The 115,343-nt window shown below is 42.9% G+C and carries 106 protein-coding genes, 5 tRNA genes, 3 pseudogenes, 1 riboswitch and 1 other annotated feature (2 of these 116 running past the window's edge); of the genes and pseudogenes, 39 read left to right on the top strand and 75 right to left on the bottom strand.

Annotation, left to right across the window (positions count from 1 at the left end):
- The 3 genes from recN to ruvX all read left to right on the top strand — a co-directional run.
- On the top strand, positions 1 to 1,088 hold the 3' portion of the coding sequence (recN, locus tag AC4CVD_RS01440) for a DNA repair protein RecN (protein ID WP_490751803.1). It extends 574 nt beyond the left edge of the window; 1,088 of the gene's 1,662 nt are visible here — the last part of the coding sequence; its start codon lies beyond the left edge, outside the window; its stop codon occupies positions 1,086 to 1,088.
- Positions 1,089 to 1,200: 112 nt separating this feature from the next.
- Positions 1,201 to 1,755, top strand: coding sequence for a YqgE/AlgH family protein (locus AC4CVD_RS01435; RefSeq protein ID WP_058868789.1), 555 nt, complete (start codon positions 1,201 to 1,203; stop codon positions 1,753 to 1,755).
- Positions 1,748 to 2,191: a Holliday junction resolvase RuvX gene (gene ruvX, locus AC4CVD_RS01430; protein WP_078425752.1), complete on the top strand. Its 444-nt coding sequence runs from the start codon at positions 1,748 to 1,750 to the stop codon at positions 2,189 to 2,191. The genes AC4CVD_RS01435 and ruvX overlap by 8 nt, the downstream gene beginning before the upstream one ends.
- Positions 2,192 to 2,315: 124 nt before the next feature.
- On the opposite strand, the gene AC4CVD_RS01425 is transcribed toward ruvX, so the two are convergent.
- Genes AC4CVD_RS01425 through AC4CVD_RS01415 form a run of 3 tightly spaced genes read right to left on the bottom strand, consistent with a single transcriptional unit; the run spans position 2,316 to position 5,649 of the window.
- Positions 2,316 to 3,323: an HlyD family secretion protein gene (locus AC4CVD_RS01425; RefSeq protein ID WP_010325761.1), complete on the bottom strand. Its 1,008-nt coding sequence runs from the start codon at positions 3,321 to 3,323 to the stop codon at positions 2,316 to 2,318.
- 35 nt (positions 3,324 to 3,358) lie between these two features.
- On the bottom strand, positions 3,359 to 3,565 hold the full coding sequence (locus tag AC4CVD_RS01420; RefSeq protein ID WP_004692723.1) for a DUF1656 domain-containing protein: 207 nt from the start codon (positions 3,563 to 3,565) through the stop codon (positions 3,359 to 3,361).
- 2 nt (positions 3,566 to 3,567) lie between these two features.
- Positions 3,568 to 5,649, bottom strand: coding sequence for an FUSC family protein (locus AC4CVD_RS01415; RefSeq protein WP_490753486.1), 2,082 nt, complete (start codon positions 5,647 to 5,649; stop codon positions 3,568 to 3,570).
- A gap of 447 nt (positions 5,650 to 6,096) precedes the next feature.
- Here AC4CVD_RS01415 and AC4CVD_RS01410 point away from each other — a divergent pair, with 447 nt between their 5' ends.
- Positions 6,097 to 6,867: an IclR family transcriptional regulator gene (locus AC4CVD_RS01410; protein WP_004692725.1), complete on the top strand. Its 771-nt coding sequence runs from the start codon at positions 6,097 to 6,099 to the stop codon at positions 6,865 to 6,867.
- A gap of 6 nt (positions 6,868 to 6,873) precedes the next feature.
- Here the strand turns inward: AC4CVD_RS01410 and AC4CVD_RS01405 are convergent, their stop codons facing one another.
- Entirely contained in the window at positions 6,874 to 7,506 is a 633-nt protein-coding gene (locus AC4CVD_RS01405) for an alpha-ketoglutarate-dependent dioxygenase AlkB family protein (RefSeq protein WP_490751800.1), read from the bottom strand.
- 128 nt (positions 7,507 to 7,634) lie between these two features.
- Between AC4CVD_RS01405 and AC4CVD_RS01400 the strand changes: the two genes are divergently transcribed.
- Together AC4CVD_RS01400 and AC4CVD_RS01395 are read left to right on the top strand one after the other, a co-directional pair.
- Entirely contained in the window at positions 7,635 to 9,437 is a 1,803-nt protein-coding gene (locus AC4CVD_RS01400) for an ABC transporter ATP-binding protein (RefSeq protein WP_490751798.1), read from the top strand.
- Between the two features lie 52 nt (positions 9,438 to 9,489).
- Positions 9,490 to 9,900 carry a hypothetical protein gene (locus AC4CVD_RS01395; protein ID WP_078425757.1) on the top strand — a complete coding sequence of 137 codons (411 nt, stop codon included), beginning with the start codon at positions 9,490 to 9,492 and terminating at the stop codon, positions 9,898 to 9,900.
- 107 nt (positions 9,901 to 10,007) lie between these two features.
- Here the strand turns inward: AC4CVD_RS01395 and pgsA are convergent, their stop codons facing one another.
- The 6 genes from pgsA to lpxO form a co-directional block, all read right to left on the bottom strand.
- Positions 10,008 to 10,595, bottom strand: a complete 588-nt coding sequence (gene pgsA / locus AC4CVD_RS01390) for a CDP-diacylglycerol--glycerol-3-phosphate 3-phosphatidyltransferase (protein ID WP_004692729.1) — start codon at positions 10,593 to 10,595, stop codon at positions 10,008 to 10,010.
- A gap of 106 nt (positions 10,596 to 10,701) precedes the next feature.
- On the bottom strand, positions 10,702 to 11,496 hold the full coding sequence (locus tag AC4CVD_RS01385; protein WP_490751796.1) for a thioesterase family protein: 795 nt from the start codon (positions 11,494 to 11,496) through the stop codon (positions 10,702 to 10,704).
- A 113-nt stretch (positions 11,497 to 11,609) separates the two neighbouring features.
- A complete protein-coding gene (gene uvrC, locus AC4CVD_RS01380; protein ID WP_490751794.1) occupies positions 11,610 to 13,409 on the bottom strand; it encodes an excinuclease ABC subunit UvrC in 1,800 nt (599 codons plus the stop codon).
- Between the two features lie 161 nt (positions 13,410 to 13,570).
- Positions 13,571 to 13,915, bottom strand: a complete 345-nt coding sequence (locus AC4CVD_RS01375) for a DUF2185 domain-containing protein (RefSeq protein ID WP_004692732.1) — start codon at positions 13,913 to 13,915, stop codon at positions 13,571 to 13,573.
- A gap of 156 nt (positions 13,916 to 14,071) precedes the next feature.
- Positions 14,072 to 14,479, bottom strand: a complete 408-nt coding sequence (locus AC4CVD_RS01370; protein ID WP_490751792.1) for a PH domain-containing protein — start codon at positions 14,477 to 14,479, stop codon at positions 14,072 to 14,074.
- Between the two features lie 216 nt (positions 14,480 to 14,695).
- Positions 14,696 to 15,610 carry a lipid A hydroxylase LpxO gene (gene lpxO, locus AC4CVD_RS01365; protein WP_114837138.1) on the bottom strand — a complete coding sequence of 305 codons (915 nt, stop codon included), beginning with the start codon at positions 15,608 to 15,610 and terminating at the stop codon, positions 14,696 to 14,698.
- 479 nt (positions 15,611 to 16,089) lie between these two features.
- On the opposite strand from lpxO, the gene fadB reads away from it, so the two are divergent.
- From fadB to AC4CVD_RS01340, 5 genes are all read left to right on the top strand, one after another.
- Positions 16,090 to 18,243, top strand: a complete 2,154-nt coding sequence (gene fadB / locus AC4CVD_RS01360) for a fatty acid oxidation complex subunit alpha FadB (protein WP_005400956.1) — start codon at positions 16,090 to 16,092, stop codon at positions 18,241 to 18,243.
- 12 nt (positions 18,244 to 18,255) lie between these two features.
- Positions 18,256 to 19,428, top strand: coding sequence for an acetyl-CoA C-acyltransferase FadA (fadA, locus tag AC4CVD_RS01355; protein WP_004692736.1), 1,173 nt, complete (start codon positions 18,256 to 18,258; stop codon positions 19,426 to 19,428).
- A 158-nt stretch (positions 19,429 to 19,586) separates the two neighbouring features.
- A complete protein-coding gene (locus tag AC4CVD_RS01350; protein ID WP_490751789.1) occupies positions 19,587 to 19,742 on the top strand; it encodes a hypothetical protein in 156 nt (51 codons plus the stop codon).
- A 33-nt stretch (positions 19,743 to 19,775) separates the two neighbouring features.
- Complete coding sequence (locus AC4CVD_RS01345) at positions 19,776 to 20,288, top strand: hypothetical protein (RefSeq protein ID WP_490751787.1); 513 nt, start codon at positions 19,776 to 19,778, stop codon at positions 20,286 to 20,288.
- Between the two features lie 39 nt (positions 20,289 to 20,327).
- On the top strand, positions 20,328 to 21,437 hold the full coding sequence (locus AC4CVD_RS01340; protein ID WP_039890300.1) for an ImmA/IrrE family metallo-endopeptidase: 1,110 nt from the start codon (positions 20,328 to 20,330) through the stop codon (positions 21,435 to 21,437).
- 22 nt (positions 21,438 to 21,459) lie between these two features.
- Here the strand turns inward: AC4CVD_RS01340 and tehB are convergent, their stop codons facing one another.
- Positions 21,460 to 22,323: an SAM-dependent methyltransferase TehB gene (gene tehB / locus AC4CVD_RS01335; protein ID WP_490751785.1), complete on the bottom strand. Its 864-nt coding sequence runs from the start codon at positions 22,321 to 22,323 to the stop codon at positions 21,460 to 21,462.
- Positions 22,324 to 22,607: 284 nt separating this feature from the next.
- Between tehB and AC4CVD_RS01330 the strand changes: the two genes are divergently transcribed.
- Positions 22,608 to 23,306: a YidX family protein gene (locus AC4CVD_RS01330; RefSeq protein ID WP_490751783.1), complete on the top strand. Its 699-nt coding sequence runs from the start codon at positions 22,608 to 22,610 to the stop codon at positions 23,304 to 23,306.
- A 57-nt stretch (positions 23,307 to 23,363) separates the two neighbouring features.
- Here AC4CVD_RS01330 and AC4CVD_RS01325 read toward each other — a convergent pair whose 3' ends face one another.
- The 3 genes from AC4CVD_RS01325 to AC4CVD_RS01315 form a co-directional block, all read right to left on the bottom strand.
- Complete coding sequence (locus tag AC4CVD_RS01325; RefSeq protein ID WP_005400961.1) at positions 23,364 to 23,636, bottom strand: hypothetical protein; 273 nt, start codon at positions 23,634 to 23,636, stop codon at positions 23,364 to 23,366.
- A 112-nt stretch (positions 23,637 to 23,748) separates the two neighbouring features.
- Positions 23,749 to 24,498, bottom strand: coding sequence for a hypothetical protein (locus AC4CVD_RS01320; protein ID WP_490751781.1), 750 nt, complete (start codon positions 24,496 to 24,498; stop codon positions 23,749 to 23,751).
- Between the two features lie 145 nt (positions 24,499 to 24,643).
- Positions 24,644 to 25,156 carry a hypothetical protein gene (locus AC4CVD_RS01315; protein ID WP_490751779.1) on the bottom strand — a complete coding sequence of 171 codons (513 nt, stop codon included), beginning with the start codon at positions 25,154 to 25,156 and terminating at the stop codon, positions 24,644 to 24,646.
- 235 nt (positions 25,157 to 25,391) lie between these two features.
- On the opposite strand from AC4CVD_RS01315, the gene AC4CVD_RS01310 reads away from it, so the two are divergent.
- Positions 25,392 to 26,081, top strand: a complete 690-nt coding sequence (locus tag AC4CVD_RS01310; RefSeq protein ID WP_490751777.1) for a DsbA family oxidoreductase — start codon at positions 25,392 to 25,394, stop codon at positions 26,079 to 26,081.
- A gap of 98 nt (positions 26,082 to 26,179) precedes the next feature.
- Here the strand turns inward: AC4CVD_RS01310 and AC4CVD_RS01305 are convergent, their stop codons facing one another.
- Positions 26,180 to 26,380 (bottom strand): dodecin family protein, encoded by a 201-nt coding sequence (locus tag AC4CVD_RS01305; protein WP_004978694.1) that lies wholly within the window; start codon positions 26,378 to 26,380, stop codon positions 26,180 to 26,182.
- A 459-nt stretch (positions 26,381 to 26,839) separates the two neighbouring features.
- Between AC4CVD_RS01305 and AC4CVD_RS01300 the strand changes: the two genes are divergently transcribed.
- The 5 genes from AC4CVD_RS01300 (at position 26,840) to AC4CVD_RS01280 (ending at position 32,340) form a co-directional block, all read left to right on the top strand.
- Positions 26,840 to 27,001, top strand: a complete 162-nt coding sequence (locus AC4CVD_RS01300; RefSeq protein ID WP_004692748.1) for a hypothetical protein — start codon at positions 26,840 to 26,842, stop codon at positions 26,999 to 27,001.
- A 275-nt stretch (positions 27,002 to 27,276) separates the two neighbouring features.
- Positions 27,277 to 27,456: a hypothetical protein gene (locus AC4CVD_RS01295; RefSeq protein WP_017397192.1), complete on the top strand. Its 180-nt coding sequence runs from the start codon at positions 27,277 to 27,279 to the stop codon at positions 27,454 to 27,456.
- 10 nt (positions 27,457 to 27,466) lie between these two features.
- Complete coding sequence (locus AC4CVD_RS01290; protein ID WP_490751775.1) at positions 27,467 to 29,575, top strand: hypothetical protein; 2,109 nt, start codon at positions 27,467 to 27,469, stop codon at positions 29,573 to 29,575.
- Positions 29,576 to 29,652: 77 nt separating this feature from the next.
- Positions 29,653 to 30,804, top strand: coding sequence for a hypothetical protein (locus AC4CVD_RS01285; protein WP_490751773.1), 1,152 nt, complete (start codon positions 29,653 to 29,655; stop codon positions 30,802 to 30,804).
- Positions 30,805 to 31,120: 316 nt separating this feature from the next.
- Positions 31,121 to 32,340, top strand: a protein-coding gene (locus AC4CVD_RS01280) for an IS3 family transposase (RefSeq protein WP_490751771.1) whose coding sequence is annotated in 2 segments (ribosomal slippage) — positions 31,121 to 31,397 and positions 31,397 to 32,340 — 1,221 coding nt in all. Because the reading frame shifts where the segments join, the coding sequence is not laid out codon by codon here.
- Positions 31,396 to 31,512: a sequence feature (AL1L pseudoknot), on the top strand. It overlaps the preceding gene by 117 nt.
- Positions 32,341 to 32,377: 37 nt before the next feature.
- Here AC4CVD_RS01280 and AC4CVD_RS01275 read toward each other — a convergent pair.
- The 6 genes and pseudogenes from AC4CVD_RS01275 to AC4CVD_RS01250 form a co-directional block, all read right to left on the bottom strand.
- Positions 32,378 to 33,528 (bottom strand): annotated as a pseudogene (locus tag AC4CVD_RS01275) (IS3 family transposase); the annotation flags it as partial.
- 102 nt (positions 33,529 to 33,630) lie between these two features.
- On the bottom strand, positions 33,631 to 35,550 hold the full coding sequence (gene htpG, locus AC4CVD_RS01270; protein WP_490751769.1) for a molecular chaperone HtpG: 1,920 nt from the start codon (positions 35,548 to 35,550) through the stop codon (positions 33,631 to 33,633).
- A gap of 100 nt (positions 35,551 to 35,650) precedes the next feature.
- Positions 35,651 to 35,995, bottom strand: coding sequence for a lysozyme inhibitor LprI family protein (locus AC4CVD_RS01265; protein WP_490751767.1), 345 nt, complete (start codon positions 35,993 to 35,995; stop codon positions 35,651 to 35,653).
- A 160-nt stretch (positions 35,996 to 36,155) separates the two neighbouring features.
- On the bottom strand, positions 36,156 to 36,740 hold the full coding sequence (locus tag AC4CVD_RS01260) for an OmpW/AlkL family protein (protein WP_262471289.1): 585 nt from the start codon (positions 36,738 to 36,740) through the stop codon (positions 36,156 to 36,158).
- A gap of 314 nt (positions 36,741 to 37,054) precedes the next feature.
- On the bottom strand, positions 37,055 to 38,425 hold the full coding sequence (locus AC4CVD_RS01255) for a Na+/H+ antiporter family protein (protein WP_058868765.1): 1,371 nt from the start codon (positions 38,423 to 38,425) through the stop codon (positions 37,055 to 37,057).
- A gap of 128 nt (positions 38,426 to 38,553) precedes the next feature.
- Positions 38,554 to 39,411, bottom strand: a complete 858-nt coding sequence (locus tag AC4CVD_RS01250; RefSeq protein WP_490751764.1) for an alpha/beta fold hydrolase — start codon at positions 39,409 to 39,411, stop codon at positions 38,554 to 38,556.
- Between the two features lie 82 nt (positions 39,412 to 39,493).
- On the opposite strand from AC4CVD_RS01250, the pseudogene AC4CVD_RS01245 reads away from it, so the two are divergent.
- Positions 39,494 to 40,009, top strand: a pseudogene (locus AC4CVD_RS01245) (DUF4442 domain-containing protein).
- A gap of 55 nt (positions 40,010 to 40,064) precedes the next feature.
- Here the strand turns inward: AC4CVD_RS01245 and AC4CVD_RS01240 are convergent.
- From AC4CVD_RS01240 to AC4CVD_RS01230, 3 genes are all read right to left on the bottom strand, one after another.
- Positions 40,065 to 40,421 carry a DNA transfer protein p32 gene (locus tag AC4CVD_RS01240; RefSeq protein WP_178896355.1) on the bottom strand — a complete coding sequence of 119 codons (357 nt, stop codon included), beginning with the start codon at positions 40,419 to 40,421 and terminating at the stop codon, positions 40,065 to 40,067.
- A gap of 148 nt (positions 40,422 to 40,569) precedes the next feature.
- Positions 40,570 to 41,109: a hypothetical protein gene (locus AC4CVD_RS01235; RefSeq protein WP_490751762.1), complete on the bottom strand. Its 540-nt coding sequence runs from the start codon at positions 41,107 to 41,109 to the stop codon at positions 40,570 to 40,572.
- A 147-nt stretch (positions 41,110 to 41,256) separates the two neighbouring features.
- On the bottom strand, positions 41,257 to 42,237 hold the full coding sequence (locus tag AC4CVD_RS01230; RefSeq protein WP_490751760.1) for a hypothetical protein: 981 nt from the start codon (positions 42,235 to 42,237) through the stop codon (positions 41,257 to 41,259).
- Positions 42,238 to 42,278: 41 nt separating this feature from the next.
- On the opposite strand from AC4CVD_RS01230, the gene AC4CVD_RS01225 reads away from it, so the two are divergent.
- A complete protein-coding gene (locus tag AC4CVD_RS01225; RefSeq protein ID WP_053579251.1) occupies positions 42,279 to 43,211 on the top strand; it encodes an IS5-like element ISAba12 family transposase in 933 nt (310 codons plus the stop codon).
- Positions 43,212 to 43,240: 29 nt separating this feature from the next.
- Here AC4CVD_RS01225 and AC4CVD_RS01220 read toward each other — a convergent pair whose 3' ends face one another.
- The 31 genes from AC4CVD_RS01220 to AC4CVD_RS01070 all read right to left on the bottom strand — a co-directional run bounded on the left by AC4CVD_RS01220 (position 43,241) and on the right by AC4CVD_RS01070 (position 74,104).
- Positions 43,241 to 43,801: a tetratricopeptide repeat protein gene (locus AC4CVD_RS01220; protein ID WP_490751758.1), complete on the bottom strand. Its 561-nt coding sequence runs from the start codon at positions 43,799 to 43,801 to the stop codon at positions 43,241 to 43,243.
- A 195-nt stretch (positions 43,802 to 43,996) separates the two neighbouring features.
- Positions 43,997 to 44,389, bottom strand: coding sequence for a tetratricopeptide repeat protein (locus AC4CVD_RS01215; protein WP_490751757.1), 393 nt, complete (start codon positions 44,387 to 44,389; stop codon positions 43,997 to 43,999).
- Positions 44,390 to 44,469: 80 nt separating this feature from the next.
- Positions 44,470 to 45,707 (bottom strand): IS3 family transposase gene (locus AC4CVD_RS01210; protein ID WP_115613876.1). Its coding sequence is split into 2 segments (ribosomal slippage): positions 44,470 to 45,371 and positions 45,371 to 45,707, totalling 1,239 coding nucleotides; the frame shifts between segments, so codons are not numbered across the junction.
- A gap of 101 nt (positions 45,708 to 45,808) precedes the next feature.
- Positions 45,809 to 50,008 (bottom strand): DNA-directed RNA polymerase subunit beta', encoded by a 4,200-nt coding sequence (rpoC, locus tag AC4CVD_RS01205; protein WP_078425778.1) that lies wholly within the window; start codon positions 50,006 to 50,008, stop codon positions 45,809 to 45,811.
- Between the two features lie 154 nt (positions 50,009 to 50,162).
- On the bottom strand, positions 50,163 to 54,251 hold the full coding sequence (rpoB, locus tag AC4CVD_RS01200; RefSeq protein WP_062035236.1) for a DNA-directed RNA polymerase subunit beta: 4,089 nt from the start codon (positions 54,249 to 54,251) through the stop codon (positions 50,163 to 50,165).
- A gap of 301 nt (positions 54,252 to 54,552) precedes the next feature.
- The gene (gene rplL, locus AC4CVD_RS01195; RefSeq protein ID WP_004692767.1) at positions 54,553 to 54,918 is read right to left on the bottom strand and encodes a 50S ribosomal protein L7/L12; all 366 of its coding nucleotides are present in this window, start codon (positions 54,916 to 54,918) and stop codon (positions 54,553 to 54,555) included.
- Between the two features lie 48 nt (positions 54,919 to 54,966).
- Positions 54,967 to 55,473 (bottom strand): 50S ribosomal protein L10, encoded by a 507-nt coding sequence (gene rplJ / locus AC4CVD_RS01190; protein ID WP_004692769.1) that lies wholly within the window; start codon positions 55,471 to 55,473, stop codon positions 54,967 to 54,969.
- Positions 55,474 to 55,771: 298 nt separating this feature from the next.
- Positions 55,772 to 56,467 (bottom strand): 50S ribosomal protein L1, encoded by a 696-nt coding sequence (gene rplA / locus AC4CVD_RS01185; RefSeq protein WP_004692770.1) that lies wholly within the window; start codon positions 56,465 to 56,467, stop codon positions 55,772 to 55,774.
- 3 nt (positions 56,468 to 56,470) lie between these two features.
- Positions 56,471 to 56,899, bottom strand: a complete 429-nt coding sequence (gene rplK, locus AC4CVD_RS01180) for a 50S ribosomal protein L11 (RefSeq protein ID WP_004668262.1) — start codon at positions 56,897 to 56,899, stop codon at positions 56,471 to 56,473.
- Positions 56,900 to 57,017: 118 nt separating this feature from the next.
- Positions 57,018 to 57,551, bottom strand: a complete 534-nt coding sequence (nusG, locus tag AC4CVD_RS01175; RefSeq protein ID WP_004692772.1) for a transcription termination/antitermination protein NusG — start codon at positions 57,549 to 57,551, stop codon at positions 57,018 to 57,020.
- Positions 57,552 to 57,558: 7 nt separating this feature from the next.
- Complete coding sequence (gene secE / locus AC4CVD_RS01170) at positions 57,559 to 57,999, bottom strand: preprotein translocase subunit SecE (RefSeq protein ID WP_004692774.1); 441 nt, start codon at positions 57,997 to 57,999, stop codon at positions 57,559 to 57,561.
- A gap of 76 nt (positions 58,000 to 58,075) precedes the next feature.
- Positions 58,076 to 58,151, bottom strand: a tRNA-Trp gene (locus tag AC4CVD_RS01165).
- Between the two features lie 48 nt (positions 58,152 to 58,199).
- Positions 58,200 to 59,390, bottom strand: coding sequence for an elongation factor Tu (gene tuf / locus AC4CVD_RS01160; protein ID WP_004692776.1), 1,191 nt, complete (start codon positions 59,388 to 59,390; stop codon positions 58,200 to 58,202).
- Positions 59,391 to 59,536: 146 nt separating this feature from the next.
- Positions 59,537 to 59,611 (bottom strand) — tRNA-Thr (locus tag AC4CVD_RS01155).
- A 17-nt stretch (positions 59,612 to 59,628) separates the two neighbouring features.
- Positions 59,629 to 59,704 (bottom strand) — tRNA-Gly (locus tag AC4CVD_RS01150).
- 41 nt (positions 59,705 to 59,745) lie between these two features.
- Positions 59,746 to 59,829: transfer RNA gene (locus tag AC4CVD_RS01145), tRNA-Tyr, on the bottom strand.
- Positions 59,830 to 59,883: 54 nt separating this feature from the next.
- Positions 59,884 to 59,959, bottom strand: a tRNA-Thr gene (locus AC4CVD_RS01140).
- A 98-nt stretch (positions 59,960 to 60,057) separates the two neighbouring features.
- Entirely contained in the window at positions 60,058 to 61,551 is a 1,494-nt protein-coding gene (gene trpE / locus AC4CVD_RS01135) for an anthranilate synthase component I (RefSeq protein ID WP_490751755.1), read from the bottom strand.
- Between the two features lie 111 nt (positions 61,552 to 61,662).
- On the bottom strand, positions 61,663 to 62,331 hold the full coding sequence (locus AC4CVD_RS01130; RefSeq protein WP_490751753.1) for an HAD-IA family hydrolase: 669 nt from the start codon (positions 62,329 to 62,331) through the stop codon (positions 61,663 to 61,665).
- A gap of 85 nt (positions 62,332 to 62,416) precedes the next feature.
- A complete protein-coding gene (locus AC4CVD_RS01125; RefSeq protein ID WP_490751751.1) occupies positions 62,417 to 63,160 on the bottom strand; it encodes an FHA domain-containing protein in 744 nt (247 codons plus the stop codon).
- Between the two features lie 87 nt (positions 63,161 to 63,247).
- Positions 63,248 to 65,608, bottom strand: coding sequence for a type II secretion system secretin GspD (gene gspD, locus AC4CVD_RS01120; protein ID WP_490751749.1), 2,361 nt, complete (start codon positions 65,606 to 65,608; stop codon positions 63,248 to 63,250).
- A gap of 39 nt (positions 65,609 to 65,647) precedes the next feature.
- The gene (locus AC4CVD_RS01115; protein WP_490751747.1) at positions 65,648 to 66,472 is read right to left on the bottom strand and encodes a type II secretion system protein N; all 825 of its coding nucleotides are present in this window, start codon (positions 66,470 to 66,472) and stop codon (positions 65,648 to 65,650) included.
- A complete protein-coding gene (gspN, locus tag AC4CVD_RS01110) occupies positions 66,472 to 67,182 on the bottom strand; it encodes a type II secretion system protein N (RefSeq protein ID WP_078425920.1) in 711 nt (236 codons plus the stop codon). Before gspN ends, AC4CVD_RS01115 begins: the two co-directional genes overlap by 1 nt.
- A gap of 197 nt (positions 67,183 to 67,379) precedes the next feature.
- On the bottom strand, positions 67,380 to 67,703 hold the full coding sequence (locus AC4CVD_RS01105) for an H-NS histone family protein (RefSeq protein WP_004692786.1): 324 nt from the start codon (positions 67,701 to 67,703) through the stop codon (positions 67,380 to 67,382).
- A 151-nt stretch (positions 67,704 to 67,854) separates the two neighbouring features.
- Positions 67,855 to 68,283, bottom strand: coding sequence for an acyl-CoA thioesterase (locus AC4CVD_RS01100; RefSeq protein WP_490751745.1), 429 nt, complete (start codon positions 68,281 to 68,283; stop codon positions 67,855 to 67,857).
- A 7-nt stretch (positions 68,284 to 68,290) separates the two neighbouring features.
- Positions 68,291 to 69,484, bottom strand: coding sequence for a heme biosynthesis protein HemY (locus AC4CVD_RS01095; RefSeq protein ID WP_279698074.1), 1,194 nt, complete (start codon positions 69,482 to 69,484; stop codon positions 68,291 to 68,293).
- A gap of 1 nt (position 69,485) precedes the next feature.
- The gene (locus tag AC4CVD_RS01090) at positions 69,486 to 70,331 is read right to left on the bottom strand and encodes a hypothetical protein (protein WP_490751743.1); all 846 of its coding nucleotides are present in this window, start codon (positions 70,329 to 70,331) and stop codon (positions 69,486 to 69,488) included.
- Entirely contained in the window at positions 70,328 to 71,107 is a 780-nt protein-coding gene (locus tag AC4CVD_RS01085) for a uroporphyrinogen-III synthase (RefSeq protein WP_490751741.1), read from the bottom strand. Before AC4CVD_RS01085 ends, AC4CVD_RS01090 begins: the two co-directional genes overlap by 4 nt.
- Before the next feature lie 12 nt (positions 71,108 to 71,119).
- A complete protein-coding gene (gene hemC, locus AC4CVD_RS01080; protein WP_490751739.1) occupies positions 71,120 to 72,040 on the bottom strand; it encodes a hydroxymethylbilane synthase in 921 nt (306 codons plus the stop codon).
- A gap of 117 nt (positions 72,041 to 72,157) precedes the next feature.
- Positions 72,158 to 72,898 (bottom strand): LytR/AlgR family response regulator transcription factor, encoded by a 741-nt coding sequence (locus AC4CVD_RS01075; RefSeq protein ID WP_114837602.1) that lies wholly within the window; start codon positions 72,896 to 72,898, stop codon positions 72,158 to 72,160.
- A gap of 51 nt (positions 72,899 to 72,949) precedes the next feature.
- Positions 72,950 to 74,104: a sensor histidine kinase gene (locus AC4CVD_RS01070; RefSeq protein WP_262470038.1), complete on the bottom strand. Its 1,155-nt coding sequence runs from the start codon at positions 74,102 to 74,104 to the stop codon at positions 72,950 to 72,952.
- Between AC4CVD_RS01070 and argH the strand changes: the two genes are divergently transcribed.
- Positions 74,095 to 75,528, top strand: a complete 1,434-nt coding sequence (argH, locus tag AC4CVD_RS01065) for an argininosuccinate lyase (RefSeq protein ID WP_004692796.1) — start codon at positions 74,095 to 74,097, stop codon at positions 75,526 to 75,528. The two genes, AC4CVD_RS01070 and argH, sit on opposite strands and share 10 nt — an antisense overlap.
- A 12-nt stretch (positions 75,529 to 75,540) precedes the next feature.
- The gene (locus AC4CVD_RS01060; protein WP_004692798.1) at positions 75,541 to 75,813 is read left to right on the top strand and encodes an oxidative damage protection protein; all 273 of its coding nucleotides are present in this window, start codon (positions 75,541 to 75,543) and stop codon (positions 75,811 to 75,813) included.
- Positions 75,814 to 76,216: 403 nt separating this feature from the next.
- On the opposite strand, the gene phoU is transcribed toward AC4CVD_RS01060, so the two are convergent.
- The 4 genes from phoU to AC4CVD_RS01040 all read right to left on the bottom strand — a co-directional run bounded on the left by phoU (position 76,217) and on the right by AC4CVD_RS01040 (position 79,321).
- Entirely contained in the window at positions 76,217 to 76,933 is a 717-nt protein-coding gene (gene phoU / locus AC4CVD_RS01055; RefSeq protein WP_004692799.1) for a phosphate signaling complex protein PhoU, read from the bottom strand.
- A gap of 89 nt (positions 76,934 to 77,022) precedes the next feature.
- A complete protein-coding gene (abuO, locus tag AC4CVD_RS01050; protein WP_114837603.1) occupies positions 77,023 to 78,351 on the bottom strand; it encodes a multidrug efflux outer membrane protein AbuO in 1,329 nt (442 codons plus the stop codon).
- A gap of 173 nt (positions 78,352 to 78,524) precedes the next feature.
- Positions 78,525 to 78,968: a transposase gene (locus AC4CVD_RS01045; RefSeq protein ID WP_178929031.1), complete on the bottom strand. Its 444-nt coding sequence runs from the start codon at positions 78,966 to 78,968 to the stop codon at positions 78,525 to 78,527.
- Between the two features lie 47 nt (positions 78,969 to 79,015).
- Positions 79,016 to 79,321, bottom strand: coding sequence for an IS630 transposase-related protein (locus tag AC4CVD_RS01040; RefSeq protein WP_000122230.1), 306 nt, complete (start codon positions 79,319 to 79,321; stop codon positions 79,016 to 79,018).
- A 212-nt stretch (positions 79,322 to 79,533) separates the two neighbouring features.
- On the opposite strand from AC4CVD_RS01040, the gene AC4CVD_RS01035 reads away from it, so the two are divergent.
- The 6 genes from AC4CVD_RS01035 to gluQRS all read left to right on the top strand — a co-directional run bounded on the left by AC4CVD_RS01035 (position 79,534) and on the right by gluQRS (position 85,984).
- Positions 79,534 to 80,586, top strand: coding sequence for a hypothetical protein (locus AC4CVD_RS01035; protein ID WP_213069324.1), 1,053 nt, complete (start codon positions 79,534 to 79,536; stop codon positions 80,584 to 80,586).
- Positions 80,587 to 80,655: 69 nt separating this feature from the next.
- Positions 80,656 to 80,783: riboswitch (TPP riboswitch) on the top strand.
- 144 nt (positions 80,784 to 80,927) lie between these two features.
- Positions 80,928 to 82,820, top strand: a complete 1,893-nt coding sequence (gene thiC, locus AC4CVD_RS01030) for a phosphomethylpyrimidine synthase ThiC (RefSeq protein ID WP_490751735.1) — start codon at positions 80,928 to 80,930, stop codon at positions 82,818 to 82,820.
- 75 nt (positions 82,821 to 82,895) lie between these two features.
- Positions 82,896 to 83,516 carry an NUDIX domain-containing protein gene (locus AC4CVD_RS01025; protein ID WP_114837826.1) on the top strand — a complete coding sequence of 207 codons (621 nt, stop codon included), beginning with the start codon at positions 82,896 to 82,898 and terminating at the stop codon, positions 83,514 to 83,516.
- A gap of 10 nt (positions 83,517 to 83,526) precedes the next feature.
- Positions 83,527 to 84,324 (top strand): 3',5'-cyclic-AMP phosphodiesterase, encoded by a 798-nt coding sequence (cpdA, locus tag AC4CVD_RS01020; RefSeq protein WP_114837825.1) that lies wholly within the window; start codon positions 83,527 to 83,529, stop codon positions 84,322 to 84,324.
- 209 nt (positions 84,325 to 84,533) lie between these two features.
- Positions 84,534 to 85,061, top strand: coding sequence for an RNA polymerase-binding protein DksA (gene dksA / locus AC4CVD_RS01015; protein WP_004692816.1), 528 nt, complete (start codon positions 84,534 to 84,536; stop codon positions 85,059 to 85,061).
- A gap of 2 nt (positions 85,062 to 85,063) precedes the next feature.
- Entirely contained in the window at positions 85,064 to 85,984 is a 921-nt protein-coding gene (gene gluQRS, locus AC4CVD_RS01010) for a tRNA glutamyl-Q(34) synthetase GluQRS (RefSeq protein ID WP_228254632.1), read from the top strand.
- A 152-nt stretch (positions 85,985 to 86,136) separates the two neighbouring features.
- Here gluQRS and ftsW read toward each other — a convergent pair whose 3' ends face one another.
- From ftsW to AC4CVD_RS00985, 5 genes are all read right to left on the bottom strand, one after another.
- Positions 86,137 to 87,333: a putative lipid II flippase FtsW gene (ftsW, locus tag AC4CVD_RS01005; RefSeq protein ID WP_114837823.1), complete on the bottom strand. Its 1,197-nt coding sequence runs from the start codon at positions 87,331 to 87,333 to the stop codon at positions 86,137 to 86,139.
- Between the two features lie 19 nt (positions 87,334 to 87,352).
- Positions 87,353 to 88,699: a UDP-N-acetylmuramoyl-L-alanine--D-glutamate ligase gene (gene murD / locus AC4CVD_RS01000; RefSeq protein ID WP_490751731.1), complete on the bottom strand. Its 1,347-nt coding sequence runs from the start codon at positions 88,697 to 88,699 to the stop codon at positions 87,353 to 87,355.
- A gap of 159 nt (positions 88,700 to 88,858) precedes the next feature.
- Entirely contained in the window at positions 88,859 to 89,110 is a 252-nt protein-coding gene (locus AC4CVD_RS00995; protein WP_004692822.1) for a DUF6587 family protein, read from the bottom strand.
- Between the two features lie 27 nt (positions 89,111 to 89,137).
- Positions 89,138 to 90,997, bottom strand: a complete 1,860-nt coding sequence (gene feoB / locus AC4CVD_RS00990) for a ferrous iron transporter B (protein ID WP_279697266.1) — start codon at positions 90,995 to 90,997, stop codon at positions 89,138 to 89,140.
- Positions 90,994 to 91,254 carry a FeoA family protein gene (locus AC4CVD_RS00985; RefSeq protein ID WP_010325703.1) on the bottom strand — a complete coding sequence of 87 codons (261 nt, stop codon included), beginning with the start codon at positions 91,252 to 91,254 and terminating at the stop codon, positions 90,994 to 90,996. Before AC4CVD_RS00985 ends, feoB begins: the two co-directional genes overlap by 4 nt.
- 180 nt (positions 91,255 to 91,434) lie before the next feature.
- Here AC4CVD_RS00985 and xerD point away from each other — a divergent pair, with 180 nt between their 5' ends.
- The 5 genes from xerD to thrC all read left to right on the top strand — a co-directional run bounded on the left by xerD (position 91,435) and on the right by thrC (position 97,033).
- Entirely contained in the window at positions 91,435 to 92,352 is a 918-nt protein-coding gene (xerD, locus tag AC4CVD_RS00980; RefSeq protein ID WP_010325702.1) for a site-specific tyrosine recombinase XerD, read from the top strand.
- A 126-nt stretch (positions 92,353 to 92,478) separates the two neighbouring features.
- On the top strand, positions 92,479 to 93,288 hold the full coding sequence (locus AC4CVD_RS00975) for a DsbC family protein (protein WP_004692830.1): 810 nt from the start codon (positions 92,479 to 92,481) through the stop codon (positions 93,286 to 93,288).
- Between the two features lie 84 nt (positions 93,289 to 93,372).
- Positions 93,373 to 94,401 (top strand): IS701 family transposase, encoded by a 1,029-nt coding sequence (locus AC4CVD_RS00970; protein ID WP_007116247.1) that lies wholly within the window; start codon positions 93,373 to 93,375, stop codon positions 94,399 to 94,401.
- 122 nt (positions 94,402 to 94,523) lie between these two features.
- A complete protein-coding gene (locus tag AC4CVD_RS00965) occupies positions 94,524 to 95,828 on the top strand; it encodes a homoserine dehydrogenase (RefSeq protein ID WP_010325700.1) in 1,305 nt (434 codons plus the stop codon).
- Positions 95,829 to 95,893: 65 nt separating this feature from the next.
- Positions 95,894 to 97,033 carry a threonine synthase gene (gene thrC, locus AC4CVD_RS00960; RefSeq protein WP_004692833.1) on the top strand — a complete coding sequence of 380 codons (1,140 nt, stop codon included), beginning with the start codon at positions 95,894 to 95,896 and terminating at the stop codon, positions 97,031 to 97,033.
- An 86-nt stretch (positions 97,034 to 97,119) separates the two neighbouring features.
- Here the strand turns inward: thrC and AC4CVD_RS00955 are convergent, their stop codons facing one another.
- Complete coding sequence (locus AC4CVD_RS00955; RefSeq protein WP_010325698.1) at positions 97,120 to 98,175, bottom strand: serine hydrolase family protein; 1,056 nt, start codon at positions 98,173 to 98,175, stop codon at positions 97,120 to 97,122.
- A gap of 215 nt (positions 98,176 to 98,390) precedes the next feature.
- Between AC4CVD_RS00955 and gacA the strand changes: the two genes are divergently transcribed.
- The 3 genes and pseudogenes from gacA to AC4CVD_RS00940 all read left to right on the top strand — a co-directional run bounded on the left by gacA (position 98,391) and on the right by AC4CVD_RS00940 (position 102,048).
- Positions 98,391 to 99,026, top strand: a complete 636-nt coding sequence (gene gacA / locus AC4CVD_RS00950) for a response regulator transcription factor GacA (RefSeq protein ID WP_004692836.1) — start codon at positions 98,391 to 98,393, stop codon at positions 99,024 to 99,026.
- 21 nt (positions 99,027 to 99,047) lie between these two features.
- Positions 99,048 to 100,611 (top strand): annotated as a pseudogene (locus AC4CVD_RS00945) (sensor histidine kinase).
- 72 nt (positions 100,612 to 100,683) lie between these two features.
- Complete coding sequence (locus AC4CVD_RS00940) at positions 100,684 to 102,048, top strand: sigma-54-dependent transcriptional regulator (protein ID WP_373863447.1); 1,365 nt, start codon at positions 100,684 to 100,686, stop codon at positions 102,046 to 102,048.
- 4 nt (positions 102,049 to 102,052) lie between these two features.
- Here the strand turns inward: AC4CVD_RS00940 and AC4CVD_RS00935 are convergent, their stop codons facing one another.
- The 4 genes from AC4CVD_RS00935 to lptF form a co-directional block, all read right to left on the bottom strand.
- Positions 102,053 to 103,228, bottom strand: coding sequence for a S41 family peptidase (locus tag AC4CVD_RS00935; RefSeq protein ID WP_490751728.1), 1,176 nt, complete (start codon positions 103,226 to 103,228; stop codon positions 102,053 to 102,055).
- 18 nt (positions 103,229 to 103,246) lie between these two features.
- Positions 103,247 to 104,794: a 2,3-bisphosphoglycerate-independent phosphoglycerate mutase gene (gene gpmI / locus AC4CVD_RS00930; protein WP_114836626.1), complete on the bottom strand. Its 1,548-nt coding sequence runs from the start codon at positions 104,792 to 104,794 to the stop codon at positions 103,247 to 103,249.
- A gap of 123 nt (positions 104,795 to 104,917) precedes the next feature.
- Entirely contained in the window at positions 104,918 to 105,988 is a 1,071-nt protein-coding gene (gene lptG, locus AC4CVD_RS00925) for an LPS export ABC transporter permease LptG (RefSeq protein WP_004692843.1), read from the bottom strand.
- A 2-nt stretch (positions 105,989 to 105,990) separates the two neighbouring features.
- Positions 105,991 to 107,091 (bottom strand): LPS export ABC transporter permease LptF, encoded by a 1,101-nt coding sequence (gene lptF, locus AC4CVD_RS00920; RefSeq protein ID WP_490751725.1) that lies wholly within the window; start codon positions 107,089 to 107,091, stop codon positions 105,991 to 105,993.
- A gap of 158 nt (positions 107,092 to 107,249) precedes the next feature.
- Here lptF and AC4CVD_RS00915 point away from each other — a divergent pair, with 158 nt between their 5' ends.
- From AC4CVD_RS00915 to blhA, 3 genes are read left to right on the top strand one after another with little or no spacing between them, the layout of a single operon-like run.
- The gene (locus AC4CVD_RS00915; protein WP_490751723.1) at positions 107,250 to 108,698 is read left to right on the top strand and encodes a leucyl aminopeptidase; all 1,449 of its coding nucleotides are present in this window, start codon (positions 107,250 to 107,252) and stop codon (positions 108,696 to 108,698) included.
- On the top strand, positions 108,691 to 109,098 hold the full coding sequence (locus tag AC4CVD_RS00910) for a DNA polymerase III subunit chi (protein WP_078425943.1): 408 nt from the start codon (positions 108,691 to 108,693) through the stop codon (positions 109,096 to 109,098). Before AC4CVD_RS00915 ends, AC4CVD_RS00910 begins: the two co-directional genes overlap by 8 nt.
- A gap of 31 nt (positions 109,099 to 109,129) precedes the next feature.
- Complete coding sequence (gene blhA, locus AC4CVD_RS00905) at positions 109,130 to 109,765, top strand: cell division protein BlhA (protein ID WP_004978568.1); 636 nt, start codon at positions 109,130 to 109,132, stop codon at positions 109,763 to 109,765.
- An 85-nt stretch (positions 109,766 to 109,850) separates the two neighbouring features.
- Here blhA and AC4CVD_RS00900 read toward each other — a convergent pair whose 3' ends face one another.
- The 6 genes from AC4CVD_RS00900 to AC4CVD_RS00875 form a co-directional block, all read right to left on the bottom strand.
- Positions 109,851 to 110,399 carry a VTT domain-containing protein gene (locus AC4CVD_RS00900; RefSeq protein WP_004692848.1) on the bottom strand — a complete coding sequence of 183 codons (549 nt, stop codon included), beginning with the start codon at positions 110,397 to 110,399 and terminating at the stop codon, positions 109,851 to 109,853.
- Positions 110,400 to 110,544: 145 nt separating this feature from the next.
- Positions 110,545 to 111,204, bottom strand: a complete 660-nt coding sequence (locus AC4CVD_RS00895; RefSeq protein WP_004978564.1) for a riboflavin synthase — start codon at positions 111,202 to 111,204, stop codon at positions 110,545 to 110,547.
- A 23-nt stretch (positions 111,205 to 111,227) separates the two neighbouring features.
- Positions 111,228 to 112,526, bottom strand: coding sequence for a DNA adenine methylase (locus AC4CVD_RS00890; protein WP_004692850.1), 1,299 nt, complete (start codon positions 112,524 to 112,526; stop codon positions 111,228 to 111,230).
- A complete protein-coding gene (gene ribD, locus AC4CVD_RS00885; protein WP_419380955.1) occupies positions 112,523 to 113,626 on the bottom strand; it encodes a bifunctional diaminohydroxyphosphoribosylaminopyrimidine deaminase/5-amino-6-(5-phosphoribosylamino)uracil reductase RibD in 1,104 nt (367 codons plus the stop codon). The genes AC4CVD_RS00890 and ribD overlap by 4 nt, the downstream gene beginning before the upstream one ends.
- A gap of 14 nt (positions 113,627 to 113,640) precedes the next feature.
- Positions 113,641 to 114,099: a transcriptional regulator NrdR gene (gene nrdR / locus AC4CVD_RS00880; RefSeq protein WP_004692852.1), complete on the bottom strand. Its 459-nt coding sequence runs from the start codon at positions 114,097 to 114,099 to the stop codon at positions 113,641 to 113,643.
- 151 nt (positions 114,100 to 114,250) lie between these two features.
- Positions 114,251 to 115,343: the 3' portion of an ammonium transporter gene (locus AC4CVD_RS00875; protein WP_058868720.1), read on the bottom strand. Its footprint extends 302 nt past the window's final position; the window shows 1,093 of its 1,395 coding nt (coding positions 303-1,395); its start codon lies off the right edge, out of view — the gene reads right to left on this strand; it ends in the stop codon at positions 114,251 to 114,253.

Below are 115,343 nucleotides of genomic sequence, written 5' to 3'. Positions count from 1 at the left end.
ATTTACAATTAGAAGAACTCGAAGATGTGGTGCAAATCGACTATAAAGAGATTGAACAAGAGTTCGACCGCCTGTCTCATCATGAAAATATCATGCAGGACTGTAGTTATGCCGTGACGGCCTTAGATGATGCTGAACAAAATATTAATCAAGAAATTTCCAGTATTATTCGCCGCTTAGAGTCACATGCTGGACGCAGTGAACAGTTGGCCGAGATTCATACGTCTTTGCTGAATGCACAAAGTGAGCTTGACGATGCCACGGCCAATCTACGTCAGTTTATTGACCGTCAAAGTTATGACCCAGAACGCATGGAAGAGTTGAACACCCAGCTTGAGATGTTCCACCGTTTTGCCCGTAAGTACCGCACGCAGCCAGAACACTTAAAACAAGAGCATGAACAATGGCAATCTGAACTGGCACAGCTCCATTTATTAGAAGATCCAGAAACACTAGCTGAGCAAGTTGAAGTCTCGCATCAGGACCTGTTAAATAAAGCCCAGTACCTTGACCAAATTCGTCGCGATGCAGCCGCACCATTGGCAAAACATTTAACCGAACAGGTCAAACAATTGGCTCTGCCTGAAGCGCACTTTGAGTTTAAGTTTGAACCAATGGAGCAGGTTTCTAGTGAAGGCCTAAGTTTTATCCAATTACTGTTCACCGCCAACAAAGGCATCCCACCGCAACCATTAGCCAAAGTTGCCTCAGGGGGGGAGTTGTCACGTATCGCGTTGGTGATGCAAGTGATGAATGCTGAAAAAACTGAAGCTGAAGTTTTAGTTTTCGATGAAATTGACGTCGGTATTAGCGGTGGCACAGCCGAAATTGTCGGTCGTCTCTTGGCCGACTTGGGTTCGCATGTGCAAATTCTGTGTATTACCCACCAAGCTCAAGTTGCAGCACAGTCCGACCAGCACTTGTTGGTGAAAAAACGTCAGACCGACCCTGCCAGTAGCACCATTTTAAACTTAGAAGAAGATGAGCGTATCGATGAACTCGCACGCATGACAGGCGGCGTTGAAATTAATGACACCACGCTACAACATGCCAAGCAGTTACGTCAGTTGAAGTTTCAATCTGCCTAATTTATGTAGACTGGATCACAAAAAAAGATTTGGAGAAAGTGCATTAGTCTAGTAACGTGGTAGAGAACAACATTTGACTAGAAGCATTTTAATTTCAAGGAGAAGCCTTTAGGTGAGCAAACAATATCTGACGCATCGCTGTCTCATTGCCCCACCCGATATGGCAGATGAAGTCTTTGCCCATACCGTGATTTATTTGGCCCGACACGATGAGGAAGGTGCTCAAGGCATCATCATCAACCGCCCCTCAGGACTTTCAGTCAAAGAACTGCTCAATGATCTTGAAATTGAAGCCGATCACGTACGACCACACGATGTTCTCCAAGGTGGGCCTTTGCGTCCAGAAGCTGGCTTTGTCTTACATACGGGCCAGCCGACATGGCACTCTTCCATTGCGGTGGGGGAAAATATCTGTATCACTACCTCTAAAGATATTCTAGATGCCATTGCCCATAACGAAGGTGTGGGTCGTTATCAAATTGCTTTGGGTTATGCCAGCTGGACCAAAAACCAATTGGAAGATGAACTCGCTCGTGGTGATTGGTTGGTCTGTGATGCTGATATGGATTTGATTTTTAATATTCCTTATAACGACCGTTGGGATGCTGCCTATAAAAAGCTCGGGCTGGACCGAACATGGTTGTCTTCTGAGATTGGACATGCCTGATTTAAACACACCTCAAATGATTATGGCATTTGACTTCGGTACACAAAAAATGGGCATGGCTGTCGGTCAAGCGCTGATTGAAAGTGCAACGCCCTTGGCTTTATTTCCAATGAAAGATGGCATCCCCAACTGGGATGAACTGCATAAAATTATTAAACAATATCAGCCCAATGTATTTTTAGTCGGTTTACCACTCAATATGGATGATAGCGAGTCAGAATTATCTGCTCGAGCACGTAAGTTCGCACGTCGTTTACGCCATCAAACCAATATTGAAACATGGATGGTGGATGAACGCTTAAGTACTCGTACAGCCCGTGATGAGCTGAGCCATTACCATGCGCAAGGCCGAGGCAAAAAAGTTTCTGCTGATAGTCTTGCCGCAACATTATTTATTGAAAGTTGGTATCGCAATCCTGAAGGTCTAACACCTTAAGTAAGCCTTTCTTAAAACAGATGACATGGTTTTTATGACTGGAGTCGGATCTCAACACATCAAATAGCGTTCAAAAAAAAGCATCCTCATTGGATGCTTTTTTTTGAAATGAACAGAGCTCAATTTAGTGCTGTGACTCGGTAATATGTACTGTTACGGTTCGCCCCGCGACAAAGGCCAATTCATTTTTCGGAATATCATCCAGTGCAATTTTCACAGGAACGCGCTGCGCTAAACGTACCCAACTAAAGGTTGGATTTACATTGGCCAACAAACCTGTACTTGTAGTTCGTTCACGATCTTCAATGCCTGAAGCAATCCCCTGCACATGTCCTTTCAATATGTTTGAGTCCCCCATCAACTGTACAGTAGCGGGCGCACCCAAATATATTTTATTTAACTTGGTTTCTTCAAAATAACCGACCACATAAAGCTGCGAGCGATCTAATAGCGCCGCTACCGCTTGTCCCACTTTGACATAATTCCCTGCTTTCATCTCAAAATTAGACAGTGTGCCATCGGCTGGTGCTAGGACTTCGGAACGGTTCAAGTTTAATTCAGCCAAATGTAAATTACTGGTGGCTACATCGATTAACGCCTGTTGCTGCGCAATATTGGCTTTGGCCTGCTGAATCGCCGCTTGCATTTGTTCATGTTCGGCATGTGATTGATCTCGTACGGCAAACATCTGATCTTGTTCTTGCTTTGATATAGCACCATCCATCAAATTGGCATAGCGTTCTGCATTTTTATCGGCCAAGTGACTATTGGCTTGTGATTTGGTCAAATTGGCTTTGCTTTGAAATAGCTCCGCTTCGGCAGCAGCCAAACTGGCTTTAGCTTTAGCCAAGTCTGATTTGGCTTGTTCCACATCAAGCGCCTGACGCGCCACATCAATTTTAAACAGCACCTGCCCTTGTTTGACGCTTTGATTATCGTGCACTAAAACTTCCGTGACTAAGCCTGATACATCGGAAGACACTTGAATCACATCGCCACGAACCCGCCCATCACGTGTCCACGGTTCAGCATTATAATAATGCCAAAGATGCACGAGTACCGCGATCGCGATACCCGCAATCAGCACTAAAGTGATGGGACGGCTCAGTTTACGCCAATCAAAGGATGCCATTTCTTTTACCTCATTCATTTCAATCAGATGTGCGCTTAGGCAAAGCTCACGATAAAACCCCAATGGACTACGCCAAGCACAGTAATGTAGAGGCATAAATAAAAAATACTGGGTAAAAAAATCCAGCCTTTGTCGACCCAAGGATCGGTCACCCGCATGAGTAACCGTAATACGATGTAGGCCAATACCGCCTGAATGACCAAAACTGGCACATACACACCATAGATATTAAGTTCACCCATCGTTATGCTCCCAGCAAACGGACTTGAGACATTTCGTCCCATGTCGCATGACAGAGACTGCTTTGAATATTATTCAGTGAAACTTGCAAACGCCGAGCAATGCTTAGGTCTTGCAGCTGTATAAGCTCGGCCTGAATGATCTGAATTTTGTCCAAAATGTGTTGTCTGACCTGTAGGTCGCTATGGTCTAATTCTTTAGCGTGAAAATAAGCATCCATTTGGCTTTGTAGTTCTTGTAGATGCAGCGTGATAGAGGCCTGCATAGGCATTTTTTCAATCAGTTCTTGCACCCGAGTTAAATCAATCACTGCACTGGATTCAATCAGGGCCAAATTGATTTTTTGCTTCAAGCGATCGGACTGTACTAACTTGGTATTCAGTACGCCTATCCGATCCAACATACTGCGCAAATGCACTCTAAATTCCACCCCATAAGGCAAGTAAAGCGCTTGTCGTATCGCTTTATAATGTAAAGACAAGATTCGCTTGGCAGTAATATCCGGCGACATCGCACGCACCAAGTGAATCACATAGACAGAAATGATGGGGCCAAGCACCGTCCCAATCGATGCATCAAAAAACATCACTTGATCAAGGTGATAACGGTTTTGCAGGTTTAAGCCCATGACCACACCCATTATCAAAGGTAGCGCTAAACCTGTGAGTGGTGGATGTAAAAACAGCATCAGACAGTACATACAAAAAGGGGCCAGCACCACAGCCAACATCCAAAAAGCACTAATGTGCGGAAAGATGCCATAAGCATAAATAAAGACAATAATCGCCGCATATAGACTGGCACGGATAAAGATTTTTAAGGCAGGAACAGGATTGTCCATGCTGGTCAGAATACAGGCACAAATAGCGGCCATCTCTGCCATCATAAAACCCGCTTTCCAACCACTGACAATCCAAAAGCCAGTCGCCACAAGCACCACAATAAAAGCTGAAATGCCGCCACGCACGGCTACGCCATGATCTCGATGTAAGTTGGGATAGTTTGTACTAATCGGGGTCACGATTGCGGGTAAGTTGTCATCCCCCTGTTGGATACGCTGCCAAATCAACTTAATAGCACGTATATTTTGGGTGAAATGACGCACATCCATTTTTAAACTGGCCAACATGACTTGCTGCTGTGGCAAGGCACTATCAAACACGGCTTGAAAACTCGACTCAAACTGCTCAGGTAGCTGGTTTAAGTCCTGCTCTAAAATGACCTGATCACTTTGTAAAAATTTTACAATCTGTGCGTGCGCCTTTTCTAAAGCTGGACGGTAGCGTGAGTCAATGTGATCTAACTGCTGAATTCGCTCGGCCATGGCCACCAAGTTTGTCACCAACATACTGAGTTGATGCAGCATTTCTTGGAGCGGTTTGGTCATGCCCTGCAAGGTCGATTTTTCATAGCTCAAGTGCACGGCCATCACATGAATATCGGCAATATCCCGCGTGATATGACTAAGCGTAGTGCTGTAATTAATGGCCTTAACATCATCTGTCAGGATCTGATCAAAAACCGCTCGGGTGTCTTGAAAAGTCTGTGAAACACGGGTTTTGACTACGGGACCAATATGCATGGGAAACAGTACCGCATTCACCACTGCACTACACAGTACTCCCACCGTGATTTCAATACAGCGACCAATCGCCATATCAAACATAGAAGTGGTTTCAATGTTATAGACAATGTTGTAGCAAATAATGACCGTGGTATAGCCCGCCAACATAAAAATATAGCTACGCGGCGTCCGATCCAACAATGAAAAATATAGACAAAACCCGACCCATGTGGCTAAAAATAACGTGAACAATTCTGGAGTGTTGATCAGATTTGGCGTGACTGCAATCGAAACAATCGCTCCCAGCAACGTTCCCAATACCCGATAAAGACTTTTTGAGGAGGTCATACCCGCATATGGGTTTGCGATGACGAAGACGGTTCCAATCGCCCAAATGGGATAAGCTAAATCTAATGAAAATGCGACATAAAGTGAAAGCATGCCTGCCAAAAAGGTTTTCGTCGCAAAAATCCAGTCCAATTTATTTGGACGGAATGCGAGTAACTGTTTGGTGAGGAACATAAATTCATCTCTAAATGCGCTGAATGACAACATTTAAACAATTCTTCCACACAGCATTGCTCAGACAAACAGCATCACTTCGTCCTCACCTCATGCGAAGACGGATGAAAAAATAATTCAATAAATGAAGTCTTTTACAGACATGGTCAAAGACAGCGCCATGTTGAAAGGAAAGAAAATAGCTCAACAAATAACAAAAGCATTATTCATTAAAAGACATTTACAATGATAATTTTTCCAAAAATATGAATTTTTGTCAATTAAAATATCTTAATATGATAATTTACATTTTTTTAAGATCATATTTCACCCCTTTTATTGCGTTACAAATGCTGATAAAAGTCCACGAAAGCCATGCGCTCAGAACGAAAGCCATGTCGAGTCTAGGGTTTTTGTTATATAGTAACTGTCGTTCAAATGGCTTTTATTTTGACTAAGTAGGTTCTTATGGCACTTTCAAGTTTCGGTAAAATTCTCACTGTCTTAGACCTCTTTTCTGTGTCACGCCCGATTATCAATGTCGATATCATCAGTGCCGAACTGGGGCTATCACAGCCCACCAGTTACCGTTACTTAAAGGAATTGGTATCCGCAGGACTTTTACAGCGCTTAAGTGGAACCAGCGGCGACTATACTTTAGGCTCTCAAATTGCTGTGTTGGACTATATCTCTCGAACCACAGACCCACTCTTACAAATCAGTATTCCTTTTATGCAAGACATTGTTGAGCGAACGGAGTTTTGCTGTATCCTCACCCAGCTCAACGCAGAACACTGTATTGACCTATATGGTGAAGTCTTTAAAGACCTTGAGTTATTTTCTTATGGGCGTGGTTGCCCACGTCCCGTGTATTTGGGTTCATCGCCTAAAGTGGTGATTTCACAGCTCAGCAAAGCTAAAATTATTGAATATTATCAAAAATTTTCGGCTCAGCTGGCCGAGGTCAATTTTGCTGCGAGCCAAGATGAATTTTTACAGAAAATGAAAGCCATTAAGAAACAGGGCTATTATTTTTCCAATGGCGAGTTCGACCCCAACCTTGCCAGTCTGTCTGTACCAGTCAAATTTTCACCCAAAGATACACCGTTGGCACTGACCTTATTGGCTTCGAAAAACCGGTTTGAATTTGTGGATCTGAAAAAAATGGTTGAAATATTAAGACATAGTGCCTTACAGATCGAACAGAAATGCCATCTGCTGCATAATATTGAAGCTTAATTATACTTAGCGTTGAAGCGTTGGATAGAAATAGCGAAAGGTTAAATTCAGACGCGGCTCAGTGATTTTACTGGATTTCATCAAAGCATGTTTCCAGTAGCGCTGGGTCTGTCCACGCATCACGATCAATTGCCCGCTGTGCAACATCAGCTCGATTTTCTCTGGTTTAAACTTGTGCTTAAAGCAAAACTTACGGGTTGCACCAAAACTGAGTGAGGCAATCACCACATTTTCTTGCTGCGGCGAACGTAGTGAAGGCTCATCATCACTATGCCAGCCCACGGCTTGGTTGCCATTTTCATATAAATTAGCTAGGCACGAGTTAAATGGATGTCCCTCCAGTTGCTCAATATGTTGTTTTAAACGAAACAAAGCTGGATTCCATAACAGTGCTTGCTTGGCACTGCCCGAATAATGATATTGGTACTCGGCATCGCCATACCACACCACTTTTCGTTCTGTGACATAACGTTTGCCATACAGTACGACTTCGTCAGGTTGCCATGCCAAATGTGCTAAAAAATAATCCAAATATTTCGCACTTTGCTCTGCCGTTAAAATCAAGCCCAAGTCCTGCACCTGCCCATCGAATGGGAGCAAGTTTGCTTGCGGTTCAGGACTAAACAGATCTAAGGTCATGACTTTTCCTCCTCTGCAAACAGTTTAACTGAATTCAGAGCGACACAAATCAAAACAAAGTCACAGCTTATCGCCTAGCATCCTTATGCATACACTCATGTGAACTTTCACAATAAAAAGAAGCATGTATGAACCTTTGGCAGTTGTTTCAAAAGCTTCGCCCCTTTGTCCGTCCCTATCGGATATTGGTGATTGCGACCTTGATCCTGACGCTGATTGGCTCCTTCACCGCGCAGGTTAATGCTCTGACTTTGCAATATGCCGTCGACAGTATCAACCGTCTGGTCGAACAAGGCCAAGGACTGACCGAAGGCCTCCATATTTTGATCACCATTACTGTGATTTTACTCAGTAAAGAAATCATCAGTGCCTTGGTACAGTTTGGTCAAAAGTTTTATGGGGAAAAGCTCCGCATTCTGGTATCGCAAGACTTGGCGCAAAGCATTATCGAAAAATTTCTCAGCTACCGTTTGGCCTTTTTTAATGCCGATCAGAACCAAGCAGGTAAGCTACAAACGCGAATTGACCGTGGCATTGGCTCACTCACCCGTCTGGTACAAATCTTTTTTATCGATATTTTGCCACTTTTTAGCAGTGCCATTGTGGCACTGGGGCTGATGTACTATGCCAACTTCTACGTCGGTTTAGTAGCGACCAGTATTATCCCAATTTACTTTTGGCTGACCTTCCAACAAGCTAAGAAACTGGGGGGATGGCGACGTAACCTGCGTGATGGCCGTGAAAAAAAGAGCCAAGGCATTCTCAGTATTATCCAGTCGATTAGCGTGATTAAGTCCTTTAACCGAGAATCCATTGAGTCGACCAAACAACTGAAATTGCAAAAAGCACTGACCGATAACCAAATGCAAACACGTCAACTCAGCTTTTTATTTGATGGCTTAAAGACCTTTATTGAACAAATCGGGATTGTGCTGATCATCATCCTCACAGCGTACTTTGTGCTCGATGGACAAATGAGCATTGGCATGATCATGTTTCATATTTTGCTGTTCAATAATGTCTCCGCCCCGATTCGTTCATTGCACCGTATTTATGATGAAGTGAATGATGCGATGATTTACGCGGAAAGCTTTTTTAAGATTTTAGAAGCAGATGATGAAATCGAGCAAAGTGGTACGCTCAAACCCACAATTCAGGGTAAATTTACCCTAAAGAATGTCGATTTTTTCTATCCGAATGGTCACCATGCGCTTAAACAAGTCAACATGGAAATTCGACCCAACAAAATTACAGCGTTGGTCGGTTTATCGGGTGCAGGCAAATCCACTTTAATTAGCTTATTGGATAAGTTTTATCAGCCCGGAGCAGGAAAAATTGAGCTCGATGGAATTGATTTACAAGACATCGACACCGCCTATTTACGTGATCACATTGGCCTCGTCTTACAGAAAAATCACATTTTCCAAGGCAGTATTTTAGACAATATTCGCTATGGAAAAATCAATGCCAGTGATGAAGAGGTCTATGCTGCCGCAGCAAAAGCCTCTATTCATGAACAAATTTTGCAGCTCCCCTCAGCTTACCAATCCGATGCACTGATGCTTTCAGGCGGGCAACAACAACGCATTGCACTGGCACGGATGTTCCTCAAAAATCCACCGATTATTTTTCTCGATGAACCAACTGCCAGCCTCGATGCGATTGCTAGCGAGCAAATTAAACAGAGCCTCGATGAGATCAAACAAGGGCGAACGGTGATTATTATTTCGCATAGTCTGTCGCAAATTATCGATGCCGATTATACCTATGTCATGAAGGAAGGCTGGATTGCTGAACATGGAGAACATGAAGCGCTGTACCGTCAGGATGGGGTTTATAAGGAAATTTTCGATGCCATGGCCAAGAGCCTCAATATTGAAAAAATTGCCAAAACTTTTGAAGATGATACTGAGGAAGAAACGCATAGTTAGTTCTGGCACAATTTTTAGAACTAGAATAGGATTATTAAATAAAGAGTTAAATATGAAAACCGATTTCGAACAACTATTAGAGAGCAAACATATGCTTGAATTTTTATCTCCCAACCCCTTTGAAGAGATTTTAAGTTCAGTTACTAACATGTTTATCAAGCAATCCCCAAGTGTTCAACTGCTTCAATTTAAAATCACTGGTGACCCTGATTGGTTAAGTGGTGCAAAACCAGCTGACCATCAGAATGATGTGATTTTAGTTCGAGCAGGTTTTGCAGTCATGTGTGACTTTTCCCTTCAAGATAATGATGGAATTTATGATTTAAAGGGTGTATTTACTTGGGTCGGTGCAAATTTAGATAATAAGCCCATCACTAAAATGTGGATGGATCTGGATGGTCATTTAAACGAATTTGGAAAAGATGGGAAACTTCAAGCAAGAATCTACGAACTGGATGCATAAATAACTGATCAAAATGCTGCTATAAGTAAAATTTTTACATTGATATATGCTAAATCATCAAACAAAAACTCCAGCAATTTTGCTGGAGTTTTAAATATAAAAAATGCTTAAGGCTGTTTTAAGTACGGCCAAGCCGCTTTGAGATAAATAAACATCGACCATAAAGTCAAAATTACCGCGGTATACAACAATGCATAAGCCAACATTTCAAGCGGCTGCCAATTCAGTAAGAACACGGTAATCGCAATCATTTGAAAAGCGGTTTTATATTTCCCGACCGTAGACACGGCTACATTGGTACGTGCACCTAATTCCGCCATCCATTCACGCAGTGCTGACACCGTAATTTCACGGGAAATAATTACAATCGCCGCAAATGCCATCGAAATTTCTGGTTTCCACTGCACCAACACGATCAGTGCCGCTGCCACCATCAATTTATCCGCTACAGGGTCTAAGAAACGTCCAAATGCAGAGGTCTGATTTAAAGTCCGCGCCAAATAACCATCGAACCAATCTGTCACCGCTGCAACGACAAAAATAGACGTCAACAAAATATGACGAGACATACTTACCGCTTGTTCAGCGATACCCATTACAGGGGGCCAATAGGCCACCAACAAAAAGACCGGAATTAAGGCAATACGCGCCAAGGTCAAGATATTAGGAATATTCAGTATGCGACCTGTAGTCATAAACACCGCCAGTTGTTTCCCTCATGTACGATGAAAATGCACACTTTTTTGAGGTTTAATCCATCGTTAATAGCGCCCACTTTATACGAATTGACCTAAGGTGTCACTAGGCAAACACGGTAACTGTTTGACGTGAAATTGCAATTAAACGATTCTGATCATCCCACAAATAGGCGGCTTCGGTGGAATATCCATCCGCAGCATATTGCGTTTCAACATGGTACTTCATCCAATCGTGTAACTGATTTTTCAGTGGATGCACATAGGTCAAATGCCATGTTAGCGAACTGGCAGGTGCCATACTTTTAAACATCGGTAGCACCCCTGGTGGCCAAATGTCCATCGACACCATGAGGTCGGCTACGGTCATGTCTCGATTTTCATGTAAGTCTGGATTAAAGCGATACCAGCCAGAAAAGTCAGGCTTTGGGCTGGCTGTACATGGATACTGCCCTGTCACCCAAACCATATCTAGCTGCTTAAAGCACTCAGGCGCAAGCGGATGATGCGGTGCTGCTGTAAGACCATCAACCGATGGAAACGCGGGTGCTACAGGTTCTTGATGCACATGGATACTTGATTCACGCTGTGTCCCGAAGCTTGCCACTAAAATGCTTTGAACTGCATCATCTTGCCATAAACGTACTTCCAAGGTGGTAACCGACTTGCCTTGACGTAGAATCTCGCTGGTTAAACGAACTTTGGCCTGTTGTACTGGGCCAACAAAAGTCACGCTACAACTGAGTAAATGCTTCGTGTCATCGGCAAGAGTCAACAATGCTTTTTGCATCATTAAACCTGCGACCAGTCCCCCATAGATCGTGCGTCCTTGTAACCAACCTGTAGGAATATCAATCCATTCTTGTTCTGCTAAAGCCTGATAACTGTGTTGAAGCGACATGTGGCATCCTTTTTTTAAATTCCATCCATATCTTTACAACACAATTCAACCAATGTGAATGATCAATGACCCATGGGTCAATAAGCACTTTTGCCATCGCAGTAGATGCGGTTCTATTCATGCAAAACTTTATAAATGGTGCGGGCCATCACTTCGCCCAAACCGGGGACTAGGGTTAAGTCTTTCTCGGAGGCCTTCAACACCCCTTGAATCCCGCCAAAGTGCGTTAACAAATCACGACGGCGTTTCGGCCCCAAACCCGGGATCACTTCCAAAATCGATGAACCCCGTTTTTTATCACGTTTGGCTCGGTGTTTAGTTATCGCAAAGCGATGTGCCTCATCACGCACCTGTTGTATCAAATGCAACGCTTTATGATCTTCAGGCAACTGAATTTTAGTTCCATCGGTAAAGTGTAGGGTTTCAAGGCCCGGTTTACGCCCCTCGCCTTTTGACACCCCGACCATAAAGGCCTCTAAACCCAGCTCTTGCATGACGTCCATCGCCATATGCAACTGCCCTTTGCCACCATCAATCAGCAATAAATCAGGCAGCATGGCTTTTTTATAACGACGGGTCAGCGCTTGACGCATTGCGGCATAGTCATCACCCGCGGTAATGTCTTGAATTGAAAACTGACGATAATCGCGCTTACGAATGCCGCCACTGTCGAACACCACACACGAAGCCACGGTTTCTTCGCCCATGGTATGTGAGATGTCAAAACATTCGATCCGATCAATCGGACGTCCCACCACTTGTTCAAGTTGATGGAAACGCTCATTCAGTTCAAAGTGATTGGCCAATTGCCCTTTGATCGCATGCTGCACATTCATCTGTGCCAGCTCTAACCACTCTGCACGTGTCTCACGCACGCTATGTTTAATCTGTACTTTCTTATCAAACTGTTGTTGTAACGCTTGTTCCAGTTCTTGTCGATCGGGCAATTCGACATTTACAATCACCTCACTGGGTACTTCATCCGCCACTTGGAAATAAAAGTTCGCTATGAAGTCGGCCAGCATTTGCCCCAAATCATCTCCGAGCATATCTGGAAAATAACTTTTTCCTCCGAGCATTTTCCCGTTGCGCACATGCATAATCTGCACACAGGTCACTCCTGCCTGATAGGCAATCGCTAAAATATCGGCCTCACCTTTGAGCTTATAAATGGCTTGTTGTGACTGGACATCCCGTAGCAGCGCCATACGGTCACGGTAAAACACCGCTTTCTCAAATTCTAGGGCTTCGGCCGCTTGCTCCATTTTCGCAATCAGTTCTTGATTCAGCTCTTTGGTGTCCCCTTGTAAAAAACGAATCGAGTTATCGACATCATTTTTATACTCTTCAGGGCTAATGAGTCCTACACACGGCGCTGAACAACGTTTGATTTGATACTGCAAACAAGGACGCTTACGCTGTGAAAAATAGCTATTTTCACACTGACGAACATTAAACAGCTTTTGCAAAACCAACAAAGTATCCCGTGCATTATAAGCACTCGGATACGGTCCAAAAAACTTTCCAACTTGGTGTTTGCCTTTGCCTCGACCCGATGCAATCCGTGGATAAGGTTTATCGGCAGAGACAAAGATATACACATAGGACTTATCGTCCCTGAGCATGATGTTATACGGAGGACGGTGCAGCTTAATCAGGTTTTGTTCAAGCAGCAATGCTTCAGTTTCGGAACGAACGACTAAGGTTTCGATGTCATAAATACGCGCCACCAAAGCTTGGGTCTTCGGGTGCTCAATGGTTTTGACAAAATAGCTCGAGACACGATTTTTTAAATTTTTCGCTTTGCCCACATACAGCAGTTCACCGTCTTTGCCGAGCATGCGATAAACGCCCGGCAGTGTGGTCATATTAGCTAGAATTTTTTCGATATGTTCTCGTGCGTTTTCGTTCACAGGGTTCCCTAATTTTCTCGGCTCGCCGTCAACTGTTTTGCGTAGGCTTAGCCTTTGATCTGTCTTTTAGATTGGGCATGTCTGACGCATTTCAAGCACATGACAAGTGCATTTCAAAGCTAGTCTGGCTAGTAAAAGACGTTGATGCTGAGGTTGAAGGCTTACTCCAGATCCATCGCTTCAAAATCGATCCGTTCAAACACACCTTGCTCATTGCGGGCAAAGTGACTTCCCGCAGGCGCATTTAAGTGAGCAATGATGTCCGTATCATAGTTGGCAATCACATTGACCTCATAAAAACCTAAATTTTCAGGGTCTTCAATATAGTCATCTCCTTCTTCACCCGATAAAAAAACCCAACCACTTTCCTCACTAGATTGTGCTTCTTCACGGTACATGTAGGCTACTTTTAGGCCTTGCACCGTAATCATATCTGAAGCGATACAACTTCCCATATGCGGTACTAAAGTTTGAATTTGTGTCGGACTCAATTGATACGACTTCATAAGAATATCCTTCAACGGCAAGTAGACGTTTTGCAAATGGAGGTTTGTAGGGGTGAACAGGACTCAAGTTTATTTTACTTTAGTCCTCACCGCATATTTGAGCAAGGCTTTCACTCGCTTAGGCCCGTAAAACATACAACTTGCCTAAGACTGTATTTATGACAATTTTAACGCAGCTTTAAACGCTACTTTGTCTTTCGGTGACACCAAAATGGTTTTGGTTTGGCCCTGTTTCAGGTATTCAATCTTTAGACGGTCTAAGGACAAGGCAGGTGAACTGATCGAATTATCTGTTTCAGAAACTGACTGTATTGCGCTTAAGGGAATGATCCATTTAAAACAGAGACTGCGAATTGTCAGTTGCTCCTGATCGACCACATAGCGGGTACTCCATAGCGGCCACCACAGCAAAACAATAGTCAAAGCATAGACCACAACGAACAAAAGATTTTGCATCAAAATGCCTTTGCCATTGGTGGTCAAAATCAATTGGGCCAACAGGCCTGACATGGCAATAATAAACCCCAAAAACCACCAGTCCATCTTCGAACGAAACTTTTGCACCTTGAAACCTCATGCTTGATCTAAGTTATAAGTTGCGATCTTAAAAGTGACACAGATACGCGCTCATATTGTTTTTAGTTTTAACTGGATAAAGCATAAAGCCATGCGTGGTTCGAATCCACTGTAAGCCTTGAAATAAATAGAAAATCAAAAGCGCAGATAGGCTTCCCCTTTTCTGTCCAAATAAAAAACGCCCCTCAGTGCGTTTAATGTGCTTTAAAAAACATAAGGTCGAACAAAGATCAGGAAGAAAATTCCGAGCATCAGGAACCACTTTAAGAAGTAGTACAGTTGACGGTTGGTTTTCTTCAAAGCTTTGGCTTTGATCCGCACTTGATAGACATAACCAAAGACTTTATTCAGCCCACCCGTTTGATCTCCTGCTTCATTTGGAGAGCTGGCAGCGGTCATAACTTTTTTACCAAACCAGTGATTGAAACGTTCCATAAAGCGTGTCTTTAACGGACGCTCGACATCGGCAAAGAAAATAATGCGGTTTTGATCGGTCTTATTTTCTGCATAGTGAATATAGGTTTCATCAAAGACCACACTTTCTCCATCACGCCATGAATAGCGCTCACCATCCACATCAATAAAGCAGCGGTCATCGTTCGGTGTGATCAGCCCCAAGTGATAACGTAATGAACCCGCATAGGGGTCACGGTGACGAACCAAACGGCTGTCTGGTGCCAGTTCGGTAAACATCGCGGCTTTAATCGTCGGCAAGGTTTTCAGCAAGGCTGTGGTTTTTGGACAAAGTTCAGCGGCTGACGGATGTGCAGAATCATACCATTTCAGATAAAAACGCTTCCAGCCTGTTTTGAAAAAGGAATTAAACCCCAAGTCATCATAACTACTCGATGCTTTAATTCCGCCTTTTTCATATAAAGCTTTTGCTTCATCACGAATCATTTCCCAGTTTTCATCCAACACTTTTAAGTCTTGAAAATGCTGAGTGTCGATATACGGCTGATTCGGCACCTTTGAAAACATGTACATGAGGTAGTTAATCGGTGCAAGAATCGTTGAATGATCGAAAAATTGACGATAAAACGAGTGACGAACCTTCCCACGTTGCTGAATATAAAGTGCAGAAAGAATAAAAATCGCCAGAATGATCCACTTAATCATATGAAAACCTGGAAACCAAAGAAAACGAAATAAAAGAAAAAGACCGGTATTCGGTCTAGACTGCAAATTGTAACATAGGCTGCAAAGTACGTCCTATTTCCAGCTTTTCATCACAAGTTTTCATTCTGTTTGGGTTTACCTGCAAGTGCAGCATTGACTAAATTGCCAAAATCGGCGCAAAGGTTGACTTGAAACATAAGGGCGCTGTCTAATCATTTTTTGAGCACTCATCCATAAAAAATCCTAAATGAAACAAAAACTTCACTCTATTTAGGTCGCATCATTCAAAAATACATCACGCAAGCACACGAAATAATTGAATAAAAATAGATGACCCTTGCGTCACGGCTTGATACAACTTGTTATGTTCTTTTTCGATATAGTTATCGTAAGATTGGCGGAGCATAGATGTACGTAGGAATGACGTACTCGCTTCACAACATCAACTTAGAAGTCCTCCAAAATAAAGGAGATCAGGCATGATCCACGCTGGCAATGCCATTACCGTCCAAATGCTTTCGGACGGAATTGCAGAATTCCGCTTTGACTTACAAGGTGAGTCGGTCAACAAATTTAACCGTGCAACGATTGAAGATTTCAAAGCTGCAATTGACGCTGTTAAAGCAAACGGTGACATCAAAGGCTTAATCGTTACTTCGGCTAAATCTACATTTATCGTTGGCGCAGATATTACTGAATTTGGTGCAAACTTCGCTCAAGGCGAACAAGCGATTGTGGATTGGGCATTGCCTGTTCACGACATCTTCAACGCATTTGAAGATTTAGAGATTCCTAAAGTTGCAGCGATCAATGGTATGGCATTGGGCGGTGGCTTTGAAATGTGTCTAGTGTGTGACTATCGTGTGATGTCAGACGCGGCTCAAGTCGGTCTTCCTGAAATCAAACTGGGCATCTTCCCTGGTTTCGGTGGTACGGTTCGTTTAAGCCGTCTAATTGGTATCGACAATGCAGTTGAATGGATGGCGATGGCTAATCCTAAAAAACCAGCTGCTGCACTGAAAGACGGTGCGGTTGATGCGGTTGTTGCTGCAGACAAACTACAAGACGCTGCAATTGACTTGGTTAAACAAGCCCTTGCTGGCCGTGTAGACTGGAAAGCAAAACGTCAGGAAAAACTTGACCCAGTTAAATTGAACCCAATCGAACAAATGATGGCGTTCAACTCGGCGAAAGGTGCAGTTCTTGCAAAAGCAAATCCTGCTCAATACCCTGCGCCTAAACTTCTTCTTGACTCATTACAAGCAGGTGCAAGCCTTCCACGTAATGAAGCACTTCAAGCTGAAGCGGCTGGTTTTGCAAAAGCAGCCATTACACCACAAGCAGGTGCATTGATTGGTTTATTCATCAATGACCAAGTGGTGAAGAAAACTTCGAAGAAATATGAAAAAGGTGCACACCCTGTAAACCAAGCGGCTGTATTAGGCGCGGGTATCATGGGTGGCGGTATTGCTTACCAAGCGGCAAGCAAAGGCACACCTATTATCATGAAAGACATTGGTAATCCACAACTTGCTTTGGGTATGAAAGAAGCCAATGGCTTACTGACCAAACAAGTTGAACGTAAGAAGATGAAACCTGCTCAAATGGGTGAAACGCTTGCGCGCATCCGTCCAACTTTAAGCTATGACGAGTTTAAAGAAGTGGACATCGTGATTGAAGCGGTGACTGAAAATCCAAAAGTAAAAGGCATTGTACTTGCTGAAACTGAGAAGAATGTTCGTGACAACACGATCATTGCTTCAAATACTTCAACCATTTCAATCACACGTTTGGCTGAAAACCTACAACGTCCTGAAAACTTTGTCGGTATGCACTTCTTTAACCCAGTACACATGATGCCATTGGTAGAAGTGATCCGTGGTGAGAAGACTTCGGCTGAAGCGATTGCGACGACTGTGGTTCTTGCTCAGAAAATGGGTAAAACACCAATCGTTGTGAACGACTGCCCAGGCTTCTTGGTGAATCGCGTATTGTTCCCTTACTTTGGTGCATTCGACTTGTTACTTAAAGATGGCGCAGACTTCCAGCAAGTCGACAAAGTCATGGAAAAATTCGGTTGGCCAATGGGTCCTGCATACTTGATCGACGTTGTTGGTATCGACACGGGCGTTCACGGTGCAGAAGTCATGGCTGAAGGTTTCCCTGACCGTATGAAGCCAGACTTCAAAGGTTCAATCGAAATCATGTACGAAAACAAACGTTTGGGTCAAAAGAACGACGTTGGTTTCTACAAATACGAACTTGACCGTAAAGGCAAAAAAGCCAAAGTGGTTGATCCAACTGCGTATGAGCTTGTTGCTACTGTGGCAACTGCGGAAAAACGCGAGTTTGATGCTCAAGAAATCATTGACCGTATGATGCTTGCTTTCTGTAACGAAACTGTTCGTTGCCTAGAAGACAACATCGTAGCGACTGCTTCTGAAGCAGACATGGCGATGATTATGGGTGTAGGTTTCCCTCCATTCCGTGGTGGTCCATGCCGTTACATCGACCAAACAGGTGTTGCTGAATACGTTGCACTTTGCGACAAATACGCACACTTAGGTAAGGCTTATGAAGCGCCACAAATGTTGCGTGACATGGCTGCTAACAACAAAAAATTCTACGGTTAAGGAGCAACGTGAATGGCTACTTTAAATCCACGTGACGTTGTCATCGTTGATGGCGTACGTTCAGCAATGGGTAAAACCAAAAACGGTATGTTCCGCAATGTACGTGCTGACAGCTTATCGGCTGAATTGGTTCGTGCTTTAGTTGCTCGTAACCAGTTTGACACCAATGAAGTTGAAGACCTGATCTGGGGCTGTGTAAACCAGACTCTAGAACAAGGTATGAACATTGGCCGTAACATTGGTTTATTGGCTGACCTTCCAAAAACTGTGGCAGGTCAAACGGTTAACCGTCTTTGTGGTTCATCTATGCAAGCGCTTCACACCGCTGCTGCACAGATTGCAACTAACCAAGGTGATATCTTCATCATCGGTGGTGTAGAGCACATGGGTCACGTTGGGATGATGCACGGCATCGACCTGAACCCTGAAGCGTCTAAGCACTATGCAAAAGCATCTAACATGATGGGCTTAACCGCTGAAATGTTAGGTCGTATGAACGGCATTACGCGTGAAGAACAAGATGCGTTTGGTGTTGAGTCTCACCGCCGCGCTTGGGCTGCAACGCAAGAAGGCCGTTTCAAAAATGAAATCGTGGGTGTTGAAGGTCATGATGCCAATGGCTTCAAAATCCTGTGCGACATCGACGAAGTGATTCGTCCAGATGCAAACCTTGAAGCATTCAAAGGTTTACGTCCTGTATTTGACCCGAAAGGCGGTACAGTAACAGCTGCGACTTCTTCAGCTTTGTCTGATGGTGCATCTGCAATGCTACTGATGTCTGCTGAACGTGCTCAAGCTCTAGGTCTTAAGCCACGTGCTGTGATTCGCTCTATGGCGGTTGCAGGCTGTGACGCTGCGATCATGGGTTATGGTCCTGTACCTGCAACTCAAAAAGCGCTTAAACGTGCTGGCTTAAGCATGGCAGATATCCAAACTATCGAGTTAAACGAAGCATTTGCTGCTCAAGGCTTATCAGTAATGAAAGGCTTAGGCGTGTATGAGAAGCAAGACATCATTAACTTAAATGGTGGTGCGATTGCACTGGGTCACCCATTAGGCTGTTCTGGTTCGCGTATTACAACGACGTTGTTGAACGTGATGGAACAGCAAGATACGCAAATTGGTCTTGCGACGATGTGTATCGGTTTGGGTCAAGGTATCGCGACCATTATCGAACGTGTTTAATATTTAGTTAAATACTGAGATAAAAAGAACCCCGCTTATTGCGGGGTTTTTTATGAAATAATTTGATACATAATTTGAATAAAAACTCTAATTTGTATACTTTTTAAATCATCAAATGATGTTATGTTTGGTATACAAATTTTTCTTAGAGTAAACTTATGCAACGAACGTTTCATGGCTTGAATTGGAATGAGTTAAACCAAGTTCCTTGTGAAATCTTACAAGGAACTGAGGCTAGCAATAAGCTCATTGGACTTGGGCTTGATATTACGAATGAATTACAGCTCGCTTTTCGGCTGTCTAACAGCGGGTAAGCAATTCGTAAGAAAACGAATCCAGGTCGTGCTATGGGACGATGGGGTGATATCTGCGAACATGCAGATACAATCTTAGAACCATTCGGATGGTCTTTAATTCGTAAGAATGGTCAACCTTGCCTTGTTAATTCTGAGAAAAATTTACAGCTAATATTTATGTCTCCGAACGATGAAGCATTCGGGAACGAATTAAATGTAATTACCTCAAAATGTCATAAAGGTCACGCAACCGAGCTAAAATTATTAGCAAATAAATCGCATTACGCAGACGAAAGTTTTTTCAGGACTTTTATCGTTTACTATCAACCAAGTAATCTACTTGACTTTGAAAATAGTAGTTTTCTACCATTTGAAATCGCATATGCTACCAGTATCCATAAGGTATCTACTGAAGGTGAAAAAACTAAGTGCTACCCTATTAATCATACATTAAGATTAATTATCTCTGAATCTCCAAATGCTCCTGAAGCATATGAAGTGCCAATTCCGGATGAGAATAATCCGATTACCGAAGATGACTTCGGAGACTTACAAGCTATTTAACGTCTATGAGTTAAATAATTTGCTTTAATGAGAATTTGTATGTACCAACTTGATCGTATCAAAGCCGCGCAAAATTTGCGCGGTTTTAGTCATTCAAAAACAGCTGAAGCCCTAGATACTCCATTAGCTACTTTTAAAAAGTATTTAAGTGGGGAAAGGACGTTACCTCATGATTTTTGGAAAAAGGCTTCTCAACTTTTTAATGTTCCATTGTCATTTTTTGATGTTAAAAATTTAACAACCTTCAGCATGTCTGAAGTGAATTTTAGGGCAAGAGCTAGAATCAAAGCATCTCATTCAAATGCAATTGTAGAATATATTTCTTTAGCAGAAAGTATTAGCTCTTACTTTTCTAGGAATATTAAAAACCTACCATTTTTTAATATCTTAGATGATTACAACCTTGATCCAGATAGTGAAGACTCACCAGAAATCGCTGCTTTGCGCGTAAGAAGCGAATGGGGATTAGGTGTACAGCCTATTAATAATATTATTTCCTTATTGGAGCTTAAAGGAATAAAAGTTTTCTCACTCCCATTAAATGTTAGAGAAGTCGATGCTTTATCTATTTCACTTGATGGACAGCCATTTGTCCTTTTGGATACGTTTAAATCTGCAGAACGAACTAGATTCGATGCCGCACACGAATTAGCTCATATTTTTTTGCATATTTATGATACACAAACACCAAATGATGAAATCGATTATAAAAAACGCGAAAGTGAAGCTGATCGCTTTGCCTCTTGCTTTTTAATGCCTGATGAAAGTTTTCTTTCATTAGCTCCGAAAGAAATGAGCATTAATAATATGCTCAAATATAAAAGTTATTGGCGCGTTTCACTACAAGCTATCAATTACAAATCACATAAACTAAATCGACTCACAGATTGGGTTTATAGAAGTAATTGCATGAAGATCAATTCTTTAGGTTATCACAAAAATGAGCCCCACCCGACTCATCATGATCAGTCAATTTTGCATCTAAAATTATTAAAACTATTAGATGCAAAGGGTAATTTTTCAGTTAATGATATGCTTAGTGAAATTGGTATTTCTGAAGAGGACTTTGATAACTTAACATTTAAATCCTTAACTTTATTTAAAGAATATAAAGACTCAAAAAGACCAAAATTAAAAATCGTTGAATAAGCTCTTAGGAGCTTATTTTTTATTAAACACGCTGCGCAAATAACGTCGCAAAATGCTGCTTAATCCGATTGCCCTGCTCATCGACCCGATGCAGCTCCCCTACATTTTCATTGTATTTCACGATGTTCCAGCCATCGTATAGCAGACTTAATTCCCCTATTTTAAAAGCAAAAGGAAAGTCAGGCTGCGCAGGAATATCATCGGTATCCATCGCACAGACGATCAAATTCAACCCGTTCACTTTGGTAGCTTGTTGCATCTGAGCAATCAATGGTTTCACCGTTGGCGCTTCTAAAAACATCATCACCACCGTACAGCAAATAAAGTCGTATGTACCTGTAATGCTTGGGTCAGCATCGAGGTCACACTGTTGTACATGAATCTTTAGAATACCTTCGGCATCTATAATCCGTTGTAGTTTTTGCAAACTTTGCGGATTAACATCCCAAGCATCCACCTCAAAGCCTTGCTGGCTTAAATACAGCGAATTTCGCCCCTGCCCACAGCCGATATCCAAAGCCCGACCACCGTGTAAATACGGCGTAGCCGCCAAAATTTCTGAGTGCGTAGGTGAAAGCTGATATTTCTTATAAAAATAATCCTGCGGGGTACAGTAAAATTGCAACTGACACTCTATGTCATCGCTGGTCGAAACAATTTTGTGCCATGCTTGAGGCTGAATAAATGGTGGCTGTTGCTGAGGGGTAAATAGATGCTCAGATTGCACTTGACCTGCCTCATCTAAAAAAGCAAAACTCAGCTCACCTTGATAGATCTTTAGCTTTGCCCACGTACCCGCTTTGGTATTGTGTTGATTTTTAAACCCTTGCGGAATGGTCTGCGCAGTCCACACAGGCAGTTCTTTATAAAAAATCAAGTCTTGCATCAGCCGATTCCCACCTTTGTTATGACGTATTTGCTAATCCATCTTTTATTATTGAACGCTTGTATGATCATAGCCAGTTCAGACTCAAATGAACATTCATTCAGTGACTAAAAACTACAGATGTGTAAGAAATAAAATCTGTCGCTCCCCTGCATTGAGCGACTCATAGAACTTTAATGACTTTAAACTTTTGAGCTTTGACGCCTTTTTGAACGTTTTAATGATAGGCTTAAAGACAATAAAAATTCAGCTTAACTATATTTCAAATGAATCGGAGTCTGTCGATGTTTGCATCACCTTTAAAAACCATCATTTGCTTAGGCGTCATGGGAACATTATTCACAGGCTGTGCCACCAAAACCCTGATGACCAAAGACAATAAAACCTATACCCGTACCAACAAAGTGACCTTAATCGAAGACCAAGTGGTGGCTTTTGGCAAACCTGCTCAGCCTCTACCGAATTTACCTGCGCATAGTTTAGTGATTGCAGGCCAACAAAAAAGTTATATATTGACCCAAGGTGGTCCTCAATTTGTCAGCTTGATTGGAAAACTGGACCCGAAAAATATTCAAGTCACCCGAGAACTAAGTTTCTATTCAGAAAAGAATGATGGTCATTTCACAGGGACATTACCTCTGTCCTATGTGAAGCTCAAAGAAGACATCAGCAAAAAAGATCTGGAATTTTTTATTCAAAATGGCGCGAAGGAATGTTCAAGTTCCAGCGATGAACGCATGTTTGCACAGCGTTTCTGTTTCGAGATCAAACTGGCAGGTGTGGTTTACCCTGCGGCGAACAATTTAGCCTCCTTAAAAGCCTTGAGTAAGCCTTATCAGGTGAGCATTTATACCCATCAAGAGGAAAGTTATAAATCGAAGTCGGGCATGAATCCTTTTGAAAAATTAGTGTTACTGCCTTTTGCCGTCGCAATTGATGTGGTCAGTCTACCCTTCCAAGCGGCCGATAAAATTTTTGATTAAGACAATAACAGTACAGCGCCTAGAACGAATCAGGCGCTGTGCTGTTTTGTAAAGGATTTAAATTAAGAGCTCGCCCATCAACCAAGCCATATACTTTTCTTTGTCCATAAAGTCAGGCGCGCTGCCCGTATCTAGACTGAAATACTGTTGGTTGAACTGAATCACGATTTGTTCGGTGTGGTGCCAGTCTTCGATCATTTTGAAATATTGGTTGAAGAAAAATCGATTCTTCCCCCAGTTGCTTAAACGTTCTAATTTTGGATAGTTTTTATTTTCTACAAACTCACTATACACATGCTGAATATCATCAAAAACGTGTATGGTTCTCATGACTCACCTGCCTGCACTGAAAAGTCGTCATCGTTGTGATGCTTTTACTCTAGCAGCCAATTTTGAACAACAGATGACAGTCCGCTTACAAGACTGTCATCTTTGCACGGTGTTATAACTTCTGTTCCACCTCTTTTTGGGTCTGTTTTTCGACCTGCAGCATCTGGCTATTCAGTGCCAAAATCTCTTTATACAGCGCATTAAACTGCTGTAGTGGTGTATCTTCATAAAACATAAAGGTGTTATTTTTCTTTTCCCATTGGTTATTTTTCAGCACCAAGAAAATTTGATCCGCTTTGGCTAAATTCTGTTGTTCAAGACTAAACAGGCGGGTAGCTTCATGGCTTTTTTCACTGGCTTTCATGCTGTCAGTCAGTTGATGGCGGAACCGCGAAGATATTGCTAAATCTTTGGCCTGAGCAATGGCATCTTTTTGACGTTGTTCAACCTGCTGAGCATAGCTCTCAACAACGGCATGTACATCTTTCAGCATTTGCTCCGTTTCAGCATAATTGTTCTTTTTGTCTTTGCTTAATCGGTCAATATTTAAAAACTGATCCCAATTTAAGGCTTTTAAATCTCGCAGATATTGATTACGCGCTTCGGCATTTTGCAGCATATGACTGAGCACAAACTCCGCCATAATTTGATATTCACCTGTCAGACGTGGATCTTTTACATCGACTTGAATTGGTGTGGTCCAATCTTGAGCTTGTTTGTAAATTTGTTCGGTCTTTTCATACAGCACCGTTTCATAGCTTTGTAGCTGCTGCTGCTCTTTTTGTTGTTGAGAATACTGATAAAACATCCAACCAAAAACGGCACTGGTCGCAAGAACTAAAATCAACACGATACGTCGCATGTTCAGCTTCCTCTTCATTTCATTTCATCATAGCAAATAAAGGCACATGATCAATATTTCAACATGTTATCGAGATTTGAGGACGCTAAGGCCGTACCACTCCCCAAGTGGATGAGGAATGTACTGGCGATAGAATTAGGAAGTATTATTTCGCTGGAGCTGTTCTCGGTTGCTGACTATTCTGTTGAATCCCTTGCATAAAATTCCGATCAATCTGCCCAATCGAAATTTGTTCACGGGCAATTTGTACATTGGTCGCATTACGGTCAATGCCAAACGGCTGCAACATGATATACAAGCCTTCAGTTGGATTAGACGACTGCAAACCAGCGGCAATGTTTAAGACATGTTCACGTAACAAAGGAGGCACAGAATTTAGATCTGCAGTGACCGCAGGTGGCAAAATATCGATGTTTTGAGTGATGGTCGGATCGACCACAAAAGACTGCGCATCATCCTGTAACTGAACGATACGGTGCTGCAAGGCTTTACGAATGTTTTCATCCTGTTGATAAGGAATCACGCCCGTTTCAGCACGTAGCTCTGATTCCGCCATGGTTTTAAAAGTCGGTAGACTCACGATCTCACCATTGGCTTGCAGCAAAGTCGGCATAAGAAGAGCGCAACAAAAAATGGGAAGATAATTTAAAAATTTCATAAAACAATCCCAAACGATAAGAGATATAAAAAGGCATGCTCAAACTGAGCACCTTCACTCTATTGTATATTTTTCGATCTTTATGCTGCGTAGTTGTCAGATAAACGGTCAAGCCCAGAGGGTTCAACTGATTGAATCCATAGCGAAACAGCTTTTTTTAATGGCCCTGCTTTAAATTTTATAACTCATCCCCATCATTTCCTTAGTTGCTCTTTTTACTATTTTGAGAAATCCCATGCGTGTAGATATTTGGTCAGATGTTGTTTGTCCTTTTTGTTATATTGGCAAAAAACGTTTAGAAGCGGCGGCTGAACAAGCTGGTGTGGAATTGGAAGTGCATTGGCACAGTTTTGAACTGGATCCAGATGCACCAGCACGCCAAGAAATTTCGAACTCAGAACGTCTCGCACTAAAATATGGTCGCACAGTGGCTGAAGTTGAAGAGATGCAACGTAATATTGCCAAAATGGCTGCGGAAGAAGGCATTGAATTTAACTGGGAAAATGCCAACTCAGGCAACAGTTTCAATGCACACCGTATTATTCACCTTGCTCAAAGCCATGGTTTAGGCAATGAAGCTAAAGAAGCCTTTTTCTTTAGCTATATGACGCAAGGCTTACCGATTGGTGAACGTGAAACCATTGAAGACGTGGCCTCTCGTATTGGCTTAAACCCAGTTGAAGTAGATGATGTGCTGGATTCTGACGAATACGCAGATTTCGTGAAGTTTGACCAAGAAGTGGCGCGTGAACAACTGAAGGTAACGGGTGTGCCGTTCTTTGTTTTCGATCAACGTGTGGCTTTAGCGGGTGCACAGCCGCGTGAAGTCTTTTTACAAGTCCTTGAAAAAGCACAAATGCCAGCAGAAGAAAATAATGCGGCACAGTGTTCCGATGAGTCTTGTGAAACACCAAAACAATCATAAGGATACTGGGTTCAGAGCTGAACTGAGCCCTATCCATAGATAAGAAAATCCCCGATCTGCGGGGATTTTTTATAGGTTATAAAAAAATGGACTTGTGTTTAATCGACCAAGAAACTAATTTTAAGATTGACCCGATATTCTACAATTTGGTTGTCCTTAATCACCACTTTTTGTTCATTGATCCAAGCACCTTGAACATTCTTCACCGTCTCGGTGACTTTTGCGATCCCAGTCTGAATCGCATCTTCAAAACTTTTCGCACTGCTTGAATTGACTTCTACCACTTTTGCAATGGCCATCTGTTTGTCCTCAGCTATTGTTGTTTTTACCTGTTTATCTTAGGTGAATTTTTAATCAAAAATAGATGAGTTAAACATTCCACAGCAAAAACTTACACAGTGCGCACAATCAAAAGACTTCAAAATGGTGAATATTTAAACGATTAATCATGTAACTCTACGTCCTTCTTCAGGTCTCATTTCAGACAAAAAAGACCTACTTTCAAGCTTCCTTTCAAACTTGAAAATCTAAATTTTCACTTTAAATTTAAACAGTTTAGCGCTGGAGTAAAAACTCTATACCAGACTAGAGTATTTATTCTAATTTATTGTTTTTTAACAATAAATGAACTCACCATTCATCTTTTACTGGCCTAAACCAGCGCTTAAATCGATCATTTTTTGATATTATTCATGCGAAATTTATCTTTTTAAAACTCCCAGTCTCCTTAGTGAGACCTCCTTTTTAGAGGAAATATCATGAACGCTGTTAAATATGCTTTGGCTGTCGCTGTAATGGCTCTTTCTGCAACTGTTTCTGCACAAGTTGTTTTTGTTCCAGATTTTCCTGTAAAAAAACCAGCAGACACTCAAACGGCAACGGCTGATGCTCCTGCGGCTGCACCACATCAAGAAGCGTAATTTGCGCTGACTTGGTCAAAAATAGGCAATGTTGATTGCCTATTTTTTTGCCCAAAATTGCAAAGAACTGACAAAAAATTTCAGCTATGAACCCTCTAGGGCAAAAATATTTAATTCAATCTGTGCTGAAATCGAAATTATCTACATTTTTCACTACCCTTTTCTCGTATCGAGAGCAGAATAATTTTTGCCTATTTATTCTTTTCTAATTATGATCAAACAAGAAGACCCAATTCCAAAACCAATAAATTAAATGCACTCAATAGCACATACCTATGCAAAATTTACAAGCCCTCATCCAAGGCCGTATTACGCCCCAAGCCATTGACCTTGATCAATTAATTGCGTTTGCACAGCAGTATACGCAGCCGACTTCAGCCGAATATAAATTACTTGAACTGGCCATCAATATGGTTTTGGCAAGCTACTTGGAACAAGCACAAAAACAACTTTAGAGCTCAGCGCATGAAAGCAATCGAAAAAGCACTGCTGATCAAAGAACTGCATCAATTGATTGATGGTTTGGAGCATCAACCTCTGTCTTTTTTTGAAATTGCACGCTCGAAAAAACGCATCCGTGAAATCTTTGCACTCTGTGATGAACCCATTTTTCAAAAACAACTCGAAGCCTATAAGGCGCTGACTCAGCCTCAAGCTGCGGCTGAACGCTGGATACAGCAAAGCCCCTACCAGCATGCCTATATTGGACTATTTCAATATGAATCTGCTTTAAGCGATGCCTTAAAACAGCAGGCGGCTTTCGCATGGGGTGTTTTATATAAATCAGGTTTGGGTTGGCAAATTGCTTTTCAAAGCACTCCAGCTACACTATATAGCAGCCCATGGCACATAAAGTTTGAACATACCTACCAATGGTTTTTGAGCCATGTACAAAGCGCTCAACAACTCGACAACGCACATTTTCTTACGACACCAGAAATATCCGAAGAAGTTGTAGAAGTTGCAGAAGTTGCAGAAGTTGCAGAAGTTGCAGAAGTTGCAGAAGTTGCAGAAGTTGCAGAAGTTGCAGAAGTTGCAGAAGTTGCAGAAGTTGCAGAAGTTGCAGAAGTTGCAGAAGTTGCAGAAGTTGCAGAAGTTGCAGAAGTTGCAGAAGTTGCAGAAGTTGCAGAAGTTGCAGAAGTTGCACGAGACCAGTTTATCGTCCCTCTTGCAACAACATTCGATGAAGAAACTAGCATAGGGCATGCACAGGACAATGTGGTTAGTGACGCTTTTATCTTCACGGGTATTGAGCTTTTAAGCATTGCTACAGATGATCACTCATCGGCTGAGCAGCCCCAAGATTCTGAGTTATTGCTCCCCGAAGTCAGCCCAGATTCTAGTCTAGTTTTATCTGAGGCTGAAGCAGAGCTTCATTTCAATACCGAAATAGAACCCACATTCGCCAGCAGCCCAAATGCAACTCAAATTGAACAAACCAAACTCAGCTCTTTTAAGCAAAGCGCTGTAGAAGATGTCGTCTCAATCAATGCTATTGAGCTAAGTATCAAACAAGATAAGGAACCTGAAAATCAGGTCGATATCGTACAAACAGATTTAGAGCCTCGACCTGAAGTATTAGCAGAAAATCATTCACTTCTCAGTCATCTGCCTCTTTTAAGTGATAAGCTATCTCAGCCTCATGAAGAATTTATCATTGAGACCGCTGCACCCATTCCATTTGACCTCAAGCCAAGTGCATCTATTTCAACGCTCGCCATTCAGGACTTTATCCAAAGGCAAGCAATCTTAGCTGAACCACAAGATCGACTTAAAAGCGAAGTGACAGCACCACGCCCTGCTGTACAGGATAGCTATACAGACAACTCGGAAACAACAGCCCTTGCTGCGCAACCCATACTGCCCACACAGATCAATCTAGGGCAATATCAAGCGAAATTGCGCACGCTGCATCAACCAAACTTAGATCCTAAGCTGTATGGCCTCGACATTTCAGGGCACACCGAGATCGGCCAAAATATCGATTTTCTGATTCACAGCGACCGACTCGATCACTGGTTGGACTCTCCCATCTATGTGGCAGAACAGACCCATCAACACGGAGGGTTTATTAACTATTTGGCTCTATTTGGTGCTGACAGTCCCACGGAAGCCATTTGTCTGAGCCAACAATTTGCCCAGAGTTGTCAACATCAAATCGCAGCCATTCGCGAAATTGAATGGGAGCAGCTACAGGGTCACATGCATGATGTATTTTCGATTTTTCAGCTGTATACCCAACAGGCCAAACTGGTATGGCATATTGAAGACTATCATCCATTTATTCTGGTCGATCTACTCAATAGCCGTAAATTCATCCAGTTTGAAGAAAGCTCCGCGGACGTAAATACGCCCATTTTAGTGTTAAAAGAACGACAAAAAATTCGAGTGATTCATGGTCAAAAGCGGGTTGAACTCTCACGTGCCGAGATCGCGTATCCGTGCTTGGTCTTAGACCGACAGCACGGCGTCAGTTGGCAACTGATTCAAAATACGATTTCCACTTTGCCTGAACCTATCACCGTGTTTCAATTATTTGATTCTATTCAAAAACAACTAGGCAGCGAGTTGTAGAGTTTTGTATTTTCTACTTGTGTTCTTATGTGAAATTTACAACACTAAAACATCGAAGAACAATAAAGTACGAAAGCATGCTAAGAACTCAACATGTGGGATCCATCTCTTTATTTTTCTGCCTAAGTTTAGGTACATACGTCAACGTGGCTTGGGCGGAAAGCAATACCAACATCACACAACATTTTGTGCCACCTCACGACGTGGCTGAAATTGACAAAATCGCATCGCCCCCCAAAGGTAGTGGACTTTTATATCAAATTCCACAGTGGATTGACTCACTTCCAACCGTTCTACCTGAAGAATCGGACGAGCTGATTGTGCCCACGACTGATCTCACTGAAGAACGCACATGGGTCGACCGCCAGCAAAAAGAAGTTCGAAACTGGGCAGACCGAACAGCCACTAAAATGGACAATTGGTTTGGTGAAACTGATCCTAAAAAACCGGCCACAGCCACCTTACGGGTCTTGGTCGATAACCGCTGGAATAAACATGATGAATACGATGTAAAACCGCGGATTAGGGGGCGGGTTAAACTTCCAACTTTAGAACATAAACTCAGTGTGGTGTTTGGGGATGACTCATTAGATAACGAACTGCAAAACAATGTTGCAATTACCAATGAAAATCCACCCAGTGCGAATAACGATAAAACATTTGATCGCCGCCAAACCCGTGATGCCAATATCTCACTGGCTTTAAGATGGTCGCAATTATCAGATCGTCTGCCTTTTGAAACCGATTTCGACTTGGGTGTACGTTCAGGGGATGATATCTATGCGCGGATCGAGTTATCGAAAGAATGGAAACTCGACAATGATTTTCGTGCGTATGCTGAACAGATTTATCGTTATGGTATCGACAGTGAAAATTACTTACGTACCAACCTAGAGCTGACGCATGCACGACCCAATCAACCCTTTTTATCCAATCAGTTCAGTCTGACCTATGCCGACGAACAAGATGATGATCTGCTCTGGGATAACTATAGCTTTAGACAACACCAATTCTTTCATGGCAATCGTTTTAACTACGGCATTTACACTGGCGGTTTCTACAACAACGACGACCTGCGCTTGAACCGTTGGGGGCCTTTTGTCTCGTGGCGTCAACCCTTCTTACGCGAGTGGTTTTATATCCAAGGCGATTTAAATTATTTTAACGATCACCGTGAAGACCGCAGCCATTACGTCAGTGCCTTGGTCCGTTTTGAAGCTTTATTTTAATGGCATGGCGGATATTTAGCCTGAACTGTGGATAAGTTCTCACTTATCCACGGATATCCACATCAGCTTCTTTTCCGCCAATTTAATCAATGCATTTAACAGATATTAAGGCGCTTGACCCAATGGGTTTGTCTTGTCCTGAAATAGATTGACAGTATTCCACTTCAAACCGAGTTAAGCAATTAGCTCGGTTTTAGTTTGCTCATACATCTGATTCGGGGTGTTCATATTTAAACTTAAATGTGGTCTATAGCAATTATAAATCATGAACCGTACCGGGTTTGTCGGAGAGTCAATATTCTGAGAGACTATCCCGATGACAAAATTAAAATATACCCCTGAAATCAGAGAAAGAGCGGTTCAATTATTGATTGAATCTGAAAAAGATTATCCATCGAATTGGGCTGCGATCACCGCTATTGCTCCCAAGATAGGTTGTACTCCTGAAACACTACGTGTTTGGTATCAAAAATATTTAGATAAACTAAATCCAGTTAAAGTACAGCAGCTTTCAGACCAAGAACGTATCAAACAACTCGAACGCGAAAATAAAGAACTGCAACGCGCCAATGAGATTCTACGTAAAGCAGCCGCTTTTTTCGCCCAGGCGGAGCTCGACCGCCCACACAAATAATGGTGGATTTTATCCATAATAATAAAGAGCTGTACGGAGTCGAGGCGATTTGTAGAATTTTACCGATCGCACCCTCAACCTATTACCGGACTCTAGATCTCTGCGAAAACCCAGAACATCGAGCAAAGCGAGATCTACATGACTTGCATCATGCTGAACAAATTAAACGAATTTGGAAGGAAAGTTCAGGTCGATATGGTGTGCGTAAGGTCTGGCAACAATTGAAACGTGAAGGTTATGTTATCGCACGTTGTACAGTTGCTCGATTGATGCAGAAGCTAGGTATACAAGGTGTTTGGCGTGGTAAGAATAAACAAACCACCCGTAGCCGAGATGATCAAAAAAGAGCAGATGATTTAGTGAAACGTAATTTTAATGCTGATCATCCTGACCAACTGTGGGTGAGTGACTTTACGTATATTCAAACTCATTCAGGCTGGGTCTATACCGCCTTTATTATTGATGTGTTCTCACGAGCAATTGTTGGATGGAAAGTATCTACACGGATGAATACAGATATGGTGCTCGATGCACTTGAGCAAGCATTGCATGATCGAGGCATGCCAAAGAATGTGATTCATCATTCCGACAGAGGTGTGCAATATCTTTCCATTCGTTATACCAATCGTTTAGAAGCAGCAAATTTAAGAGCATCAGTCGGTACGACTGGTGATTCATACGATAATGCTTTGGCTGAAACAGTGAATGGCTTATACAAAACAGAGGTGATTGAATATTTAAAAGCAGATTGGCAAGGTTTAGCGGATGTACAACTTGCGACATTAAATTGGGTAGATTGGTTCAATAAAGAGCGTGTACATAGTGCACTAGGTTATGTGCCACCTTTTGATTTTGAAGCAATGTACTATGATAAAATTAATCCGTTAGGTCAGGTGGCCTAACTTAAATAAAAAAGTCTCCGACAAACCCGGTACGGTTCATCATGATAGATTCCGTAATTAAGTGATCTAACTCCTTCATGGTTTGACATCGTGTAGTTAAAAACTCCTGCTTTAATATTCCATTAATCCGCTCTGCTAATGCATTTTGATATGAGAAACACTGTTTCGCAAGGTATCCATCTGTCATGGAAGGACATATCCCATAATGGCGCAATGCCGATTGATATAGCTCAGAGCAATACTGAGAGCCTCTGTCTGAATGATGAATCATCCTAGTCGCTCGATCCGTCACATGCTGCATCGCCATATGTAGAGCCTGCATAACATTCTCCGCACGCATATCATTCGATAACTTATAACCTTTAATCTGACGGGTATAAGCATCTGTCACCAATGATAAATAATGTACGCCTTCAGCACTCTCAACATAAGTAATATCACTAACAAAGACTTCGTTGGCTTGCACTGCTGAATAATCCTTTAATAAATTTGGATGCTTCTTCATCCAATGCTTGCTATCCGTAGTTTTTGTATAGCGACGCTTGGGGCGAATCAATAAATTATGCTCTTTCAATATTTTAAATAACTGATCCCGTCCACACTTTAAACCACGCTGCAACAATTTGCCTTTAATAAGCCAATACAACTTACGTGTTCCGATACTTGGCATGAGACAACGATATTCCATAACCAACTCAAGTATTTGTTCAGTTGCTTGTGCAGTCATTTGAGCACGTTTTTCTGCTTGATAATAAGCTTGTCGGGTGATTCCCAACCACTGACAATAACGTGAAACGCTTAGTCCTCTTTGGCTTTGCCAATCTTTGAAACGTGCTCGGTATACTTTTTTCCAAGATCAGTCCCACATTCTTTATCAATGTGATAAATCACATCCTGAATAAATTCAGTTTTAAGCTTTTCTGCGGCTAACTGCTTTTCTAATTGGCGGATTCGTTGTTGGGGTGTTAATTGGCGTTTAGAAGAAGGCGGCATATTCGAAGTCCAGTCCTGTTGTCCGTGCTTGCGTAACCATACCAGCACAGTTGATCTTCCTTGAATACCATATTTTGCCTGAGCTTGTTTATAAGTAATTTGCCCTTTTTCTACTTCATGTACAACCATCATTTTAAAGGCAAAGCTATAATCACCTTGTGTACGTTTAACTCTTTGTTCTCGTTCATGTTCCATAAAATAAGCCTCTTAAAGGTGTAAACTTATTTCAGGACGGGACAGTTAACATAAAAAAAAAGCCTATCTTAGCGATAGGCTTTTTTTTAAGCACATATTAATTTATTGAAGCAATAAGCTGTTAATCCGTTTGATATATTCGGCAGGATCATCAGGTAAGCCGCCCTCAGCAATCACCGCTTGATCAAAAATCACATTAGCCAAGTCATCAAACTGTGCCGAATTTTCTAATTTTTTCACCAATGGATGCTCTGGGTTAATTTCCAAAATTGGCTTGCTTTCAGGTACAGCCTGACCCGCTTGCTGCAACATACGAATCAATTGTGGCGAAAGCTCTCCCTCACCTGTCACCAAGCATGCAGGCGAATCGACCAAACGTGTGGTCACACGTACTTCTTTGGTCTTGGCTTTCAATGAGTCAGACAATTTTTCAACCACAGGTTTAAACTGCTCTGCGGCTGCCTCAAGTGCTTTCTTCTCTTCGGCATCTTGTAAATCACCTAAGTCGACTGCACCTTTCGCCACGTTTTGCATTGGTGTGCCATCAAACTCATGCACAAATTCCATTGCCCATTCATCAACACGGTCTGCCATGAGTAAGACTTCAATGCCTTTTTTCTTAAATAACTCAAGTTGTGGCGAGTTCTTCGCGGCATTAAGACTGTCTGCAGTCACATAGTAAATCGCTTTTTGCCCCTCAGGCATACGCGCTTTATAGTCCTGCAAAGAAGTGCTCACCTCATCATTGTTTGAAGTTGAGAAGCGTAAAAGTTTTAAAATACGCTCACGGTTACCAAAGTCTTCGCCTAAACCTTCTTTCAACACTGAACCAAATTCACGGTAAAAGGTTTTGAACTTCTCTTGATCTTTTTCATCTTCCGATTTGGCTAAAGCATCCAGCATGGTCAATACACGGCGTGCATTCCCTTCACGAATAGTTTTCACATCACGGCTTTCTTGTAACAGCTCACGACTGACGTTTAATGGTAAATCGGCACTATCGACCACCCCTTGAACAAAGCGTAAATAGTTTGGAATCAAGTTATCCGCGTCATCCATAATGAAGACCCGTTTTACATAGAGCTTAATTCCTGCTTTGGCTTCACGGGTAAAGATATTCGCAGCAGCTTTACTCGGTACATACAACAACTGCGTATATTCGGTACTGCCTTCAACACGGTTATGCGCCCATGCCAGTGGGGCTTCAAAGTCATGGCTGAGGTTCTTATAAAACTCGATGTACTGCTCTTCAGTCACTTCATTTTTATTACGTGTCCACAGAGCACTGGCTGAGTTAATCGCTTCCCACTCACCCGTTTTCACATACTGACCCGGTTTTGGCTCTTCACCTTCGACCGCTTCTTCTTGCTGCCAAACCTCTTTTTGCATCTCAATCGGCAGGCTAATGTGATCTGAGTATTTATTGATAATTTGCTTCACTTTATGCGACTGTAAATAGTCCAACGCATCTTCACGCAAATGTAAAATAATATCGGTACCACGGCTGTCTTTGTGGATCTGCTCGACTTCGAACTCACCCGTGCCCGCACTGACCCAACGTACCGCCTGATCAGGACCCGCACCTGCACGGCGTGATTCTACGGTAATTTTGTCAGCCACAATAAAGCCCGAGTAGAAACCGACACCAAACTGACCAATCAGTTGTGCATCTGATTTCTGGTCACCTGTGAGCTTAGACATAAAGTCCTTGGTTCCAGACTTAGCAATCGTACCTAAGTGGTCAATCGCTTCTTGTTCAGTTAAACCAATCCCATTATCTGAAATGGTCAGTGTTTGATTGGCTTCATCAAAACTGACGCGCACATGTAGGTCTGGGTCATTTTCATAATATTCAGGATGATTAATGCCTTCAAAACGCAATTTATCGCAGGCATCGGACGCATTTGAGATCAATTCACGTAGGAAAATGTCAGGATTTGAATACAGTGAATGCGTCACTAAATGTAATAGCTGAGCCACTTCAGCTTGGAAACTATGTTTATGTGCGTTTTGCTCGCTCATCAATCGCTCCTTAATGTATTAAGTCTTATAGAGAATGCTTAATGAATTGGAGTGAGCGGTACGTTTTTCAATAGCAATCGCAAGTTTTTTTGTCCTTTTTTTAAAATGGGCCCTGACGGTAAATACGATTTAGATGTAGTTCTAACTGCTGCTGGCGCATTTTATACACATCCATGAGGCAACTTTGTGAAGCACCACAACGGTCACGAAGACTCAACCACTTCACTTGCTCATCCTGAATCATGCCACGCGTCCCCATCGGAACAAGGCGTTTTAAAATGGTATAAGTGGTAGCCATTTTCACATCGGCGTCATTAATTTGGCGATACTCACAAATCGCGTGCTCCGTCGTCGTTTTTGCTTTATCACAATTAAAACTTGCTGCTTGAGCATGCATGCTCCACGCCAAACCACAGACTAAACCGATCCCGAGCATAGATTTCATTTTTATCACTCTCTTATTCTGTTTCTATCCATTCTATAGATGATTTTCTTTTAATACTGAATCATCGTGATTTATTTCAACGTTGACCACTATTCAACTTTAGTCTTTGCATAAAAAAACCCCATCATCGATGAGGTTCTTAAAAAGCTACTTTTGATTATTAAAATTTGTAGCTATAACCGAGGGTATAAATCACTGGATCGATATCTAATTTAAACTTCGTTGTGCCATCTACATTTACTTCTGGGTTCAAATCTGCATAACGGACATCGGCAAACACACCCCAGTTTTTTGCATCAGCAGGTTGGAAGTTAAAACCAATTTGCGCAGCATAACCGAAATCTTCTTTTATGCTTTTCACACCTTCTTCATCCCATGCAATAAATGCTGTTGCACCGACACCAATATAAGGCGTGAAACCTGTTGAGTTTTTAAAGTTATACTTTGCCGTTAAGGTAGGCGGTAAATGTTTAATTTTTACTGCTTCTGCACCATTAATGAGTACATCGTGGCTAATTGGCGTTGCTAGCAGTAACTCGGCAGAAATATTGTCATTAAAGAAATATTCAACCGATGGCGTAAACGCGAGTTCGCTATCTGCTTCAACCGTTAATGTACCATTCGCAATTTTCGTGTCCTGCGTTGGCGCAATTGCAGATCCACCGACTTTGACTTGCCATTGACCTGCCATTGCAGCAGATGCAGAAAGACCCATTAATGTAATTAGAGCAATTTGCTTCAACATTTCAAACAACCTCTGTTTGTAAAATAATTAATATAAAAATTAACATTAACCCATCATAAACAAGAGTGTAATTAATATGCAATTATAATAATAATGTATTTTAAATACCATTTTTAAGTTATTGTTTTAGTTAATTTAAATATTAAATATACCATTTTAATTGGTTTTAAATTAATAACGAAAAATCAAAATAAATATATTTTAATTCCAACCTTTTTAATCCGAATTAACATTATAAACCCGATTATTTTAATCTGAATAAATAATAAAAAAGGCGATTTAAAATCGCCTTTTTATAATAATTGGAGGGTAAATTACAAAACCATGGCCGCAATCCAACCGAAAATCATGAGTGGAATATTAAAGTGAATAAAGGTCGGGATCACGCTGTCTTTCATGTGATCATGCTGACCATCCATGTTCAAACCCGAAGTCGGTCCCAAAGTGGAGTCAGAAGCCGGAGAACCCGCATCACCGAGTGCCGCAGCCGTACCAATAATCGCAATGGTTGCCGCTGGACTGAAACCAAACTGGATACACAAAGGCACATAAATAATTGCTAAAATTGGAATGGTAGAGAACGAAGAACCAATTCCTAAAGTAATCAGTAAGCCAATCAATAGCATCCAAAATGCAGCGAGTCCTTGGCTAGAACCAATCCATTGCACTGATGCTTCTACCAATGCTGGCACTTGATTGGTCGCAGAAATAACAGATGCAAAACCTTGTGCTGCAATCATAATGAAACCAACTAATGCCATCATTCGCATACCGCTAATAATCACATCATCTGCTTCTTTCCATTTAAAAATTCCCGCACAGCTCAAAATCGCAACACCAACCAGACCAGCTAAAATCATGGAATCTGATGCAATTTGTACCCAAAGCGTAGCCACTACAGCAATAAGCGCCATAGATAACGTAAACTTTGAAATTTCGGGCTTAGACTTCTCACCCGTGATATCAAGTTCAGAAGAAATACTTTGCTGCACTGGTTCCACATGCACTTCTTCATATACACGTTTCTTACGGTAACTAAAGAATACAGCAACCAATAAACCGACAAACATACCCGAAACAGGAATGGCCATTGCTGAAGGGATATCGGCATAATTGATTTTAAAACCGTAGGGTTGCCCAAAAGTATTAATATTTTGACCTAAGATGTCATTTAGGAAAATCGCACCAAATCCAAATGGTACCAACATATAAGTGGCAACCAAGCCAAAGGTTAGAACGCAAGCAATTAGTCGACGATCTAACTGGAGATGGTTAAACACACTTAATAAAGGAGGAATCAGGACTGGAATAAACGCAATATGCACAGGAATGACGTTTTGTGAACAAATGGCTGCTAACGCGACGGTTATAAAAATCAGATATTTAACCCGATTTTGCGCCTTTTCATTGCTCGAACCTTTCAATGTTTTAATAAGCTTATAAGCCAACAAGTCAGGTAAACCTGAGCGTGCCAAAGCCAAAGCAAATGCACCTAAAACCCCGTAAGCCAACGCAATTTTTGCGCCGCCCCCAAGCCCATTATTAAATGCTTCGAGGGTACCGTGTAGCCCTAAACCAGCCAATAAACCGCCTGTGACAGCACCAATAATTAATGCAAATACTACAGGCACACGAGCTAATGAAAGTCCAAACATGACCCCAATAGCGGCAAGAATTGCGAACATAGTGAAAAGAGTGACTTGGAAGAAAGGCGCATTTTATCAGAAAATAACCAAAAAATTCTGCCCTTACAGGTCGCTAGCACCTTTCTCTTTCACAGATCATTTCAGCTTGCTTCAACACAGCGCCAGTTTTAAACAAACCTTTTGATTTCTTTAGCAATTACCTCAGGCTGGCTCAAGATTGCCCAGTGGTTGGCATTTACATTCACCCGTTGAAAATTCTCGACCCACTTCGGCATTTCATCGATTAACGCTGGACTCACAAACTGATCTTGCTCCAACACAATCGCTTGTACGGGACAAATTGCAAAGCGTTCCCGAGGTTTCGTCAGGCGTGGGATAAAGTTGGCGCGGTAGAGCGCAACCCCGTGTTTACCATCGGCAGCAATGTGATGATTCAGCGGTAAGTCTGAGCGTCCTTCTAAACGCAATAAAACTTTGCCCCAATGCTCAGGACTAAAGAACTGCCATACAGTCGGTGCCAAAAAAGGCAACTGAAAGGCTGCAATGTACCAAGACTTCGTTAATTGCTTAAAAAATTGAGGCTTGTGTTGTTTGAACTGTTCACGCATCCAAAATGCGGCATGGTCTAAGCATGGGCCTGAAATGGTGGTAAATGACAGCATACGCTCTCTAAATTTTGGCTCAGTCGCGGACTCCCATGACTGAATCGAACCCCAGTCATGCGCAACCAGATGAAAGCTACGCTGTGGGATCATACTATTCACCACACTTTCCAAATCTAGCGATAGCTGAGGCAAGGCATAGGCCCGTGTACGACGCGGCACACTCGACATCCCTGCACCGCGAACGTCATAAGTCACAATATAATAATCATGGATGAGGTATTGAATCACAGGCTCCCAGACCTCTTGATTATCTGGATAGCCATGCACCAAGACCAGCACAGGATTGTTCGCATTGCCCCATGTTTTCACATAAAGTCTTTGCTGATCTGTAGTTTGTACCCAGTAACTTTGCTGCTCCATATTCAGCTCCTTATTGTTATTGACTGTTTTTTATACTTTACTGGCAAAACGATCAATGCGAATTGATTTGATCTTCTCTAGTATGGATAGAAGTTCATCAGATACCATTGACCGAAATGAGCATTTTAAAAAACTTGTGACACAGCCAATTGTCGCGAAATACTTTCTCAATCATTTTGCTCCCTTTAAAGGTGCAGGGATTCAAATTTAAAAATTTGACCTTAAACACTACCACATTCGTGTCAAAATGCCTTTGACCCGACACAATCGGAATATAGTCGGCGTACATTTTGGCCGGAGTTTATATGCGATGGTCGACCCGTTTTATATGACCCTGCTGATGCATCACTTAGGCAACAAATATATTGTTTGGGACAAAGCAGCCTCTATCCAATTTCTCAGTCCAGGGCGCAGTACAGTCTATGCAGACTTTCATCTTGATGCCCAAGAAATCGCGGCCGTGAAACAACTGGCCGATAACTATGCCCCCGTACATCGTATTTATACCTTAAATATTTATGATGAAGCTGGCATTCGAATTGCAGAGGTAGAAAAAACCTTATACATCCGCCGCAAAAAACCTAAACCAACAAAGTGAGCACAAAAAAGCACTTCCATGAAGTGCTTTTTTTTGAAAATCTGAACTTAAAACATTATTTACGTTCTTCAATAGCAGCGCCTGCGCCACCACCGATGGCACCACCAATGGCTGCGCCGGTATTACCACCAAACACGCTTTTACCCACGGCTGAACCAATCGCACCACCAACACCACTGTAGGTTGCACTACGGTTTGAGCCACCTTGAGCTTTGCTGCCCACAGCAGCACCAGCACCTCCACCAATGGCTGCACCTACACCACCACCGAGACTATTCCCAGCAGCGCCACCCACTGCACCACCTAAAGCCGCTGTACCAATACGTTGCTCCGAAGCACTCATATTCTCACAACCTGCCAACAGCATCGTCGAAAGAGATACCACTGCAATAATACTCATATACTTTTTCATGAGATTTGTCCTTATTGGCTATTTCTTACAGCATAAAAGATCAGTATGAACTTAAAACCCGTGAAATGTTACGGTTACAGCTGCTATTGCTGAAAATTTGTAAGCAAGAAGCCCTCCTTAGAGGGCCTCATCCGCATTCAACTCAAGATTATTCAGGCTCTTTCACCACAACCACATCTTTGGTGGTGGTGCCATTTTCTTGGAGCACCGCACGCGTCACACTTTCTTGACTGTTCGGGTCTTTCACTTGATCCAGTTTCAGCTCCTTACGTACAGGTTCCTGCCCTTTCTTAAACTCAACCCCTTGTGCATCAACTTGCTTACCTTCTGCAAGGACAACACCACCTTGACTCAAGGTCGATTTCACTTCAACTTTGGATGTCGGAACAATCACGCTACCTTTTTGCACAATCGGTGCAGACATTTTTTTATCTGAAAATTGGCTGGCATTTTCTTCGAGAACCACTTCACGCGCCACAATATCTTTACCACCATTTTTCACTTCAAAAATAATCGCTTCGGTTGTCCGCACAGGGTCTTGACCAGCAACACTGCGAATAATCTGTGTTTTGACAATCGGTACAACCGCCTTATCCTCCACGGTGATGGTATTCGGCATCGGCGCTGCCATCGTTTGGCTCACAAATGCGAAGATGCTTAAGCCCAATAGTTTTGATGTCAATTTCATGTAGAACCACCTCTATTTTTTAATCGTTAATGAAGTAAGGAGATTTGTGTACTTATATTTTTAATATAGGAAAAATGTGAAATTTATAAAAGCTTAAATCCACTTCTGTAACAAAAGGACAAAAAAAGCCACCCGAAGGTGGCTGAATCAACGAAATGGGTTTTGTGAAATTTTGACTTTGACAGCATCTTTACCTTTTCTAATTATTTGGCCGCGAGAACATAAATATTCAAACACCATTTTTTCTCCCGAAGCTTTAGGTGCAAGGTAGATCTTTTCTAAATATTCCATTATTGATGGCTCATAATCTATATAAATACGATTAATTTTTTCATCATATTGAATTAATTCATTATCCATTTGAGTTACATAAATCATGCGGCACTCTTGTTCTTCTTTAAATGCCATATGTTTTATCAAATAGCGTAAAGGCAGAAGTATCTCAGCCAATAGTTCACTTTCTTTAGGCGGTAATTTTTCTATGTTAATCTCATGAATAAGTTTTGTAAGCTGCTCTAAACCACCTTTTACGTTACTTTCAGTTTCTTGAATTTTAGTAAGATACTTATCCCACTTTTGTTGTGCTACATCATTCTCTGTATACCACGGAGAATTATTTTTTAATTTAAACTCACGTCTGAAACTCCATTCCTCACGCTGTGCCACTTTAGTTAAACCAGAAGTTGGATCAAAATAAATACAGCGATATAGCGGCATTGCTGACAATCCAGATTTTGACTTTTCTTGTTTTATACTTAGATTATCTTCCTCTTCACCAGTTTCTGCGACTAACCCAGATTTTTCATATATGCGTGCAACATTATGTTCTGTGGCAAAGAAATCTTTTGACAACACTAAACTTAAACCCGAAGCGTCCTCCTTCTTCTCTTTCGCATAAAGTCTAAATTGATTTAATGAGTCATGGTGTAATGTAAAACAAGAAATAAACGCCGTATCTTGAGTTGTAATTTTATTATCAATATACAATAACTTGTTAATTAACAAACCCTCTTCAGGATCATTCATTAAATTAATGGTATTTAAACGTAGTGCAGATTTTAATTTAAATAAATTATTATTTTCTTTAGATAATAAAAGCTTAGATACTGTTAAATGGCTTTGTTGCACAAACCTATCTGTAAAGGCTTTTTCAGCGATATAATTTTCAAATGAAGAAGCCTACACACAAAATTTACCGCACAACCAATTGGCCCGCATATAACCGAGCACTCATGAGTCGCGGAAATATTGCCATTTGGTTTGATCCTGCTACGCAATGGTATGCGCCATCAAAAGGCAAACAAGGGCGAAATCAAACCTACTCCGACGCAGCCATCCAATGCTGCTTAATGATTAAATCCTTATTCCGTCTGTCTTTACGTATGGTCACTGGCTTTGTGCAAAGTCTGATTAAACTTTGCGGATTAAATTGGATAGCTCCAGATTACACCACGCTTTGTAGAAGACAAAAGCATATTGATATTGTAATCAGCTACCAAAAAAGTAGCGATGGGCTGCATCTACTCATGGACTCTACAGGCATGAAGTTTCTAGGTGAGGGCGAATGGAAACGCAAGAAACATGGACCTGAATATCGTCGCCAATGGCGTAAACTTCATATTGGTATAGATGCTAAAACCCTACAAATACGAGCAGTTCAGCTTACAACCAATAATGTCAGTGATTCACAGGTGCTTGGTGATTTACTTAATCAGATTCCACAAGATGAGCGGATTGACTCTGTTTATACCGATGGAGCTTATGACACCAAGCAATGCCGTCAGGTCATTGCAGATCGGCAAGCGCATGCGGTGATTCCACCTAGAAAAAATGCGAAACCATGGAAAGATACAAAGAGTAGCTCGCTAGAGCGAAATGAATTACTTCGAACAATTAAACGTTTAGGCAGGACACTATGGAAAAAATGGTCAGGCTATCATCGTCGAAGTTTGGTTGAAACTAAGATGCATTGCATCAAATTATTAGGCGATAAACTCAGTGCAAGGAGTTTTGATAGCCAAGTGAATGAAATCCATGCACGTGTAGCAGTCCTTAACAGATTTACGGAATTAGGTCGACCACTTACCCAAGTTACGCCTTAAATTTGGCTCAATTAGGGGCGCTTTGCATTTCAAATCTTTGTGCAACAAAGCCCTGTTAAATTGGTATAATGTGCAATCGATTTTTCATAATCAGTATCAATAAATATGCTTTTTAAAATACCACTTATTTTTTCAAAAATATAATACAACCTATTTTTATATTTACTTTCATCCAAAGCAACAATACTTGCTACAACATTAATTTGATAACTTTCTTTACGATATTGTGTACTTTTCTTTGGGATTTTTTCCCAAAAAGCATTTTTCTTATTTAGTATTGTTGTAAATTCGCCTAATAAAAATTGGGCTTCCGCATAAGTTTCTAAATCATATTCAATTTTAATTTTTTTTAGATATGCTGTTTCGTCTAATAATATATATAAGTTCCATTGTGCCCATGAGTATTGTATTGCAGAATCAATAAGTTTTACCTTGTTGTAAGTTTTTTTTGCCTCTTCAATTCTTCCAAGTCTTTGATATAAAAAGCCTAAATTTACTTGAGCTTCTGCATAAAGCTCTGCATTATCTTCTCTTAATATATTTTTATATGCCTGTTCTACTTCTTCTAAACGGTTTTGTTCTTCTAGCAATAAACCTAAATTAAATTGAGCTCTTGCATATTGCTCGGCCGAATCCTCTCTTTTTACATTTTGGTATGCTTGTTCTACTTCTGTAAGTCGGTCTTGCTGTTTTAGTAGAGAACCTAAATTAAATTGAGCTCTTGCATATTGCTCGGCCGTATCCTCTCTTTTTACATTTTGGTATGCCTGTTCTGCTTCTTCAAGTCAATTTTGCTTTCTTAATAAAAAACCTAGATTACACTGGGCTCTTGCATATAGCTCAATACTATATTCTTTTTGGACATTATTATATGCTTCTTCTGCTTCTTTAAGTCTATCTTGCTGTTTTAGTGAAACACCTAAATTGAATTGAGCATTTGCATATAGCCCAACATTATCTTCCTTTTGAACATTATTATATGCTTTTTCTGCCTCTTCATATCGCTTTAAATCATCCATTAAATTCGCTAAATGAAATTGAGCTCTTGCATAAATTTTATTTAATCCATCAAAGTTTTTCTCAATTTTAGAAAAGAGTTCAATTGCATGATTAATATTATCATTCTTATATGCTTCAGATGCTTGTTTAAAAATCGCCTGTGCTTCTTCTAATTTCATACAACTCTCCCTTATAACTAAATATTATATTTTTCTGTCTTGTCCTGAAATAGATTGACAGTATTCCACTTCAAACCGAGTTAAGCAATTAGCTCGGTTTTAGTTTGCTCATACATCTGATTCGGGGTGTTCATATTTAAACTTAAATGTGGTCTATAGCAATTATAAATCATGATAGATTCCGTAATTAAGTGATCTAACTCCTTCATGGTTTGACATCGTGTAGTTAAAAACTCCTGCTTTAATATTCCATTAATCCGCTCTGCTAATGCATTTTGATATGAGAAACACTGTTTCGCAAGGTATCCATCTGTCATGGAAGGACATATCCCATAATGGCGCAATGCCGATTGATATAGCTCAGAGCAATACTGAGAGCCTCTGTCTGAATGATGAATCATCCTAGTCGCTCGATCCGTCACATGCTGCATCGCCATATGTAGAGCCTGCATAACATTCTCCGCACGCATATCATTCGATAACTTATAACCTTTAATCTGACGGGTATAAGCATCTGTCACCAATGATAAATAATGTACGCCTTCAGCACTCTCAACATAAGTAATATCACTAACAAAGACTTCGTTGGCTTGCACTGCTGAATAATCCTTTAATAAATTTGGATGCTTCTTCATCCAATGCTTGCTATCCGTAGTTTTTGTATAGCGACGCTTGGGGCGAATCAATAAATTATGCTCTTTCAATATTTTAAATAACTGATCCCGTCCACACTTTAAACCACGCTGCAACAATTTGCCTTTAATAAGCCAATACAACTTACGTGTTCCGATACTTGGCATGAGACAACGATATTCCATAACCAACTCAAGTATTTGTTCAGTTGCTTGTGCAGTCATTTGAGCACGTTTTTCTGCTTGATAATAAGCTTGTCGGGTGATTCCCAACCACTGACAATAACGTGAAACGCTTAGTCCTCTTTGGCTTTGCCAATCTTTGAAACGTGCTCGGTATACTTTTTTCCAAGATCAGTCCCACATTCTTTATCAATGTGATAAATCACATCCTGAATAAATTCAGTTTTAAGCTTTTCTGCGGCTAACTGCTTTTCTAATTGGCGGATTCGTTGTTGGGGTGTTAATTGGCGTTTAGAAGAAGGCGGCATATTCGAAGTCCAGTCCTGTTGTCCGTGCTTGCGTAACCATACCAGCACAGTTGATCTTCCTTGAATACCATATTTTGCCTGAGCTTGTTTATAAGTAATTTGCCCTTTTTCTACTTCATGTACAACCATCATTTTAAAGGCAAAGCTATAATCACCTTGTGTACGTTTAACTCTTTGTTCTCGTTCATGTTCCATAAAATAAGCCTCTTAAAGGTGTAAACTTATTTCAGGACGGGACATTCAAGTATATAAAAAAAGCCACCCGAAGGTGGCTTTTTATTCATTTAAAGGGCTAATTACAGACCGTTAAACTCATCGCTAAATGCTTGGCTTAATGCTTGATCAACATCAGAGAAGTCATTTACAAGCTCATGCTCTGCAGCTTCAGCTTCTTGACGACGACGTTCTAAGTGATACGCAAGACCGGTACCTGCAGGAATCAAACGACCTACCACTACGTTCTCTTTCAAGCCACGTAAATCATCTTCTTTACCTGTTACAGCCGCTTCAGTTAACACACGTGTGGTTTCCTGGAACGATGCAGCAGAGATGAACGAGTCAGTAGAAAGCGATGCTTTGGTAATACCCATCAATTGACGTTCAAACTTCGCAGGGAACTTGTTTTGCGCAAGAACAGCTTGGTTCTCTTGCATCACGCGGATGTAATCCACTTGCTCGCCTTTGATGAAGCTTGTATCACCGCCATCAGTGATATCAACTTTACGCAACATTTGACGTACGATGACTTCAATGTGCTTGTCATTGATTTTTACACCTTGCAGACGGTATACATCTTGAACTTCGTTCACGATGTAGTTGGTCAGCGCAACTTCGCCTTTCAAGCGTAAGATGTCATGTGGGTTCTGTGGACCATCAGAAACAGTCTCACCACGGTTCACATGTTCGCCTTCGAACACGTTCATGGTACGCCATTTTGGAATCAGTTCTTCGTAAATCTCAGAACCATCATCTGGAGTAATCACTAAACGGTTCTTACCTTTAGTCTCTTTACCAAAGCTTACAACACCTGAAATTTCAGCAAGAATCGCATGCTCTTTCGGTTTACGTGCTTCGAACAAGTCAGCTACACGCGGTAGACCACCGGTAATGTCACGCGTACGTGAAGTTTCTTGAGGTACACGACCAATAACGTCACCCACACCAATTGTTTCGCCATCACGGACAGAAAGAATCGTGTTTTGTGGTAGGAAGTAGAACTGCTCACCACCATCCGTCGTATCAAGAACAACCGCAGGACGTAAATCTTTACCAGACGCAGGACGTGCAGTCACAGGTAAGATTTCAATCGTCGTCATACCCGTTGCATCATCAGTCTTCGAGGTAACAGTAACGCCATCAGCAATTTGGCTGAAACGTACTTTACCTGCAACTTCTGTTACAAGTGGGTGGGTGTGCGGATCCCAAGTCGCCACGATACCGCCAGCTTCCACAGATTCGCCATCTTTCAAGATGATCGACGCACCGTATGGAATTTTGTAGCGTTCGCGTTCACGGCCTAAGTCATCTGCAATACCAATTTCACCTGAACGAGATGTTGATACCAAGTGACCTTTAGCATGTTGTACTGTTTTCACATTGTGGAAACGTACAGTACCTTTGTTACGGACTTGAATGCTATTTGCAGCAGACGTTCGGCTCGCAGCACCACCAACGTGGAACGTACGCATGGTTAACTGTGTACCCGGTTCGCCAATCGATTGTGCAGCCATAACACCCACAGACTCACCAGGGTTCACCTGATGACCACGCGCAAGGTCACGACCATAACATTTCGCACATACGCCGAATGTAGATTCACACGCAACCACTGAACGTACTTTAACTTCATCGACACCTTGCTCTTCTAGGAAGTTTGCAAGTTTCTCATCAATCAAAGTGTTACGTGGCAGGATAACGTCGTCAGAACCGGCTTTCTTCACATCTTCAGCAACAACACGGCCCAGTACTCGAGTACCTAAGTTCTCGATCACGTCACCGCCTTGAATGAACGGAGTCATTACCAGACCGCCCAAAGTACCACAGTCAGGCTCAGTAATGACCAAGTCTTGCGCTACGTCTACAAGACGACGTGTCAAGTAACCCGAGTTTGCTGTTTTCAGTGCTGTATCGGCCAAACCTTTACGTGCACCGTGTGTTGAAATGAAGTACTGAAGTACGGTCAAACCTTCACGGAAGTTCGCTTTAATTGGAGTTTCAATGATCGAACCATCTGGTTTCGCCATCAAACCACGCATACCCGCTAACTGACGAATCTGAGCTGCCGAACCACGGGCACCTGAGTCAGACATCATATAGATCGAGTTGAATGATTTTTGCTTCTCATCTTCACCCTGTTTGTTTTTAACAGTGGTAAAAGACAAGTTGTCCATCATCGCTTTCGCGACTTGGTCGTTCGTACGAGCCCAAATATCGACAACTTTGTTATAACGTTCGCCCGCAGTTACGAAACCTTGTTCGAACTGTTGCTCAATTTCACGAACTTCAACTTCCGCTTTTTCAATAATTGAGTACTTCGCAGGTGGAATCACCATGTCTTCCATACCGACCGATACGCCTGAACGTGTCGCTTGACGGAAACCTAAGTACATCAATTGGTCAGCAAAGATCACTGTATCTTTAAGACCTAATTTACGGTAGCAAGAGTTAATCAATTTAGAGATGTTTTTCTTGGTCATCTCAACGTTGATTTGTTGGAAATCCATACCTTCTGGCACAACTTCCCAAAGTAAGCAGCGACCTGGTGTTGTATCCACAACAATGGTTTGTTGTTCACGGTTACCATTTTCGTCAATCACAGTCTGGTGTACACGTGCTTTTACGCGAGCGTGTAAATTTACCTGACCTGTTGCAAGTGCACGGTTAACTTCGTGAGTATCTGCAAACACCATGCCTTCACCTTTGGCATTGATCGCATCACGAGTGATGTAATACAAGCCTAAGACAACGTCCTGAGACGGTACGATGATTGGCTCACCGTTCGCTGGAGACAAGATGTTGTTGGTCGACATCATTAACGCACGCGCTTCTAACTGCGCTTCAAGTGTTAATGGTACGTGTACCGCCATTTGGTCACCGTCGAAGTCGGCGTTAAACGCAGCACAAACGAGCGGGTGAAGACGGATCGCTTTACCTTCAATCAGAATCGGTTCAAATGCTTGAAGACCCAAACGGTGAAGTGTAGGCGCACGGTTCAACATCACAGGGTGTTGACGAATCACGTGAGCAAGAACGTCCCAAACTTCTGGCGTTTCGCGCTCAACCATTTTCTTCGCAGCTTTGATGGTTGTTGCTTGGCCAGATGCTTGTAGTTTTGCGAAAATGAATGGCTTGAATAATTCAAGTGCCATTTTCTTCGGAAGACCACATTGGTGCAAACGTAAAGTAGGACCTACAGTAATTACCGAACGACCTGAATAGTCAACACGCTTACCAAGTAAGTTTTGACGGAAACGGCCTTGTTTACCTTTGATCATGTCAGCCAAAGATTTCAATGGACGCTTGTTCGAACCCGTGATTGCACGACCACGACGACCGTTGTCTAACAATGCATCGACAGACTCTTGTAACATACGTTTTTCATTACGTACGATAATGTCTGGCGCTGCAAGGTCAAGAAGACGCTTCAAACGGTTGTTACGGTTGATCACACGACGGTAAAGGTCGTTCAAATCAGAAGTCGCGAAACGACCACCTTCAAGTGGTACTAACGGACGAAGATCTGGTGGAAGTACTGGAAGTACATTCATCACCATCCATTCTGGCTTGTTGTTTGACTCTTTAAACGCTTCCATCAACTTCAAACGCTTAGACGCTTTTTTAAGCTTAGTCTCAGACGTTGTGTTTGGAATTTCTTCACGTAAACGTGAAATTTCGTTTTCAAGATCGATGTCTTTTAACAAGTCTTGAACAGCTTCTGCACCCATTTTCGCAGTGAATTCATCACCGTGTTCTTCTAAAGCGTTGAAGTATTCTTCATCGTTTAAAAGTTGGTATTTCTCAAATGGAGTCATACCTGGGTCAGTTACTACGTAAGATTCGAAATACAATACACGTTCGATATCACGTAAAGTCATGTCTAATAATAGACCGATACGGCTCGGAAGTGATTTTAAGAACCAAATATGTGCAACTGGAGAAGCCAGCTCGATGTGACCCATACGCTCACGACGAACTTTCGCAGTTGTTACTTCAACGCCACATTTTTCACAAATGACGCCTTTGTATTTCATACGCTTGTATTTACCACACAAGCATTCGTAATCTTTGACTGGGCCAAAAATTTTGGCACAGAATAAACCATCACGTTCTGGTTTGAACGTACGATAGTTAATGGTTTCAGGCTTTTTAACTTCACCATGAGACCATGACTTAATCATTTCTGGTGACGCAAGACCAATACGGATGCGATCAAACTCAACTGGAGCATGACCGTCTGAATCCGTCTTTTTGCGCATGATATCGAGCAAGTCTTTCAATTTTTTTCTCCGTGTGTTGTGGAGACTTTCACTACACAACTGGGTCACAAATATTGTTTTTACTGAAATTTGGGAATATCTAATCCCCCTAAATCCCCCTTTGTAAAGGGGGATTTGCTCCCCTCTTTAATAAAGAGGGGCTGGGGGAGATTTCTTAGTCACCATTTTTCAGTTCAATGTTGATACCTAAAGAACGGATCTCTTTGGTCAATACGTTGAACGATTCAGGCATACCTGGGTCCATATAATGGTTACCATCTACAATGTTCTTATAGATACGGGTACGACCTTCAACGTCATCCGACTTAACAGTAAGCATTTCTTGAAGCGTGTAAGCTGCGCCATATGCTTCAAGCGCCCAGACTTCCATCTCACCGAAACGCTGACCACCGAATTGTGCTTTACCACCAAGCGGTTGTTGAGTTACTAATGAGTAAGAACCAGTAGAACGCGCGTGCATCTTGTCGTCTACCAAGTGGTTCAGTTTCAACATGTACATGTAACCCACAGTTACAGGACGGTCAAACTGTTCACCTGTACGACCATCATACAATACTGTTTGACCAGTACGTGAAATGTTCGCAAGCTCTAACAAGTCTTTAATTTGTGATTCTTCAGCACCATCGAATACTGGCGTTGCAAGAGGAACACCCGCACGCAAGTTACCCGAAAGCACCAAAATTTCATCATCAGTTAAGCTATCAAGATCTTCTTGCTCGCCACCAACTTTGTTATAAATCTTGTCTAAGAATCCACGAAGCTCAAGTACAGTACGTTGTGCTTTTAACATCTTGTCGATTTCTTCGCCAAGACCTTTCGCTGCCATACCTAAGTGAGTCTCTAGAATCTGACCCACGTTCATACGTGACGGTACACCTAGTGGGTTCAATACGATGTCGACTGGAACACCATTGGCATCGTGCGGCATGTCTTCAACAGGTAAGATGTTAGAAACAACACCCTTGTTACCATGACGACCCGCCATCTTATCACCCGGTTGGATGCGACGTTTAACAGCCAAGTAAACCTTAACAACTTTTAATACACCTGTTGTTAATTCATCACCTGTAGAAAGTTTGCGTTTTTTCTCTGCAAACTTCTCATCAATTTCAAAGCTCTTCTCTTTCAAGAATACTTGAATTTGAGTTAAACGCTCTGCAATAGCTTCATCAGTCGGTTGGATTTCAAGTAAATCAACCAACTCTAAACCAGACAATACGTCTGCAGAAAGCTTATCGCCACGCTTGGTTGTACCACCACCGTTAGACTCTTGACCTGTCAACAAACGAACAATACGTTCACGTGCTGCTTCTTCGAAGATTTTGTATTCTTCTTTCAAGTCTTTACGGTATGAATCTAGCTGAGCTTTTTCAATTGCTTGCGCACGTTCGTCTTTTTCAAGACCGTCACGTGTAAACACTTGAACGTCAATCACTGTACCTTTGGTACCTGATGGAACACGTAAAGATGAGTCTTTTACGTCAGCTGCTTTTTCACCGAAGATTGCACGAAGCAATTTTTCTTCTGGTGTTAACTGCGTTTCACCTTTAGGCGTTACTTTACCTACAAGGATATCGCCAGCAGTCACTTCAGCACCGATATATACGATACCTGATTCATCAAGCTTAGACAGTGCAGCTTCACCCACATTCGGGATATCCGCTGTGATCTCTTCCGCACCCAATTTCGTATCACGTGCAACACATGATAATTCTTGAATGTGAATCGAGGTTAAACGGTCTTCTTGAAGTACGCGCTCTGAAAGTAAGATCGAATCTTCATAGTTGTAACCATTCCACGTCATGAACGCAACGCGCATGTTTTGACCGAGTGCAAGTTCACCGCCATCTGTTGATGGACCGTCAGCCAATACATCACCACGACCGACTTTATCACCAAGTTTCACAAGAACTTTTTGGTTAATACAAGTGTTTTGGTTCGAACGTGTATATTTGATCAGGTTATAGATGTCTACACCTGCCTCGCCTGCAACCATTTCATCTTCGTTGACACGAATCACGACACGTGAAGCATCGACGAACTCGATACGACCACCACGACCCGCAATCACACACACACCAGAGTCATGCGCTACATTTGCTTCCATACCTGTACCCACAAGCGGTTTGTCAGCAATCAATGTAGGCACAGCTTGACGCTGCATGTTTGAACCCATCAATGCACGGTTGGCGTCATCGTGTTCAAGGAATGGAATGAGTGATGCAGCAACAGAAACAACCTGCTGTGCAGAAACGTCCATATGCGTCACTTTTTCAGGCGGCATACGTACGAAATCACCTTGATGACGTACAGAAACAAATTCTTCTGTTAAGTTACCGTCTTTATCTACGCCAGAATCGGCCTGTGCAATCACAGTACCTACTTCTTCAATTGCAGATAAATACTCCACTTCATCCGTTACACGACCATCAACCACTTTACGGTATGGTGTTTCTAAGAAACCGAAATTGTTACATTTCGCATAAACAGAAAGCGAGTTGATCAAACCAATGTTTGGACCTTCCGGCGTTTCAATTGGGCATACACGACCGTAGTGAGTTTGGTGTACGTCACGTACTTCAAAGCCCGCACGTTCACGTGTCAAACCACCGGGACCAAGTGCCGACACACGACGCTTGTGCGTAATCTCAGATAATGGGTTGTTTTGGTCCATGAACTGAGATAATTGGCTTGAACCAAAGAATTCTTTGATTGCAGCAGCCACTGGTTTCGCATTGATCAAATCTTGCGGAGACAAGTTATCTGTTTCAGCTTGGCTTAAACGCTCTTTAACAGCACGTTCTACACGAACTAGACCAACACGGAATTGGTTTTCAGTCATTTCACCTACTGAACGCACGCGACGGTTACCCAAGTGGTCGATATCGTCGACTTCACCTTTACCGTTACGGATTTCAACCAATGTTTTGAGTACATCAGTGATATCTTCGTTCGACAAAATGCCTTCAACTTCACGAGACTTCTGATCCGTACCCACTTCGTAAGGACGACCCAAACGACGGTTGAACTTCATACGACCGACTGGAGAGAGGTCATAACGTTCTGAAGAGAAGAACAAGTTATTGAATAAGTTTTCAGCCGCTTCTTTTGTTGGTGGCTCGCCTGGACGCATTACTTTGTAGATTTCTACCAATGCTTCTTCACGACCTGTCGTGGTGTCTGCACGTAAAGTATCTGCAACGAATGAACCACGGTCAATATCGTTGGTGAATAGAATGTTAAATTGTTTAACACCACCTTCAGCCAATTTCACCATAATTTCATGGCTTAACAAGGTGTTTGCTGCAATCACATCACCATCTTTAAGTGGAATGTCTTCTGCAGTAATACGCTCGTATAAGTACTCATCAGGCACAGAAAGCTTTTCTAGGCCAGCAGCTTCCATTTGACGCACATGACGCGCGTTGATACGCTTGCCTTGCTCAACAATGGTTTTGCCATCATTGTCTACGATGTCAAATTGTGCCATTTCGCCACGCAAGCGTTCTGGAACAAGGTCAATCTGGTAGCTACCCATGTCTAGGTATACAGGCACTTTTTCATAGAACAAATCTAAGATTTGCGCATTGTTATAACCCAAAGCACGAAGAACTACAGTCGCAAGTAATTTACGACGACGGTCAATACGCACAAATACAAGGTCTTTTGCGTCAAATTCAAAGTCTAACCATGAACCACGGTAAGGAATAATACGCGCAGAATAAAGCACTTTACCACTAGAGTGGGTTTTGCCTTTATCGTGGTCAAAGAATACGCCCGGTGAACGGTGTAATTGAGATACGATTACACGCTCAGTACCATTAATAACGAATGTACCGTTATCGGTCATGAGTGGCATTTCACCCATGTACACTTCTTGCTCGCGCACATCTTTAATTGATTTAGTTTCGCGATCTTTTAAGATCAAACGAATTTTTACGCGCATTGGTGCTGCATAAGTTGAGCCACGAAGAATACATTCGCGTACATCAAACTCAGGCTTACCAAGACTATACTCAACAAATTCTAAAGCAGCATTGCCAGAATAACTTTCTATAGGAAAAACTGAACGAAACGCGGCTTGCAGACCGATATCTTCGCGGTTTTTTGGTGATTTGCCATCTTGTAAAAATGTTCTGTACGAGTCGACTTGAATCGCGAGCAAGTACGGAGCATCCATAACACTAGGCAATTTACCAAAATTCTTACGGATCCGTTTCTTTTCGGTATATGAGTATGCCATCTGGAGTCCTCGGAAAGTAAACCGAGCCCGCCTGCAGAACGGGCTCAGAAGGAATTACGCAGGCCGATATGGCCACCACTTTTTACAAATGCTGCAATTTTCAGTGGTATTGAAACGCTTACCAATATTTTTAAATTTGAAAAATATTGGTAAGCGTTTGATTCTTTTCTTTATTTTAATTTGATGGATTTTCCACCAAGCAAACAAAAATCGAGCCGATTATTGTAACGCAAAAAGGCTGATGACCCAAGAGCCATCAGCCAATTTTTGGGGTGAAATTAATATTCCCCCCCTGGTAACATTACTTAATAGTAATAGTAGCACCAGTTTCTTCAAGTTTTTTCTTAAGTTCTTCAGCTTCTTCTTTAGAAACTGCTTCTTTAAGAACTGAAGGAGCACCTTCAACCATGTCTTTAGCTTCTTTCAAGCCAAGACCAGTGATTTCACGAACTGCTTTAATCACAGCTACTTTGTTCGCGCCGAAAGAAGTCAACTCAACGTTGAATTCTGATTGCTCTTCAGCAGCAGCAGCAGCAGGACCTGCAGCTACAGCTACAGCAGCAGCAGATACGTTGAATTTTTCTTCGAAAGCAGAAATAAGTTCAACAAGTTCAAGAACAGTTTTTTCAGCAACTGCGTTTAAGATTTCTTCGTTTGTTAAAGCCATGAGAGTAACTCCAAATGGGTATTGAATGATGTGTGTTTAAGTTTGAGCTTATGCAGCTTCTGACTCGTTTTTCTCTTGAAGCGCTGTAAGTAAGCGACCCAATTTCGAAATAGGAGCTTGAAGAACGCTTGCAAGCATAGTAAGCGCTTTCTCTTGGTTTGGAAGATTCGCGATAACGCTAACTTCTTCGCCTTGATAAAGTTTGCCTTCAAATGCAGCAGCTTTAAGTTCAAATGCTTTGTTAGTTTTCGCAAATTCTTCGAATAAGCGTGCCGCAGCACCCATATCATCTGCAGAAGTTGAGAAAGCTAAAATTGTTGGGCCAACAAGGTTGTCGTTCAAGATATTGAATGGAGTATCTTGAAGAGCACGTTTAGCCAAAGTATTACGTACAACACGTGTAGCAACACCTAACTTACGAGCTTCAACACGAAGAGCAGTTAATTGCTCAACAGTTAAACCTTGGTAGTCAGCAACAACAGCAGCAAACGCAGTAGAAGCAACTTCAGTTACTTCAGCAACGATCTGTTTTTTGCCTTCGATAAGAAGAGCCATTGTAAAACCTCCTAACGGTGATTTATGTACTTACGCGAAGTACACTCCCAATTCGCAAGTTCATCACTGAACTTACACGCGGAGGATGAACAAATCACACCACCGCGTCTACTCAGGCTGGGAAATTAAGAAAGTAATCGAAATTACTCTCGCCTGAGGTCTTTGACGCTGATAAATCTACATTTACCAATTCAAAGTTTGCCTAAGTTTGCAAAATACGACAGAGCGTTTCTTGCGTAAAAATCAAAGCAGCGCTTTGATTTTTACTCAGGGCTTTAAAATTCTGTCTAAGTAAAACTTAGTTAGAAACGTTGCTTACATCAACAACAAGACCAGGACCCATAGTTGAGCTCAAAGTGATCTTTTTGATGTATACACCTTTAGATGTCGCAGGCTTTAACTTTTTCAAGTCTGCAATCAAAGTTTCAACGTTTTGACGAACAGCTTCAGCAGAGAAATCTACTTGACCGATCGCAGCGTGGATAATACCCGCTTTGTCTACACGGTAACGTGCTTGACCAGCTTTTGCATTTTTAACTGCACCAGCTACGTCAGGAGTTACAGTACCCACTTTAGGGTTTGGCATTAAGCCACGTGGACCAAGAATCGTACCCAACTTACCCACAACGCGCATTGCATCAGGAGCAGCAATCACTACGTCAAAGTCAAGGTTACCCGCTTGAATGCTTTCAGCAAGGTCATCAAAACCAACGATGTCCGCGCCTTCAGCTTTAGCAGCTTCAGCAGCAGCGCCTTGAGCAAACACAGCTACACGTACAGTTTTACCAGTACCTGCAGGAAGTGTAGTCGCGCCACGAACAACTTGGTCAGATTTACGAGGGTCAACACCTAGGTTTACCGCAACATCCAAAGATTCTTTGAATTTCGCAGCAGGAAGACCAGCAAGAACAGCTACAGCTTCTTCTAAAGTGTAAACTTTGTTTGCTTCAATAGCAGCAGCAATGGCTTTTTGACGTTTAGTTAATTTAGCCATGTCTTATAGCTCCACTTCCAAGCCCATAGAACGTGCAGAACCAGCGATGGTACGAACACGTGCGTCTAAATCAGCACCAGTTAAATCTGGTTCTTTAGTAGTCGCGATTTCTTCCAATTGAGCACGAGTCAACTTACCAACTTTAGTTTTGTTAGGTACAGCAGAACCCTTTTGGATACCAGCAGCTTTCTTAAGAAGAATAGATGCAGGAGGAGTTTTCATGATGAATGTGAACGACTTGTCGTTGTACACAGTGATCACGACTGGAATTGGTAAACCAACTTCAAGTTTTTGTGTCGCAGCATTGAATTCTTTACAGAATGCCATGATGTTAACACCACGTTGACCCAATGCAGGACCAATCGGTGGAGATGGATTCGCTTTACCAGCTGGAACTTGCAGCTTGATATAGCCGTCAATCTTCTTAGCCATTTCAAATTACCTCTGGGTACAAACGCCGATGAAGGCTCCCCAATTTCTAAGTAACGATACCGTTACAACAACAATGCCTGACTTATAAATAAGCCAGGCGTTTTTCAACCAGTTCTAATTAAACTGATTTTTCGACTTGGCGAAATTCCAGCTCAACCTGAGTTGGTCGATTAAATACATTAATGGTCAACGTTAAACGTGACTTTTCGTATAGAACTTCTTCCACCACACCTTTAAAGTCTGTGAATGGACCGTCAATTACGAGTAATTCTTCGCCTGGTTCAAACATCGTCTTCGGACGTGGTGCTTCACCAGTATTGCGTACACGAGCAAGAATCGCATCTGCTTCACGTTGGGTAATTGGCGCCGGTTTCTCAGCCGTACCACCAATAAAACCTAAAACTTTTGGACATTCTTTAACAATGTGCCAAGTTTCATCATTCATTTCCATTTCGACCAATACATAGCCTGGAAAGAACTTACGTTCAGATTTACGTTTCTTACCATCCTTCATTTCTACCACTTCTTCGGTAGGAACAAGGACTTCACCAAAGCTATCGGCTACAGCGCTACGCTGGATTCGATCATTAAGTGAACGCATCACTTGTTTTTCATAACCTGAATAGGCATGAATAATGTACCAACGTTTCATAGCTCTCTTACCCGATAATAAACTTCATTAACCAGCCCAAAATGTAGTCAAAACACCATAATAAAATGGATGCAACAACTACAACCGCAAGCACCTGCCAAGATGTGGTCATGGTCTCTTGCTTTGTTGGCCAAGTCACTCGACGCAGCTCAATTCGTGAGTCTTTCAACAAACGAGCAAAGCCTTTGCCTTGATGGGTGGCGTATAATAAACCGAATGCCACGATGATACAAGCCAAAATTACCCCAACGCGCACCCAGATATCGTTGGCTGGTGCCCAATACGCTGGTAGGTGTTGATTCACCATGGTCGCACCAATTAATAAAATCAATGCGATAATCCATAAGACGACGTCTAGGGGAGAACCAGATTTAACTACTTCAGCAGAATTATTTCTTTGAGGGATTGCCGCGTCGCTTTGTGCGTCGCGTAATTTTTCATTCGACATTTTTGTACTCGTCGTAGGTTTCGCGACTTATTATATGACCAGTTTTGCCGACATCAAGCGTCTTTTATAAAAAAGTTGGCAGGCCAGGAGGGACTCGAACCCCCAACATTCGGTTTTGGAGACCGACGCTCTACCAATTGAACTACTGACCTGCAAAACAAATTGGAGCCGAAACCCCAATTTGTAATTTTATTTTATAATTATGCAGTTACTTTAGCAACTACACCAGCACCAACTGTACGGCCACCTTCACGGATCGCAAAACGTAGACCTGGGTCCATTGCGATTGGGTGGATTAATTCTACTGACATTTCTACGTTGTCACCAGGCATAACCATTTCAACGCCATCTTGTAATTTGATCGCGCCAGTTACGTCAGTTGTACGGAAGTAGAACTGTGGACGGTAACCGTTAAGGAATGGAGTGTGACGACCACCTTCTTCTTTAGAAAGTACGTATACTTCTGCATCGAATTTAGTGTGTGGCTTGATTGCACCTGGTTTAGCAAGTACTTGACCACGTTGTACGTCTTCACGCTTAGTACCACGTAGAAGAACACCACAGTTCTCGCCCGCACGACCTTCGTCTAGAAGTTTACGGAACATTTCTACGCCAGTAACTGTAGTTACTTGAGTATCACGGATACCAACGATTTCAACTGATTCGCCTACTTTCACAATACCAGTTTCTACACGGCCAGTTACTACTGTACCACGACCAGAAATAGAGAATACGTCTTCGATTGGCATTAAGAATGCTTGGTCGATTGCACGCACTGGCTCTGGAATGTAAGTGTCAAGTGCGTCAACAAGCGCAACAACTGCTTCTTCGCCATACTGACCAGCGTCACCGTTAAGTGCAAGAAGAGCTGAACCACGGATAACTGGAGTGTCATCACCTGGGAAGTCATAAGTAGAAAGAAGTTCACGAACTTCCATTTCTACCAATTCAAGAAGTTCTTCATCATCAACAAGGTCACACTTGTTAAGAAATACAAGAATGTAAGGTACACCAACCTGACGAGAAAGAAGGATGTGTTCACGAGTCTGTGGCATTGGACCATCAGTCGCAGCACATACAAGGATCGCGCCGTCCATCTGAGCAGCACCAGTAATCATGTTTTTAACATAATCGGCGTGGCCCGGGCAGTCTACGTGTGCGTAGTGACGAGTTGGAGAATCGTATTCTACGTGTGAAGTATTAATTGTAATACCACGTGCTTTTTCTTCTGGTGCAGAGTCAATTGCAGCGTAGTCTTTCGCTTCGCCACCGAATTTCTTCGCACATACAGTTGCAATTGCAGCTGTTAAAGTTGTTTTACCATGGTCAACGTGACCGATTGTGCCCACGTTAACGTGTGGCTTATTACGTTCAAACTTAGCCTTAGCCATGTTCATCTTCCTCGTTTACGTCGAACACAGGTATAAACAACTCAGTATCGACACATCGCCTAAAAAATCAAACACCAAATACTTGAAAAGCAGACTAATAAGCCTGCTTCTTTAAAAATTTGTAGAAATTCTACTAAACTGTAATCTGGAGCTCTTATCGAGATTTGAACTCGAGACCTCTCCCTTACCAAGGGAGTGCTCTACCACTGAGCTATAAGAGCAAATATAAAACTTCAAATGGAGCGGGAGACGAGGGTCGAACTCGCGACATGTAGCTTGGAAGGCTACCGCTCTACCAACTGAGCTACTCCCGCACGATGTTGGTACAAAGACCACTTTCTTGAAGTCTTAAAATTGGTGGTGAGGGAAGGATTCGAACCTTCGAAACTTTCGTAGCGGAGTTACAGTCCGCCCCCTTTGACCGCTCGGGAACCTCACCATTTTACACTTACTTCAGTGTCGTTCTTTACTTAACTTACTCAACTCTCTAAGATGGTGCCGGCACACGGATTCGAACTGTGGACCTACTGATTACAAGTCAGTTGCTCTACCAACTGAGCTATGCCGGCGTTTCTTAGTGTTTCGTACGTTTCGTATCGGAACGGTGTGCAGTTTAGCAAAACTCAAAATCCTTGCAAGTGTTTTTTTCAAAAAAAACGTCAAAAACTCACAAAATCAATCCATTTGACGATAATTCAACCGCTTTGATCACTGCGCGAGCTTTTATTTGGGTTTCATTCCACTCAGATTCAGGATTTGAGTCATAAACAAGCCCCGCTCCTGCCTGAACATATACCTTATTTTCACGAATCACACAGGTACGAATTGCAATCGACATGTCCATTTCGCCATGCCAGCCTAAATAACCCACAGCACCACCAAAAATTCCACGTTTTACGGGTTCTACTTGGTCAATAATTTCCATCGCACGAATTTTTGGTGCACCTGAAAGTGTACCTGCTGGGAAAGTTGCTTTAAAAACATCCAAGGCATCTACATCATCACGAACTTCGCCTTGCACATTGGAAACAATATGCATGACATGCGAATAACGTTCGATCACCATTTGATCAGTCACTTGCACTTTGCCAATTTTCGAGACGCGACCGACATCATTTCGACCCAAGTCAATCAGCATTAAATGTTCAGCAATCTCTTTTTCATCCGACAGCAAGTCTTGTTCAAGCGCCAAATCTTCTTCTTTGGTTTTACCACGCGGTCGCGTACCTGCCAGCGGACGCACGGTTGCAATTCCATTTTCAAGACGCGATAAAATTTCAGGGGAAGAACCGACAATATGAAAAGGCTGATTATTTTCCAAAGTTTGCCCCTGTACCAAGAACAAATAAGGCGATGGGTTCAAATGACGTAGCGCACGATAGACTTGTAAAGGTTCACCATCGAAGTCAGAGACCATACGATGCCCTGGCACCACCTGCATCACATCACCAGCACGAATATACTCTTTCACCTTTTCAATCGATTCTAAGAATTTTACTTTGCCCGTGAGTGACTCAAAATGCGGTGCAGTATGCGGCGTGGCTTTTAGACTAATTGGCGTTGCGAGTAAATCTTCCAATGTATCCAATTGCTGCTGGGCTTGGTTATATGCATCCGCGTCAACCACATCGGCATGCACGATCAGGAATAAAGTATCTTTTAAGTTATCAAACACAATCACTGTTTTAGACAGCATCATCCAAATATCAGGCAAACCCACTGGATCTGCTTCTGGCGCGTTGTTTAAACGCGGTTCAATATAACGTACCGCATCATAACCAAAGTAGCCCACCAAGCCCCCTGTAAAGCTTGGCAGAGCAGGTAAATCAGCTTGAGTAGGTACTTTATACCGCGACTGAAAATCCCGGATGAATTGAAACGGATCTGTACAAGGTTGTTTTTCTATGGTGCCGTCGGCTTGTTGAATGGTCAGCTCACCCGCGTTGCATGAGAACACGGTAGATTCACCTAAACCAATAATAGAATAGCGCGCCCAGTTCTCCCCACCTTCCACAGATTCAAACAAATAGGCTTGCTTATGCTCTTTCAGGCGAGCAAAGACCGACAATGGTGTCTCAGTATCGGCTAAGCGCTGACGATAGACTGGAATCAGGTTATAACCCGCTGTTTTGAGTTGATCGAATTGATTTTGCGTTGTCATGAGTGTTCTCTATTTTTTCAATATGGCGTGATCAGTTTTTAAAATTAGTGCTTTGAGTTTCGCCATCGAAAAGTCATATGTTTACTCATGTTCATTCCTTCGTTTACAAAGTTACCCGATCAGTTCACACAGATTATCCACCACTTGCTGTGGCTGACAGTCTAAAATATTTTCACCATGATTATAGCCATAGCTGACCACAACACAATCAATACCCGCACGGCGTGCAGCCTCAACATCATTGGATGAGTCCCCAATCATTAAGACCTGATCTTTGCTTTGTGCATATTGCTCAACACAATGTAACAATTGGCGCGGATGCGGCTTACGCTCTTCGAAACGATCGCCGCCGATGACATCACCAAAATAATGGGTCATACCTAAATGATCGACAATAGCACGCGCAGGCGCTTCAGGTTTATTGGTCACGCAAATCATGGTTTTCTTTTGTGCCAAGCCCCATTCTAAAAACTCAAGAATGCCATCGAAAGGCTGAGTTTCCACACATGGGTCGGCATTATAAATTTTTAAAAACGTCTCCAACAATTGTTGTTGCTGAGCAGGATCGACTTTACCTGTTAAATGTTGCAAGGTACTTTGACAAAACAGCGCTGTTCCCTTACCAACCCAGACCCGCACCTGCGCTTCAGTAACAGTAGGCAGCTGCAAAGCATTCAGGCTCATATTCATGGCACGATGTAAATCTGTTGCTGAATCCACCAAGGTTCCATCTAGATCGAAAAGTAAAACCTCTCGCTGTGCCACATTTGCAATATTCATTCACCCTCACCTATTTTTATCGTGTACTGCCCAAAAACAATCAAGGCATGCTTGTGCATGCCTTGATTGTAGTGTGATCTGCGTTTTATTTGAACATCAGCCAAGCAATAATCGCTAAAATAATCAAGACAATAATCGAGATTAGACCCAACGAGGCATTTTTCTGAGTTTCAGCCTCTTGTTCAACCTGTACTTTTGGAGCCTCGTTGTTCTCAACCTGATGCACGCTAGGCGCAGTCAAATCCACCCCTGCAGGAATAGGAGCGGGTTTCGGAATACCGACATTTTGCGGCATACCATCACGCGTTAAACTCACATTACCATCGCGTTCTTTTAGCTCTGGCATACCCTGATCGCTCATATGTTGTGCCGCTGTTTTTGGCTGTTCTGGCTCAACAACAGGTGCATCAGCACCGACTTCCGCTTGGGCCGTTTCTGAAGCAGCTACCGCTTCAGATGGCTGGCTAATCGGCGCTTCAACCACAGTTGCGCCCAAAGTTGCAGCTTCTACCGACTCCACCACGTCTTCTAACGCTTTCGCAGGCTCAAAGACCGAAAACTTTAAGCTTGCAAACTGGACGATATCACCTTGCTTCAATAGTGTTTCTGCCGCAATTTGCACATCATTCACATACGTGCCATTTGAAGAACCCAAGTCTTGTAGCCACAAAGCCTGTTCTTTCAGTAAAAAGGCCGCATGTTTACGCGAAATTTCAGATTGTTGTAATAAAATATCCGCTGCTTGATGACGACCGACCAACATATCACGGTCAATGCTAATTTCCTGACCCGTTAATTCGCCAGTAATCGCTTGTATTTTCCAAGTCATGACTTATCTCTCTATGTGCTGATTTATGATAACACAGAGAATATTCTTTACCATTTCACCTTCCCTTAGAGATGAATAGCAGGACAGCTAGGCTGAACCTATCGAGACATTCTCAGTATATCGTTCAGGGATGGAATAGCTTGTCGATACCGCCTGAGCCATGTGTACCACGCGACCACCTTGAACATTTTGCATCATCAAGTTCAAGCCAATCTGGGGCTGAACCATTGGGTATAGCTGACGCGAGGTGGTATTTTTAGGAACACTAGCAATCGGCTGTTTACGAATCGCAGGTTCAATGGCCACAGGCGTTGTTTCAACCATCGGCTGCGTTGAGGTTGGACTGCTTGGTACCTGTTGATACGATTGTGGCAAGGTCGGTTTGGTTGATGTCACAGGCAAACGCTGTTGGAAAACATCATCGACATTTTCAGGCAACTTGGCAAAGCTACCATCTTTATCCATGGCCAACTGCAAGCTATAAAGCTGACTGTAGCGCTGCTGAGAAAGGCGACGCGCAGACTCCCCATCCCCCACAATCGTCGGATGAATGAAAACCAGCAAATTGCGTTTCTGATCCGACTTACCATCTGAGCGGAACAAACGCCCTAATCCTGGTATTGCGCCAAGGCCTGGGATCGATTGGCGTGAATAAGATGTGTTATCTGAAATCAAGCCGCCTAAAACGATGGTATTGCCATGCTCAGCCAAGACTGAGGTTTTAATCGCACGCTTACTGGTGACCAAATCCTGCGCTTGACCTTTATTGGCTTTCACATCCGAGACTTCTTGTTCAATCTCTAAGCGGATAGTTCCACCTTCACCAATATGCGGCACCACTTTAAGCGTCACACCCACATCTTTACGCTCGATGGTGGTGTAAGGGTTGGCTGTACCTGAAGAGGTGGTAGAAACTGAGCCTGTTACAAAGGGCACATTTTCACCCACGACGATATAGGCTTCTTCATTGTCCATGGTGACAATCGATGGTGTAGACAGCAGATTCGACTTGGTATTACTTTTTAACGCTTGGATCATCGCGCCATATAACTGACGCGAGCCATCACTGCCTTCTTTATAATCCCCAAGGATTAACGAACCACCCGCGCCAATTGCACTTGCAGCCCCCGCACCGCCACCCGTTAAATAGTTTGCAGCAATACTTTTGAGACTCGAACCAATATTGTCAAAATTGATAATCCCAACACCACTGCTTAAATCACCCATCGCCCATTGCACGCCCAACTGGTCGGCATCGTTACCTTCCACCTCGAGAATAGTCGCTTCGATCAGGACTTGCTGACGACGGGTATCCAACTGCTGAATGGCAGACTCGATTTCACGCATCAACTGAGGGTCCGCTTTGACCACCAATGCATTTTGCGAACTATCGGCAATAATACTGACCCCATTACTGTTAAAGCTGGTGATGTTGTTCTGATTGCGATTGGACTGGCTATTTAAATTAATACTTGGTGTGGAAATCTGAGACGATGAACCTTCACTCGAACTATTATTTTGGTTATAGCTGGAATTGCTATTGTTATTGCTGTCGTTAGACTCGCTAGAATTAACAGCCTGCCCTGAAACCAAACCTTGTAAAATTTCGGATAAGCTTTTAGCGCTGGCATATTTTAAGCGGAACACCTTCAAGCCACCCAGACGCTCCGCAGCAGGTACATCCAGCATCTCGATCATTTGGCGAATACGTTTACGTGTCGCGGTATCCCCTTTTAGAATAATCCGATTGGTCCGATTATCTGCAATAATTCGTATTCTGGAACCTTTTAAATCTTTGATCGAGCCCGTTCCGCTCATACTTTCTAGTAATCCAATCATTTCTTCAGCCTGACTCGACTGCAACGACACCGCTTCGATGTCATTTTGTCCCGTCCCATCCAAGTTACGAATAATCGTCTCAAGCTGATAAATATTGCTGGCGCGATCTGACACAATCAGTGCATTGGTGCCATTCACCGCAGATAAATGTGCAAACTGCGGCATCAATGGACGCAGTGCAGGAATCAGGTCATTGGCATTGGTGTTTTCCAGCCAAATCACCCGCGTCACAACCTGATCGCCTGTGGCGCGGTGACGAACATCATAGGGAATGCCAGAACTTTTGACATTACTGTCAGGCACAATTTTAATGGTCCGACCAGAAGGAATCGCGACCACACCGTTGACATTCAAGACCCCTAAGAACAAGTCGTAGACTTCTTGCTTATTCAACGCTTTGTTTGAAATCACCGTGACATTGCCGCGTACCCGTGGATCAACTGCAAAGTTTTTCCCAGTGATATCCGCAACTTCATTAATAAATGCAGTTAAGTCCGCATCACGCAGATTAATTTTCCACGTTTGTGCATAGCTGGCTGTACTCACCATGGCAAGCAAAGGCGCTGCGATTGTCAGTGCCCAAACAGGGCGGTGATTCAATAAAGCCATAAATCCAAGTCATTCCTAACTAATATTGGTGATGTTCGATCACTGAAAATTCTGTTGTACCGTAATGATACGATCACCACGTTTCACTTCTATTTTTACTTGTCCTTCACGGCGCGCACGTTCTAACAACTGCGCGTCGTTTTGCCCCTGTCCGATCGTTTGACCATTTAAAGACATAATCTGATCCCCAGCCTGCAAGCCTAAACGACTTCGCAGTGCAGCTGGTGTTTGCTCCGTGACTTGATAACCTTGCCCTGTGTTATTGGTATTTACACCCAAATCTTTTAAATATTGCTCACGATCTTGTTGTAAGTTCTGTACTGCTTGGCCTAATGCTTGCTGCTCTTGACTCACAGCAGGCGCTACAACGGGTGCTGTTGCTGGGGGCACAATTTGCTGATCTAAATTATCAATCCCTTGAAAAAACAATTCTCGGGTTTGCCCACTGTTATTTTTGAGAATCGCGCGATCCCAATACACCTCTGACAAATAATAAGCGCTGCCTTCGATGTTTTCCCCCACCCGATAGCGCTCTGCCACATTATTTGCCTTGATCACGGCAGATGAGAACTGACTAGGTTGCCCAACCACCACACCTTGTAGCTGTAAATTGAGCTGATCATCTGCAGGATTCTTACTTTGCTCTGCAAATAACGCAAAATTGGTAATATTCGGAACTTGTGGTTGCTGTGAACCCAATTCAACGCGTGGCATTTGCATGACTTGTGGTGGCGCTACCCAAAGCCAAAATAAGCCAGCCAACTTCCAGCATAGTGCCAAGATCAAAAGCATTAAGCACAGTGGCGCTATACGTTCAAACTGTTTGAGATTCACTTCTGGTAATTTTTGCAGATCAAAACCCATTAAAAGCCCCCACTAAGTAAAGGCTGACGTGAACTCACCACATAACTATCTAGGCCTGCTTTGCCTTGATATGACGGGACATTCAACATGAGACGCTGGGTTAATTGCACATCTAGCATCAGACTTGGGTCGATGGTCAGGTTCATCAGTTTCTGTTGTCGTTGATCGCGTAAATCGACCATCAGCTTATTTTGCTCCTGCGACAAACGACCCGCCAACGATGGAATCTGCATTTGTTGTGGGCGCTGCGCAAAGATATACATGAGTTCGCCACCTGCCCATTGTATTCCCCCATCCACTTGATCAAATCCCTGCTCTTTTTTATAGTTAAAATCAATTTCTTGTAACTGAATCGCATTACTCGGCCATTGCCAATTGGCCAACGACTTTAACGTTTCAGGTGCAATTTGTCCGTTTAAATCACGCACCATTATTTTTTTCCCAAACCCATAGGCTAAAACGCCTTCAAGCTTGGTATTGGCACTATAAATTTCGAGATTGGCCCCTGCACGAAGGAGCAGTAAATCTAAAGGTCGGGTGGTCCACAGCACAGTTCCACGCAATTTTCCAGTTTGCCAATCGGCCTGTCCATGCCAAATATTACCGCTGACGTTATGTAAAACTTGGTTGTTTTTATAAAATTTTGCAATGAGCCATGCCGCAGGAATTTGCAGCAAAACAAAAATTAAAAAGGCAACGACTGCAAACATCCACCACGTGATGTATTTAGGTTTTGTGATTCTCCCACCACGAACTTTCAATTATTCTTCCTTGCTTCATTTCTTGTCTTTCTTTGATAGACATTATGCATAATTTTACAACAACACCAAACTTTAACTATAAAAAAAACCAAGCAGATGATGCTTGGTTTTTTGAGCTTATGTCACATCTGTGACAAGGTGATGACTTAGATTAGAAAATCTTCAAGCTTCGCACCTTTTTCTAACTGAGCCACTAACCAACGTGGTTGCTTACCACGGCCAGTCCATGTCTCAGCAGCATTGCCTTTGTTACGGTAACGCGGTTCAACCGACTTACGTGTGCCTTTTTTACGCTTGGTCGCGCCAAACTCTAAAATTTGTTCAATGCTTAAGCCTACATTTTCCGCAATCGCATTAATTTGAGTATAAGCATCTTCAATTGCTTGATCTTTTTTAGATGCAATTAAAGCTTCCGCTTCGATTTGTAGACGCTTTAACTCTTCTACGGATAAATTACTAATATCTGGCATTACATTAACTCCATTAACCAACATTTTATTTACTGAGTCTATTTAATAATATTTTGATTAGACCAAAGACTCAACTCATCCATGACTTAAACAACAATACTTAGACAATATTTATATAGTCTAACGACTTTTAAAATAAATAAAAAGAGATTTATATTTGGTGACCGACGGTTAACTCAAATTCTTTGAGTTTTTGATGCACCAGTTCAGGAATTAATGTTTTCTGCATATTGGTTTTATCGACACAAACAATGACCGCTTCTGCTTCCGCAACTAACGCTTGTTGCTGTTCACTCCATAATAAATAATGCATACGAAATGCACTATTTCTGAGTTCTTCAATACGCGCACTAATTTTTAATTGGTCTGGATAAAATACTGGTTTTAAATATTTGCACTGATTTGATGCAACAACAGTTAGTACATCCGCAGATAAAATATCTGTATGTTCAATATACGCCAAACGCGCACTTTCAACATAACGATAATACATGACATTATTAACATGACCAAAGGCATCCATATCTCCCCAAGCCACGTGTTGAGTATAAACCAATGGGTAATCTAAAACGCTCTGCATTATGCACCTATATTTTCATTTCTACAAAATTTGCATTATTTTCAAAAATTAAATTTAACTGTTTAATTAAATCTTCATCACCATTTAAAGTCGATTTGATTCTTAAATAGTTCATTAATACATTATCTGGATATAAACTTAATAACGTATCTGCCTGCTCTTGCATGCCTAAAGCAGTATAAATATGCCACTTGGCAAAACTCAAAACCGGCACACTCGTATACTTCGCTTCCCATGCTTCAATGTGTTGCTGCAAGTCCACATAATCGGGTTGCTGTTTCAAAAGTTGCTGCTGGAACCACAAATAAAATACTTCCGAATTAAACTGCTGATTGAGCAAATAAATCGACAAGTGTTCGTGCTGTTCACTCATGTCTGGCATACGTGCTAATAACTTAAGCCACAGCAGTTGAACATCATAACTGCGGCTGAAAATCTGATCAGACAAGTCTAAATAACGTTGTTTTAAATCCTCTAAATTTTCATAATTGGCTTGATCAAATTTTATCAATAAACGCTTCAGCCATGCTTTTTTCACATCTTGATCTAAATGACCATATTGGGTTGAGCGTAAATACAGCCACGGAAACTGAATCGCAAAACGCCCCCATAGCTCTTTTAAACACGCTTCATAAGCGGTTTGCACATCTTTAAGCCAAGGTGAAAGTTCATGTTGATTGAGAAACTCTAGATGGGTTAAAGCCTGTTCTGCATCTTCTTGTGCTAAAAACAGTTCAATACGCTGCAGTTCAGCCAACTCAAAAGCCATGGCATTGCTTTGGCTCAAGGCGCTTAAGGCTTCAGGGAACTGCTCCTGCATCAGATATAAACGTGCATCGATTATACTTTTGAGCAAGCCCGACTGCGCGAAGGCATTTTGAATAAAGGCTTGTTGATCTCGACCTGCATCCAACAGCCAAATCACAGCCAGTTGTTCATAAGGATGCAAACTTTTAAAATCAAAAACAGTTTCCGCTTTGCGTTTTTCTCGACTGAGATAGCGTTTTAGCCCCAACCAAACCAAATGCAAGCTAAAACTAAGCAGTGCTAGCGCAATAAATACAATCCAGAGATTGGTTTGTAACTGCCAGTCATGCCAAAACACGTAGACATAACCCGCACCATGCCCATAACTCAAGACACTCAACACAGCAATTGCAATTAAACTCACCAAACCATAAGCAATCAGTATTTGTTTCATTTCATTGCCCCAACAACGCACGCGTACTTAAAATAGGCGTTGGGACAACCACCAATGTTTTCAGCTTATTCAGCTGTTTCAGCAGCTCTTTGGCTTTAGGGTCTGGAAGTTGCTGGATCAACAGCATCACTTCGGTTAAGTCTTTTTGATATTCGGTATATTGCCCTGCAGCTAAGGCTTGGCGTGCTAACAATAAGCGCAACTGTGCTTCTTTAAGCACGATTTGTCGTTGCATTAACGCTGTTGCAGGTGCTTGCGCAGGTTCGAGCCTTAACCATTGCTTCCAAAAGGATTCGGACGTATCGCGCGTGGTGTTTAACTGAGGTTGTTGTATTTCCCGACTTAAAGCCTGATCAATCTGTTGCAGCTGACGGTTAATCAGCGCTTGCTGCTCATTGCGCTCAGCCACAAACTTCTGAATGGTTTGCATATCTCGCGCTATCACCTGATGCAAACTTTGCTTCAACGCCACAGCCAAATTATATTTTTCCAGCTGCATATCTAAAAAGGCCAGCTTATCGGTGGCCACCACATACTGCTGTTGCTTTAAGGCAAACTCAACCAAGTCCAGCTGTTGCTTAATAAACAAAATTGGATCAATGCCCTCAACCACCAATTCGGCGGGTTGGCTACTCGTCACCTTTGCTGCTGTTGGGTTTTGTTTCAAAGTTCCTTTTTGACGCTGCATAGCCACGACTTGATCGTTCAAATTGGCGCTGCGCTGTTCGATTTGGTGCATTTCATTGAGCAAAGTGGCTTGCTGTGTACTCAGCCCCCACACGTCATAGCTTAGCTTCGCAATCCACGCCAATGCAGCCATCAATACAATGATAAGAATCTTCTTCATGCGTTCCCTTGCTCACTTTGTAACAACTGTACAATCGTGGCTGTCTTTAAATCTTTCAGTACACTCATTTTAAACGGCACATGCATTTGCTGTTGATACTGCTTCAAGATCTGTGCCAAACGCTCACCCAACACCAAAAAGTGTCCCTTTTGCAGGAGCTGAATATTTGTGTCCAGCAGAGCTAACCAATTCAGCCAACTGGCCTCACTGCTGATCAGTGCAACATAATCATTATGTTCTGATAAACATTGAATTAGTTCAGCCTGTTGCTGCATCGTTTCATTTGGACAATGACGCTCATACAAAACAAAGTTCAGTATAAGACGCCCGTGTTGCATTAAGGTGTCCATCATAAACTGACGCCCACCTTCTCCACGCCAAAATGCAATGCTCGCATCACTGGCCAAGTTCTGTAAAACAGGTAGTTGTAACATCCCTTCAGAGGTTTCTACCTCAGGCACCACACTGTCCAAACTATATTCAGCCAAAGCCTGCGCTGTTTTTTGTCCAACCGCAATCCATTGAATATGCTGTAAATCGGACACCGTTAAACCACTTTGCAGCAAATGTGCCATACCAAACTGCACGGCACTGGGGCTGACCACCACAATCACTTGGGTGTGCGCTAACTGCTGATACAAGCGTGCCAGATCATGATCCCATGCTCTAGGCAACAACTCCAGTAACGGCAATGGATAGACCTCAACGGCCTGTTGCTCTAGTGCCATCGTGAGGCTTGCCGCGCGATCAACAGGGCGCGTATTAATAAACAGCATCGTTAAGACATATTAGTGATAAAAGGCTTTGAGTAAATCACCTGCACCTTGAGCCAATAACTCTTGTGCAAGGACAACACCCAAATGCTCGGCTTCAGCGGCATCACCCGCCACTTGTGCTTTGAGGAGCGTTTGCCCATCGACACTCCCCACACGCCCTTCGAGCTGAATACGGTTGTCTGCTAAAGTGGCATAGCCTGCAATAGGTACCTGACATCCACCTTCAAGATAAGCATTGAAAGCACGTTCAGCCCGTACACAGGTATCGGTTTCTACATGTAATAAAGGATGAATCAAATCCAATACCGCTTGATCATTTGCACGGCACTCTAACCCTAAAGCGCCCTGACCCACTGCAGGTAAACTCAACTCTGGGCGAATGGTATGACGAATACGTTCTGCCAACCCCAAGCGTTTTAATCCCGCACTGGCCAAAATAATAGCATCGTACTGACCCGCATCCAATTTAGATAAACGTGTTCCCACGTTGCCACGTAAATCGATAATCTCTAGGTCGGGTCGTTGCTTTAAAATTTGGCATTTACGGCGCAAACTCGAAGTACCGACCTTCGCCCCTTGTGGCAATGCATCAAAATTCGCATAACTATTCGACACAAAAGCATCTAAAGGATCTTCCCGTTCACAAATAACGGCCAGCGATAATCCCTCGGGCAAAGCCATCGGAACATCTTTCATCGAATGCACTGCCAAATCAGCACGACCATCCAATAACGCTGCTTCAAGCTCTTTGACAAATAAACCTTTGCCACCAATTTTTGCCAATGGCGTATCTAAAATTTTGTCCCCTTGGGTAACAAAAGTCACCAACTCTACTGTGAGCCCCGCATGCAATGCTTCTAAACGAGCACGAATATGTTCAGCCTGCCAAAGGGCAAGTGGGCTTTGTCGAGTAGCGATCTTTAGGGTTTTCATAAATTTTAGTATGTGCCAATAAGAATGAAACTATCTTAAACTGAATTTCCCCCATTGGAAATGTATTCAGCCCAAAGCGCCCCGTCTCATCAGCAGCAGAGCCATTAAATTGGCGTGCTAAAGCCTATGTAAGCGCTCGCGCAAGCCCGGCAAATGCCGTCGACTCACCGCTAGACGCTCATCTAACTCACGGCAACGCACTTGATACTGCCCAGAGTTGACCACTTCAAGCCCTTCTAAAAAGTGAACAGAAACCAAGGCATTACGGTGGATACGAATAAAGGCATCCCCAAACTCATGTTCTAAGTCTTTTAAGGTTTCATCAATTAAGACACTGCCATTTTTGTGGCGTACCGTGACATATTTTTGATCCGCCAAAAAATAATAAATATTTTCAATGGGAACCAATTCCACACCACGATAGGTTTTCGCTGCGATTTGGTGTCGCTTTACGTTAAATTCGTCCATATTTTCTTTTTGTTTTATCTCGCTCATTTGAGCTTGGGTTAATTTAGTGAGGTGACCAAGCACTTGTTGCAATTCCTGTTGCATCACTGGTTTTAATAAATAACCTTCAGCATGTGACTTAAATGCATCAAGCGCATGTTCATCATAAGCTGTACAAAACACCAAAGCTGGCATCGGCTCAAGCTGGCGCAAATAATGCGCACAGGTCAACCCATCCATTTCTGGCATCTGAATATCTAAAAGTACCACATCTGGTTCATATTGTTGAGTTAATTCAATTGCTTGTTGACCATGTGAGGCTGTTGCCACCACTTGATGTCCGAGCTGACTCACCAATCTAGACAAACGTTCGATTGCTAAAGGCTCATCATCACAAATTAGGATGTCCATTTATCTCCTCCCCAACAGTCACCTTGTTTATTTTTATAGGTTCACTGCGGCTTATTTATATTGATACTGCACAACAGTGGTATACATTCCCTCCCCTGCATAGGTTTGAAAGCTCACAGTTCGCCCAAAATATGCCTCTAGACGCTGCTTCACATTTTCAATGGCAATACCATGTCCTTGTCGTTTATGAATTGTTTCCTTTGTAAATGGGTTAGTTATGACGATATTAACTTGATTTTGCAATATTTCAATCAGTACACTTATCGTACTCTTAGTTAAAAATTTTTCAACACCATGAAAAATACTATTTTCAAGTAAAGGTTGTAAAGTTAAGAGTGGAATTTGTACCTGCTTACACAATTCGGCATGCTCGATTTTCCATTCAACCTGTAAACGATCCCCCAAACGAATTTGCTCAATCGCCAAATAACGCTGACACAACTCAATTTCATCACTGAGCTTGACCAGTTTTAACTCTTGGAAACTGGCTCTAAACAGACGCGATAGATTGAGCAACATCTGTTCGGCTTTATCTGGGTCAATCGCAATTAGGCAAATCACATTGTTTAAACTATTAAACAAAAAATGCGGGTGGATACGGGCTTGCATGGCTTGCACCCGTGCATTCAGCTCACTATTTTGCTGCCTAAACCACTGTTCTCTTAGGTACAAATAACGAAAACAAAAGCTGCCTAACAGCAAGCCATAGCCCAAATGCAAAGCAACATCATTCCATAAGATGGCTGAAGTCAAACCATTGAAACTAAAATTAGCTCCAAAGAAGATCAGTATATTAAGGCTGAGCGTGGTCACCAAAACAATGATCTGTAATAGAAAAAAGCCTGACAATAAAGTCATACCCAGACCCAAATTCTGCAACTTTTTTTGCCCATATTGCATTAGCGCAGCAAAAGACAGTAAAACCCAATTGATGTAAAGCATATAACCGAGTACATGCTCAAACACCAAGTTTGACCAAGACTGCGCCTCGGCCAAAGCCAACAGCATGGCCAACAAATTTCCACCAACAAATAATTCCAACAAATGCGGCCATTGCACGATTTTACTAAATAAATAAGAGATATTTGGCTTAGCCATGCTGGAAGTTAAACTTTGCGCATCTTGAACTTCGGCAAGTTGTCTTGAATTTGTTATACTCATGCGAGTTCTACCGCTTTTTATCTTATTGAGCCGACATGACCACATCTTCTAATTCCTCAAATCCGTCACAAGCCCAAACTTCGGGTATGTGGGGCGGTCGTTTCTCTGAAGCTACTGATGCCTTTGTTGCTGAATTTACAGCATCTGTACAATTTGACCAACGCTTTTATAAACAAGATATTGCAGGTTCTATTGCTCACGCGACCATGCTTGCTAAAGTTGGCGTTCTAACAGAACAAGAACGCGATGACATCATCAATGGCTTAAACACCATTCAAGCTGAAATCGAAGCGGGTCAATTCGAATGGCGTATTGACCTAGAAGATGTGCACATGAACATTGAGTCGCGTTTGACTCAACGGATTGGCATTACAGGTAAAAAGCTCCACACCGGTCGTAGCCGTAATGACCAAGTGGCAACCGACATTCGCCTCTATGTCCGCGATGAAATCGATGCCATTTTAGAATTACTGAAAAAATTGCAAAAAGGTATTTTGAGTATTGCTGCTCAAAACACGCACACCATTATGCCGGGCTTCACTCACTTACAAACGGCACAGCCTGTGACTTTTGGTCACCACCTACTAGCATGGTTTGAAATGTTAGTCCGTGACTCTGAGCGTCTCATTGACTGTCGTAAACGTACTAACCGCATGCCTTTGGGTTCAGCAGCACTTGCGGGTACTACTTACCCAATCGACCGCGCATTTACAGCAGAGTTACTGGGTTTTGAAGCTGTTTCTGAAAACTCACTCGATGCAGTATCTGACCGCGACTTTGGTATTGAGTTCAATGCCGCGGCTTCTCTGATCATGATGCACTTATCACGTATGTCAGAAGAACTGATTCTTTGGACGTCTGCACAGTTTAAGTTTGTAAACATTCCAGACCGTTTCTGTACTGGCTCTTCAATCATGCCACAAAAGAAAAATCCAGATGTGCCTGAGTTAGTGCGTGGTAAAACAGGCCGTGTCTATGGCGACTTGATGAGTTTGTTAACACTGATGAAAGGTCAACCGTTGGCGTATAACAAAGACAACCAAGAAGACAAAGAACCGTTGTTTGATGCGATTGATACCGTGCGTGGCTCGCTCATGGCTTTTGCAGACATGATTCCTGCTTTGGTGCCAAACATCGACATCATGCGTGAAGCAGCGCTGCGTGGTTTCTCAACCGCAACTGACTTGGCTGATTACCTTGTGAAAAATGGCGTGGCTTTCCGTGATGCACATGAAATTGTGGGTAAAGCTGTTGCTTTAGGTGTTCAAGAGTCAAAAGATCTTTCTGAATTAACTTTAGAACAACTTCAACAGTTCTCTGACTTAATTCAAGCGGATGTATTTGAAAAAGCACTAACCCTTGAAGCGTCAGTCAATGCACGTAACCACATTGGTGGAACTGCACCTGCGCAAGTCGAAGCTGCCATTGAACGTGCCCATGCGCGTTTAGAAAAACTTTATGCTCAATAAGGACGTCTAGATATGACTCGACAAGTTTTTTGCCGTAAATATCAAACAGAAATGGAAGGTTTAGACTTTGCACCGTTTCCTGGTGCAAAAGGCCAAGAACTTTTTGAAAACATCTCCAAGCAAGCTTGGGGAGAATGGTTAAAGCACCAAACCACTTTAATCAATGAAAAACGCTTAAATGTGTTTGAACCTGATGCGAAAAAGTTTCTTGAAGAACAACGTGAGAAGTTCTTTAACAATGATGAAAGCTTAGAAAAAGCAGAAGGCTTAAAGCCTGAGGCGTGATAAAGCGTTGCACATTTGAAAAGCTCCGACATCGGGGCTTTTCTTTTTATTCATACAATGTTCTATCCAAGCACAGGGATGACCAAACCCCAAATAGATGACATATTAATGACTCAATCAGACTATAGAACAGCTATTTGTATCTAAATAATTAAGTGTAAACATAGCGCTACACAACCATTGCAAAACTCAACATTACACTACAAGAACCTACATGACGCAGAAAAACATCTTTCCTATAATGGCATTCAAGGATAGAGGGAAACCTCTTATCGATAACGATAAATATCCCCGATTTTAGTCTCAGATTTCCCCCAAAGTCTGAGATTTTTTTTATCCGAAAATTAAGCAACCATTAAAAAGCACAACCGAAGTTGTGCTTGAAAAATAAGTTTCGCTTTTTTTATTTTTGGATATGTTTTTCAACTTCTTCAAAACTGGTATGACGTACATCCAAACCTTTCACCATGTAAATCACTTGTTCAGAGATATTACGCGCATGATCGCCAATCCGTTCTAATGAACGCAATACCCACATCACATTAATCACACGGGCAATATGACGCGGGTCTTCAATCATATAAGTCATCAAAGTACGCGTTGCAGATTGATATTCACGGTCAATATCAGCATCGGCCATCATCACACGTAGCGCTTGTTCTGCATCTAAGCGTGCAAAAGCGTCTAGGGCATCATGAATCATGACACGGACTTGGTTACCAATATGACGCGTTTCCATATAACCGCGAGGGGATTCGCCATCTTCACATAAGCTTTGCGCAATACGAGCAATTTTCGCCGCTTCATCACCAATACGCTCTAGGTCTGTATTGGCTTTCGACATCGCAATTACCATACGCAAATCAATTGCAGCAGGATGACGACGCGCCAGAATCAACGTCAAAGCTTCATCAATTTCACGTTCGAGCTGATTCACCGCATTATCTTTAAACTGAACATCGACCGCTAAGTTGGCATCGGTGTCGAGTAGCGCATGAATTGCATTTGCCACTTGTTGCTCTACCAAACCACCCATGGTCATAAATTTGGTGTTCACATCCTGCAAATCTTCATTGAACTGCGAAGAAATGTGATGGTTTAAAACAGGACTATTTGGCAAAGGACGTACTCCACAGCAACATCATGAGGGACTAAAGATTGAGCGATATTAAAGCATAGCAATTGTGAAGATTTGATGACAAGACCCTTTTATAAGCGTGCTTTGTCCACCAACCATGCATTCATTTCTTGAATATCTTGTTCAGTCAACTTACCCACAGATGCCTTTAAATGCAAGACATTGATCAGATAGTCATACTTGGCATTGACATAGTCTTGCTTGGCCGAAAAGGCATTGCGCTGTGCCAGTAAAACATCGACCATGGTTTTTAAGCCTTCTTGATACTGCGCTTGTGAGGCACGAGAGACGAGGCTGGATGATTCCATAGCAGCTTTACGTGCTTGCAACTTGGCTTGGTCTGTTTCCACTTGCAAATAAGACTTTTTCACCTCGGTGTTGGCTTTACGGATGGCGGCATCCAATTCGGCTTCAGATTTTTTGACGTTAACAGCGGCTTTTTGAATCGACTTTTTGGTTCGCCCCCCCGTATAGACATTCCAATTCATCTCAATACCAATCTGATCAAAGTTACCTTTGGCCGACATAATATTCTCTGGTGTCTGCTCACTATAACCATAGCTTCCCACAGCTTCAATTTGCGGATACAACGCAGCTTGTTCAACCCGTTTTTGATCTTCAGCATAGCGCTGTTGTAAGCGTGCCTGCTGAATGCCTAGGTTCTGTGCGAGAGCTAAATTGGTCCATGCCGAAAGCTCTGCTGGATAAGGTTTTTGAAACTGAAAGTCTTCACGTAGCACTGCCAAGTTTTCTTGATAAGGCCCAATAATTTGCGCCAGTTGTTCCTGCGCCAAGACCAGTTGTACATGCGTCGCAATGCGGTTAGCCTGTGCGCTTTGGTACTGTGCATTAGCTTCACTCACATCACTTTTTGCCACCAAGCCCTCTCTAAGTTTAGCATTCATCATATTCAGTTGCTCAAGTAGAGCCTGTTCTTCTTGTAAATTGGCTGCGGTTAAACTTTGTTGGCGCAGTACATTAAAATAGGCTTCCGTCACCGCTAAAATGTGTTGCTGCCGCTGTAGCTGTAAATTGACTTCACTTAAACTGAGGGAAGTCTTGACTTGTTTCAAACCTTCCCACGCATCCCAACGAAAAAGGGGTTGGCGCGCCGTAATCGCCACTTGTTTGGTGGTGGTCGTATCGGGCATGGAAAGAACCGAACTCACCTGCCCAATGGGTTGATTTTTTCGAGTCACATTACCAGACAGACTAATGGTAGGTAGTAAGTTACCTTGAGCAATGCCTAAATTGAGTTGATCGGCTTCATATTGGAGTAAATTGGCTTGCCAGTTAGGATCATTGACTTTGGCGCGTTGTAAAGCGTCGACCAAATCCAAGGCATGACTCCACGGCGTGAAAAACAACACACAGCTGGCTAGGACACATTTAATCTTCATTGTTTTTGGTCCACCTTTCCGCCTCACTGGCCTCGTTCTGAGCAACGCTATACTAAAACGGGTTGTCATTTTTTTCGTATATTTTTTATTGCACTGGTTACAATATAGTCAAACTACTTTATTATTCATACAAGATTCGAAAAAAACTCGAAATAACTCATCGACTGAGTCGATCAACCATTCTTTACGCTTACGTTTAACCCATGCCCACCTTGCACGATATATCGCTCATCTATAGGATTTAAATCAGGGCTGTATGCAGGAAGCCAAAGAATTTTATGCCCTTGTTGTTCCAATAACTCCTGAATATCTGCTCTTTTATGAAATGCTGCATTATCCATAACCACTACACTATTTTCTGGTAATGCCGGTATGAGGAATTGCTCAATCCAAAAATGAAAAACATCTGAATTGATTTTGCAGTCAAATAAACCGACTGAAAATAACTTACCCTCATGGATTGCTCCAATGGCATTGGTCTGATTCTTTAATTGCCAATTATATTGCCATAAACAGGGTACTCCTTTTCGTGAGTAGCCATGAGGTCTATAATCATGTGACTTAAAACCACTTTCATCCAGATAAATAATCGGATGGTTTTTTTCTAATTCATTCACTTGCAGAATAAATTTATCCCTAAGCTTTGTATCTGCTTTAGGATGGCTTAACGTCTTTTTTTAACTGTAATATTTAAGCGCTTTAATGCAGCACCAATAGATGAAACACCACAATTAAAACGTGCAGCACGTTCATATTGATAAGCATCAGGATACTTTTCAACATCTTCACGTAAAGCATCATCGTTAATTTTAGAAGGTTTACGTACACGAGTTTTTTTAATCTCTATACGTTTCTTCCATTCAACAATGGTATTTTTATTAATTTCAAATTGTGCAGCTACCGCTCGAATAGAATAACCTTCCTCAAGCTTAGCTAAAATTTTACGTCTAAAATGTTCTGAATAACTCATTGCACCATTGTATTGGTTTTATAATGATTTGACTATAGCGCGCGCTAATCTGTTTATTTTGAAGTAAATATTGAATAGTGTCATAGCCCGTTCAACAAACTCATTCACAATACTACACATTAAAAATTCCATTCCCCCTATAAAATGAGCCATGGAGAAAAGGAGTTTCTCTACTGTGTTGTCGCTGAACTGAGTTTTTTGATCGAGTCGCTGTGAATCATTCCTCTTTATTTTCGCTTAAACCTTATGCACTGATTTTCATGTACGCGCTGTTGGCTGCCTGTCAGAAACCTGAACCTGTCAGCTTTCAAGAGCCCGCACAAATAGAAGCGTCTTCGACTCAAACCTTGGACTTAACCGACTTGTGCCAAAAAATTGACAAAAACATGTCGGAAATAGATGCACAACGTACGACTTTTGCTTTAGAGCAAATCAATCAAGATCTTAAGCTGTGTTTGCCTTTACTCGGTTTTCAACAACAAAAGCATTTATTGAGCTTATCCAATAAAATGTACCATGACTTTTTGGCGGTTGAACGTACGCCACAACAGCAGCGCGCTTTTGAAAGCTATGCCCTAGAAATGGCGCAACATCCGACCATTCAACAAAGTCTTTTTGAGCAACTGACCATTCGCGACCAATACCTCATCAAACACCAAGGGCAGTCTTATGTCGAGCTGTTTGATGCAGGCGAAGGACAAGTGCATTACCGCCGTAGCCCTGAATATTTAGCCAAAATTTTTGCGCCTTACCTACCTGTCGCAGAGCAAGAGTTTATTGAACATCTGGCGACACAGAATCAATACCCAGCCGTGATTGGGAGTCAGGTCAAAATTGACGCCAAAGAAATTGCGGATCGTGCGCTGTATTGGGAAAACTATTTACAACAGTACCCGAAAAGTAGCTACCACCAAGATGCACGTCATCTGTTGAATCTATATAGCACCCTCTTGTTTATCGGACTGGATACTCAACGCGTTTACGACGGCTATACCGTGCAAAGCAACTATTTGGAAGAAATTGAGCGCCTAGCCGCATTAAAAAATTCGATAGTGACGGATCAAGCGCGTTTATTTTTAAAGTTCGTGCAACTCAGCCCAGAACAAAGAGCGGCTCAAATCATCTTGCCTGCTTCCGCTCACGCACAGCGCCTCGGTGCAGATCAACTCTTACAAAGACAATTGGCGCATTTTATTCAACTACGTATGGTCCAACCCGATCAAGGCAAAGACTGCTTAAGCGATGCCATTTGCTTAGAACGTTGAACACATTTCCCCTTCACACTTTGAATAAAAAGGTCGCTGTTTTTAACAACAGTGCATGTTAAGATGATGCATCGCTTGACGGAGCGCGAGTAATTGCTCGCTGAGATCAGCTAAGACTTTTCAATAAAGTTTTGAAGCTGAGTACCGTTGAACCTGATCAGGTTAAGACCTGCGTAGGAATCAAGCCATCTAAAAACTGAACGCCTTTCATTGAACTATTTCCAGTAGAAATACATCCGTTGCATTTGTACCCGCAAATCAACAACACACAGAAATAGCTTCAATTGCCATCGTTTTTGGTCGTGCTTGATTCGTTGATGTCATTCATAAGGATCATTGCAATGAACCAGTTAACGAATCTTTCCGCTGAAATTTCAGCACAACATGAACAAGATGCTAAAGATCTGACCCGTATCTTGCCTGCCTCTAAAAAAGTTTATATCCAAGGTTCACGCCCAGACATTCAAGTCCCCATGCGTGAGATTGAACTGACCGAAACCCCAACAGACTTAGGCGGTGAGTACAATCCACCAGTGATGGTGTATGACACCTCTGGTGTGTATACCGACACCAATGTCAGTATTGATCTAAACAAAGGTCTACCGAATGTCCGTGAAAGTTGGATTGAAGAGCGCAATGATACTGAAATGTTAGACAGCCTCAGTTCAAGCTTTGGTCAAGAGCGTTTACGGGATATTCGTACCGCTGATATTCGTTTTGCTCATATTCAAAAACCACGTCGTGCCAAAGCAAGCCACAATGTCACGCAGATGCATTATGCCAAACAAGGCATCATCACTCCTGAAATGGAATACATCGCTATTCGTGAAAATCAGCGTCAACGTGAAGGAGTCGATGCACGTCAGCACGCGGGACAAAACTTTGGTGCGCATAACTTGATGGAAATCACGCCTGAATTTGTGCGCAAAGAAGTGGCTGAAGGGCGTGCGATTATTCCTGCCAATATTAACCATCCTGAAATTGAACCGATGATCATTGGCCGAAACTTCTTGGTGAAAATCAATGCCAATATTGGTAACTCGGCTCTCGGCTCTTCAATCGATGAAGAAGTCGCAAAAATGACATGGGCAACCCGTTGGGGTGCAGACACCATCATGGACTTATCGACGGGTAAAAATATCCATGAAACTCGTGAGTGGATTATCCGTAACTCGCCTGTTCCGATTGGTACCGTACCGATCTATCAAGCTTTAGAAAAAGTTGATGGGGTAGCGGAAGACCTTACGTGGGAAATCTTCAAAGACACGCTGATCGAGCAAGCTGAGCAAGGCGTAGATTACTTCACCATCCATGCAGGCGTCTTATTACGTTATGTTCCAATGACGGCGAATCGCCTCACTGGTATCGTCTCTCGGGGTGGTTCGATCATGGCACAGTGGTGTTTGGCCCATCATCAAGAAAACTTCCTCTATACGCATTTTGATGAAATCTGCGAAATCATGAAAGCCTATGATGTGTCATTCAGCCTCGGTGATGGCCTGCGTCCGGGGTGTATCCAAGATGCCAATGACGAAGCACAGTTCTCTGAATTACGCACTTTAGGTGAGTTGACCCATCGTGCATGGAAACATGATGTGCAAGTGATGATTGAAGGTCCAGGGCATGTGCCTATGCATATGATCAAAGAAAATATGGATCTACAACTTGAAGTCTGCCAAGAAGCGCCCTTCTATACTTTAGGGCCATTAACCACCGATATTGCACCGGGTTATGACCATATTACTTCTGCGATTGGTGCGGCGATGATTGGTTGGTATGGAACTGCCATGCTGTGTTATGTCACCCCCAAAGAACACTTGGGCTTGCCAAACAAGAAAGACGTCAAAGATGGCATCATCACCTATAAAATTGCAGCACATGCAGCAGATTTGGCCAAAGGTCATCCGGGTGCGCAAGTCCGTGACAATGCTTTATCTAAAGCACGTTTCGAATTCCGTTGGGAAGATCAGTTTAATCTCAGTCTTGATCCAGACACGGCGCGTAGCATGCATGATGAAACCATGCCCAAGGAAGCACACAAATCTGCGCACTTCTGTTCGATGTGCGGCCCGAAGTTTTGCTCGATGAAAATCACCCAAAACGTGCGTGATTATGCACAAAACCAGCAAAACGCTACACTGAATAAAATTCAGCAAGAAGAGGTCGAAACTGGTCTCGATAGCATGAAAAAACAATTCCATGCAAGCGGACAAAACTTGTACCAAAAAGTGTAAGTTGATAAAAAACCTTTTGTAATCATGTGATTCTCAGTTAGGATGAAATGATAAATTTCATCCTGATTGCGCTTTATGAACATAATTAAGCAAGCTACATATCACCGTGAAGATGTCCAAATTGTAGACAGAGCCTTTGTTTTTCAGGGTTTTGTTCAAGTAGAAAAAGTAAATTTACGTCATCGCCTGTTTAATCAAACTGAGTACACCTCTGTGATTTCACGTGAGCTCATTCAGCGTCCTGAAGCTGCGGGTGTCTTGATTTATGATGATGCACAACAAAAATTTGCCTTGATTGAACAATTTCGTATTGGTGCTATGGATGATCAAGATTCAGCTTGGCAGCTGGAGATTATTGCGGGAGTACTCGATGGTGATGAATCACCTGAAAGCTGTATTCGCCGTGAAGCATTAGAAGAATCAGGCTGTCAGATTGAACACTTACAACATCTGTTTAGCTTTTATCCTTCTGCAGGTGCCTGTGCGGAACTGTTTCATCTGTATAGTGCTGCGGCCGATTTACCCAAACAAGGTGGTGTATTTGGTATGCCCGATGAAGGTGAAAATATTTTATTACACCTGATTGATTATGCGCAGATCGATACATTACTTTCCAATGGTCGGCTCAGAAATGCGCCTGTCATAATGGCCTTGCAATGGCTACAACAACAGATTAAAACGACAAGGAATGTCTAAGGGGTCAGGCATGACTTTAAATAATGAGAAAAATTGGACCATTATCCAAATTTCAGATACGCACTTGATGGATCAAGATCATCTGGAGTTTGTACGTATGAATCCAGAGCAAAGCTTTCATCATGTGATGCAACACATTGTGGAACGTCATCCACAAATTGATGCCTTCGTCCATACGGGCGACTTGGCACAAGTACCTGTGCCTCGAACCTATCAACGCTATTTAGACTTTATGCAGAGTTTAAAGACGCCGTTTTATCAGGTTCCGGGCAATCATGACAATGCCGAGCACTTCCCTTTTCATCAGCAGCAAAACAAAGTTCATGTGATTCACTTTGGTCCTTGGAGCATGGTTTTACTCAATAGTGCCGTCAAAGGTAAAATCGATGGCTGGGTCGATGAAGCACAATTGAACCAACTGGAACAAATCCTACAAGAATTTGCCCAGCAACACATTGTGATTGCCTGTCATCATCATCCTTTTGAAATGCAGTCAAAATGGATTGATCAACATAAACTTAAGAACACCCAAGACCTCACTGCGGTTCTTGCGAAATACCACAATGTCAAAATTGTGCTGTCGGGACATGTCCATCAAGAATCATGGCGTGAATGGCATAGTATTCAGTTTTACTCGACGCCGTCTACCAGTGTCCAATTTAAGCCTTTAAGTGATCATTTCGCCTTAGATGAGCAAGCACCAGGTTATCGTATTTTACAATTAAACGCAGATGGCAGCCATGAAACCCACGTAGAACGTGTCTTACACGCACAGCAAAAAATAAATGTTGAAATTTCAGGTTATTAACTTTTCATTTTTATCGTTTTCAATTACCTTAGTTGCTCTTACGAAAAAGTGATCAATTTAATCCAAACATCAAAGACTATCAAAATACTTAAAAAGTCTATATGATGACGACCCCCGAGGGTGAATCTCCTCGAGGGTGGATAAAAACACTTGCATATCACCATATTTTTTGCGTATTAAAGATACGTATATGATGAGGATTGCCCTAAATGGCGAATGACAACCAAAATACTGTCTTAGACGAACAAACTGATGTTGTAGATGAAAAATCTACAAAACGTGTGCGCAAAACTAAGCCTAAAGCGACTGACGGTGGTTCTACTGCAAGCTTATTTGGTATTGAACCTTATCAGCCGAAAAAAAATGAAGAATACATGTCTGAAGGTCAGCTTGAACACTTCCGCCAAATTTTGTTGGCATGGAAAGCAGAGTTGATGTCAGAAGTTGACCGCACACTCAACACCATGCAAGACGAAAACACCGCTTTGCCTGATGTGAATGACCGCGCGACACAAGAAGAAGAGTTTGCAATTGAACTACGTACACGTGACCGTGAACGTAAACTCATCCGCAAAATCGAACAATCAATTGAAGCGATTAAAAACGATGACTATGGTTTCTGTGAAACCTGTGGCATCGAAATTGGTCTGCGCCGTTTAGAGGCCCGTCCAACAGCAACTTTATGTATTGACTGCAAAACACTGGCAGAAATCAAAGAGAAGCAAAATAACGGTTAATCATGTTATTCTATAATCCTCCCCCAACCCCTCCTTTACATAAGGAAGGGGTCAACAGGATGGCTTATGTGGGTCGGTTTGCGCCATCGCCAACCGGCCCTTTGCATTTTGGTTCACTCATCACCGCCGTTGCCAGTTATTGCGAAGCTAAAGCACATCAAGGCACATGGTTGGTTCGTATCGAAGATACCGATATCCCGCGTATTTACCCTGGCAGTGAAAGCCATATCTTGCGTTGTATTGAGGCTTTCGGCTTTCAGCCCGATGCGGATATTATTTTCCAAAAAGATCGTCTCGATATATACGAAGACGTGATTCAACAACTGCATCAACTCAAACTGGTCTATGCCTGTCAGTGCACCCGAAAAATGCTCGGTTCTAACCACATTTATGCAGGCACCTGCCGTGACCTTGCTCTGCCTTTTGAGCAACAAGCCATTCGCGTCAAAGTGGAAGATGTCGAGATTTGTTTTGATGATGCTCTGCAAGGCCGACACTGCTCACAACTGGCACATGAGCTCGGTGACTTTGTACTGAAACGCCGCGATGGCATTATTAACTATCAATTAGCGGTAGTGGTAGATGACTACCTACAAGGCATCAGCCACGTGGTTCGTGGTGCAGATCTATTGGATAATACCGAGCGACAAATTTATTTAGGTCAGCTGCTAGATTACCCACGTCTTAGCTATATGCATCTGCCTTTAGCCATGAATGATCAAGGGCAAAAGTTGTCTAAACAAAATATGGCACAGGCACTGGATCTTAACCAAGCCCCCACACTACTCGCTCAAGCGATACATGCTCTAAATCAGCCATCTGTCGCGTTAGACCACCCTGAACGAATGTTGCAACAAGCCATTGCGCAATGGGATGTTTCACTAATTCCGCACCATACTACCCTGCACGGTATCTATTTATAGCAAAACGATTGCGGCAGAAACTCAACGCGAGGTCTAGTGCGCAACGTTTGTAATTGAAAGAAATTCAAAAAATTTAGAAGGGCTCAAACGCTATCCGCATAAAACGAAAAGTACGTTTAGTCTGCGGAAAGCGTGATGAAAGAACAACCCGCTTAGAAGCTGGATTCTTCTTTGGTTGGATTAGCACTTTGTGTTGTTGCATCAATTTTCAAAATCAAACTGATCATCACTGCACACATAATCAGTGATGAACCGCCATAACTAATAAAAGGTAGCGTCAAACCTTTGGTTGGCAGCATACCCATATTCATACCTGCGTTTACCAAAATTTGCAGTAAGAAAATAATCGATACCCCATAAGCCAAATAACCCGCACGCAGGTACTGATTCTTCAGCGCACGATGACCCACTTTGATACAGCACAGCAACATGGTAAAGGACAGAATTAAGACCGTAGTGATGCCGAAAAAGCCAAACTCTTCACCTAAAATAGCCAACATGAAGTCGGTATGGGCTTCAGGTAAGTAGGCCATTTTCTGTACACTGTGGCCAAGTCCTACACCAAACCATTCACCACGTCCAAAGGCCATCAAGGCATTGGAAAGCTGGTAACCAGTGCCTAGCGGATCTTCCCAAGGGTTTGAGAAAGACATTAGACGTTCAAAACGGTAAGGCTCAAACACAATCAAAAAGACAAATGCCGCAAAAATTGCACCAAAAGCCATACCAAACTGAATCAACGGCGCGCCAGCAAGGAAGAAAATCCCGAGCATCATCAAACTAATGACCACGGTTGCACCCAAGTCGGGCTCCGCAATAATCAAACCCACCGTCAATAGCATAATGATGCCGAGACGAATCAAGCCTTTGATGTTATTTCTTACTTCTTCGGCACGGCGTACCACATAGTCGGCTGTGAAAATCGCCATCATCACTTTGGCAACCTCAGAAGCCTGCAAGGTGAAGCCCGCAACACGAATCCAGCGGGTCGAACCATTGACCTCCGTACCGACGACCAACACAGCGGCCAGCAGTAAAATGGTCAAAATCCACAGCGGAAAGGTGTTATTGAACCAAACATTGAGCGGAACTCGGTATACCGCATAGGCCAAAACGCCAGCCACCGCAATTGAAATGCCGTGACGAAGGACATAGTGAAATGAATTCTCATGAAGGCGTTCAGCATAAGGCATCGACGCAGATGCGACCATGATCGAACCTAAACACAACAATGCAATGACGCAGAAGATCAACACATTACGCGGTGTCACTTCGCTGGGTACACGCGGCGCCCAACGGCTATAAAACTGATTCATTTTATTGATCGTTGTCTGAGCAAACTCAGCCATCTCAATTTCCTTATTATTTTTAGTGGAGTTCTTGCACACAAGCGACAAACTGATGTCCGCGCTGTGGGTAACCACTGAACATATCAAAACTTGCACATGCGGGTGACAATAACACGACATCATGGGCTTGGGTATGGGCTTGGCAAAGTGCAACCGCCTGCTCTAGCGTCTCAGCATGTAGTAAGGTCGTTGTTCCTGCCACAGCTTTTTCAATTAATACTGCATCTTCACCAATCAATACCGCCACTTTCACGTATTTGCTCAAAGCCTCACGTAAAGCGCTAAAGTCTTGCCCTTTGCCTTGACCACCTAAAATGATCGCGACCTTACCACCTTGGGCTTCAATCGCAGCACCTAGACCATCAATTGCAGCTAAAGTTGCGCCGACGTTGGTGCCCTTAGAGTCATTATAGTAACGAACCCCCTCAACGTCTTTCACAAACTCACAGCGATGCTCTAAGCCTTTAAAGCTTTTTAAAGTTTCAAGCATAGACTCTAGTGGTAAGTTGATTGCCTCGCCCAAAGCCAAACAGGCCAACGCATTGGCCACATTATGTGTGCCTTGAATATACATCTCTGCACTGTTCAATAAACGTGTGCGGCCACGAGCCAACCAGATCGTACCGTCTTCATCTCTTAATACACCGTACTGATTCATATCAGGCGCATTTAAACCAAAGCTTTGCATTGGCGTAGCGTCAGGGACCAAAGGACGAGTCAGCGAGTCATCACGGTTATGAACGACTTTTTTCACGCCTTGGAAAATGCGATGCTTCGCGGTGTGATAGCCCATCATATCGCCATGACGGTCAAGATGGTCTTCACTCATATTCAGCACCACCGCAACTTCAGCTTGTAAATTTGAAGTGGTTTCTAACTGAAAGCTGGATAGTTCTAAAATGTATAAATCTGGCTCATCTTTGGTTAAATCCAAGGCTGGGCGACCAAGGTTACCGCCTACCGCGACTTTCACGCCTGCATGTTCAGCCATCAGACCAATTAAAGTCGTCACGGTACTTTTTGCATTCGAGCCCGTAATCGCCATAATTGGCTTATCTGTTGCACGGCGTAGGATTTGAATTTCACTTACCACGGGAATGCCTTTGGCAATCGCAGCTTGAATTTCAGGTAGTTTCGGATCGAGCCCAGGGCTAATAACGATTTCTTCAGCAGACAACAACAGTTCCGCGTCAAACTGACCAAAACCGGTTTGTACCTCTGCTGGAATTTGGTCATGACCGGGCGGGGTCGATCGGGAGTCCGTTACTGCAACGCGGTAGCCTTGGTTATGTAAAAAATTGACCGCTGCAACACCAGAAATGCCGAGCCCTGCAACGACCTTAAGTCCACCACGTTGTATTAACATTTTTGCCCCATGCTTGGTCTGAGATTTATCTGCGGAAATGTTAGCACTTTGCTGTTTTGAATGCTTTTTCTGTTTTGACTTTCCTGCACTTTTTTTGTGTCAGTGCGTAAAAAAGCCGTCCCTCTTGGACGGCTTTTTTATTTGTGAGCAAAAATCGTTTTATTTCCACTTCACCGCCTGAACTTCAGGCTTTTTCGCATTGCTGTCTTCTGTTGCTGGGCAGGCACAGTTTCCGCCACACCCGCCAGCCATTGACGGCTTTAACCACGTTGCTAAACGTGTCCAACCACGAGCCTCACACAGTGCGGACAAGGACATGAAAACTGAACCCGATGTCTTAGGAAATACTTTCTTAAATACCACCACTGCACTCCAGATCACTAGAGCAGCAACAATTAGAATTTCAATCATCTCAATCTCCTCGCCTATTTACGCCGATTAGCCCAAATAGTGCGTTGCAATTTGATAGGTCAGGAATGACATTAAATAAGCCAAACCAAACAAGTAAATGGTCATAAAACTCACGGTTTTCCATGAACCTGTTTCACGTTTGACCGTCGCCAAAGTCGCCAAACAGTGCGGCGCATAAATAAACCACACCAATAAAGACAGACCAGTCGCCACCGACCAACCGAGCTCACCGCCACTACTGATCAGTGAAGCCAAACCTTGTGACATTGCATCTTCATCAACAGCGGATAAGGCATATACCGTACCTAAAGCTGCCACCACTACTTCACGAGCAGCCATGGCTGGAATCAAGGCAATACAAATCTGCCAGTTGAAGCCCAGCGGTGCAAAAATTGGTTGTAGTAAATGACCGAGCATCCCGGCAAATGAATAATCAATTTCAGGTAAAGTCGCACCTTCAGGGGCTTGCGGGAAAGTACACAAGAACCACAGCAAAATAGACAACGCGAAAATGATGCCACCCACACGACGTAAGAAGATCTTGGCACGGTCAAGTAAACCAATCCAAATATTCTTCAAGTCAGGGAAACGATAGCTTGGCAACTCCATCATCAACATATGTTGTGACTTGTCTTTATGGAAGAATTTCAGAACGAAAGATACACACAGTGCACTGACAATCCCGGCCATATATAAAGCAAACAACACTAAACCTTGCAGATTAAAAATCCCCCAAACAGTTTGTTCAGGAATAAAAGCAGCAATTAACAAGGCATATACAGGTAAACGTGCAGAACACGTCATTAACGGTGCCACAAAAATCGTAGTCAAACGGTCACGCGGATCACTAATGGTACGCGATGCCATGATGCCCGGAATTGCACAGGCAAAGCTAGACAACAATGGAATAAAGGCACGCCCAGAAAGACCTGCTTTAAACATCAGCTTATCCAGCAAAAATGCGGCACGCGGTAAATAACCCGACTCTTCCAATACCAAGATAAAGAAGAACAAAATTAAAATCTGCGGCAAGAACACCACGACACCGCCCGCACCCGCAATAATCCCGTCTACCACCAAACTGTTAAGTAAAGGATGGCTAATAGACCCACCGATGGTTTCACCCAGCCAGCCAAAGAAGGTTTCAATCCCATCCATAAACGGCGCTGCCCAAGAAAAAACGGCTTGGAAGACAATAAACATCATTACTGCAAGGCTAACTAGCCCCAAAACTGGATGTAGAAAAATCTTATCCAGAAAATCAGTTCGCTTGTCTTCTTCATCGACGTATTGCACGGCATCATGTAATAAATTTTCTACTTTCTCATGTGCAGTGTCGCCTTTTAAGCCCGTCAACTCGGTATAAGGCACGGCATATTTGCCCTGCTCTAAAGCACTGAGCAAGCTTTCAATACCCGAATTACGCACCGCAACGGTTTCAACGATCGGTACACCCAAGCGCTCAGAAAGCTTTTGGGTATTGATTTGCATGCCACGGCGACGTGCTTCATCCATCATGTTTAAAACGATTAACATTGGACGACCCAATGCAATCAGTTCAATCACTAAACCGAGGTGAAGTTTGAGGTTGGTTGCATCAACCACACATAAAAAAGCATCTTGCTGACCTTCGTCTGCAATTTTCCCCATCACCACGTCGCGGGTAATCATTTCATCAGGACTGGTCGCATCTAAGCTATACGTCCCTGGCAAATCGAGAACGCGAACTGCTTGACCTGAAGGAAGAGTAAATTGACCAACTTTACGCTCAACCGTTACACCCGCATAGTTACCTACTTTTTGGCGTGTTCCAGTGAGATGGTTAAATAACGAAGTTTTACCGCAGTTTGGATTACCTACAAGGGCAACACGCAAGGCATCACTCATCTAGGTGCTCCTTCGACTTGAATTTCAATTTTTTCAGCTTCAACTTTTCTTAAGGCGAAACGCGTAAAACCCACTTGGATTAAAATTGGATCGCCACCAAAAACACCTTTGGTAATCACCTGTACTTTTGTACCTGCGACAAAGCCTAATGTTTCAAGACGACTAGCCACCAAATCAGTCTGAGCTTCGCCATCCAAAGTATGATTCACTTTGTTAATGATGGCAGTTTGTTTGACTTTTAAATCAGATAAACGCACCGCATCCAACCCTTTAATATTTTGAACAGTATACAAACAAATGAGAATAATTACCAAATCAGATTCGATAATGATTCGCATCTGTTATAACACATCGACAAGCGAGAATGATTACACTACATTGAATAAAACCCCTATTCCTTGTTTTTGTCTTTCCGTGATGATGTGCTTGAGAGCTTTATGTTAAATAAAAAACCGCGTGTGCCTGCGCCTGTTCAAATTCCAACTCAGCTCAGTTTTTTACACGGCTTTAAAGATTATCTCATTGCACAAACCGTCAGCCCACACACCCGAAATGCTTATCTCTCTGACTTATTGCAGTGCAGCGAGTGTAGTCGGGTGAGCATGCCTGAATGGAGCAGTGATGATGTCGCCGATGTTCTACTGACCCTCACCAAGCAAGGCAAAAGCCCGCGCTCCATTGCGCGCTGTCTGTCTGCTCTGCGTTCTTTTTTTAAATTTCTACGGGAACAAAAACTGCGTTCAGACAACCCTGTCGCGCTACATAAAACACCCAAAATTGGCCGCGCACTGCCTAAAGATTTGTCTGAGCAAGACGTGGATGCCTTAATTCAAGCTCCAGATATTGAAACCGCTCTCGGGCTCCGTGATCGTGCCATGTTTGAAGTGTTGTATGCCTGTGGATTGCGTGTATCTGAGCTACTGAACTTACGCCTAGACTTAATCAACTTAAAGCAAGGCTATTTAAGAATTACGGGTAAAGGCAATAAAGAAAGACTGGTACCTTTGGGGCAAATCGCAGTGGAATGGGTCGAAAAATACTTAATTGAGTCCCGTCCGCAATTATATAAATCTGCAACTGACTATCTATTTTTAACTCAACATGGCGGCATTATGAGTCGGCAAAACTTTTGGTATGCCATTAAACGCTATGCCTTACAAGCAGGGATTCAGGCTGAACTGTCTCCACACACCTTACGACATGCTTTTGCAACGCATTTACTCAATCACGGTGCTGACTTGCGTGTGGTACAAATGCTATTGGGACATAGTGATCTGTCCACGACACAAATTTATACCCATGTCGCACAAGTGCGTATGCAACAACTGCATGCCAGCCATCACCCTAGGGCTTAAGGTCTTGATCATCCATAACTTAAGGCTGTTTTTAGCACGAAGACTACGAAGTATTACCGAGTCCTGTACTTTTTTTGCTATGCTTGGCGCTCTGTTTTTATAAAGTCAAAAGAAAAAGGGTTATCTATGTTATTTACCCGTAAACCATTGTTCATTGCCTGTGCCATTGCTTCAAGTGTTCTATTTACAGCATGTTCAAATAACACTGAAGAAAAAAAACAAGACTCTTTAACAGCAAGCGCGCCAGCCACAGGTGAAGCGTCGACTTTGACGGAACGCAACGCAAAGCAACGTTTAATTGACACTCTTCAAAAGCATTTCAAAACAGCCAATATCAATGCCAAAATCATCGATATCAAAACCACTGAAGTGCCAAATTTATTTTGGGTCAATCTTGAAGGGATGAGCTCGGTTTATACCACGGCAGATGGTAAATATATTATCCAAGGTGATGTGATTCGCTTGGGCGATAAAACACTCCACAACGTCAGCGACAATCTGCAAGCTGAAGCCAACAAAAAGCTTCTAGCAGGGCTCAAAACTGAAGACTTACTGGTTTATAAAGCCAAAGGCAAGACCAAGCATGTGGTTTATGTCTTTACCGATGCCAGCTGCCCTTACTGCCATAAACTGCACGAACACATCCCTGAAATCACAGCTCAAGGCATTGAAGTACGTTACATTGCATGGCCGCGTGGCGAACAGTTCATGCCAGCCATGGAAAGTGTGTGGTGTAGCGCAGACCGTCAAGCTGCCTTTGATCAAGCAATTTCAGGTGCTCAACTTCCACCAGCGACCTGTAAAAACCCAGTACGAGATCAATACCAGTTGGGTCTGAACATGGGCGTAAATGGGACACCTGCGATCTACAATGAAGATGGTGAATATCTCGGTGGCTATTTGGCCCCAAGTGAATTATTAAATCGCCTTAAATAACTAATTTTTATTTGTTATTTAACTAATATAGGACTTACGCATTGACGGATTCAAAAAAGTATTAAAATACTTTATAAAGTATCTGTGATCAGACGAATTAAACATGCTTCTACAGCAACTTGTACATTACCCATTTATATGGGCTTTCTCATGACAGAACCGAACTCTATTAGCTGCACACAACTTGCCGAGACTTATAACATCTCGCATGATAGTGTAAATCGCTTTCTAGAACGTGAAGACTACACACCTCACGACCTATATCAAGAAGCAATTCAACATATTGATAATAATAAACTTATAGTCAGTATTGATGATACTGTTTTAGATAAACCCTATAGTCAACATATGGACTTGGTTAGCTATTTTTGGTCAGGCAAACACCACCGATCCGTCAAGGGTATTAATCTCATTACCTTGTATGCGACAGATCAGAATGGTCAAAATATTCCAATTAATTTCCGAATTTATGACAAATCTGAAAGTAAAACCAAGAATGATTACTTTATGGATATGTTAAGTGAAGTACTCAGTTGGGGTGCAAAGATTCAATTTATTACAGGTGATAGTTGGTATTCATCGACTGGAAATCTAAAAACCATAAGAAAATATGGTATTCGATTTATGTTTGGTATCGACTGTAACCGTAAGGTTTCCCCAGAAAAAGGACAATGGTTTCAACTGCGTTTATTGCCAAATTTCCATCAGGGTCAAGTGGTCTGGCTCAAAGATTTTGGCTTTGTACAATTATTTAAGACTCAGTTAAAAGAACAGCAGAGGTTTTATATTGTGCATCAAGATGAAGATGATTTATTGTCCTTTGAGGGTTTTCATGAATTACATTCAAGTCATTGGAAAATAGAGCAATATCACCGGGTGATTAAACAGGTTTGTCATATTGAAAAGTTTCAAGTAAGACGATCTAAACTGATTTTGAATCATATTTTTTCAGCCTTGATGGCCTACGTCGAGATACAAAAGAACCAGTTTGAGCGGATCTTTGAAAATGTATATCGTTGGCAGAAGAAATTATTTAGACCAGTTATCAAAAACTTCATTGATGACTTTATTCTCGATAAAAATCATCTGCTACCACAGAGAATCTATAAATAATAGTGCGTAAGTCCTATAATATTTATAGTTGAACATAAAATGATTTCTTTCCTAGAGTCTCACAGTTTTTTTAGCTATGATCTAGGCTTGGTTCAATATATATAAGTAAATTGGAGTGTGACGTGAAACCAGTTCGTCTGGCAATCCTCGGTCTTGGTACTGTGGGTGGTGGTGCCCTTAAACTACTAAAAGAAAATGCTGCTGAGATTAAACGTCGCACCGGTCGTGAAATTCAAATTACCTATGTCGGCACACGCCGCCCTCGTCCAGACTTAGATTTAGGCGATGAGGTCAAGCAAAGTGCTGACTTACTCGACATTGTGCGTCAGCCTGATGTCGATGTTGTGGTTGAAGTAATGGGTGGCATCCACCCTGCATATGAAGTGATTAAAGAAGCCATTTTGCATGGCAAACAAGTGGTCACCGCGAACAAAGCTTTACTTGCTGAACATGGTAATGAGCTGTTCAAGCTGGCGGATGACAATGCCGTGCAAATCGCCTATGAAGCTGCGGTTGCAGGGGGCATTCCCATCATTAAAGTGATGCGCGAAGGTCTAGCTGCAAACAAGATTAATTGGTTAGCGGGTATCATCAATGGTACAGGCAACTTTATTCTGACTGAAATGCGTGAAAAAGGTCGTGCTTTTGCCGATGTGCTCAAAGAAGCACAAGAGCTGGGTTATGCCGAAGCTGATCCAACTTTTGATGTCGAAGGCATTGATGCTGCACATAAACTCACGATTTTAGCATCGTGTGCTTTTGGTATTCCGCTACAGTTTGACAAAGTCTATACCGAAGGCATCAGTAAAATCACAGCGCAAGACGTGAAGTATGCTGAAGAACTGGGTTTCCGTATTAAGCACTTGGGGATTGCGCGTCGTGCGGCGAATGGCATCGAACTTCGTGTTCACCCAACCTTGATCCCTGCGGAAGAACTGATTGCCAATGTCAACGGCGTTAAAAATGCTGTCTTGGTACAAGCACATGCTGTCGGCCCAACCTTGTACTATGGAGCAGGCGCAGGCGCAGGTCCAACGGCTTCTGCGGTCGTTGCAGATGTCATTGATATCGTCCGTGATATCTCGTATACCGAAGATGGCGCTGGAACGATTCCACAATTGGCCTTCGAAGCACTGACCAATGTGCCCATTTTAAGCCGTGAAGAAATGACTACAGGTTATTACATCCGGATTAATGCTGAAGATCAAACTGGCGTCTTGGCCGATGTAACTACGATTCTGAGCCGTGCAGGCATCAGTATCGATGCCATCATGCAACAACCACGCTTAAAAGACCTTATTCCAATCGTGATTTTGACTGATCCAGTCGTTGAATCAAAAATGGACGAGGCACTTGCTCAAATTCAAGCCTTACCCGTCATTCATGGCGAAATCGTGCGAATTCGTTTAGAATCGCTTGATAATTAATCGGGTTGAGGAAAAGAACGCTCTTCTCTTCCTCACCAAGCTCTACACACAATTGGAACATCATCATGTCGAATGCCAATCGTTATACTGGTTTAGTTGACCGTTATCGCGACCGTTTACCAGTGTCTGCAACTACTCGCGCTATTTCTTTAGGTGAAGGTAATACGCCACTGATTAAACTCGAGAACATTCCACGTTTAATTGGCAAAAATGTTGAAATTTATGTGAAGTACGAGGGCTTAAACCCGACTGGTTCATTTAAAGACCGTGGTATGACCATGGCGGTTACTAAAGCCGTTGAAGAAGGCTCAAAAGCGATTATCTGTGCCTCTACAGGTAATACCTCAGCTGCGGCTGCGGCTTATGCAGCACGTGCAGGCATCAAAGCGTTTGTGTTAATCCCAGAAGGCAAAATTGCCATGGGTAAAATGGCGCAAGCAATGATGTATGGTGCCATCACCATGCAAATCCGCGGTAACTTTGATGACGGCATGCGTCTGGTTAAAGAAATTGCCGACAAAGCCCCAGTGACCATCGTAAACTCAATCAACCCATACCGTTTGCAAGGTCAAAAAACCATTGCTTATGAAATCGTCGATGAGTTAGGTCGTGCACCAGATTACCACTGCCTACCAGTAGGTAACGCAGGAAACATTACTGCACACTGGATGGGTTATACCGAAGCAGTTGCCAATCAACCTGCAGATCAATTTGAGCAAGTGATTTACGACGCTGAAACAGATCAATTCACGGGTCCTAAACCTGAAGGCTTACCAACTATGGTTGGTTACCAAGCAGCAGGTGCTGCGCCATTCTTACGTGGTGCACCCGTTGAGAACCCTGAAACAGTTGCAACGGCAATCCGTATTGGTAATCCTCAAAGCTGGAACCATGCTAAAGCGGTGGTTCGTGATTCTCAAGGTTGGTTCGATGAACTGACTGATGCTGAAATCTTAGAAGCACAGCGTTTGCTTTCAATGTATGAAGGTGTCTTTGTAGAACCTGCTTCTGCAGCATCAATTGGCGGTGCAATCCGTGACATCAAAGCAGGTAAAATTGCGGAAGGTTCTGTGATTGTCTGTACCGTGACAGGTAATGGTCTGAAAGACCCAGATACTGCGATCAAACAGTGTTCTGATGCGGTCATGCTATCAATCGATGCCACTTTAGAACAAGTTCGCGATTCAATTCTTTCAAACATGTAATTGAGAGAAGACAAAAAAAGCCCTGCATATGCAGGGCTTTTTTATGACTCAATTTTCGTTGTTGAGTGAACAAAAACAAAGTCGGGTTAAATACGTTTTGGTAATTGGCTTGCCCAGTTCATTAGGCGCGTTGCATCATTGGTACGTGCTGCAGATGAGTCCGCACCCAATAACACCACCACTGCCGGACGGTTATTTAAAGTGGTATGCATTACCACACAACGACCGGCTTCATTAATGAAACCTGTTTTTGAAATATTGATATTCCAACCACCATTACGGACTAAAGCATTGGTATTGTTTGATTTCAATACACGATAGCCCAAGTTAAAGTCATAGCTTGCTGTAGTTGAGAACTGGCGAATCAGACCATACTGAGACGCAGCATTGACCAAAATACCCAAGTCACGTGCTGAAGCCACATTACCCGGATGCAGACCAGTCGATTCCATATAATGGGTTGAGTTCATACCCAAAGATTTGGCTTTGGCATTCATCGCCGAAACAAAGGCTGAGCGACCACCCGGATACGTCCGTGCAAGCGCTGATGCTGCTGGGTTTTCTGACTTCATTAATGCAAATAACAATGCCTCTGCACGGTTCATACTATCCCCTGCACGCAGGGACGAGCTTGAACTTTTACAACCCGAACACGAAAAGTCCGCTTGCTGTAAAGTAATGTTTTCAGACATATTTAAACGCGCATCTGAAATCACCACCGCCGTCATCAACTTAGTAATCGAGGCAATCGGCAGCGCGGTATTACTGTTTTTACTGTACAGTACTTCACCTGTATTGCCATCCATCACCAGTGCTGCACGAGCATTGACACTGGGTTGGTTGGAATATTTCGAGGTATCGAAAATTTGTACTGTTTTCGAGGTACTGTTGTTTGTTACCACACCATTGGAACTGCGAATACTGGTAGTGACTTTTGTTGAACCCTTAGGAGCGTACTCTTCAGGATCTTCCATGAGATCATCATTCAGAAACTGTTCTGCATCTGCTGCAGACCAGCTCATGCTTGCTTGGCTAGGGCCCGAGCCCGGATTCATCACCAAGTCTGCAAAGCTATGGGTACTGACCGTCGTTGCAATCGACCATCCCAATAGATGCATTAAAAATTTATTTGATTTTTTCACTTTTCTTCACTCAACTTCATAACCCATAAGATACATTTGCGTATTCACGCCAATATGCCTTACATTTGTACACAATGCGAACAGCATTGCCGTCGACAGCGTGCATATCTTTTCAAATAAGCCTAAGAATAGGATTGCTAATTTTGTCGTTTCATTGCAAGCTTATTTTGCTTTATGTAACAAAAAATATGGTTTTTATAGTGAGGAAGAGCTAGGTGATCACAGTTTTAGTGGTAGATGACCATGAGTTAGTACGTACAGGGATTTGTCGAATGCTCGAGGACCATGCCGATGTTCAAGTCATTGGCCAAGCTGAATCTGGTGAAGAAGCAATTAACCTCGTCCGTCAACATCACCCAAATGTGGTTCTGTTAGATGTCAACATGCCAGGTATTGGTGGAGTTGAAACCACACGCCGCTTACTACAAACCGCACCCGAGACCAAAGTACTGGCAGTCAGTGGCCTAGCTGAAGAGCCTTATCCTTCCCTGTTACTCAAAGCTGGCGCCAAAGGCTACATTACCAAAGGTGCGCCCGTGACCGAAATGGTCCGTGCGATTAATAAAGTGATGCAAGGCGGCAAATATTTCAGCGCTGATATTGCTGAACAACTGGCCAGTTCTTATCTATCGGATACACAAACCTCACCTTTTGATGCTCTGTCTGAACGTGAAATGCAGGTGGCGATGATGGTCGTGAATTGTATTAGTGCACAGGAAATTTCTGACAAGCTTTTTGTCAGCGTAAAAACGGTCAATACTTACCGTTACCGAATTTTTGAAAAGCTCAACATTGACAGTGATGTGAAGCTGACTCACCTTGCTATTCGTTATGGTTTAATTAAACCCTGATGCAAGCTGACTAACACCCACATGCTGCAATACTCAACCAATATTCAGTTAAATCAATACCGTCTAGGTGTTTGGTATGCGTCTTATCGACTGTTTATTGGTTGCTGTTTATTGTTGGTTTATCTGCTGACTTATGAGCAACTGTTTTCCAATTATCAATATCCAGTATTGTATCGTTCTGTCCTGATTGGCTTTATTTTTATCAGTGCCTTTCAGCTATTGAGCCTCAAGCATGTGCGCAAGCGCATACCACTTCAGCTCACCTTGTTATTTATCGTCGATGTCATTAGCCTCAGCTTACTTACTTTCGCCACCGATGGTCCGAACTTACAGTTAAGTTTATTGTTTGTGATCACGATCTTTGCCTCTTCTGTATTGGTCGATAAACAAAAAGCACTCATCATTACGTTGATTGCTGTGATTACACTGGTTTATCAACACTTTATTGGAACGCTATTTTTAATTAGTTCACTGAATACCATTGGCAACAGTGCCGTGCTCGCCTTTTTGTTCTTTGTGGTTTATGGGTCTGGACAAATTGCAGTACGACGTTTTCAAGTCCTTGAAAATTTAAACTTCTATCAGTCCCAAGAACTGGATCAACTGCAAAACATTAACCGTTATATTTTAGAGCAAACCGAGCTCGGCTATTTGGTTCTCGATGAAAACTGCCACATGGTGCTGAGTAATCCTGCCGCATGTGCATTATTGGGTATCTCCCCGATTTATGCTCACGATAAATATCCTTTGTACAAAGCACAGCCTGATTTATTTGAACTCCTCAAATTCGACCAACTGAAGAATGGAGAAAAATTCCAATTTACATCCCAGCTGAGTCGCTTTCAAATTCAGATCGAAATTCAAAAACTACAAGTACCGAATCAGACACTCACCTTATTCGTCCTGCAAGATGCACAAAAAATTAATCAACGTGTACAACAACTCAAACTGGCTGCACTGGGTCAACTTTCTGCCAGCATTGCACATGAAATCCGCAATCCACTGGCAGCCATCACGCAAGCCAATGAATTAATGCAACTTAACGACCCACAACAAGAACTGTTGCATAACATGATTGCCAAACAAGCCTCACGGATTGATAAAATTATTGGCGATACACTGAACATGGCACGCAGTAAAGAAACCTATCCGACCTTGATTGATGTCGCCTCTTTTTTAGAACGTTTTATCGTTGAAGATTTGCCCGATGTCAAAGATCAAATTGATTACCGCATTTCCGATCAAGCTCAGATTCAGTTTGATGAACAACAACTGAGGCAAGTGCTGATCAACCTGATTCGAAATGCCATTCGGCATAATGCAGCTGAAGCCGAGCACATTCACATTCGAGTCTATAGCTATAAAAACCTCGTCCACATTGATGTCTGCGATTTTGGTGAAGGGGTCGCCACTCAGGATCAAACCGCCCTGTTTCAACCGTTTTTTAGTACCTCAATCAATGGAACTGGGTTAGGATTATATTTATCCCATAGTTTCTGCGAAGCCAACCAAGCTATACTATGTAGAACAAAAAATAGGGGCATGCTTTCGGATTGAATGCCCCCGTATAAACAATGACGTGTAATTTTTGGGGTTAAACGTGGAAAAAAAACCACTTGTTTTATTGGTGGATGACGAACAAGACTTATGTACACTGATGCAAATGTCTTTAAGTCGGATGGGGATTGATACACATATTGCCTATCGCTTACAAGAGGCGGTTCAAGCCCTGAAAACGCATCAATATGATGCCTGTCTAACCGATCTGAATTTACCCGATGGTAATGGCCTGAGCTTGGTCGATTTTATTGCTCAAAATTATCCTAATTTACCCGTTGCTGTGCTGACGGCTTACGGCAATATGGATATTGCGATTGCAGCACTTAAAGCTGGTGCTTTTGATTTTGTCAGCAAACCGATCAACCAAAAACATTTAGAGCAACTTTTACAAAAAGCTTTTAATCAGCCGATCAGTCAGCTGCATATCCAAGAAGATACGCTTGAACATCGTCTGCTGATTGGTCAGTCCCTTCCAATTCAGCAACTACGCATCACCTTAAAGAAAATTGCACGCTCGCAAGCCCCTGTCTTTATTACGGGTGAATCAGGCACGGGCAAAGAAGTGGTGGCTAATCTGGTACATCGCCTGAGCAATCGCAATGAAGGACCATTTATTGCCATCAACTGCGGTGCCATACCGACTGAACTGATGGACAGTGAATTGTTTGGACACCGTAAGGGGAGCTTTACAGGGGCGACTCAAGACAAACAAGGGCTGATTCTGTCTGCGCATGGCGGCAGTTTATTTTTAGATGAAATTGCTGAGTTACCGCTCACTATGCAGGTGAAACTGCTGCGCGCGGTACAAGAAAAACGCATTCGCCCAATTGGGAGTGACACCGAAATTGATGTCGATTTCCGTGTGATTAGTGCCAGCCATCAAGACCTAGAAGCACTTGTACAACAAGGCAAGTTCCGTCAGGATTTGTACTTCCGCATCCATGTCATGGACATTGTGCTGCCTGCCCTACGTGAGCGTGGCAATGACATTCTTCTTTTAGCACAACATTTCATTCAGAAAATCTGCCAAGAATGGGACATCCCAGTCAAACCATTGAGTGAACGTGCACGTGAGTTTTTATTGGCCCAATATTATCCAGGCAATGTGCGTGAATTACGCAATATGATGGAACGTGCCATCACTTTAAGTGATGAAAACAGTATCGACTTACCGCACTTGCAAACAGCTCCACTGCGACCCATTGCTCAGACCAACTATGCCAATACCACGCAACAAGGTACTGTTGGCAATGATCAACTCAGTCATGTGCCTTCGCGTAAATTGCCCGAAGAGGGTTTAGAGCTATATTTAGAAAAAATTGAAAAAGAAATTTTGATGAATGCGCTCAATCTCACCCATTGGAACCGAACACTAGCGGCTAAAAAGCTCGGCATGTCTTTCCGTTCTTTACGTTATCGCTTGAAGAAATTCGGACTAGATGGCGAAGACGATTCCGTTTAGAGACTTAACGACGGTTAATTAGAATCTCTGCCACATGTTCAACATAGCTTTCGTCTTTGAGTTCATGTGGCATTGGATACACCTGATTTGGTGCAATCCCTACCCCTTCAATCATCCGACCACTTGGGGTGTAATAGTGAGATACCGTCATTTGCAAAGCTGCACCATTCGATAACGGAAATAGTTTCTGTACCACGCCCTTACCATAACTTTTTTCACCAATCACCCACGCCCGTCCATGCTCCTTCAGCGCAGCAGTAAATACCTCTGCAGCCGATGCAGAGCGGTCATTAATCAGAATCCCCACTTTTAAGTTTTGAAATTCTAGGCTTGGTAAAGCTTGGAACTGCTGATCCCCTTCGGAACGACTTTGGGTTGAAACAATCACCCCTTGATTTAAGAATAAATCGGCAGATTCAACTGCGGCAGACAACAGCCCCCCGGGATTATTTCTGAGGTCTATCAAGACCGCTTTTAAACGCGAAGACTGATGCTCTTCAATCAGTTGCTGAATTTCATTGGCCGTATCCTGTTGGAACACCCGCACCTTGAGCACCAAAACTTGGTTATTCAACAGTTGCGCCTGGATATCGGTTTCAACTTTTCGGGTTCTGACCACATTGATTGGTGTGGCGTTGGCTTTTAACTGTAGGCTGACGGTACTACCAATCGCCCCACTGAGTAATTCATTGACTTGAGCATGGTTGAGCTTGCGTAGCTCTTGATCATCCACTTTAAAAACGGAGATCCCATTTTTTAAGCCCAGTTTGCTGGAATCTGAGTCAGATTTTAATCCACGAATCAGCCATTGTTGTAAGCGAGAATCAAACTCTAAACTGAAGTCAACTGAAGCCAAATCCCCTTCGGTATACTGCACCAGTTGCTTATATTCTTGCGGGGATAAATAGCGAGAATAACGGTCTAAGCCACTGACTAAACCTTTAATGGCCTGTTGAAACAGTGCTTCATCACTACGTTCAGCCACATAATTATCTTTAACTAAACCGTAGATTTGCACAAATTGTTGAATGGATTCAATCGGAACCTCAACATAACCGTGTTCCAATTCATCATCAAAAGCGGGGGCTGCCGCTGTTTTTGCAACAGCCCCCATCGGGTGGATCAGACTCAGACCTAAAGCAATCACTACACCTATTGAAGTCCACGATGCTTTTGCCATTTACCCACCCAAATTGATTTATACGTCTAATGTAATTAAGTTACGACCTTGCATGTCTGCTGGAACAGGAAGATGCATCAAGCTTAACAAGGTTGGTGCGACATCGGCCAGTACGCCACCGTCAGCAATGGTTGCTTGAGTTGGGCCGACATAGATAAAAGGCACCAATTCTGTCGTATGCTGGGTATGCACCTGACCACTATGATAATCCTGCATTTGTTCAACATTACCATGGTCAGCCGTAATTAACATATGACCTTTTTGTGCCATCACCGCTTCATAGACACGGCCTAAGCATAAATCAACAGCTTCCACTGCTTTCACTGCAGCATTAAACACGCCCGTATGACCAACCATATCGCCGTTGGCATAATTCACCACCAATAGATCAAACTCGCCTGAGTTAATCGCAGCCACCAATTCATCGGTTACTTCATAGGCGCTCATTTCTGGCTTGAGGTCATAAGTAGCCACATTCGGTGACGGAATCAAAATACGTTTTTCACCTGGATATTCATCTTCACGACCACCACTGAAGAAGAATGTCACATGTGCATATTTCTCAGTTTCAGCAATACGTAATTGGGTTTTACCAAGGTCTGAAAGATATTCACCAATCGAGTTTTTTAATGCTTCAGGCATATATGCCACAGGTGCATCAATACTGGCTTGGTAGCGTGTCAACATCACAAACTTAGATAGGTTTGGTACGACTTTACGCGCAAAGCCTGCAAAATCTTTTTCAACAAACGCTTTGGTAATTTCACGCGCACGATCCGCACGGAAATTCATAAAGACGATGCTGTCACCATCTTGAACTTTTACAGCATCGCCAATGCGTGTTGCTTTGACAAATTCATCAGATTCGTCTGCGGCATAAGCCAATGCTAAACCTTCAACGGCTGTAGCTGCAGTACGTGTTGCTTCAGACTCTGTGAGTAAACGATAAGCTTGTTCCACACGGTCCCAACGGTTATCTCGATCCATCGCAAAATAACGACCAATGAGACTCACAATACGACCTTGATTTGGATATTGAGCAAACAATGCATCTAATTTTTCTAAAGAAGGCTGTGCACTGCGTGGCGGGGTATCACGACCATCTAAGAAGGCATGGAGATACACGGTTGCACCGCGTTTTAACGCAAGTTCAGCCATGGCAACAATGTGGTCTTCGTGTGAATGCACCCCACCTTCAGACAATAGCCCCATGATGTGCAACGCACCACCCGCTGCTTTGGCTTTTTCAACAGCATCAACCAAAACTTCATGCTCGAAAAAAGCACCCGTACGAATGTCTTTGGTGATTCGGGTAAAGTCTTGATAGAGCACACGACCTGCGCCCAAGTTCATATGGCCCACTTCAGAGTTACCCATTTGGCCATCTGGCAGACCCACGTCTTCACCAGAACCTGAAATTAAGCTATGCGGATGCTTTGCTTCAATCGCTGTTAAATTCGGTCGATTCGCTGCTAAAAAAGCATTGTCTTCGATCGCTTCACGGTGTCCCACACCATCCATAATGACCAGTACGTGAGGGATTTTGCCAGCAGTTGCATCCGCCATAATAAGCACTCTTTTTTTGTCTACAAATTCATCGCTCTATCTTACCGAATTTTCGGTCAAGACTCTATGCAGGCATGATGGTTTAACACCATCATCCGCATTGTTTTCTTCAATATCGTACAGTTATCGCGCACGTTGTAATAAATAACCACCTGCAACAAACATCAGTAAAATCGGCACAAAAACAAACCATGCGGGTGAAGGCGAATACACCAAACTTGCATAACCTAAGAAGTCTTGTAGGTAAAAGAAACCTAAGCCTGTAAACAGTGCAATGACCAAACGAAAGCCCATCGATTGTTGGCGCAGTGGGCCAAAAATAAAGGAACAAGCAATCAACACCAAAGCAATCAAGGCAAATGGAGACGCCACTTTCTGCCAAAAAGCCAACTGATAAGTTTTAGGCACTTGGCTGTATTCATGCATATAGCTCATGAAACTGACCAATTGACTCGGTGAAAGGTCTTCAGGGTCAATCGTCACCATGTGCACATATTTCGGCTGCAGTGCCAATGCCAAAGGCGTTTCAGCGGCCTTTTGTGCCGTGGCGTTACCTGTCGGTAGTAAATCAACTTGGGCCGTATTTTCTAAAATCCAACGACCATCTTGAACAAACTGACCTTGCTCAGCATTTAAAACGCCTTTTAAACGAGCATTATTGTCAAAGTCGACCACTTGCACATTTTTCAGCTGACCTTGAGAATTGGCATAATCGACATAAATAAAACGCTGTCCTTCTCGTGTCCAGTAACCACGTACTTCACCGAGCTCAGCCGCTGTTCGATGGCTTTTCACACCTTTGGCTTGCTCATTGGTATATGGAATCACCCATTCACTTAAAGCAAATGACAGCACCACCAAAATTAAAGCCGAACGAATCACCCAACCAACAATCCGCCAGAGACTCACCCCCACCGAGCGCATCACAATCAGCTCACTGTTTGAAGCCAAAGTGCCCAGTCCCAGTACCGAGCCAATTAACGCGGCAATCGGTAGAATCTCATAGAGATATTGCGGCGCCCCCCACAGTACATAACGTAAAGCATCCCAAGCGCCATAACCTTCTTTTAGGGAGCCTAACTCACCCAAATAGGTAAACAGAATTTGCAAGACCGATAAAATAGCGGTAGCACCCAGCATCGCCATCGCGGTGGTTTTGGTCACATGTTTTGCGACTATACGACGTGCGAACATGATTAAGACCCCGCTCGTTGTAATGTTTTCTTAATTTTCGGGGCAAGCTTTTGTTTACGCGAAAACAAAGCCGCTGTTATCGCATAGATCACCAAGATCATTGGATAAGCCCAAACCCCCATTTCTTCTTTACTGACTCGGGTTTTAATGGCCATCAGTGCCACGATTAAACTGGCAAAAATAAGCAATGCAGGGAACAGCTTTAAGTAACGGCCTTGGCGTGGACTCACTTCAGATAAAGCCACAGCAAGGAGCAACGCCACTACAATGGCAAACGGTACAAAAATACGCCAGCCCAACTCACTCGCCACAACAGGATCATTACGATTATCCCAAAGTTTCATGGTGGACAATGCTTCAACATCGGCACTTTCAAACTTTGCTTCTTTATCATTTTCTAAACGTAGGCGATAAGACTGAAACTCGGCTTGGCTATAACGCGGCTGTCCCGGATAAATTTCATAACGGCGACCTTGCACTAAATCCACCACATTGGCTGGATCATTTTCAATTTCAACCCGCGTGGCTTCTTTGGCCAAAATCATCACATCAGGCTTACCTTCTGCTTCAGCGCGTTGATAGAAGAAGATGGCTTTGAGGTTTTTACGGTCTTCGGATAAATCACCCGCATAAATGGTATAAGGACCCGATGAAATAAACTCTTTGGGTCGAACCAAATCAAAACCGGTACGCACCGCCTGACTGGTGGTGAGCTGCTCAAACTGACGAACACCCCACGGCGCCATCCAAAGCATCAGCACGGCTTGAACGGCAAGAAACACCACGGTCATAGGAATCAGCAGTCGCCCCAATTGGTTACGACTGACGCCACTGCCATTGAGTACCGCCATTTCATGATCGACATACAGACGACCAAAAACCAGCATCAGTCCAATAAAAAAGCCTAGAGGAAGAATCAGCGTTAAAAATTCAGGCAAACGATAGCCAATAATGCTAAATAAAATACCTGCATCTAAGCGACCCTGCGCGGCTACGCCAAAATACTTGATCAAACGACCGCCCATCATGATCAAGGTCAATAAGGCGATCACAACCAAGGATGTCGACACCACTTGTTTGACCAGATAACGCCGAATAATCAAATTAATTCTTCCAAAAATAGGTGAATAAAAACTAGCGCTAGTTTACCCGAATAGTGAAAATATAAAACCTGTACTCTTGTTGCACTTTGCAACTCTATTCATGTTAATGTTTCAGTGGTTTAATCATTTTCAAACTTTATAAGGCTTAAATAAAACTTATGAAACTCTCTATTAATACGTCATTCACAGAGAATACGTCTAGCCAATTTTTGTTGATATTAGTAGATTCTGAAAACACGCAACACCTTGCAAATGCTTATCAAATTAATGATTTAAACAACTTAATTGAAGCAACTCAGTTTAAAGCCGCGTTCAATGAAACCTTGAGCCTCATTGGTCAAATTCCAGCAAGCCCCAATGCAGCCTTGGTGGGTGTCGGTAAAGCAGCTGAATTACAAGCAGCAAAGCTGGTGAAAATTGCTCAAACCATTATCAAAGCTTCACAAAAAAAATTCAAACACATCAGCCTTGACCTTTCAGCCCTTCCAGCTGAACTCCATTATTTATTTGCCCTCAGTTTGACGCAAGCGGCATATGCTTTTGATGAATTCAAATCGAAAAAAGCCGACAACGTACTTGAACAGATCAGCCTCATTGCCGCCGAGTCGCCGCTGAATGCTGCGCAACTTAAATTGATTGAAGCCGTGCAATCAGGTCAAAGCTTTGCTCGTGACTTAGGCAACCGTCCGGGCAATATCTGCTTCCCTGAATATTTGGCAGAGCAAGCCTTAGAACTGGCAGCCCAATATCCGGACCTACTCCGTGTTAATGTCCTTGATGAACAGCAAATGGCTGATTTGGGCATGCATTCCTTCCTTGCGGTGAGCAAAGGTTCAGACCGCCCAGGCCGTATCATTACCCTTGAGTATCAAGCTGAACGTACTGAAGCCCCAGTGGTCTTGGTCGGTAAAGGAATCACCTTTGATACAGGTGGCATTTCATTGAAGCCGGGTGCTGGTATGGATGAAATGAAATATGACATGTGTGGTGCAGCATCGGTTCTAGGGACGCTCCGTGCCCTGTGTGAATCACGTTTAGCCATTCATGTCGTAGGTACGATTGCTGCAGCTGAAAATATGCCATCAGGTAAGGCTACGCGTCCGGGTGACATCGTGAGCACCATGAGTGGTCAAACCGTTGAAATTTTAAATACCGATGCAGAAGGTCGTTTGGTGCTGTGCGATACATTGACCTATGTGAAGCGCTTTAACCCTGAACTGGTCATTGATATTGCAACCTTAACGGGCGCCTGTGTCGTGGCACTCGGTTCAGTCTTAACGGGTATGTTTACCTCAGATGACAAACTGGCGGCCGAACTATCTGAAGCAGGTCAAAATAGCTTTGACCGCGTCTGGCGCATGCCTGTGATTGATGACTATCAAGAACAGTTAGACTCTCCATTTGCCGATATTGCCAACATTGGCGAGCCTAAAGCTGGTGCCGTAACTGCAGCGTGCTTCTTGCAACGTTTCACCCGTGATTACCGCTGGGCGCATTTGGACATCGCAGGTACAGCATGGAACTCGGGTGCCAATAAAGGGGCAACCGGTCGCCCAGTACCCTTATTGATGCAATTCTTAGCTCATCGTGCGCAGTCTAATGGCTAATATTAGCTTTTATCTGTTTGAACAAAGTCCTGAACGACAAGTCGAAAGTGCTTGTCGTTTATGTCGAAAAATCTTGCGTCAGCCAGAGCGAATCTGGTTGTATGCAAGCGACACTGAACTACAACAGCAACTAGATGAACGTTTGTGGAGTTTTGATGACACGAGCTTTATTCCGCATGGCATTGATCAAATCGATGCGCGTATTTGTATCTCAGCACAACTGCCTGAGCAATCCGATTGGATTGTGTTCAATTTTAACGATCAAGCTCTTGAACAGTTCGAAAAATTTAGCCACATTATAGAAATTATTGAAAATAACGAATCGGCCAAACAACAAGGTCGTGAAAAATTTAAACAATATAGACGTCTCGGGGTTGAAGCTCGAACCTTCAAGCTTTAAATGATTCCCCGTCTAAATAAGGAGATGCGTAGTGGCATTGAATGTTGGTCCAGATTTTAAACAGCGCTGGTTAAATGTACCTGATGCTGTTCGTCAGGCCTTTATTGATGACCTGAGTCGCGTCTGCGATGTACTCAAACCTGAAACAGGTTTACACAGTTGGATTGAACAAGACCAACGCGCTCAAGCTGTCTCGACCCAACGAATTGAACAAGCGTATGCCGATCTGAAAGCACAGCTGATTGAAGAAGCGCGAATTCGTAAACAACAAGCGTTGGAAAAATCTCTGGCAGACAAACGCGCAGCACAGGAAGCTTATGCGGAGAGCCTCAAAAAAGATGAAATCCGTCAGTTCAATGAGCAAACCCAAGCTTTAAATGTGATGCGTCAAAGTGTCGATCAGGAAATTTCGAGCTACACTGCACGCTATGAGAAAACGCCTGAACAAGCTCTGGACTATGCCAAAGGTAAATTTGGTATTGATGACTCACAAATTTTGTCGGAGTTAGAAAGTGTCCGTTTACGTTTAGAGCTTGAAGCGGAAACCTTAATTGAAGAGTCTGTAGCCAGCTATCGCAGTAAGCTACAAGCCGCGGCTCAAGAAGAAATTGACTATATTTTGAAAAATTCAGACTTTTCTGATGAAGTGGTATCCAACTCTGCCTAACAGGCCTTGGTTTCCACTCAGACTCACTGCGGTGAGTTTTTTTATGCACCCTTGTTTTGCTCGGCTGATGTAGTCTGTTTCGATCTCAAACCAACACATCAACCATAAATGATAAGGTATTGCCCACACCATAACCAATCGCCAACAAACTACCAATCCAAATCAGACCACCGGTCACGTTGTACCACATAAAAGTCGCCAAGCTCATATGCCCTGCGCCCGCAGCAAAAGGCGCGAAAGAACGCACAAAAGGAATAAAACGTGCCACTAAAATGGTTTTACCGCCATGCTTTAAGAAATATTGATTGGTCTTCATCATATATTCGGGTTTCAGCCAACGTGAATGCTGATGGGCAAATTTAAAGCCCAGCTTCTGACCGGTATAATAATTGACGATATAACCCAATACCGCAGCAATCATCATCAAAATACCCATGGTGTGGATATGGATTAAATCCGAGCTGGAACATAAGGCACCAATGGCAATCAGTAAACTGTCACCCGGCAAAAAGAACATAAAAACGAAGCCCGTTTCTGCAAAAATAATCAGAAAAAGAATCGCATAAATCCAAAGGCCGTATTCTGCAAGCAGTACGGGCAATAATTGTTCTAGATGGAGAAAAAAATCAATCATTGTCACCTATCCGTGCAATGAACTGCGTACTATCTTTCATCATACTCAATTGCTTACCTATTCATTTCAAAAGAAAAACTCCCTCATTTTGGGCAAATAGGGAGCTCATCTTTTGTCTATTCTTGCTGCAATCTAAACGATTTTTCTATTTCAAGAAACCATTTTGTGCCAAAAAGTCTAAACTAATTTTAGATTGTGGGGTAGTTTCCGCAGCTTTGTCACCCATCATCAGACGTTCAATGTAGCGTGCTAACACATCCACTTCAAGGTTCACTTGACTCCCTGCCTTCCACGTTCCAATGTTGGTTCGTTCAGCCGTATGCGGAATTAAATTGAGGCTTAAAATACGCCCACGCAAATGATTAATGGTTAAACTGATCCCATCGACCGTGATCGAGCCTTTTTCTGCCAAGTAACGTGCAATCTCGGCTGGCGCAGTCACTTCAAAATAAAGCGAGCGTGCATCTTCACGCACAACGGTGATTTCACCCACAGCATCGACATGACCTGACACAATGTGTCCACCAAAACGTGTAGTGGGCAACATCGCCTTTTCCACATTTACACGTTGGCCAACTTTCCAGTGGGTCAGTGTGGTTCGGTTCAAACTTTCACGTGAGACATCGGCAGCATACCAGTGCTCACCCCAGTCAATCACTGTGAGGCAAATGCCATTGGTGGCAATCGAGTCACCCAAATGTACATCTGACATATCAAGATCCGTACCAATGCGTAACCGCACATCGCCACCGACATTTTGTACGCTTTCAACCGTGCCTAGACTTTCGATGATCCCTGTAAACATTTCTGATTTCTACCTCTATATTTTTACCACAGCGCCAACTGTGTCGTGACCCCAGATGTATCGACTCCACCCAATTCGGCATAATGGTACAACTGTCCCAGTAGCTGACGAATTGGCGGACCTGACTTGGCATGGGTATCAGTGATCACAATAAACTCTAACACACGCGCACGCTCAGACTGACGCTGTTTACTCACGCGATAACGCGGTACATCCTGCGTTAATAAAGTCACGCGACCTCGCTCCAAATTGGCTTTGAGCAAGTCCCCCGCTTCAATATTACCATCGGTTGAATAACTGGTCAGAATGTAACGTGCATTGATGGTGGACAGTAATTTCTCGTATGCTTCTTTAGCATACTTTGACGAGTTATAAGGGCTCGGACGCTCTTTGCGCCACGCACGGTCAATTCCGCTTTTAAAGCCTTTGGTGTCTGGTGTCGGCAAATCCACCTGATCCCATAGTGTTAAAGCATTTAAAACATGATAGTTACTGCTGTAGGCATGTTGGTTATAGGGTGGATCTAGATAAGCTACATCGACCTCAAAACTGCTCATTTGATTTGCCAAATGCTGTGCATCGACACACCACATTTCAGCCATCGGATTCTTTTGCTTATTATCACCCACTTCACTAAAACGACTTGGAGTTAACCACAACAAGGATTCAATCCGCTCTAGCGCTGTTTGGGTTTTACCGCCCCAACCGTGGTGGAAACTTTTAAAGACGCCGGAAGTATTGCTGACAAAACTGGCTGAATAAAGTAAAGGTGCCAGTAAAGCAGACATCTCTACATCATCGATTGCCCCTTGTGCCTGCCATGTGGCAATTTGCTGACGAATCGCATCGATGCGCATGCCGTTGCGACGTTTGAAGAACAAACGATCTCGGCTTGGATCATAGATCTCATCATTTCGCGGACACAGATTATGCGTCACCCAGCCCTTAACTTCAGGCAAGCGGTTTAAATAATCAATGGCTTTTTGATAACCACCCAACTCTTTAAATGCAGGCGCTTCGGTACAAGCCAAAATGGCATGGTTCAGCGCATGGCTATACGGCTCCCAGTCATTGGCAATCACGCGATAACCATTTTGACGCGCCAAACGCGAGACCACGCCCGAACCTGCAAAGAAGTCAGCAAAAATAGGCGCACGACCATCTGCACGGTTTAAAGTCCCTGTACTCTCGAGTGCCTCTAAAATCAGATGCAACAGACGGCGCTTATTCCCCAAATAAGGAACAAGTTGATGAAATAGATATTCATCGGTGGTACGTGCCGCGTGACGACGTTTATGATAAACCGTAGACTCTGAACTCATAATGACTCTTGAGAAGGGGTAAGCGTTAAGCGCACATCATCACCCAATTGTGTGACATCCATAAGCTTAAAGCGGAGTTGCTCTGCCATCTGAGAAAACTCAGCATTGAACATTGCACGTGCAGACTGACCCAATAAGGTCGGTGCTACATAACTAATCATTTCATCGACCAACTTCTCTTGTAAAAAAGCCGTCGATAACGTTGCACCTGCTTCAACCATGACATCGTAAATCTGATGCGATTGAACCAACTGCTTTAATAACTGATCTAAAGGCTGTACAGCAAACTGTAGCACGCCTAAATCAGCCAATGCTTGCCTATAAGGCCCCATCACCATCACGGTATCCGGCTGCTGTAAAATTTGGGCCGTCAGCGGCAAGCGTCCTTGACGGTCTAACACCAGACGTTTCGGTTGTACAACCATTGTCAGATCCGCAACACCCTGAAGCTGTCTAACATTGAGCTGAGGATCATCGGCCAGTATGGTTTCAATGCCCGTGATCACGACACCAGAAATGGCACGAAAATGCTGAACATCTAAACGTGCCGCTGGGCCTGTAATCCATTTTGACTCACCCGAAGCCATCGCCGTTCGACCATCTAAACTAGAGGCAACTTTTAAACGTACATAAGGCATGCCAGTAGCCATGGCTTTTAAAAAGCCAGCATTCAACTGATGTGCTTCGGTTTGACAAATACCGACATCGACCTCAATGCCTGCTTCTTTTAAAATTTGTACCCCTTTACCGGCCACCAAGGGGTTAGGATCTGGACAGGCAATCACAACACGCGCCACACCTGCCTCGACCAACCCTTTGGCACACGGCGGTGTACGCCCATAATGTGCACACGGTTCTAAAGTGACATAAGCCGTTGCGCCTTGAGTCTGTTCACCCGCTGCACGCATGGCAAAAACTTCTGCATGGGGTTGACCTGCTTTAGGATGGTAACCCGTCCCCAGCAACTGCCCATCTTTGACAATGACACAGCCTACATTTGGATTTGGCTTGGTGCTGTATTGACCTTGCAGTGCTAAAGCAATCGCTTGTTTCATCCAAGCTTGGTCAGCTTGTAAAGCACTAGACTGTAATTCAGACATGGATGCCAACTCGCTTAATGTTCACGTTGTTGCATTTGTTCAATTTGGTGACGAAAGGCATCGACATCTTGAAAGTCTTGATAGACCGATGCAAAACGCACATACGCAACATGATCCAACGAAAATAAAGATTGCATGACAATTTCACCAATGGTGCGTGATTTCACATCACGCTCACCTAAACGGCGGATTTGCAGCTGAATATCGCTTAAGACGGTTTCAATTTGCTCTTGTGTCACGGGACGTTTTTGTAAAGCATGCATCAAGGAACGACGCAATTTTGCTTCATCAAAAGGTTCACTTTTGCCATCCGACTTGATCACACGAGGCATGACCACTTCATAACTTTCAAAGGTTGTGAATCGTTCACCACAACTAATACATTCACGACGACGACGAATTTGACAACCTTCAGCGGCCAAACGTGAGTCGATCACTTTACTGTCTTCAGCGTTGCAAAATGGACAATGCATAGTGGTTAAATTGAACAAATTTGAATGGTTTTAGAGTGTAGCAAAAATTCGGTGTTTTGTAGAGTTTTACGCTAGATATAGAAAAAAAACAGCCCTTTCGGGCTGTTTCACACAATATATTGATTATACTGTTTATTTATTATTCTATTGATTAGTCCACGCGTTCGCCATGTTGGCTCAAGTCTAGGCCCATACGTTCATCATCAGATTCAACGCGAATTCCAATCACTAGATCAATCACTTTTAAGATAATGAAGGTTAATACTGCTGAGTATGCGATCGTTGCCAATACCCCTTCAACTTGAACCCAAAGTTGATGCATCACATCACTTGGTGCTTTGTCGCCCATGATGAAGTCGCTGGCAAAGAATGCTGTTAAGATTGCACCGACAATACCACCCACACCGTGTAAACCAAACGCATCTAAAGAGTCATCGGCTTTTAAAGCACGTTTCAAGGCACTGATACCCCAGAAGCACACCACACCACCGATTAAACCCATCGCCAGTGCACCGCCGACAGTCACAAACCCTGCTGCTGGTGTAATCACTACAAGACCAGCAACCGCACCAGATGCAGCACCGAGTACTGAACCTTTACCACGTGCAACTTTTTCAGTAATTAACCAAGAGATTGCCGCTGCTGCTGCTGCTACTTGAGTCACAAGCAATGCATAACCTGCTGAGCCGTTTGCGCCCAATGCAGAACCCCCGTTGAAACCAAACCAGCCTACCCACAGTAGGCTTGCACCCACAACGGTTAATGCCAAGTTGTGTGGAGCCATTGATTCACGACCTAAGCCCATACGTTTACCAAGCATATATGCAGCAACCAAACCTGCCACACCTGAGTTGATGTGTACAACGGTACCGCCGGCAAAGTCGAGTGCGCCATCATTTGCTAACCAACCACCGCCCCATACCCAGTGAGTAATTGGTGCATAGACCACGACTACCCAAATCGAGATGAAAGCGATAAATGCGCCGAATTTCATCCGTTCTGCAATTGAACCACTAATAATGGCAACGGTAATGATGGCAAAGGTCATTTGGAAAATAACGAATAGAACTTCAGGAATCGTCCCTGTGAGTGCATCTGTGGTAATCCCAGTCAGCATGAACTTATCTAAGCCACCAATAAAGGCATTGCCCTCACCAAAGGCCAATGTATAACCAATGATGACCCATGCAATACTTACCACTGCTGCAGCAACAAAGCTATGTGCCATAGTACTTAAGACGTTT

It is taken from the genome of Acinetobacter sp. LipI_23 (assembly GCF_058243045.1).
The sequence above is the reverse complement of the archived record's forward strand: the minus strand, read 5'-3'. Positions and strand labels throughout refer to the sequence as shown.

Bases quoted from the DNA above. Each gene is read 5' to 3' on its own strand.
- ruvX (WP_078425752.1), top strand. From the start codon at position 1,748: ATGCCTGATTTAAACACACCTCAAATGATTATGGCATTTGACTTCGGT.
- AC4CVD_RS01425 (WP_010325761.1), bottom strand. From the start codon at position 3,323: ATGGCATCCTTTGATTGGCGTAAACTGAGCCGTCCCATCACTTTAGTG.
- AC4CVD_RS01420 (WP_004692723.1), bottom strand. From the start codon at position 3,565: ATGGGTGAACTTAATATCTATGGTGTGTATGTGCCAGTTTTGGTCATT.
- AC4CVD_RS01415 (WP_490753486.1), bottom strand. From the start codon at position 5,649: ATGTTCCTCACCAAACAGTTACTCGCATTCCGTCCAAATAAATTGGAC.
- AC4CVD_RS01410 (WP_004692725.1), top strand. From the start codon at position 6,097: ATGGCACTTTCAAGTTTCGGTAAAATTCTCACTGTCTTAGACCTCTTT.
- AC4CVD_RS01405 (WP_490751800.1), bottom strand. From the start codon at position 7,506: ATGACCTTAGATCTGTTTAGTCCTGAACCGCAAGCAAACTTGCTCCCA.
- AC4CVD_RS01400 (WP_490751798.1), top strand. From the start codon at position 7,635: ATGAACCTTTGGCAGTTGTTTCAAAAGCTTCGCCCCTTTGTCCGTCCC.
- AC4CVD_RS01395 (WP_078425757.1), top strand. From the start codon at position 9,490: ATGAAAACCGATTTCGAACAACTATTAGAGAGCAAACATATGCTTGAA.
- pgsA (WP_004692729.1), bottom strand. From the start codon at position 10,595: ATGACTACAGGTCGCATACTGAATATTCCTAATATCTTGACCTTGGCG.
- AC4CVD_RS01385 (WP_490751796.1), bottom strand. From the start codon at position 11,496: ATGTCGCTTCAACACAGTTATCAGGCTTTAGCAGAACAAGAATGGATT.
- AC4CVD_RS01375 (WP_004692732.1), bottom strand. From the start codon at position 13,915: ATGAAGTCGTATCAATTGAGTCCGACACAAATTCAAACTTTAGTACCG.
- lpxO (WP_114837138.1), bottom strand. From the start codon at position 15,610: ATGATTAAGTGGATCATTCTGGCGATTTTTATTCTTTCTGCACTTTAT.
- fadB (WP_005400956.1), top strand. From the start codon at position 16,090: ATGATCCACGCTGGCAATGCCATTACCGTCCAAATGCTTTCGGACGGA.
- fadA (WP_004692736.1), top strand. From the start codon at position 18,256: ATGGCTACTTTAAATCCACGTGACGTTGTCATCGTTGATGGCGTACGT.
- AC4CVD_RS01350 (WP_490751789.1), top strand. From the start codon at position 19,587: ATGCAACGAACGTTTCATGGCTTGAATTGGAATGAGTTAAACCAAGTT.
- AC4CVD_RS01345 (WP_490751787.1), top strand. From the start codon at position 19,776: ATGGGACGATGGGGTGATATCTGCGAACATGCAGATACAATCTTAGAA.
- AC4CVD_RS01340 (WP_039890300.1), top strand. From the start codon at position 20,328: ATGTACCAACTTGATCGTATCAAAGCCGCGCAAAATTTGCGCGGTTTT.
- tehB (WP_490751785.1), bottom strand. From the start codon at position 22,323: ATGCAAGACTTGATTTTTTATAAAGAACTGCCTGTGTGGACTGCGCAG.
- AC4CVD_RS01330 (WP_490751783.1), top strand. From the start codon at position 22,608: ATGTTTGCATCACCTTTAAAAACCATCATTTGCTTAGGCGTCATGGGA.
- AC4CVD_RS01325 (WP_005400961.1), bottom strand. From the start codon at position 23,636: ATGAGAACCATACACGTTTTTGATGATATTCAGCATGTGTATAGTGAG.
- AC4CVD_RS01320 (WP_490751781.1), bottom strand. From the start codon at position 24,498: ATGCGACGTATCGTGTTGATTTTAGTTCTTGCGACCAGTGCCGTTTTT.
- AC4CVD_RS01315 (WP_490751779.1), bottom strand. From the start codon at position 25,156: ATGAAATTTTTAAATTATCTTCCCATTTTTTGTTGCGCTCTTCTTATG.
- AC4CVD_RS01310 (WP_490751777.1), top strand. From the start codon at position 25,392: ATGCGTGTAGATATTTGGTCAGATGTTGTTTGTCCTTTTTGTTATATT.
- AC4CVD_RS01305 (WP_004978694.1), bottom strand. From the start codon at position 26,380: ATGGCCATTGCAAAAGTGGTAGAAGTCAATTCAAGCAGTGCGAAAAGT.
- AC4CVD_RS01300 (WP_004692748.1), top strand. From the start codon at position 26,840: ATGAACGCTGTTAAATATGCTTTGGCTGTCGCTGTAATGGCTCTTTCT.
- AC4CVD_RS01295 (WP_017397192.1), top strand. From the start codon at position 27,277: ATGCAAAATTTACAAGCCCTCATCCAAGGCCGTATTACGCCCCAAGCC.
- AC4CVD_RS01290 (WP_490751775.1), top strand. From the start codon at position 27,467: ATGAAAGCAATCGAAAAAGCACTGCTGATCAAAGAACTGCATCAATTG.
- AC4CVD_RS01285 (WP_490751773.1), top strand. From the start codon at position 29,653: ATGCTAAGAACTCAACATGTGGGATCCATCTCTTTATTTTTCTGCCTA.
- htpG (WP_490751769.1), bottom strand. From the start codon at position 35,550: ATGAGCGAGCAAAACGCACATAAACATAGTTTCCAAGCTGAAGTGGCT.
- AC4CVD_RS01265 (WP_490751767.1), bottom strand. From the start codon at position 35,995: ATGAAATCTATGCTCGGGATCGGTTTAGTCTGTGGTTTGGCGTGGAGC.
- AC4CVD_RS01260 (WP_262471289.1), bottom strand. From the start codon at position 36,740: ATGTTGAAGCAAATTGCTCTAATTACATTAATGGGTCTTTCTGCATCT.
- AC4CVD_RS01255 (WP_058868765.1), bottom strand. From the start codon at position 38,425: ATGTTCGCAATTCTTGCCGCTATTGGGGTCATGTTTGGACTTTCATTA.
- AC4CVD_RS01250 (WP_490751764.1), bottom strand. From the start codon at position 39,411: ATGGAGCAGCAAAGTTACTGGGTACAAACTACAGATCAGCAAAGACTT.
- AC4CVD_RS01240 (WP_178896355.1), bottom strand. From the start codon at position 40,421: ATGAAAAAGTATATGAGTATTATTGCAGTGGTATCTCTTTCGACGATG.
- AC4CVD_RS01235 (WP_490751762.1), bottom strand. From the start codon at position 41,109: ATGAAATTGACATCAAAACTATTGGGCTTAAGCATCTTCGCATTTGTG.
- AC4CVD_RS01225 (WP_053579251.1), top strand. From the start codon at position 42,279: ATGAAGAAGCCTACACACAAAATTTACCGCACAACCAATTGGCCCGCA.
- AC4CVD_RS01215 (WP_490751757.1), bottom strand. From the start codon at position 44,389: ATGAAATTAGAAGAAGCACAGGCGATTTTTAAACAAGCATCTGAAGCA.
- rpoB (WP_062035236.1), bottom strand. From the start codon at position 54,251: ATGGCATACTCATATACCGAAAAGAAACGGATCCGTAAGAATTTTGGT.
- rplL (WP_004692767.1), bottom strand. From the start codon at position 54,918: ATGGCTTTAACAAACGAAGAAATCTTAAACGCAGTTGCTGAAAAAACT.
- rplJ (WP_004692769.1), bottom strand. From the start codon at position 55,473: ATGGCTCTTCTTATCGAAGGCAAAAAACAGATCGTTGCTGAAGTAACT.
- rplA (WP_004692770.1), bottom strand. From the start codon at position 56,467: ATGGCTAAATTAACTAAACGTCAAAAAGCCATTGCTGCTGCTATTGAA.
- rplK (WP_004668262.1), bottom strand. From the start codon at position 56,899: ATGGCTAAGAAGATTGACGGCTATATCAAGCTGCAAGTTCCAGCTGGT.
- nusG (WP_004692772.1), bottom strand. From the start codon at position 57,551: ATGAAACGTTGGTACATTATTCATGCCTATTCAGGTTATGAAAAACAA.
- secE (WP_004692774.1), bottom strand. From the start codon at position 57,999: ATGTCGAATGAAAAATTACGCGACGCACAAAGCGACGCGGCAATCCCT.
- tuf (WP_004692776.1), bottom strand. From the start codon at position 59,390: ATGGCTAAGGCTAAGTTTGAACGTAATAAGCCACACGTTAACGTGGGC.
- trpE (WP_490751755.1), bottom strand. From the start codon at position 61,551: ATGACAACGCAAAATCAATTCGATCAACTCAAAACAGCGGGTTATAAC.
- AC4CVD_RS01130 (WP_490751753.1), bottom strand. From the start codon at position 62,331: ATGAATATTGCAAATGTGGCACAGCGAGAGGTTTTACTTTTCGATCTA.
- AC4CVD_RS01125 (WP_490751751.1), bottom strand. From the start codon at position 63,160: ATGACTTGGAAAATACAAGCGATTACTGGCGAATTAACGGGTCAGGAA.
- gspD (WP_490751749.1), bottom strand. From the start codon at position 65,608: ATGGCTTTATTGAATCACCGCCCTGTTTGGGCACTGACAATCGCAGCG.
- AC4CVD_RS01115 (WP_490751747.1), bottom strand. From the start codon at position 66,472: ATGGGTTTTGATCTGCAAAAATTACCAGAAGTGAATCTCAAACAGTTT.
- gspN (WP_078425920.1), bottom strand. From the start codon at position 67,182: ATGTTTGCAGTCGTTGCCTTTTTAATTTTTGTTTTGCTGCAAATTCCT.
- AC4CVD_RS01105 (WP_004692786.1), bottom strand. From the start codon at position 67,703: ATGCCAGATATTAGTAATTTATCCGTAGAAGAGTTAAAGCGTCTACAA.
- AC4CVD_RS01100 (WP_490751745.1), bottom strand. From the start codon at position 68,283: ATGCAGAGCGTTTTAGATTACCCATTGGTTTATACTCAACACGTGGCT.
- AC4CVD_RS01095 (WP_279698074.1), bottom strand. From the start codon at position 69,484: ATGAAACAAATACTGATTGCTTATGGTTTGGTGAGTTTAATTGCAATT.
- AC4CVD_RS01090 (WP_490751743.1), bottom strand. From the start codon at position 70,331: ATGAAGAAGATTCTTATCATTGTATTGATGGCTGCATTGGCGTGGATT.
- AC4CVD_RS01085 (WP_490751741.1), bottom strand. From the start codon at position 71,107: ATGCTGTTTATTAATACGCGCCCTGTTGATCGCGCGGCAAGCCTCACG.
- hemC (WP_490751739.1), bottom strand. From the start codon at position 72,040: ATGAAAACCCTAAAGATCGCTACTCGACAAAGCCCACTTGCCCTTTGG.
- AC4CVD_RS01075 (WP_114837602.1), bottom strand. From the start codon at position 72,898: ATGGACATCCTAATTTGTGATGATGAGCCTTTAGCAATCGAACGTTTG.
- argH (WP_004692796.1), top strand. From the start codon at position 74,095: ATGACCACATCTTCTAATTCCTCAAATCCGTCACAAGCCCAAACTTCG.
- AC4CVD_RS01070 (WP_262470038.1), bottom strand. From the start codon at position 74,104: ATGTGGTCATGTCGGCTCAATAAGATAAAAAGCGGTAGAACTCGCATG.
- AC4CVD_RS01060 (WP_004692798.1), top strand. From the start codon at position 75,541: ATGACTCGACAAGTTTTTTGCCGTAAATATCAAACAGAAATGGAAGGT.
- abuO (WP_114837603.1), bottom strand. From the start codon at position 78,351: ATGAAGATTAAATGTGTCCTAGCCAGCTGTGTGTTGTTTTTCACGCCG.
- AC4CVD_RS01040 (WP_000122230.1), bottom strand. From the start codon at position 79,321: ATGAGTTATTCAGAACATTTTAGACGTAAAATTTTAGCTAAGCTTGAG.
- thiC (WP_490751735.1), top strand. From the start codon at position 80,928: ATGAACCAGTTAACGAATCTTTCCGCTGAAATTTCAGCACAACATGAA.
- AC4CVD_RS01025 (WP_114837826.1), top strand. From the start codon at position 82,896: ATGAACATAATTAAGCAAGCTACATATCACCGTGAAGATGTCCAAATT.
- cpdA (WP_114837825.1), top strand. From the start codon at position 83,527: ATGACTTTAAATAATGAGAAAAATTGGACCATTATCCAAATTTCAGAT.
- dksA (WP_004692816.1), top strand. From the start codon at position 84,534: ATGGCGAATGACAACCAAAATACTGTCTTAGACGAACAAACTGATGTT.
- gluQRS (WP_228254632.1), top strand. From the start codon at position 85,064: ATGTTATTCTATAATCCTCCCCCAACCCCTCCTTTACATAAGGAAGGG.
- ftsW (WP_114837823.1), bottom strand. From the start codon at position 87,333: ATGGCTGAGTTTGCTCAGACAACGATCAATAAAATGAATCAGTTTTAT.
- murD (WP_490751731.1), bottom strand. From the start codon at position 88,699: ATGTTAATACAACGTGGTGGACTTAAGGTCGTTGCAGGGCTCGGCATT.
- AC4CVD_RS00995 (WP_004692822.1), bottom strand. From the start codon at position 89,110: ATGATTGAAATTCTAATTGTTGCTGCTCTAGTGATCTGGAGTGCAGTG.
- feoB (WP_279697266.1), bottom strand. From the start codon at position 90,997: ATGAGTGATGCCTTGCGTGTTGCCCTTGTAGGTAATCCAAACTGCGGT.
- xerD (WP_010325702.1), top strand. From the start codon at position 91,435: ATGTTAAATAAAAAACCGCGTGTGCCTGCGCCTGTTCAAATTCCAACT.
- AC4CVD_RS00975 (WP_004692830.1), top strand. From the start codon at position 92,479: ATGTTATTTACCCGTAAACCATTGTTCATTGCCTGTGCCATTGCTTCA.
- thrC (WP_004692833.1), top strand. From the start codon at position 95,894: ATGTCGAATGCCAATCGTTATACTGGTTTAGTTGACCGTTATCGCGAC.
- AC4CVD_RS00940 (WP_373863447.1), top strand. From the start codon at position 100,684: ATGCAAATGTCTTTAAGTCGGATGGGGATTGATACACATATTGCCTAT.
- AC4CVD_RS00935 (WP_490751728.1), bottom strand. From the start codon at position 103,228: ATGGCAAAAGCATCGTGGACTTCAATAGGTGTAGTGATTGCTTTAGGT.
- gpmI (WP_114836626.1), bottom strand. From the start codon at position 104,794: ATGGCGGATGCAACTGCTGGCAAAATCCCTCACGTACTGGTCATTATG.
- lptG (WP_004692843.1), bottom strand. From the start codon at position 105,988: ATGTTCGCACGTCGTATAGTCGCAAAACATGTGACCAAAACCACCGCG.
- AC4CVD_RS00915 (WP_490751723.1), top strand. From the start codon at position 107,250: ATGAAACTCTCTATTAATACGTCATTCACAGAGAATACGTCTAGCCAA.
- AC4CVD_RS00910 (WP_078425943.1), top strand. From the start codon at position 108,691: ATGGCTAATATTAGCTTTTATCTGTTTGAACAAAGTCCTGAACGACAA.
- AC4CVD_RS00900 (WP_004692848.1), bottom strand. From the start codon at position 110,399: ATGATTGATTTTTTTCTCCATCTAGAACAATTATTGCCCGTACTGCTT.
- AC4CVD_RS00895 (WP_004978564.1), bottom strand. From the start codon at position 111,204: ATGTTTACAGGGATCATCGAAAGTCTAGGCACGGTTGAAAGCGTACAA.
- AC4CVD_RS00890 (WP_004692850.1), bottom strand. From the start codon at position 112,526: ATGAGTTCAGAGTCTACGGTTTATCATAAACGTCGTCACGCGGCACGT.
- ribD (WP_419380955.1), bottom strand. From the start codon at position 113,626: ATGTCTGAATTACAGTCTAGTGCTTTACAAGCTGACCAAGCTTGGATG.
- nrdR (WP_004692852.1), bottom strand. From the start codon at position 114,099: ATGCATTGTCCATTTTGCAACGCTGAAGACAGTAAAGTGATCGACTCA.